At 63.8% G+C, this 111,020-nt stretch carries 115 protein-coding genes, 1 tRNA gene and 1 riboswitch (2 of these 117 cut by a window edge); of the genes, 59 read left to right on the top strand and 57 right to left on the bottom strand.

The window, feature by feature from the left end; translation table 11 throughout:
- From IEV38_RS08090 to IEV38_RS08045, 10 genes are all read right to left on the bottom strand, one after another.
- Positions 1 to 458, bottom strand: the start of a protein-coding gene (locus IEV38_RS08090; protein ID WP_188395682.1) for an ABC transporter permease. The gene continues 475 nt to the left of window position 1, outside the view; only the first 458 of its 933 coding nucleotides appear in the window; the start codon lies at positions 456 to 458; its stop codon lies off the left edge, out of view.
- Entirely contained in the window at positions 451 to 1,551 is a 1,101-nt protein-coding gene (locus IEV38_RS08085; RefSeq protein WP_188395681.1) for an ABC transporter ATP-binding protein, read from the bottom strand. The genes IEV38_RS08090 and IEV38_RS08085 overlap by 8 nt, the downstream gene beginning before the upstream one ends.
- A gap of 155 nt (positions 1,552 to 1,706) precedes the next feature.
- Positions 1,707 to 3,269, bottom strand: a complete 1,563-nt coding sequence (gene ubiB, locus IEV38_RS08080) for a ubiquinone biosynthesis regulatory protein kinase UbiB (protein WP_188395680.1) — start codon at positions 3,267 to 3,269, stop codon at positions 1,707 to 1,709.
- The gene (locus IEV38_RS08075) at positions 3,266 to 3,856 is read right to left on the bottom strand and encodes a ubiquinone biosynthesis accessory factor UbiJ (protein WP_188395679.1); all 591 of its coding nucleotides are present in this window, start codon (positions 3,854 to 3,856) and stop codon (positions 3,266 to 3,268) included. The genes ubiB and IEV38_RS08075 overlap by 4 nt, the downstream gene beginning before the upstream one ends.
- A gap of 112 nt (positions 3,857 to 3,968) precedes the next feature.
- The gene (locus IEV38_RS08070) at positions 3,969 to 4,913 is read right to left on the bottom strand and encodes a Tim44 domain-containing protein (RefSeq protein WP_188395678.1); all 945 of its coding nucleotides are present in this window, start codon (positions 4,911 to 4,913) and stop codon (positions 3,969 to 3,971) included.
- A gap of 8 nt (positions 4,914 to 4,921) precedes the next feature.
- Entirely contained in the window at positions 4,922 to 5,656 is a 735-nt protein-coding gene (gene ubiE / locus IEV38_RS08065) for a bifunctional demethylmenaquinone methyltransferase/2-methoxy-6-polyprenyl-1,4-benzoquinol methylase UbiE (protein WP_188395677.1), read from the bottom strand.
- Between the two features lie 94 nt (positions 5,657 to 5,750).
- On the bottom strand, positions 5,751 to 6,182 hold the full coding sequence (locus IEV38_RS08060; protein ID WP_188395676.1) for a gamma-butyrobetaine hydroxylase family protein: 432 nt from the start codon (positions 6,180 to 6,182) through the stop codon (positions 5,751 to 5,753).
- A gap of 67 nt (positions 6,183 to 6,249) precedes the next feature.
- The gene (locus IEV38_RS08055) at positions 6,250 to 6,693 is read right to left on the bottom strand and encodes an HIT family protein (RefSeq protein ID WP_188395675.1); all 444 of its coding nucleotides are present in this window, start codon (positions 6,691 to 6,693) and stop codon (positions 6,250 to 6,252) included.
- The gene (locus IEV38_RS08050) at positions 6,690 to 10,688 is read right to left on the bottom strand and encodes a DUF3683 domain-containing protein (RefSeq protein WP_188395674.1); all 3,999 of its coding nucleotides are present in this window, start codon (positions 10,686 to 10,688) and stop codon (positions 6,690 to 6,692) included. Before IEV38_RS08050 ends, IEV38_RS08055 begins: the two co-directional genes overlap by 4 nt.
- A gap of 205 nt (positions 10,689 to 10,893) precedes the next feature.
- Positions 10,894 to 11,382 (bottom strand): YqaA family protein, encoded by a 489-nt coding sequence (locus IEV38_RS08045; protein WP_188395673.1) that lies wholly within the window; start codon positions 11,380 to 11,382, stop codon positions 10,894 to 10,896.
- A gap of 261 nt (positions 11,383 to 11,643) precedes the next feature.
- Here IEV38_RS08045 and ilvA point away from each other — a divergent pair, with 261 nt between their 5' ends.
- The 10 genes from ilvA to fabG all read left to right on the top strand — a co-directional run bounded on the left by ilvA (position 11,644) and on the right by fabG (position 21,236).
- Complete coding sequence (ilvA, locus tag IEV38_RS08040; RefSeq protein ID WP_268234721.1) at positions 11,644 to 13,170, top strand: threonine ammonia-lyase, biosynthetic; 1,527 nt, start codon at positions 11,644 to 11,646, stop codon at positions 13,168 to 13,170.
- A 9-nt stretch (positions 13,171 to 13,179) separates the two neighbouring features.
- Positions 13,180 to 14,019: an NADPH-dependent 7-cyano-7-deazaguanine reductase QueF gene (gene queF, locus IEV38_RS08035; protein WP_188395671.1), complete on the top strand. Its 840-nt coding sequence runs from the start codon at positions 13,180 to 13,182 to the stop codon at positions 14,017 to 14,019.
- Positions 14,020 to 14,213: 194 nt separating this feature from the next.
- Positions 14,214 to 14,501 carry a phosphopantetheine-binding protein gene (locus tag IEV38_RS08030; protein ID WP_188395670.1) on the top strand — a complete coding sequence of 96 codons (288 nt, stop codon included), beginning with the start codon at positions 14,214 to 14,216 and terminating at the stop codon, positions 14,499 to 14,501.
- An 87-nt stretch (positions 14,502 to 14,588) separates the two neighbouring features.
- On the top strand, positions 14,589 to 15,932 hold the full coding sequence (locus IEV38_RS08025; RefSeq protein WP_229728940.1) for an AMP-binding protein: 1,344 nt from the start codon (positions 14,589 to 14,591) through the stop codon (positions 15,930 to 15,932).
- Entirely contained in the window at positions 15,932 to 16,222 is a 291-nt protein-coding gene (locus IEV38_RS08020; RefSeq protein ID WP_188395668.1) for an ApeI family dehydratase, read from the top strand. The genes IEV38_RS08025 and IEV38_RS08020 overlap by 1 nt, the downstream gene beginning before the upstream one ends.
- A complete protein-coding gene (locus IEV38_RS08015) occupies positions 16,215 to 16,799 on the top strand; it encodes a LolA-related protein (RefSeq protein ID WP_229728939.1) in 585 nt (194 codons plus the stop codon). The genes IEV38_RS08020 and IEV38_RS08015 overlap by 8 nt, the downstream gene beginning before the upstream one ends.
- Entirely contained in the window at positions 16,796 to 19,267 is a 2,472-nt protein-coding gene (locus IEV38_RS08010) for an MMPL family transporter (protein ID WP_229728938.1), read from the top strand. The genes IEV38_RS08015 and IEV38_RS08010 overlap by 4 nt, the downstream gene beginning before the upstream one ends.
- Positions 19,264 to 20,028 carry a class I SAM-dependent methyltransferase gene (locus tag IEV38_RS08005; RefSeq protein WP_188395667.1) on the top strand — a complete coding sequence of 255 codons (765 nt, stop codon included), beginning with the start codon at positions 19,264 to 19,266 and terminating at the stop codon, positions 20,026 to 20,028. Before IEV38_RS08010 ends, IEV38_RS08005 begins: the two co-directional genes overlap by 4 nt.
- A 10-nt stretch (positions 20,029 to 20,038) precedes the next feature.
- Entirely contained in the window at positions 20,039 to 20,506 is a 468-nt protein-coding gene (locus IEV38_RS08000) for a hotdog family protein (RefSeq protein WP_188395666.1), read from the top strand.
- A 10-nt stretch (positions 20,507 to 20,516) separates the two neighbouring features.
- Positions 20,517 to 21,236, top strand: a complete 720-nt coding sequence (gene fabG / locus IEV38_RS07995) for a 3-oxoacyl-ACP reductase FabG (RefSeq protein WP_188395665.1) — start codon at positions 20,517 to 20,519, stop codon at positions 21,234 to 21,236.
- Positions 21,237 to 21,288: 52 nt separating this feature from the next.
- On the opposite strand, the gene IEV38_RS07990 is transcribed toward fabG, so the two are convergent.
- Complete coding sequence (locus tag IEV38_RS07990; protein ID WP_229728937.1) at positions 21,289 to 22,641, bottom strand: NAD(P)/FAD-dependent oxidoreductase; 1,353 nt, start codon at positions 22,639 to 22,641, stop codon at positions 21,289 to 21,291.
- 34 nt (positions 22,642 to 22,675) lie between these two features.
- Positions 22,676 to 23,371, bottom strand: coding sequence for an alpha/beta fold hydrolase (locus IEV38_RS07985; RefSeq protein WP_229728936.1), 696 nt, complete (start codon positions 23,369 to 23,371; stop codon positions 22,676 to 22,678).
- Positions 23,372 to 23,569: 198 nt separating this feature from the next.
- Between IEV38_RS07985 and IEV38_RS07980 the strand changes: the two genes are divergently transcribed.
- Complete coding sequence (locus IEV38_RS07980) at positions 23,570 to 24,568, top strand: chorismate transformation FkbO/Hyg5 family protein (RefSeq protein ID WP_229728935.1); 999 nt, start codon at positions 23,570 to 23,572, stop codon at positions 24,566 to 24,568.
- Between the two features lie 160 nt (positions 24,569 to 24,728).
- Here the strand turns inward: IEV38_RS07980 and IEV38_RS07975 are convergent, their stop codons facing one another.
- The 8 genes from IEV38_RS07975 to IEV38_RS07940 all read right to left on the bottom strand — a co-directional run bounded on the left by IEV38_RS07975 (position 24,729) and on the right by IEV38_RS07940 (position 32,562).
- A complete protein-coding gene (locus IEV38_RS07975; RefSeq protein ID WP_188395664.1) occupies positions 24,729 to 25,523 on the bottom strand; it encodes a beta-ketoacyl synthase chain length factor in 795 nt (264 codons plus the stop codon).
- The gene (locus IEV38_RS07970; RefSeq protein ID WP_188395663.1) at positions 25,520 to 26,725 is read right to left on the bottom strand and encodes a beta-ketoacyl-[acyl-carrier-protein] synthase family protein; all 1,206 of its coding nucleotides are present in this window, start codon (positions 26,723 to 26,725) and stop codon (positions 25,520 to 25,522) included. Before IEV38_RS07970 ends, IEV38_RS07975 begins: the two co-directional genes overlap by 4 nt.
- A 19-nt stretch (positions 26,726 to 26,744) precedes the next feature.
- Positions 26,745 to 27,602, bottom strand: coding sequence for a polysaccharide deacetylase family protein (locus tag IEV38_RS07965; protein WP_188395662.1), 858 nt, complete (start codon positions 27,600 to 27,602; stop codon positions 26,745 to 26,747).
- A complete protein-coding gene (locus IEV38_RS07960) occupies positions 27,599 to 29,251 on the bottom strand; it encodes an NAD(P)/FAD-dependent oxidoreductase (RefSeq protein ID WP_188395661.1) in 1,653 nt (550 codons plus the stop codon). Before IEV38_RS07960 ends, IEV38_RS07965 begins: the two co-directional genes overlap by 4 nt.
- The gene (locus IEV38_RS07955; protein ID WP_229728934.1) at positions 29,248 to 30,249 is read right to left on the bottom strand and encodes a lysophospholipid acyltransferase family protein; all 1,002 of its coding nucleotides are present in this window, start codon (positions 30,247 to 30,249) and stop codon (positions 29,248 to 29,250) included. Before IEV38_RS07955 ends, IEV38_RS07960 begins: the two co-directional genes overlap by 4 nt.
- Positions 30,246 to 30,914: a COG4648 family protein gene (locus tag IEV38_RS07950; RefSeq protein ID WP_188395660.1), complete on the bottom strand. Its 669-nt coding sequence runs from the start codon at positions 30,912 to 30,914 to the stop codon at positions 30,246 to 30,248. Before IEV38_RS07950 ends, IEV38_RS07955 begins: the two co-directional genes overlap by 4 nt.
- Positions 30,915 to 31,000: 86 nt before the next feature.
- Entirely contained in the window at positions 31,001 to 31,759 is a 759-nt protein-coding gene (locus IEV38_RS07945; RefSeq protein WP_188395659.1) for a glycosyltransferase family 2 protein, read from the bottom strand.
- A gap of 17 nt (positions 31,760 to 31,776) precedes the next feature.
- Positions 31,777 to 32,562: a lysophospholipid acyltransferase family protein gene (locus IEV38_RS07940; RefSeq protein ID WP_188395658.1), complete on the bottom strand. Its 786-nt coding sequence runs from the start codon at positions 32,560 to 32,562 to the stop codon at positions 31,777 to 31,779.
- Between the two features lie 329 nt (positions 32,563 to 32,891).
- On the opposite strand from IEV38_RS07940, the gene IEV38_RS07935 reads away from it, so the two are divergent.
- The 4 genes from IEV38_RS07935 to IEV38_RS07920 all read left to right on the top strand — a co-directional run bounded on the left by IEV38_RS07935 (position 32,892) and on the right by IEV38_RS07920 (position 36,051).
- Entirely contained in the window at positions 32,892 to 33,365 is a 474-nt protein-coding gene (locus IEV38_RS07935; protein WP_188395657.1) for a PTS sugar transporter subunit IIA, read from the top strand.
- 58 nt (positions 33,366 to 33,423) lie between these two features.
- Entirely contained in the window at positions 33,424 to 34,365 is a 942-nt protein-coding gene (hprK, locus tag IEV38_RS07930) for an HPr(Ser) kinase/phosphatase (protein WP_188395656.1), read from the top strand.
- 99 nt (positions 34,366 to 34,464) lie between these two features.
- Positions 34,465 to 35,328 (top strand): RNase adapter RapZ, encoded by an 864-nt coding sequence (rapZ, locus tag IEV38_RS07925; RefSeq protein ID WP_188395655.1) that lies wholly within the window; start codon positions 34,465 to 34,467, stop codon positions 35,326 to 35,328.
- 96 nt (positions 35,329 to 35,424) lie between these two features.
- Complete coding sequence (locus tag IEV38_RS07920) at positions 35,425 to 36,051, top strand: LON peptidase substrate-binding domain-containing protein (protein WP_188395654.1); 627 nt, start codon at positions 35,425 to 35,427, stop codon at positions 36,049 to 36,051.
- A 6-nt stretch (positions 36,052 to 36,057) separates the two neighbouring features.
- Here the strand turns inward: IEV38_RS07920 and mutY are convergent, their stop codons facing one another.
- The 3 genes from mutY to mutM form a co-directional block, all read right to left on the bottom strand.
- Positions 36,058 to 37,215 (bottom strand): A/G-specific adenine glycosylase, encoded by a 1,158-nt coding sequence (gene mutY, locus IEV38_RS07915; protein ID WP_188395653.1) that lies wholly within the window; start codon positions 37,213 to 37,215, stop codon positions 36,058 to 36,060.
- On the bottom strand, positions 37,216 to 39,156 hold the full coding sequence (locus tag IEV38_RS07910) for a dynamin family protein (RefSeq protein ID WP_188395652.1): 1,941 nt from the start codon (positions 39,154 to 39,156) through the stop codon (positions 37,216 to 37,218).
- 194 nt (positions 39,157 to 39,350) lie between these two features.
- Positions 39,351 to 40,172, bottom strand: a complete 822-nt coding sequence (gene mutM, locus IEV38_RS07905) for a bifunctional DNA-formamidopyrimidine glycosylase/DNA-(apurinic or apyrimidinic site) lyase (RefSeq protein ID WP_188395651.1) — start codon at positions 40,170 to 40,172, stop codon at positions 39,351 to 39,353.
- Positions 40,173 to 40,311: 139 nt separating this feature from the next.
- Between mutM and IEV38_RS07900 the strand changes: the two genes are divergently transcribed.
- From IEV38_RS07900 to IEV38_RS07875, 6 genes are all read left to right on the top strand, one after another.
- On the top strand, positions 40,312 to 42,096 hold the full coding sequence (locus IEV38_RS07900; protein WP_188395650.1) for a tetratricopeptide repeat protein: 1,785 nt from the start codon (positions 40,312 to 40,314) through the stop codon (positions 42,094 to 42,096).
- A gap of 96 nt (positions 42,097 to 42,192) precedes the next feature.
- Entirely contained in the window at positions 42,193 to 42,834 is a 642-nt protein-coding gene (gene lolB, locus IEV38_RS07895; protein ID WP_188395649.1) for a lipoprotein insertase outer membrane protein LolB, read from the top strand.
- A 24-nt stretch (positions 42,835 to 42,858) separates the two neighbouring features.
- Complete coding sequence (gene ispE, locus IEV38_RS07890) at positions 42,859 to 43,725, top strand: 4-(cytidine 5'-diphospho)-2-C-methyl-D-erythritol kinase (protein WP_188395648.1); 867 nt, start codon at positions 42,859 to 42,861, stop codon at positions 43,723 to 43,725.
- Between the two features lie 48 nt (positions 43,726 to 43,773).
- Positions 43,774 to 43,850 (top strand) — tRNA-Gln (locus IEV38_RS07885).
- 129 nt (positions 43,851 to 43,979) lie between these two features.
- On the top strand, positions 43,980 to 44,930 hold the full coding sequence (locus IEV38_RS07880) for a ribose-phosphate pyrophosphokinase (protein WP_188395647.1): 951 nt from the start codon (positions 43,980 to 43,982) through the stop codon (positions 44,928 to 44,930).
- 179 nt (positions 44,931 to 45,109) lie between these two features.
- Positions 45,110 to 45,736: a 50S ribosomal protein L25/general stress protein Ctc gene (locus IEV38_RS07875; protein ID WP_188395646.1), complete on the top strand. Its 627-nt coding sequence runs from the start codon at positions 45,110 to 45,112 to the stop codon at positions 45,734 to 45,736.
- Between the two features lie 66 nt (positions 45,737 to 45,802).
- Here the strand turns inward: IEV38_RS07875 and IEV38_RS07870 are convergent, their stop codons facing one another.
- On the bottom strand, positions 45,803 to 46,846 hold the full coding sequence (locus IEV38_RS07870) for an NAD(P)-dependent alcohol dehydrogenase (RefSeq protein ID WP_188395645.1): 1,044 nt from the start codon (positions 46,844 to 46,846) through the stop codon (positions 45,803 to 45,805).
- Positions 46,847 to 46,951: 105 nt separating this feature from the next.
- On the opposite strand from IEV38_RS07870, the gene IEV38_RS07865 reads away from it, so the two are divergent.
- The 4 genes from IEV38_RS07865 (at position 46,952) to IEV38_RS07850 (ending at position 50,986) form a co-directional block, all read left to right on the top strand.
- Positions 46,952 to 47,893, top strand: a complete 942-nt coding sequence (locus IEV38_RS07865; RefSeq protein ID WP_188395644.1) for a LysR family transcriptional regulator — start codon at positions 46,952 to 46,954, stop codon at positions 47,891 to 47,893.
- 25 nt (positions 47,894 to 47,918) lie between these two features.
- A complete protein-coding gene (gene pth, locus IEV38_RS07860) occupies positions 47,919 to 48,509 on the top strand; it encodes an aminoacyl-tRNA hydrolase (RefSeq protein ID WP_188395643.1) in 591 nt (196 codons plus the stop codon).
- A gap of 96 nt (positions 48,510 to 48,605) precedes the next feature.
- Positions 48,606 to 49,697, top strand: coding sequence for a redox-regulated ATPase YchF (ychF, locus tag IEV38_RS07855; protein ID WP_188395642.1), 1,092 nt, complete (start codon positions 48,606 to 48,608; stop codon positions 49,695 to 49,697).
- A 185-nt stretch (positions 49,698 to 49,882) separates the two neighbouring features.
- Entirely contained in the window at positions 49,883 to 50,986 is a 1,104-nt protein-coding gene (locus tag IEV38_RS07850) for a GGDEF domain-containing protein (RefSeq protein WP_188395641.1), read from the top strand.
- 91 nt (positions 50,987 to 51,077) lie between these two features.
- Here IEV38_RS07850 and IEV38_RS07845 read toward each other — a convergent pair whose 3' ends face one another.
- From IEV38_RS07845 to IEV38_RS07820, 6 genes are all read right to left on the bottom strand, one after another.
- A complete protein-coding gene (locus IEV38_RS07845) occupies positions 51,078 to 51,344 on the bottom strand; it encodes a YfhL family 4Fe-4S dicluster ferredoxin (RefSeq protein ID WP_188395640.1) in 267 nt (88 codons plus the stop codon).
- Positions 51,345 to 51,450: 106 nt separating this feature from the next.
- Positions 51,451 to 51,693, bottom strand: coding sequence for a hypothetical protein (locus tag IEV38_RS07840; protein WP_188395639.1), 243 nt, complete (start codon positions 51,691 to 51,693; stop codon positions 51,451 to 51,453).
- Between the two features lie 30 nt (positions 51,694 to 51,723).
- Positions 51,724 to 52,224 carry a pantetheine-phosphate adenylyltransferase gene (coaD, locus tag IEV38_RS07835; protein ID WP_188395638.1) on the bottom strand — a complete coding sequence of 167 codons (501 nt, stop codon included), beginning with the start codon at positions 52,222 to 52,224 and terminating at the stop codon, positions 51,724 to 51,726.
- 171 nt (positions 52,225 to 52,395) lie between these two features.
- Positions 52,396 to 53,055: a 16S rRNA (guanine(966)-N(2))-methyltransferase RsmD gene (rsmD, locus tag IEV38_RS07830; RefSeq protein WP_188395637.1), complete on the bottom strand. Its 660-nt coding sequence runs from the start codon at positions 53,053 to 53,055 to the stop codon at positions 52,396 to 52,398.
- 75 nt (positions 53,056 to 53,130) lie between these two features.
- A complete protein-coding gene (locus IEV38_RS07825) occupies positions 53,131 to 54,435 on the bottom strand; it encodes a M16 family metallopeptidase (protein WP_188395636.1) in 1,305 nt (434 codons plus the stop codon).
- Between the two features lie 50 nt (positions 54,436 to 54,485).
- Positions 54,486 to 55,868, bottom strand: coding sequence for a M16 family metallopeptidase (locus IEV38_RS07820; RefSeq protein ID WP_188396097.1), 1,383 nt, complete (start codon positions 55,866 to 55,868; stop codon positions 54,486 to 54,488).
- Between the two features lie 89 nt (positions 55,869 to 55,957).
- On the opposite strand from IEV38_RS07820, the gene ftsY reads away from it, so the two are divergent.
- The 4 genes from ftsY (at position 55,958) to rpoH (ending at position 59,876) form a co-directional block, all read left to right on the top strand.
- Positions 55,958 to 57,070: a signal recognition particle-docking protein FtsY gene (gene ftsY / locus IEV38_RS07815; RefSeq protein WP_188395635.1), complete on the top strand. Its 1,113-nt coding sequence runs from the start codon at positions 55,958 to 55,960 to the stop codon at positions 57,068 to 57,070.
- A 9-nt stretch (positions 57,071 to 57,079) separates the two neighbouring features.
- A complete protein-coding gene (locus IEV38_RS07810; RefSeq protein WP_188395634.1) occupies positions 57,080 to 57,772 on the top strand; it encodes a cell division ATP-binding protein FtsE in 693 nt (230 codons plus the stop codon).
- Entirely contained in the window at positions 57,769 to 58,698 is a 930-nt protein-coding gene (gene ftsX, locus IEV38_RS07805; RefSeq protein ID WP_188395633.1) for a permease-like cell division protein FtsX, read from the top strand. The genes IEV38_RS07810 and ftsX overlap by 4 nt, the downstream gene beginning before the upstream one ends.
- Positions 58,699 to 58,976: 278 nt before the next feature.
- Positions 58,977 to 59,876: an RNA polymerase sigma factor RpoH gene (rpoH, locus tag IEV38_RS07800; protein ID WP_188395632.1), complete on the top strand. Its 900-nt coding sequence runs from the start codon at positions 58,977 to 58,979 to the stop codon at positions 59,874 to 59,876.
- A gap of 62 nt (positions 59,877 to 59,938) precedes the next feature.
- Here the strand turns inward: rpoH and IEV38_RS07795 are convergent, their stop codons facing one another.
- Genes IEV38_RS07795 through IEV38_RS07775 form a run of 5 tightly spaced genes read right to left on the bottom strand, consistent with a single transcriptional unit; the run spans position 59,939 to position 63,880 of the window.
- On the bottom strand, positions 59,939 to 60,559 hold the full coding sequence (locus IEV38_RS07795; protein WP_371869862.1) for an SCO family protein: 621 nt from the start codon (positions 60,557 to 60,559) through the stop codon (positions 59,939 to 59,941).
- Positions 60,560 to 60,564: 5 nt separating this feature from the next.
- The gene (gene cyoE / locus IEV38_RS07790; protein WP_188395630.1) at positions 60,565 to 61,449 is read right to left on the bottom strand and encodes a heme o synthase; all 885 of its coding nucleotides are present in this window, start codon (positions 61,447 to 61,449) and stop codon (positions 60,565 to 60,567) included.
- Positions 61,446 to 62,600 (bottom strand): COX15/CtaA family protein, encoded by a 1,155-nt coding sequence (locus IEV38_RS07785; RefSeq protein ID WP_188395629.1) that lies wholly within the window; start codon positions 62,598 to 62,600, stop codon positions 61,446 to 61,448. Before IEV38_RS07785 ends, cyoE begins: the two co-directional genes overlap by 4 nt.
- Complete coding sequence (locus IEV38_RS07780) at positions 62,593 to 63,180, bottom strand: SCO family protein (protein ID WP_188395628.1); 588 nt, start codon at positions 63,178 to 63,180, stop codon at positions 62,593 to 62,595. Before IEV38_RS07780 ends, IEV38_RS07785 begins: the two co-directional genes overlap by 8 nt.
- A complete protein-coding gene (locus IEV38_RS07775; protein ID WP_188395627.1) occupies positions 63,158 to 63,880 on the bottom strand; it encodes an SURF1 family protein in 723 nt (240 codons plus the stop codon). The genes IEV38_RS07780 and IEV38_RS07775 overlap by 23 nt, the downstream gene beginning before the upstream one ends.
- Positions 63,881 to 63,943: 63 nt before the next feature.
- On the opposite strand from IEV38_RS07775, the gene IEV38_RS07770 reads away from it, so the two are divergent.
- Entirely contained in the window at positions 63,944 to 64,144 is a 201-nt protein-coding gene (locus tag IEV38_RS07770; RefSeq protein ID WP_188395626.1) for a twin transmembrane helix small protein, read from the top strand.
- Positions 64,145 to 64,224: 80 nt separating this feature from the next.
- Here IEV38_RS07770 and IEV38_RS07765 read toward each other — a convergent pair whose 3' ends face one another.
- The 7 genes from IEV38_RS07765 to IEV38_RS07740 form a co-directional block, all read right to left on the bottom strand.
- Positions 64,225 to 65,085, bottom strand: coding sequence for a cytochrome c oxidase subunit 3 (locus tag IEV38_RS07765; RefSeq protein ID WP_188395625.1), 861 nt, complete (start codon positions 65,083 to 65,085; stop codon positions 64,225 to 64,227).
- A gap of 86 nt (positions 65,086 to 65,171) precedes the next feature.
- Positions 65,172 to 65,783, bottom strand: a complete 612-nt coding sequence (locus IEV38_RS07760; protein ID WP_188395624.1) for a cytochrome c oxidase assembly protein — start codon at positions 65,781 to 65,783, stop codon at positions 65,172 to 65,174.
- A gap of 7 nt (positions 65,784 to 65,790) precedes the next feature.
- Complete coding sequence (locus IEV38_RS15270; protein WP_229728933.1) at positions 65,791 to 65,916, bottom strand: cytochrome oxidase small assembly protein; 126 nt, start codon at positions 65,914 to 65,916, stop codon at positions 65,791 to 65,793.
- A gap of 12 nt (positions 65,917 to 65,928) precedes the next feature.
- Positions 65,929 to 67,542, bottom strand: a complete 1,614-nt coding sequence (ctaD, locus tag IEV38_RS07755) for a cytochrome c oxidase subunit I (RefSeq protein ID WP_188395623.1) — start codon at positions 67,540 to 67,542, stop codon at positions 65,929 to 65,931.
- Between the two features lie 19 nt (positions 67,543 to 67,561).
- Positions 67,562 to 68,713 carry a cytochrome c oxidase subunit II gene (gene coxB, locus IEV38_RS07750; RefSeq protein WP_188395622.1) on the bottom strand — a complete coding sequence of 384 codons (1,152 nt, stop codon included), beginning with the start codon at positions 68,711 to 68,713 and terminating at the stop codon, positions 67,562 to 67,564.
- A gap of 34 nt (positions 68,714 to 68,747) precedes the next feature.
- On the bottom strand, positions 68,748 to 69,218 hold the full coding sequence (locus IEV38_RS07745; protein WP_229728932.1) for a DUF2244 domain-containing protein: 471 nt from the start codon (positions 69,216 to 69,218) through the stop codon (positions 68,748 to 68,750).
- 205 nt (positions 69,219 to 69,423) lie between these two features.
- The gene (locus tag IEV38_RS07740) at positions 69,424 to 70,374 is read right to left on the bottom strand and encodes a methyltransferase domain-containing protein (protein WP_188395621.1); all 951 of its coding nucleotides are present in this window, start codon (positions 70,372 to 70,374) and stop codon (positions 69,424 to 69,426) included.
- Positions 70,375 to 70,429: 55 nt separating this feature from the next.
- On the opposite strand from IEV38_RS07740, the gene IEV38_RS07735 reads away from it, so the two are divergent.
- From IEV38_RS07735 to IEV38_RS07725, 3 genes are all read left to right on the top strand, one after another.
- A complete protein-coding gene (locus IEV38_RS07735) occupies positions 70,430 to 71,170 on the top strand; it encodes a ComF family protein (protein WP_188395620.1) in 741 nt (246 codons plus the stop codon).
- A gap of 88 nt (positions 71,171 to 71,258) precedes the next feature.
- Positions 71,259 to 71,741, top strand: coding sequence for a tRNA (uridine(34)/cytosine(34)/5-carboxymethylaminomethyluridine(34)-2'-O)-methyltransferase TrmL (trmL, locus tag IEV38_RS07730; protein ID WP_188395619.1), 483 nt, complete (start codon positions 71,259 to 71,261; stop codon positions 71,739 to 71,741).
- 82 nt (positions 71,742 to 71,823) lie between these two features.
- A complete protein-coding gene (locus tag IEV38_RS07725; RefSeq protein WP_188395618.1) occupies positions 71,824 to 72,315 on the top strand; it encodes a copper chaperone PCu(A)C in 492 nt (163 codons plus the stop codon).
- Between the two features lie 67 nt (positions 72,316 to 72,382).
- Here the strand turns inward: IEV38_RS07725 and IEV38_RS07720 are convergent, their stop codons facing one another.
- Both IEV38_RS07720 and IEV38_RS07715 read right to left on the bottom strand, forming a co-directional pair.
- Entirely contained in the window at positions 72,383 to 72,841 is a 459-nt protein-coding gene (locus IEV38_RS07720) for a DUF411 domain-containing protein (protein ID WP_188396095.1), read from the bottom strand.
- Positions 72,842 to 72,926: 85 nt separating this feature from the next.
- Positions 72,927 to 73,787: a ferritin family protein gene (locus tag IEV38_RS07715; protein ID WP_188395617.1), complete on the bottom strand. Its 861-nt coding sequence runs from the start codon at positions 73,785 to 73,787 to the stop codon at positions 72,927 to 72,929.
- 319 nt (positions 73,788 to 74,106) lie between these two features.
- Between IEV38_RS07715 and IEV38_RS07710 the strand changes: the two genes are divergently transcribed.
- From IEV38_RS07710 to IEV38_RS07695, 4 genes are all read left to right on the top strand, one after another.
- Positions 74,107 to 74,688 (top strand): glutathione peroxidase, encoded by a 582-nt coding sequence (locus IEV38_RS07710; RefSeq protein ID WP_188395616.1) that lies wholly within the window; start codon positions 74,107 to 74,109, stop codon positions 74,686 to 74,688.
- Positions 74,689 to 74,869: 181 nt separating this feature from the next.
- Positions 74,870 to 75,559 carry a response regulator transcription factor gene (locus IEV38_RS07705; protein ID WP_188396094.1) on the top strand — a complete coding sequence of 230 codons (690 nt, stop codon included), beginning with the start codon at positions 74,870 to 74,872 and terminating at the stop codon, positions 75,557 to 75,559.
- The gene (locus IEV38_RS07700; RefSeq protein ID WP_188395615.1) at positions 75,546 to 76,778 is read left to right on the top strand and encodes a sensor histidine kinase; all 1,233 of its coding nucleotides are present in this window, start codon (positions 75,546 to 75,548) and stop codon (positions 76,776 to 76,778) included. The genes IEV38_RS07705 and IEV38_RS07700 overlap by 14 nt, the downstream gene beginning before the upstream one ends.
- Before the next feature lie 242 nt (positions 76,779 to 77,020).
- Entirely contained in the window at positions 77,021 to 77,737 is a 717-nt protein-coding gene (locus IEV38_RS07695; RefSeq protein ID WP_188395614.1) for a TerC family protein, read from the top strand.
- An 84-nt stretch (positions 77,738 to 77,821) separates the two neighbouring features.
- On the opposite strand, the gene IEV38_RS07690 is transcribed toward IEV38_RS07695, so the two are convergent.
- Positions 77,822 to 78,238, bottom strand: coding sequence for a hypothetical protein (locus IEV38_RS07690; RefSeq protein WP_188395613.1), 417 nt, complete (start codon positions 78,236 to 78,238; stop codon positions 77,822 to 77,824).
- 88 nt (positions 78,239 to 78,326) lie between these two features.
- Here IEV38_RS07690 and IEV38_RS07685 point away from each other — a divergent pair, with 88 nt between their 5' ends.
- Positions 78,327 to 78,767, top strand: a complete 441-nt coding sequence (locus tag IEV38_RS07685) for a ProQ/FINO family protein (protein ID WP_188395612.1) — start codon at positions 78,327 to 78,329, stop codon at positions 78,765 to 78,767.
- A 7-nt stretch (positions 78,768 to 78,774) separates the two neighbouring features.
- Here the strand turns inward: IEV38_RS07685 and IEV38_RS07680 are convergent, their stop codons facing one another.
- Positions 78,775 to 79,569 carry a sulfite exporter TauE/SafE family protein gene (locus tag IEV38_RS07680; protein WP_188395611.1) on the bottom strand — a complete coding sequence of 265 codons (795 nt, stop codon included), beginning with the start codon at positions 79,567 to 79,569 and terminating at the stop codon, positions 78,775 to 78,777.
- A gap of 200 nt (positions 79,570 to 79,769) precedes the next feature.
- Here IEV38_RS07680 and IEV38_RS07675 point away from each other — a divergent pair, with 200 nt between their 5' ends.
- Both IEV38_RS07675 and IEV38_RS07670 read left to right on the top strand, forming a co-directional pair.
- A complete protein-coding gene (locus tag IEV38_RS07675) occupies positions 79,770 to 81,329 on the top strand; it encodes a sensor domain-containing diguanylate cyclase (protein WP_188395610.1) in 1,560 nt (519 codons plus the stop codon).
- A gap of 52 nt (positions 81,330 to 81,381) precedes the next feature.
- On the top strand, positions 81,382 to 82,629 hold the full coding sequence (locus IEV38_RS07670; RefSeq protein WP_229728931.1) for an MFS transporter: 1,248 nt from the start codon (positions 81,382 to 81,384) through the stop codon (positions 82,627 to 82,629).
- Here the strand turns inward: IEV38_RS07670 and IEV38_RS07665 are convergent.
- Positions 82,626 to 83,912, bottom strand: a complete 1,287-nt coding sequence (locus IEV38_RS07665) for a branched-chain amino acid ABC transporter substrate-binding protein (RefSeq protein ID WP_188395609.1) — start codon at positions 83,910 to 83,912, stop codon at positions 82,626 to 82,628. The genes IEV38_RS07670 and IEV38_RS07665 overlap by 4 nt on opposite strands.
- A 92-nt stretch (positions 83,913 to 84,004) precedes the next feature.
- Between IEV38_RS07665 and IEV38_RS07660 the strand changes: the two genes are divergently transcribed.
- The 3 genes from IEV38_RS07660 to queC all read left to right on the top strand — a co-directional run bounded on the left by IEV38_RS07660 (position 84,005) and on the right by queC (position 86,712).
- The gene (locus IEV38_RS07660) at positions 84,005 to 85,135 is read left to right on the top strand and encodes a DUF3108 domain-containing protein (RefSeq protein WP_188395608.1); all 1,131 of its coding nucleotides are present in this window, start codon (positions 84,005 to 84,007) and stop codon (positions 85,133 to 85,135) included.
- A gap of 23 nt (positions 85,136 to 85,158) precedes the next feature.
- Complete coding sequence (locus IEV38_RS07655; protein ID WP_188395607.1) at positions 85,159 to 85,908, top strand: DUF3108 domain-containing protein; 750 nt, start codon at positions 85,159 to 85,161, stop codon at positions 85,906 to 85,908.
- An 81-nt stretch (positions 85,909 to 85,989) separates the two neighbouring features.
- Positions 85,990 to 86,712, top strand: a complete 723-nt coding sequence (gene queC, locus IEV38_RS07650; protein ID WP_188395606.1) for a 7-cyano-7-deazaguanine synthase QueC — start codon at positions 85,990 to 85,992, stop codon at positions 86,710 to 86,712.
- A gap of 60 nt (positions 86,713 to 86,772) precedes the next feature.
- Here the strand turns inward: queC and IEV38_RS07645 are convergent, their stop codons facing one another.
- Positions 86,773 to 87,237 carry a hypothetical protein gene (locus IEV38_RS07645; RefSeq protein ID WP_188395605.1) on the bottom strand — a complete coding sequence of 155 codons (465 nt, stop codon included), beginning with the start codon at positions 87,235 to 87,237 and terminating at the stop codon, positions 86,773 to 86,775.
- Positions 87,238 to 87,441: 204 nt separating this feature from the next.
- On the opposite strand from IEV38_RS07645, the gene IEV38_RS07640 reads away from it, so the two are divergent.
- Positions 87,442 to 88,074, top strand: coding sequence for a CDP-alcohol phosphatidyltransferase family protein (locus IEV38_RS07640; protein ID WP_188395604.1), 633 nt, complete (start codon positions 87,442 to 87,444; stop codon positions 88,072 to 88,074).
- A gap of 205 nt (positions 88,075 to 88,279) precedes the next feature.
- The gene (locus tag IEV38_RS07635; protein ID WP_188395603.1) at positions 88,280 to 88,654 is read left to right on the top strand and encodes an EF-hand domain-containing protein; all 375 of its coding nucleotides are present in this window, start codon (positions 88,280 to 88,282) and stop codon (positions 88,652 to 88,654) included.
- 30 nt (positions 88,655 to 88,684) lie between these two features.
- Here IEV38_RS07635 and IEV38_RS07630 read toward each other — a convergent pair whose 3' ends face one another.
- From IEV38_RS07630 to IEV38_RS07620, 3 genes are read right to left on the bottom strand one after another with little or no spacing between them, the layout of a single operon-like run.
- A complete protein-coding gene (locus tag IEV38_RS07630) occupies positions 88,685 to 89,932 on the bottom strand; it encodes a multifunctional CCA addition/repair protein (RefSeq protein WP_188396092.1) in 1,248 nt (415 codons plus the stop codon).
- 19 nt (positions 89,933 to 89,951) lie between these two features.
- Positions 89,952 to 90,665 carry a glutathione S-transferase family protein gene (locus tag IEV38_RS07625; protein WP_188395602.1) on the bottom strand — a complete coding sequence of 238 codons (714 nt, stop codon included), beginning with the start codon at positions 90,663 to 90,665 and terminating at the stop codon, positions 89,952 to 89,954.
- 57 nt (positions 90,666 to 90,722) lie between these two features.
- Entirely contained in the window at positions 90,723 to 92,672 is a 1,950-nt protein-coding gene (locus tag IEV38_RS07620; protein ID WP_188395601.1) for a lytic transglycosylase domain-containing protein, read from the bottom strand.
- Positions 92,673 to 92,769: 97 nt separating this feature from the next.
- On the opposite strand from IEV38_RS07620, the gene IEV38_RS07615 reads away from it, so the two are divergent.
- Positions 92,770 to 93,318: a 5-formyltetrahydrofolate cyclo-ligase gene (locus tag IEV38_RS07615; protein ID WP_188395600.1), complete on the top strand. Its 549-nt coding sequence runs from the start codon at positions 92,770 to 92,772 to the stop codon at positions 93,316 to 93,318.
- 77 nt (positions 93,319 to 93,395) lie between these two features.
- Here IEV38_RS07615 and metF read toward each other — a convergent pair whose 3' ends face one another.
- The 5 genes from metF to metK form a co-directional block, all read right to left on the bottom strand.
- Complete coding sequence (metF, locus tag IEV38_RS07610) at positions 93,396 to 94,247, bottom strand: methylenetetrahydrofolate reductase [NAD(P)H] (RefSeq protein ID WP_188395599.1); 852 nt, start codon at positions 94,245 to 94,247, stop codon at positions 93,396 to 93,398.
- Positions 94,244 to 94,588, bottom strand: a complete 345-nt coding sequence (locus IEV38_RS07605; RefSeq protein WP_188395598.1) for a phage holin family protein — start codon at positions 94,586 to 94,588, stop codon at positions 94,244 to 94,246. Before IEV38_RS07605 ends, metF begins: the two co-directional genes overlap by 4 nt.
- A gap of 94 nt (positions 94,589 to 94,682) precedes the next feature.
- Positions 94,683 to 96,098 carry an adenosylhomocysteinase gene (gene ahcY, locus IEV38_RS07600; RefSeq protein WP_188395597.1) on the bottom strand — a complete coding sequence of 472 codons (1,416 nt, stop codon included), beginning with the start codon at positions 96,096 to 96,098 and terminating at the stop codon, positions 94,683 to 94,685.
- Between the two features lie 27 nt (positions 96,099 to 96,125).
- Positions 96,126 to 96,205: riboswitch (S-adenosyl-L-homocysteine riboswitch) on the bottom strand.
- A 55-nt stretch (positions 96,206 to 96,260) separates the two neighbouring features.
- On the bottom strand, positions 96,261 to 97,178 hold the full coding sequence (locus tag IEV38_RS07595; protein WP_188395596.1) for a M14 family zinc carboxypeptidase: 918 nt from the start codon (positions 97,176 to 97,178) through the stop codon (positions 96,261 to 96,263).
- 167 nt (positions 97,179 to 97,345) lie between these two features.
- Positions 97,346 to 98,509: a methionine adenosyltransferase gene (gene metK, locus IEV38_RS07590; protein ID WP_188395595.1), complete on the bottom strand. Its 1,164-nt coding sequence runs from the start codon at positions 98,507 to 98,509 to the stop codon at positions 97,346 to 97,348.
- A gap of 193 nt (positions 98,510 to 98,702) precedes the next feature.
- On the opposite strand from metK, the gene IEV38_RS07585 reads away from it, so the two are divergent.
- From IEV38_RS07585 to IEV38_RS07555, 7 genes are all read left to right on the top strand, one after another.
- Positions 98,703 to 99,563, top strand: a complete 861-nt coding sequence (locus IEV38_RS07585) for a lysophospholipid acyltransferase family protein (RefSeq protein WP_188395594.1) — start codon at positions 98,703 to 98,705, stop codon at positions 99,561 to 99,563.
- A 2-nt stretch (positions 99,564 to 99,565) separates the two neighbouring features.
- Positions 99,566 to 100,429 carry an LpxL/LpxP family acyltransferase gene (locus tag IEV38_RS07580; protein WP_188396091.1) on the top strand — a complete coding sequence of 288 codons (864 nt, stop codon included), beginning with the start codon at positions 99,566 to 99,568 and terminating at the stop codon, positions 100,427 to 100,429.
- 38 nt (positions 100,430 to 100,467) lie between these two features.
- Positions 100,468 to 101,319 (top strand): diaminopimelate epimerase, encoded by an 852-nt coding sequence (gene dapF / locus IEV38_RS07575; RefSeq protein WP_188395593.1) that lies wholly within the window; start codon positions 100,468 to 100,470, stop codon positions 101,317 to 101,319.
- A gap of 165 nt (positions 101,320 to 101,484) precedes the next feature.
- Positions 101,485 to 102,144, top strand: coding sequence for a DUF484 family protein (locus tag IEV38_RS07570; RefSeq protein WP_188395592.1), 660 nt, complete (start codon positions 101,485 to 101,487; stop codon positions 102,142 to 102,144).
- A gap of 5 nt (positions 102,145 to 102,149) precedes the next feature.
- Positions 102,150 to 103,109 carry a tyrosine recombinase XerC gene (xerC, locus tag IEV38_RS07565; protein WP_188395591.1) on the top strand — a complete coding sequence of 320 codons (960 nt, stop codon included), beginning with the start codon at positions 102,150 to 102,152 and terminating at the stop codon, positions 103,107 to 103,109.
- 110 nt (positions 103,110 to 103,219) lie between these two features.
- Complete coding sequence (locus tag IEV38_RS07560; RefSeq protein WP_188395590.1) at positions 103,220 to 103,750, top strand: Fur family transcriptional regulator; 531 nt, start codon at positions 103,220 to 103,222, stop codon at positions 103,748 to 103,750.
- A gap of 12 nt (positions 103,751 to 103,762) precedes the next feature.
- On the top strand, positions 103,763 to 104,833 hold the full coding sequence (locus tag IEV38_RS07555) for a CobW family GTP-binding protein (protein ID WP_188395589.1): 1,071 nt from the start codon (positions 103,763 to 103,765) through the stop codon (positions 104,831 to 104,833).
- 84 nt (positions 104,834 to 104,917) lie between these two features.
- Here the strand turns inward: IEV38_RS07555 and IEV38_RS15465 are convergent, their stop codons facing one another.
- Positions 104,918 to 105,355: a hypothetical protein gene (locus IEV38_RS15465; RefSeq protein WP_188395588.1), complete on the bottom strand. Its 438-nt coding sequence runs from the start codon at positions 105,353 to 105,355 to the stop codon at positions 104,918 to 104,920.
- Between the two features lie 61 nt (positions 105,356 to 105,416).
- On the opposite strand from IEV38_RS15465, the gene dksA reads away from it, so the two are divergent.
- The 6 genes from dksA to hslV all read left to right on the top strand — a co-directional run.
- On the top strand, positions 105,417 to 105,863 hold the full coding sequence (dksA, locus tag IEV38_RS15460; RefSeq protein ID WP_188395587.1) for an RNA polymerase-binding protein DksA: 447 nt from the start codon (positions 105,417 to 105,419) through the stop codon (positions 105,861 to 105,863).
- Between the two features lie 211 nt (positions 105,864 to 106,074).
- Positions 106,075 to 106,320: a hypothetical protein gene (locus tag IEV38_RS07540; RefSeq protein ID WP_188395586.1), complete on the top strand. Its 246-nt coding sequence runs from the start codon at positions 106,075 to 106,077 to the stop codon at positions 106,318 to 106,320.
- A 166-nt stretch (positions 106,321 to 106,486) separates the two neighbouring features.
- Entirely contained in the window at positions 106,487 to 106,861 is a 375-nt protein-coding gene (locus tag IEV38_RS07535; RefSeq protein WP_188395585.1) for a hypothetical protein, read from the top strand.
- Positions 106,862 to 106,934: 73 nt separating this feature from the next.
- Positions 106,935 to 109,010, top strand: a complete 2,076-nt coding sequence (locus tag IEV38_RS07530; RefSeq protein ID WP_188395584.1) for a TonB-dependent receptor — start codon at positions 106,935 to 106,937, stop codon at positions 109,008 to 109,010.
- 166 nt (positions 109,011 to 109,176) lie between these two features.
- Positions 109,177 to 110,574, top strand: a complete 1,398-nt coding sequence (locus IEV38_RS07525; protein ID WP_188395583.1) for an STAS domain-containing protein — start codon at positions 109,177 to 109,179, stop codon at positions 110,572 to 110,574.
- Between the two features lie 127 nt (positions 110,575 to 110,701).
- Positions 110,702 to 111,020, top strand: the 5' portion of a protein-coding gene (gene hslV, locus IEV38_RS07520; protein WP_188395582.1) for an ATP-dependent protease subunit HslV. It continues 218 nt past the right edge of the window; the window shows 319 of its 537 coding nt (coding positions 1-319); it begins with the start codon at positions 110,702 to 110,704; the stop codon falls past the right edge of the window.

The raw sequence follows: 111,020 nt of genomic DNA, 5'->3' as shown, positions 1-111,020 counted from the left end.
TGCGGGCCGAGAATGATCATCCACGCATAGATGCGGATCAGGAAGTTGCTCCAGAAAGGCAGGATCACCAGCAGCACCAGCAGGTTGCGCCACTTGCGCGGACTGCGCGCGATCAGCAGCGCGACCGGATAGGCCATGGCGATGCAGACCAGCGTGGTGATCAGCGCGTACAGCAGCGACTTGAGGAAGATCGCCAGGTAGATCGAGCTCGAGAACACGGCCTGGAAGCTTTCCAGCGTCAGGTCGAGCTGGCCGTCCTCGGTGAAGATCGGCGCCAGTCCGCCGTAGTCGCCCGGATAGCGGAAGGCGGCGAATGCCATGATCAGCGTCGGCACCGCGAAGAACACCAGCAGGTAGAGCAGCGGCGGTCCGCTGATCAGCCAGCGGGCCAGCGAGGAGGCGCGTGCCGAACCGCCGGCCGCTGCGCTCGCCTCGGGCTTGGCTACCGCGTCACTCATGATCGGGTTCGACGATGAAATGTCCGGCGTCGATACGCCAGGCGACGTCAACCGCGTCGCCGACCTCGAAGAAGCGCGGGCGGCCGATGGCGGAATTGGCCAGCATGGTCTCGAGCCGCGCGCCGCCGTCGGTCTCGACGATATAAACGGTCACGCCGCCCATGTAGAGCAGTTCCTTGACGTGGCCGTCGAAGTGGTTTTCATCCGGCACGCCGCGCACGATCTCGGCGCTGACCAGCGTTTTCTCTGGACGCAGCGCGATCGTGCCGCGCAGGCCGACGCGTGCACCGGCAACCGCGGATGCCTTGACCGCGCCCATGCCCGGCACGTCCAGCCACATGATGTTGCCGTCGATCTGCGTGACGGTGCCGTCGAACAGATTGCAGGTGCCGATGAAATCCGCCACGAAGCGGCTTGTCGGATAGCTGTAGATGCGCGTCGGTTCGTCGAGCTGCTCGACCTGCCCACGGTTCATGACCGCGATGCGGTGCGACAACGCCAGCGCCTCTGCCTGGTCGTGCGTGACGTAGATGAAGGTGATGCCGACTTCCTTCTGCAGGTTGATCAGTTCGATCTGCATCTGTTCGCGCAGCTGCGCATCGAGCGCCGACAGCGGTTCGTCGAGCAGCAGCAGCTTGGGATGCGTGACCAGCGCGCGCGCGATGGAAACGCGCTGGCGCTGGCCTCCCGACAGTTCGTGCGGGAAACGCTGCGCGAATCCCATCAGGCGCACGTCTTCCAGCGCCTCATCGACCTTGCCCTTGATCTCGGACTTCGGCGTATTCGCCATCTCGAGCGGGAACGCGATGTTCTGCGCCACCGTCATGTGCGGGAACAGCGCATAGTTCTGGAACACGGTACGCACCGGACGCCGCTCGGGCGGCACGCCGGTCAGATCGACGCAGTCGAGCAGGATCTGCCCGGCATCCGGCGCATCGAAACCGGCGATCATGCGCAGCAGCGTGGTCTTGCCGCAACCCGAAGGACCAAGCAGCGTGAAGAACTCGCCCGCCTCGATCGAAAGGCTGATGTTATCGACTGCCATGTAATCGCCGAAACGACGGCTGAGATTGCGAATTTCGAGAAGCGCCATTATTTCCTGGGCCGCGAGGAGATCGGAGGGTTAAAAAAACCGGGCAATTGTAGCAAACTCGCGGCCCGGAGGCCGCCAAACCGCCGCGCAAATAAAGTGCGTTTTCCAGGAAATCAAGCGAAAACAATGCCCGCTCGCGGCCAGCGCCGCTTTTTCTAGGCCGCCAGGGAAAACAGGATCAGGACCAGCACGCCGCCGGCGATCAGTCCGCCACCGAAATACACGGCGAGTCCCAGCAGGAGATTGGTGCGCCGCTGCTCTTCCAGCAGGCGCCTGAGCAATTCCGCATGGTCGGGATGCGGCTCGGCGGCCTGGGTCAGGGCCTGATGCGCGAGCCGCGGCAATTGCGGCAGCAGCTTGCTGTAGCGCGGCGCCTCGGTCTTCAGGTTTTCGAGAAAACCGCGCCAGCCGATCTGCTCCTTCATCCATTTTTCCAGCGAAGGCTTGGCGGTCTTCCAGAGGTCGAGCTCGGGATCGAGCTGGCGCCCGAGCCCTTCCACGTTCAGCAGCGTCTTCTGCAGCAGCACCAGTTGCGGCTGCACCTCGACATTGAAACGGCGCGAGGTCTGGAACAGGCGCAGCAGCACCTGGCCGAAGGAAATCTCGGACAGCGGACGGTCGAAGATCGGTTCGCAGCAGGCGCGCACCGCCGATTCGAGTTCATCGACGCGCGTTTCCTTGGGCGCCCAGCCCGATTCGATGTGCGCCTCGGCCACGCGCTTGTAGTCGCGGCGGAAGAAGGCGAGGAAGTTCTGCGCGAGGTAATCCTTGTCGAAATCGGTCAGCGTACCGACGATGCCGAAGTCGAGCGCGATGTAGCGGCCGAAGGTTGCCGGATCGGTCGAGACCAGGATGTTCCCCGGATGCATGTCGGCATGGAAGAAGCCGTCGCGGAACACCTGCGTGAAGAAAATCTCCACACCGTCGCGCGAGAGCTTCTTGAGATCGACGCCAGCCGCGATCAGGCGTTCGGTCTGCGAGATCGGGATGCCGTTCATGCGTTCCATCGTGATCACCGAGGTCGAGCAGAAATCCCAGAACATCTCGGGCACCACCAGCAGTTCGGAATCGACGAAGTTGCGGCGCAACTGGCTGCCGTTGGCCGCCTCGCGCATCAGGTCGAGCTCGTCGTGCAGGTACTTGTCGAATTCGGCCACCACCTCGCGCGGCTTCAGGCGCTTGCCGTCGGCCCACAGCCGCTCGATCATGTTGGCGACGATATGCATGAGCGCGACGTCGTCGTCGATCGAGCGCTTGATGCCGGGACGCAGCACCTTGACCGCCACCTCGCGGCCATTGTGCAGCTGCGCAAAGTGCACCTGCGCGATCGAGGCCGAAGCGACCGGTTCGCGCTCGAAGCGCGCGAACAGCTCGTCCGGATGCGCTCCCAGCGACTTGACGATCTGCGCGATGGCGACGTCCGACGAAAACGGCGGCACGCGGTCCTGCAGGCGCGCCAGTTCGTCGGCAATATCCATCGGCATCAGGTCGCGCCGCGTCGACAGCACCTGGCCGAACTTGACGAAGATCGGCCCCAGTTCCTCCAGCGCCAGCCGCAGGCGCTCGCCGCGCGGCGCCGACAGGTCGCGCCAGAACATCAGGCGATCCATCACGCGCACGGTGCGCGGAATGGCGAGACCGGAGATGACGATCTCGTCGAGACCGTAGCGCAATGCGACGCGCAGGATTTTCAGCACCCGCATGAATTTGAGCATCATGGACGGCCGCCCTTGAGCTTGTCGATGCGCTTGGCAAGGCGCGCCACGTCGTCGCGCAGGCGCGTGACGTCTTCCGTGAATTCCTGCACCGCGCGCGGCCGTACCAGCAAGGGATTCTCCTCGAGAAAATATTCGGCGATGTTTTCCGTGACCGAGCGATGCAATGCCTGCGCATTGCGCACGGCGGCGCGCGCACCGCCGGCGATGCGCTGCGCGGCGATGTCGCCGACCACGCGGCCGAGGTCGTCCTCGACCTCCCAGCGCAGCGACTGGCTCAATTGCGAAATGGTATTGGCGAAATCGGCGTCGCCCTCGATCTTCACGTAGGAAAACGCGCGCGCGCGATCCTGCAGTATGCGCGGCACGTCGGCCAACTGCACGCGGATCGTGACGGCCGGCGTCTCGTCGGCGCTTGCCGCTTCGAGCAGGCCGTCGGCCTTGACCTTGAGCCGCAGCGCCAGCACGCCGGCATCGAACACGGCGACCTTGCCGGCATGCGGCGCGAGCAGCGCGCGCGCCCACGATTCCTGCGCGAGCAGATGATTGATGGCAGCGGGTGGAACGGCAGCAGGCGAGAGTGATGTCATGGCAAAAAAGAAGCCGCCGGCGACCATTCGCGGGCGGCTTCAAGTTTAACAGTATGCAGCGCGAAGCTGCCAGCGATCCGTCGTCGAAAAACGCGAATCGCCGTTCAACTCATCAAGGCAGTTGCTGAATGCCGGCCAGCACCCAGCCGCCGTCGCCGTTGACCGGCTTGGACAGGTTCCAGGCTTCGGTGAACGGCTGGGTCGGCGTATCCTGCGATTCGCGAATCAGGCCGCTGAACTTGATGCTGGCGATGTACTCGTCGCCCACGGTTTCGACACCGTAGAACTCGGCATCGAGCTGCACCACGTCGGTGTGGTTTTCGGCCGCGCCGCGCTCGGTCAGCTGCATCTTGATCTCGGCGAACATTTCCGGCGTGGTGAACTCGCGGATATCCTGCACATCGGCGCGATCCCATGCCGCCTGCAGGCGGATGAAATAGGTCTTGGCGTTACGGATGAACGATTCCACGTCGAAATCTGCCGGCACGCGGTCATCTGCTTCAACAGCGGCTGCACCGCCGAACGGCGCAGACGATTGCAATGCGGATGGCTGGAAGGACGAACCGTTGTTACCCTGATTCAGGCCCGAGCCGATCTCCGGCGTATTCGATTTGGCCGAATAGCCGTTGGCGAAGGAAGGCTGACGATTGTTGCCGCCTGCGCTTTTGGCCTTGAACATGCGATAGATGAACATCGCGGCGAATGCCAGCAGCGCGATCATCAGCACGGTGCTGATCATGCTGGCCAGCGCACCGCCGATGCCGAGGTGCGACAGCAGCGCGCCCAGGCCGAGGCCGAGCAAGGCGCCGCCAAGGATGTTGCGCATCATGCTGGGCTTGGCGGCGGCGCCGGCAGCACCGGCTGCGCCTGCATTGGCCGGCGTGGCCGGACGTGCGGCGTTGGTCGCCTGCGACTGCTGCGCCGGCGCCGGACGCTGGAAGCTTTGCGATTGCTTGCCGAACGAACCGCCGCCGCCCATGCGGCGCGCTTCGACTTCGGTAGCGACGAAGGTCATCGAGCTGACCATGACCGCCACTGCCAATAGTAATTTTTTCATGCTGTCTCCTAGAGTTTAATGCCGGTGTGCAATGCCGCCACGCCGGCCGTCAAATTGAAGTACCGCACTCTTTCGAGACCGGCCTCCTGCATCATTGCCTTCAGCGTTTCCTGGTCGGGGTGCATGCGGATCGACTCGGCCAGATAGCGATAGCTGTCGGCATCGTCCGCCACACGCTTGCCGAGCCACGGCAACACGGAAAACGAGTAAAGGTCGTAGGGCTTCTTCAACGGCTCCCACACCTTGGAAAATTCCAGCACCAGCAGCTTGCCGCCGGGCTTGAGCACGCGCCGCATCTCGGCCAGCGCCACGTCCTTGTGCGTCATGTTGCGCAGGCCGAAGGCCACGCTGACGCGATCGAAGTAATTGTCGGGAAACGGCAATTTCTCCGCGTCACACAGGGATGTGGGGGTGATCAGCCCCTTGTTCAACAGCCGATCGCGCCCCACACGCAGCATCGACTCGTTGATGTCGGTCAGCCACACCTCGCCGCCGGGTCCCGCCTGCTTCGCGAACGCCTTGGCAAGGTCGCCGGTACCGCCCGCGATGTCGAGCACCTTGAAGCCGGGACGAATCCCCGCCTCGGCGATCGTGAACGCCTTCCACACGCGATGCAGGCCGGCCGACATGAAGTCGTTCATCACGTCGTACTTGGCCGCCACCGAATGGAACACTTCGGCAACCTTGTGGACCTTCTCTTCTTCGGCAACGGTCTGGTAACCGAAATGGGTGGAATTTGTCATGGCGTTCGGGTTCGAGATTGAATTATACAGATGTTAGAAAAACGTGAAAAAACGTTAGTTTACTTGCCGCTTTGCAAATGCGTTGCGTACCGGCTCAATGCACGCTGCAACCGCCGGCCGAGTTTTCCGGCATCGGCGCGTCGCGTCCGCTTTCGCGCGTGAAGCCGGCTGCCTCCAGCCGGCGCAGGTAATCTTCCCACATCAGCGGCTGGTTGCGGCCGAGACGATGCAGGTATTCCCACGAGTAGATGCCGCTGTCGTGGCCGTCCGAAAACACCGGCTTGATACCGTAGTTGCCGACCGGCTCCACCGCCGTGATGCCGACGTTGCGCTTGCCGGTCTGCAAGGTTTCCTGGCCTGGCGCATGGCCGCGCACTTCGGCCGACGGCGAGCACACGCGCAGGAATTCGAACGGCAGCGAGAAGCGCTTGCCATCGTCGAAGGCGATTTCGAGCACGCGCGATTGCGTGTGCACGACCAGATCGGTCGGCAGGGGCTGGGCAGTGGCCTGGCTGGAATCGGTCATCTTGTCCTCTCGTCGGAAAGTGTCTTGCGGGAATCCGCAAGGAATATGGGGTGCAATGCCGCGCCGGTCAAGCGACGCATCCCACCTGGCGCGCGATGGCCGCACGCAGCGCCGGCAGCAGATCGCGGCGTTGCGCCAGCGCGGCGTCTTCCGCGGTGCGCACCGAGCGCGCCCACACCGGTGCCGGAAAATGCGCATCGTCGGCGTAGCGCGGAATCACGTGCCAGTGCAGGTGCGGCACCATGTTGCCGAGACTGGCGAGGTTGATCTTCTGCGGCTGCATGACTTCGCGCAACGCGGCCTCGACCTGGCACACGGCACGCATCAGCAGCGAACGATCGGACGGCGGCAGGTCGGTCATCTCGGCCACGTGCGCATGCCAGATCACGCGGCAGAAACCCGGATAGTCGGCATCGTCGATCAGCACCACGCGCAGTTGCTCGTTGCGGAACAGCACTTCGCCGCCCTCGCCGGTACACAGTTCGCAAGCAGCCCCGATATCGGCGCTCATACCAGCACGCGCTCGATGCCACCGTTGTTGGCGCGTTCCACGTACTCGGGCAGCCAGTTCGGGCCGAGCAGGTGGCGCGCCATCTCGACCACGATGTAGTCGGCGGTGGTGCCGGCGTCATCGTTGTAGCGCGACAGGCCCTGCAGGCACGACGGGCACGAGGTCAGCACCTTGACCTGGCCGTCGAAGCCGTCGGCGCGTAGCTTGTCGGCACCCTTTTCCATTTCCTCTTCCTTGCGGAAGCGCACCTGGGTCGAAATGTCCGGACGCGTGACGGCAAAGGTGCCGGACTCGCCGCAGCAGCGGTCGTTCTTCTCGATCTTCTGCGCGTCGGCGGTGGTGATCAGCGCATTGACGGTCTTGATCGAATCCTGCAGCTTCATCGGCGTGTGGCAAGGATCGTGATACATGTAGCGCACGCCGGACACGCCTTCGAGCTTGACGCCCTTCTCCATCAGGAATTCGTGGATGTCGATGATGCGGCAGCCCGGGAAGATCTTCTCGAACTGGTAGCCCTGCAACTGGTCGTAGCAGGTGCCGCACGAGACCACCACGGTCTTGATGTCGAGGTAGTTGAGCGTGTTGGCCATGCGATGGAACAGCACGCGGTTGTCGGTGATGATCTTCTCGGCCTTGTCGTAGTCGCCCGAGCCGCGCTGCGGATAGCCGCAGCACAGGTAGCCCGGCGGCAGCACGGTCTGCACGCCGACGTTCCACAGCATGGCCTGCGTCGCCAGGCCAACCTGCGAGAACAGGCGCTCGGAACCGCAGCCCGGGAAGTAGAACACGGCTTCGCTGTCGGCCGTGGTCGCCTTCGGATCGCGGATGATGGGCACGACCTTGTCGTCCTCGATGTCGAGCAGCGCGCGCGCGGTCTTCTTCGGCAGGTTGCCCGGCATCTTCTTGTTGATGAAGTGGATCACCTGTTCCTTGACCGGCGGCTTGCCGACGGTCGGCTGCGGCGCGCGCGTCTGGCGCTTCGCTACCTTCTTCAGGAAATCGTGCCCCAGGCGCTGGGCCTTGTAGCCCCAGTCGATCATGACCTTGCGCGTGGCGTTGATGGTGGTCGGATCGGTCGCATTGAGGAAGAACATCGCCGCCGTGGTGCCCGGATTGAATGACTTCTTGTCCATCTTGCGCAGCAGGTTGCGCATGTTCATCGAGACGTCGCCGAAATCGATATCGACCGGGCACGGCGTCAGGCACTTGTGGCAGACCGTGCAATGGTCGGCCACGTCCTCGAATTCTTCCCAGTGCTTGATCGAGATGCCGCGCCGCGTCTGTTCCTCGTAGAGGAAGGCTTCGACCAGCAGCGAGGTCGCGAGAATCTTGTTGCGCGGCGAATAGAGCAGGTTGGCGCGCGGCACGTGAGTCGAGCAGACCGGCTTGCACTTGCCGCAGCGCAGGCAGTCCTTGACGCTGGACGCGATCGCGCCGATGTCGCTCTGCTGCATGATCAGCGACTCGTGGCCCATCAGGCCGAACGACGGCGTGTAGGCGTTGCGCAGATCGGCGCCGAGCTCGGCCATGTCCATCAGCTTGCCCTTGTTGAAGCGGCCCTCGGGATCGATGCGGCGCTTGTAGGAGCGGAAGTCGGCCAGTTCGGCGTCGGTCAGGAATTCGAGCTTGGTGATGCCGATGCCGTGCTCGCCGGAGATCACGCCGTTGAGCGAACGCGCGAGCTTCATGATGCGCGCCACCGCTTCGTGCGCGTCCTGCAGCATCTGGTAGTGGTCGGAGTTGACCGGAATGTTGGTGTGCACGTTGCCGTCGCCCGCATGCATGTGCAGCGCGACGAACACGCGGCCGCGCAGCACGCGCTTGTGGATCGCGGCGGTCTCGTCGAGGATCAGGCGGAATGCGGCGCCGCTGAATATCTGGCGCAGCGGCACGCGCACCTCGGTCTTCCACGATACGCGCACCGTGCGGTCCTGCACGATGTCGAACAGCGTGGCGTCGGGCTGGCTGGCGAGTCGTTCGTCGAAGATGCCTGCCATCTTCTCGAAACCGTGCGTCAGCAGTTCGGCCTTCGCCTCGCGCAGCGGCTGGTCCAGATTGCCGAGCACATACGACCAGCGCGCATGCGTGCGGTCGATCAGCTCCTCGGCCTGGTGCACGCGATCTTCCAGCAGTTCGGCCGCCGGGATGTCGTCGCCTTCGGCGTCGTCGCTCTTGCCCAGCGGAAGGTTGCCGCGCACGAAGAAGCTGCGCAGTTCGGCCAGCAGCTGCAGCTTGTTCTTGATCGACAGTTCGATGTTGATGCGCTCGATGCCGTCCGAATACTCGCCCATGCGGTCGAGCGGGATCACCACGTCCTCGTTGATCTTGAAGGCGTTGGTGTGCTTGGAGATGGCGGCGGTACGCGCGCGGTCGAGCCAGAATTTCTTGCGCGCCTCCGGACTCACGGCGACGAAGCCTTCGCCGACACGCGTATTGGCGAGGCGCACGACTTCGGATGCGGCCTGCGCCACCGCGTTCTCGTCGTCGCCGACGATGTCGCCGAACAGCGCCATCTTCGGCAGGATGCCGCGCTTGGACTTGGTCGCGTAACCGACCGCGCGCAGATAGCGTTCGTCGAGGTGTTCGAGGCCGGCCAGGATGGCGCCGCCCTTCTTCGTTTCGGCTTCGAGGAAATTCTTGATCTCGACGATGGATGGGATCGCATCACGCGAATGGCCGAAGAATTCGAGACAGACCGTGCGCGTGTGCTTGGGCATGCGATGCAGGATCCAGCGCGCCGACGTGATCAGGCCGTCGCAGCCTTCCTTCTGCACGCCGGGCAGGCCAGACAGGAACTTGTCGGTGACGTCCTTGCCGAGACCTTCCTTGCGGAAGGTGCGGCCTTCGATCTCCAGCATCTCGGTCCTGAACGGCTGGTTCTTCCTGCGGCTCCTCTCGCTCGGGTGCGTCCATTCGAGCTTGAATTTCGCCACCGGCGCGTCGTGAATCTTGCCGAGGTTGTGCTCGATGCGCGTGACTTCGAGCCAGTCGCCGTTCGGGTCCACCATGCGCCAGCTCGCGAGGTTGTCGAGCGCGGTGCCCCACAGCACGGCCTTCTTGCCGCCGGCGTTCATCGCGATGTTGCCGCCGATGCACGAGGCTTCGGCCGAGGTCGGGTCAACCGCGAACACGAAGCCGGCCTTCTCGGCCGCGTCCGCCACGCGCTTGGTGACCACGCCCGCACCCGAATAGATGGTCGCGTAGTCGCGCTCGACACCCGGCAGGCGCATCATCTCGACCTCGCCGAGCTGGATCAGTTTTTCGGTATTGATGACGGCCGACATCGGGGTCAGCGGGATCGCGCCGCCGGTGTAGCCGGTACCGCCGCCGCGCGGGATGATGGTCAGGCCGAGCTCGATGCAGCCCTTGACGAGGCCGGCCATCTCTTCCTCGCTGTCGGGAGTCAGCACCACGAACGGATATTCGACGCGCCAGTCGGTCGCGTCCGTCACGTGCGAGACGCGCGACAGGCCGTCGAACTTGATGTTGTCCTTGTCGGTATAGCGGCCCAGCACGCGCATGGCGCGCTTGCGCAAGTCCCAGGTATTGCGGAATTCCTCGGCGAAATCGGCGACCGCCTTGCAGGCCAGTTGCACCAGCGTCTCGACCGCCTGCGCGCGGCGCAGCGCGTTGGCGTCGCCCGAGGCTTCGAGATCGCGCTGGCGGCGCTTCTCGACCTCGCCGAGACGATGGTTGAGCGCATCGATCAGGGCGGCGCGACGCTTCGGGTTGTCGAGCATGTCGTCCTGCAGGTACGGATTGCGCCGCACCACCCAGATGTCGCCGAGCACCTCGTACAGCATGCGCGCCGACCGGCCGGTCTGGCGCTCGGTCCGCAATTCCGACAGCAACTGCCACGCTTCCTCGCCGAGCAGGCGGATCACGATCTCGCGGTCGGAAAAGGAGGTGTAGTTGTAGGGAATTTCACGCAAACGCGTGGTCGCCGCGCCCGGAAGGTCGGCGATCAGGGTCTGCACTTGTACGGGGGCGTTCATCGGGAGATGGCTTGCATTCGACGCTAAATACGCATTCTAGCCGATTGCCGGTTTTCCCGTCGGCGCGCCAGCGCACGCTGGGTGGCGGAAAAACCGCATCGCGACAGTCATGAAAGATAGGCAAAACATCACAAAAAACCTAACAGATCCGTGCAAAAGCGATGCAAATAGGCAAAAAAGCATGCAGGTTGGCGGCAACCTTGCCTTAGAACCAACTGCCTATCCAGTGCCAGAAGCCGTCCGGCACATACAGCAGCAGCCAGGTCATGGTCACGTAGCGCAGGAACTTGCCAATGGCCATGTAAAAAACACAAGGCCAGAACGGCAGCCGCAGCCAGCCGGCCAGCGCGCAGATCGGGTCGCCGATGCCCGGCAGCCACGACAGCAGCAGCATCTTTGCGCCGAAGCGTTCGAGCCAGCCGAACCAGCGCGTCTGGCGTTCGCGCGCGAAACCCTGGCGCGCGCCGAGCCCCATCCAGTAGTCGATGGCGCCACCCAGCGTGTTGCCGGCGGTCGCCACCAGGATCACCGGCCAGAACAGCGCGGCATTGGCCTTGACCACGGCGAACACGGCCGGCTCCGAACCCAGCGGCAGCAGCGTGGCCGACACCAGGCTGACGATGAAGACCGAGGTCAGGCCGACCTGCGGCGCGGCCAGCACTTCCAGCAGCCATTGCACGCCGGCTTCAATCATGGACACTCATGGGACAAGGACGGGGAGGCTTCAACGGCAGTTCCAATGCGGGCATTCGCGGAAAAATGAAGAGGGATGTTCGAACCTGCGCGCGGCGTTTTCGTTCCATTCGGCGGCCCCGGCGCTCCTGCGGTGCCGCTTTGGCATCCTTTCGCAACACGCCGGTTACGCCACACCGCCCCGCGGGCAAGCCGTCCATTATAATGAACGGCTGCGCCGCGATCCCCCTACTCCCTTGCACGCGCGCCACGCCACACGAACATCATGACGACCGACTACCTGAAGAAAATCCTGACCGCGCGCGTCTATGACGTCGCCGTCGAATCGCCGCTGGATCTTGCCCCCACCCTGTCCGAACGCCTGGGCAACCGGATTTACTTCAAGCGCGAGGATATCCAGAGCGTCTTCAGCTTCAAGCTGCGCGGCGCCTACAACAAGATGGCCAATCTGCCGCCCGAGAAACTCAAGCGCGGCGTGATCTGCGCCTCAGCCGGGAACCACGCGCAAGGTGTCGCGCTGTCGGCCACGCGGCTCGGCTGCAAGGCCATGATCGTGATGCCCACCACCACGCCGCCGGTCAAGATCAATGCCGTCAAGGCGCGCGGCGGCGAGGTCGTGCTGTTCGGCGACTCCTATTCGGACGCCTACCAGCACGCGCTCGATCTCGAGAAGAAGCACAAGTTGACCTTCGTCCACCCGTTCGATGATCCGGACGTGATCGCCGGCCAGGGCACGATCGCGATGGAAATCCTGCGCCAGCATCCGGGCCCGATCCACGCCGTGTTCGTCGCCATCGGCGGCGGCGGGCTGATCGGCGGCGTCGGCGCCTACATCAAGGCGGTGCGTCCCGAGATCAAGGTGATCGGCGTGCAGACCACGGACTCCGACGCCATGGCGCGCAGCCTTAAGGCCGGCCGCCGCGTCGCGCTCAACGATGTCGGCCTGTTCTCGGACGGCACCGCCGTCAAGCTGGTCGGCGAGGAAACCTTCCGGCTCGCCAAGGAAGTCATCGACGACATCATCCTGGTTGACACCGATGCCGTTTGCGCCGCCATCAAGGACGTGTTCCAGGACACGCGCAGCATCCTCGAGCCGGCCGGCGCGCTGGCCGTGGCCGGCGCCAAGGCCTACGTCGAACGCGCGCGCGCCGACAAGAAGCCGCTGAAGAACGAAACGCTGGTCACCATCGCCTGCGGCGCCAACATGAACTTCGACCGCCTCGGCTTCGTCGCCGAACGCGCCGACGTCGGCGAGGCGCGCGAGGCGCTGTTCGCGGTGACCTTCCCCGAGGAGCGCGGCAGCTTCCGCCGCTTCTGCGAACTGATCGGCCCGCGCAACGTGACCGAGTTCAACTACCGCATCAGCGATGCGCAAAAGGCGCACGTCTTCGTGGGCGTGCAAATTGCCGAGCGCGAGGAACCGTCCAAGATCGCCAGGGGTTTCGAGAAGCACGGTTTCCAGACGCTGGACCTCACGCACGACGAACTGGCCAAGGGCCATCTGCGCCACCTGATCGGCGGCAAGAGCGAACTGGCACAGAACGAACTGCTGTACCGCTTCGAATTCCCCGAGCGGCCGGGCGCGCTGATGCGCTTCCTCGCCAGCATGGCGCCGAACTGGAACATCAGCCTGTTCCACTACCGCAACCAGGGCGGCGACGTCGGCCGCATCCTGGTCGGCCTGCAGGTGCCGAAGAAGGAGATGAAGGACTTCCGCGCCTTCCTCGCCGGCCTCGGCTATCGCCATTGGGACGAGAGCGAGAATCCCGTCTATCGCCTGTTCCTCTAGGAGGCACGCATGAATTCGCCCCTCAAACCCGACGATTCGCCGCTGGGCAAGCCGTCGGTCTATCGCTCGCATTACGATCCGTCGCTGCTGTTCTCGATCCCGCGCCTGTACAAGCGCGAAGAGATCGGACTCGGCACCTCGCTGCCCTTCTTCGGCGTCGATATCTGGAACGCCTACGAAGTCTCGTGGCTCAACATGCGCGGCAAGCCGCAGGTCGCGCTGGCGCGCATCATGGTGCCGGCCGACTCGCCCAACATCGTCGAATCCAAGTCCTTCAAGCTCTACCTGAACTCGCTGAACCAGACCCGGCTCGGCGGCACCGACGCACTGCTCGAACTGCTGCGCGAAGACCTCTCGACCGCCTTCGGCTCGCAGGTGCAGGTATCGCTGACGCTGTCCGAACAGTTCGGCCAGCAGCCGGTCGGCGAACTCGAAGGCCTGCTGCTGGACCGGCTCGACATCGAGGTGCTGGACTATTCGCCCAACCCGTCGCTGCTGCGCGCCGCGCACGACGAGGCGCCGGTCGAGGAAACGCTGGTGTCGCACCTGCTCAAGTCCAACTGCCTGGTGACCGGCCAGCCCGACTGGGCCAGCGTGCAGATCAAGTACGTCGGTCCGCAGCTCGATCAGGAACGCCTGCTGCAATACCTGATCGGGTTCCGCGAGCACAACGAATTCCACGAGCAGTGCGTGGAGCGCATCTTCATGGATGTGCTGCGCCAGTGCAAACCGCAGAAGCTGGCGGTCTATGCGCGCTACACGCGGCGCGGCGGACTCGACATCAATCCGTGGCGCAGCAATTTCAGCACCGGCACGCCGCCGTCGAACGCACGCAACGCGCGGCAATGAGGTCGCGGGCGAATTGCGGACAGGAAAAATGCTTGCAAAATGTTATTTTGCGGCGCACGACGCGGTTTATTGGCTAACATGGCAGACAGCCACGTGCATTGACGATGTACATGGAATGACGCCGCCGCACGGGCAGCTTTCCGGCCCCACTCTTTCTATATAATCGCCGGCGCAGAATCATCACCAAGACTCTTATGACGAATCCAGACAACAACATTTCCGCCGATCCGGCCTTCATGCTGGAAGTAGCCAGCCTCATCGTGCACGCGCTCAACCTCGACACCGATCCGGCTTCCATCGCGCCCGACGAACCGCTGTACGGCGACGGTCTGGGACTGGACTCCATCGATATCCTCGAGGTCGCGCTGGTGGTGTCGAAAAACTACGGCGTCCAGCTGCGTGCGGATCACGAAGACAACCAGAAGATCTTCGCCTCGCTGCGTTCGCTGTCCGACCATATCGCCGCCCACAAGACCTCCTGAGCCTTGTCGCGCATGCCGTACACCGACAGACAGGAATGCGCGCCCCCGACCTTGTCGCACCGGCCCGTTCCACTCCTCCCGCATGCCGTGCCGACGCAGATCGTCGCCTGGCGCGAGGAAGGTGCGGTCACGGCGGCGGCTTTCCTGGCCGACGTGCGGCGGCTGGTGCCGCTGCTGCCGGCCTCGACCCATATCCTCAACGACTGCCACGACCGCTATCGTTTCCTGGTGACGCTGTGCGCGATCATGGTTGCCGGCAAGATCAACCTGCTGCCCTCGACACGCACGCCGGAGACGATCCGCCAGCTGCAGCTGTTCGCACCCGACGCCTGCTGCCTGACCGACCAGACGCAATGCACGATCGCGCTGCCGCGCATGCATTTTCCGGATGCCGTCCCTGGCGGCGATGACGCCGGTCGGTTTGAAGTCCCGCAGCTCGATCCCGCGCAGACGGTTGCCTACGTCTTCACCTCCGGCTCCACCGGCGTGCCGGTCGCGCACCGCAAGACCTGGGGCGCGCTGGTGCGCAACGTGCAGGCCGAAGCGCAGCAACTGGGACTGTCTGCGGGCAGCGCCTGCACCATCGTCGGCACCGTGCCGCCGCAGCACATGTACGGGTTCGAATCGACGGTACTGATGCCGCTGGTGAACGGCTTTGCGCTCGACAGCTCGCCGTGGTTCTATCCAGCCGACATCTGCGCCGCGCTGCAGCGCGTGCCGGCGCCGCGCGTGCTGGTCACCACGCCGGTCCACCTGCGCCAGCTGCTGGCGATGCCGGCACCGCTGCCTGAGGTGGCGCTGCTGGTGTCGGCCACCGCGCCGCTGTCGCCGCAACTGGCGTTGCAGTCCGAGCAGGCCTTCGACGCGCCGCTGCTCGAAATCTACGGCAGCACGGAAACCGGCCAGATCGCCTCGCGCCGGCCGACGCAGTCGCAGGAGTGGACGCTGTTTCCGGGCGTGTGCATGCAGCGCGACGCCAACAACCCGCAGGACGAACGCATGTGGATCAGCGGCGGCCACGTCGAAGCCGCGATGCCGATGAACGATGCGATCGAACTGACCGGCGACCAGCGCTTCCTGCTGCACGGCCGCATGGCCGACATGATCAACATCGCCGGCAAGCGCAGTTCGCTGGCCTATCTGAACCACCACCTGAACGCGATTCCGGGCGTCGAGGACGGCGTGTTCTACATGCCGCCCGAAAAGACCTCGGGCGAGGTCACGCGCCTGCAGGCCTTCGTCGTTGCGCCCACGCTGGAGCCGGCGGACATCCTGGCCGCGCTGCGCACGCGCATCGATGCCGCCTTCATGCCGCGGCCGCTGCACAAGGTCGCGGCGCTGCCGCGCAATGCCACCGGCAAGCTGCCGCAGGCGGCACTGGCCGAACTCGCACAGTCGCTCACTCATCGTTCCCTGCCGGAGGCCGGCTGATGCAGACCATTGCGCTGCACATCGCAGCCGATCATCCTGCCTTTGCCGGCCACTTTCCGGGCATGCCGATCACGCCGGGCGTGGTGCTGCTCGACCTCGCGCTGACGGCCATCACCAGCCATCTGCAACGCGAACCTGCCGGCTGCCGCCTCAACAACGTCAAGTTCCTGCGTCCGGTGATGCCGGATACCGAACTGACCCTGCAATACGAAACCAGCGACAGCGGCAACATCCGCTTCGACATCCTCGACGCCGGCCATGTCGCCGTTTCCGGAGCCTTTCATGCATAAATTTTCCCGCCTGCGACACGCGATCGGTGCGTCCATCCTGATCCTGACGAGCGGCTTCACGCATGCGGCCGAATGGGATCTCGGCCAGCTGACCGCCAGCCTTGCGCAGACCGGCCCGTCCAAGGCCCGCTTCGTCGAGAAGAAATACATCTCCACGCTCGACCGCCCGGTCGAATCCTCGGGTGAACTCTCGTATTCGCCGCCGGACCGGCTCGAGAAACGCACGCTCAAACCGAAGCCCGAAAGCATGCGCCTCGAGCGCAACATGCTGACGCTCGAACGCGGCAAGCACAAGTTCGCGATCGATCTCGACGATTCGCCGGAATTCGCGACGCTGATCGAAAGCATACGCGCCACGCTGGCCGGCGACCGCCGCTCGCTCGAACTCAACTACGTGGTCAAGCTCAGCGGCACGCGCGCCGGCTGGAAGCTGCAACTGACGCCCAGCAATTTCGAGGCGCGCCAGAAGGTCGAGCACATCACCCTTGGCGGCAGCGAAGGCGTGGTGCGTGAAGTCGAAGTGCTGCAGGCCGACGGCGACCGCTCGGTCATGACCATCGAGAAGCTGAACCCATGAACAAGCCGGCGATGCAGAACGGCGCCCCGCCGCGCGCCTGGACCGCCATCTGCGTCTGGCTGCTGGTGGCGCTGCTCGGCATCGGCGTGCTGTTCCGCACCACCTTCACGGCCGACCTGACGGCCTTCCTGCCCAAGGACCCGACCGAGGAACAGCAGTTGCTGGTCGAGCAGCTGCGCGACGGCATGGTGTCGCGCATGATCCTGATGGGCATCGAGGGCGCCGATCCGCAGGCGCGCGCCGCGCTGTCGCGCTCGCTGGCGAAGCAGATGCGCGAGAACGACGAGTTCATCTCCGTCAACAACGGCGAGCCCGTCAACCAGGAAGCCGACCACGCCTATCTGTTCAACAACCGCTATCTGCTGAGCCCGGCCGTCACGCCCGACCACTTCGGCACGGAAGGCCTGCACACGGCGATCGGCGAGACCATCGACCTGCTGGCCTCGCCGGCCGGCCTGCTGGTCAAGGACATCCTGCCGCAGGACCCGACCGGCGAGATGGCGACGCTGATCGCCCAGTTCAACAGCGGCCAGCAGCCGCGCAAGCAGCATGGCATCTGGGTCGCGCGCGACGGCAGCCGCGCCCTGCTGCTGGCGCAGACGCGCGCGCTCGGTTCCGACACCGATGCGCAGGAAGCGGCGATCAACCACATCCGCGAGAAGTTCGAGCGCGCCAGGGCGGAAGTCGGCAAGCAACATGCAGCCGCATCCAGCGCGTCGCTGATCCTGACCGGTCCCGGCGTGTTCGGCGTCAACGCGCGCAACACGATCTCCACCGAAGCCAGCCTGTTCGCCATCGCCAGCGCCACGCTGATCATGGGCCTGCTGTTCTTCACCTACCGCTCAGGCATGGCGGTACTGCTCGGCCTGGCTCCTGTCCTCAGCGGCATCCTGGCCGGCACGGTCGCGGTCAGTCTGGGCTTCGGCACGGTGCATGCGATCACGCTCGGTTTCGGCACCACCATGATCGGCGAAGCGATCGACTATGCGATCTACCTGTTCATCCAGTCCGGCAGCGCGCGCAACAGCGCCGAATGGGCGCGCAAGTCGTGGCCAACGATTCGGCTCGGCGTGCTGACCTCCATGGCCGGCTTCGGCGCACTGCTGTTCTCGGGCTTCCCCGGGCTCGCGCAACTCGGCCTGTATACGATCGCCGGGCTGATCTCGGCCGCCTTCGTCACGCGCTACGTGCTGCCGTCGCTGCTGCCGCGCGAGTTCGTGGTGCGCGATCTCAGCCATGTCGGCCGCACGGTACAGCGCGCCATCGATTTCCTGCAGAAGCTGCGCTGGATACTGCTGCTGATCTTCGCCCTCGCCTGTGCCACGCTGTGGTTGCAGCGCGATCAACTGTGGCAGGCGGAACTGGGTGCACTGAGCCCCGTCAGCCAGGCCGACAAAGACCTCGACGAGAAGCTGCGCAAGGATATCGGTGCGCCCGACGTGCGCTATCTGGTGGTGGTCAAGGGCAAGTCGCTGGAAGACGTGCTGCAGGCCGCCGAGAAAGTCGCGCCGCGCCTCGATACGCTGGTCGAGGAAGGACAGCTTGCCGCCTACGAAACGCCGACGCGATACCTGCCCAGCCGCGCCGCGCAACGCGTACGTCTGGCCAGCCTGCCCTCCGCCGAGCAATTGCAGGCACGCCTGGGCCAGGCGGTGCAGGACCTGCCAGTGCAGACTTCGGTGCTGGCACCCTTCGTTTCCTCGGTTGATGCACTGGCGCGCGTCAATGCCGACGAACAGACGCGCGAACAGCGCCTGCTGACGCGCAAGGATCTGGCCGGCACCTCGATGGCAATGGCGACCGATGCACTGCTGATCGAACAGAAGGACGTCGCCACCGCGCTGCTGCCGCTGACCGCCAACGCCGAACATGTGATCGATGCCGAGCGCATGCGCGCCGAGCTCGCGCGCTCGGGCGTCGAGCGCGTCTATTTCATCGACCTCAAGGCCGAGACCGACAAGCTCTACAACGGCTACATGCACGAAGCCGTGCTGCTGGCGCTGTACGGCATGCTGGCGATGACGATCATGCTCGGCTTCACGATCCGCTCGGCCGCCGGCCTGGCGCGCGTGATGATTCCGCTGGTGATCGCCGTGCTCAGCGTGGCGGCCTTCTTCGCCGCCACCGGCGAGCGCATGACCATCCTGCATCTGGTCGGCCTGCTGCTGATCGTCGCGGTCGGTTCCAACTACGCGCTGTTCTTTGCGCAGCCGCCCAAGGATGAACACGGCAACCCGACCGCCATCGCCCCGACCACGCTGGCTTCGCTGGTGTTCGCCAACGTCACCACGGTGATCGGCTTCGGCGTGCTTGGCTTTTCGAGCGTGCCGATCCTGTCGGCCATCGGCAAGACGGTCGGCATCGGCGTGATCCTGGCGCTGCTGTACGCCGCCGTGTTCTCCGGCAGCCTGCGTCCGCGCGCCGCGAATGCCTCCCATGACTCTTCCCGCTCCACAGGAACTCCATGAGTAACAACGCGATCCGCAATCTGTTGACCGCCGCCTGCCAGCCCTATCGCGCCGCCGGCAGGTTTGCCTGGCATTTCGCGCAGGGCAAGCTCGGCCGCGACCCGGTCTTCAAGGGCATGCTGGCGCGCGGCCTGCTGCAAGGCAGCCCGCACATCCAGCGCGATGCGGGAATCCGCGTGCTCGACATCGGTTGCGGCCAGGGTCTGCTGTCGTCGTGGCTGTTGTCGGCGCAGGCTCAACATGCGCGCGGCGACTGGCCGTCCGACTGGCCGGCGCCGCCTGCCATCGCGCACATCCACGGCATCGAACTCATGCCGCGTGACGTCGAACGCGCGCAGGCGGCGTTGAACAATCAGGCAACTGCTGCCGGCCGCGCCAGCTTCGAAGCCGCCAACATGTGCACCGCCGCCTTTCCCGCATCGGACGCCGTCGTCATCCTCGACGTGCTGCACTACGTGGATTTCCCGGCACAGGACGACGTGCTGCGCCGCGTGCATGCCTGTCTTTCCGACGATGGCGTGCTGTTGCTGCGCGTGGGCGACGCGGCCGGCGGCCTGCCGTTCCGCTTCAGCAACTGGGTCGATAACGTGGTCACCAGCATACGCGGCCACCGCACGCTGCCGACCTTCTGCCGCAGCATCGCCGACTGGCAAGGCGCGATTGCTGCCATCGGCTTCTCGGTGCAGGCAATGCCGATGAACGAAGGCACGCCGTTCGCCAACATCCTGCTGGTCTGTCGGAAGCTGAAAGAAACTACATGAAGGAAACCGCATGAGCGTCGATCGCGACTGGATGCTGGCCCATATCCCGCACCAGGGCAGCATGTGCCTGCTCGATCATGTCGCGGAATGGGATGCGCAGGGCATGAAGGCGGTGGCGACCAGCCACCTGTCGCCCGACAATCCGCTGCGCGCCGACGGCCGGCTCGGTGCCGCCAACGGCATCGAGTATGCGGCGCAGGCGATGGCGGTGCACACGGCGCTGCTCGGCACCACGCAAGCCGATGCCGCCGTTGCCGAGCGGCCGCGTGCCGGCTTCCTCGCCAGCGTGCGCAACACGACCCTGCACGTGGCGCGGCTCGACGACATCGGCGAAGCGCTGGCCATCGAGGTCACGCTCATGCACGGCGAGCCCAACTGCATCCTCTACCAGTTCGCCGTGCGCAGCGCGAGCGGCAGGGATTTGCTCGACGGCCGCGCCACCGTGATCATCGACGCCACGGCGCTCGACAACAGATAAGGAGACACGCATGAAACGCGCACTCGTGACCGGCGGCAGCGGCGGCATCGGCGCCGCCATCTGCAGGCGCCTGTCCGCCGACGGCCTGCACGTGATCGTGCACGCCAACCGCAACCGTGACAAGGCACAGCAGGTGTGCGACGACATCGTTGCCGCCGGCGGCAGCGCGGAAGTGGCGGTATTCGACATCACCGATGCCGAAGCGACGCAAACGGCACTCGAACAGCTGACGCAGGCCGGCACCATCCAGGTGCTCGTCAACAATGCCGGCATGCACGACGACGCCGTGTTCCCGGGCATGTCGGCAAGGCAATGGCACGACGTGATCGACGTCAACCTGCACGGCTTTTTCAACGTGACCCAGCCGCTGACGATGCCGATGATCCGCACGCGCTGGGGCCGCATCGTCAACATTTCCTCGGTCGCCGCACTGGCGGGCAACCGCGGCCAGGTCAACTACTCGGCCGCCAAGGGCGCGCTGCATTCGGCCACCAAGTCGCTGTCGCTCGAACTGGCGAGCCGCGGCATCACCGTCAACGCGGTGGCGCCCGGCATCATCGCCACCGACATGATCGAGCAGGCATTCGACGACAAGCTGGTGCAGAGCATGGTACCGATGAAGCGCGTCGGCAAACCCGAGGAAGTGGCCGACCTGGTGGCCTTCCTCGCATCCGAGCAGGCCGCCTATATTTCTGGACAGGTGATTTCGATCAACGGCGGCATGATCTGATCCGCGCCGATCCAATGCAAAACGCCCGCTGCTGCGGGCGCTTTTTTGCGGATCAGGTTGCCGAGCCGGCTTCCGGATCGCGGATATTGATCTTGCGTCGCCGCCACGCAGCCAGCGTGCGCATCGGGTTGAACAGCGACGACAGGTAATAGATCGCCTTGAATGCATACAGCGACGGCCAAATCGCCTTGTTGTGGAAGATGTCGCCGGCCAGCACCGACATGACCGCCGCCTTGGTCTGCAGGAAGTCGCGCGGGTTCAGGAACAGGAAGCGCATCGCCGGATTGGTGACGCGGTAGATGAACCACGAAAAGATGGTCGGGCCGCGCCGCATGTGGTGATCGAACTTCTCCAGCGCGCGCTGCGCCTCCTGCGGCGCGCGCAGGCAGGCGGCAACCGCCTCGACGCCGACGAAGGCGCTCTGCATCGCCAGCAGCACGCCCGACGAAAACACCGGGTCGATGAAGGCATAGGCATCGCCGAGCAGCATGCAACGGTCGCCGTGGGACTTGCTGCTGGTGTAGGAATAGTTGCCGGTTGCGTGCACCTCGCCGACGCGCACCGCATTCTTCATGCGGTCGGCCAGCTTGGGCGCCATCGCGATGGTATCCATCAGGAACTGTTCGAGTCCGACCTTGCGCGAGGCCAGGTAATGCGGCCAGCAGACCGCGCCGACGCTGGTGGTGCCGTCCGACAGCGGGATCAGCCAGAACCAGCCGTGCTCGAACCAGAACAGGCTGATGTCGCCTTCGCGCTTGCCTTCGTAGCGTTCCACGCCGGTGAAGTGGCTGAAGATGGCCGAGCTGTTGTGCTTGCGGTTCTTCTGCTTGCTCTTGAACTGGTTGGCGAGAAAGGTATCGCGGCCCGAGGCGTCGATCACGTAATCAGCGATGTATTCCTGCATGCGGCCGTCGCCGTGTTTGGCCTGCACCAGCACGTGCTCGGGCTGGAAATCGACCTTGCGCACGCGGCAGTCCTCGATCACGCTGGCGCCGCGCGTGCGCGCATTCCTGAGCAGGATATGGTCGAACTCCGAGCGCCGCACCTGAAAAGCATAGGGCATGGACTTGTCGAAGGCTTCGCAGAATTCGATGTGGGTCTTCATGTCCTGCTCGACGGCATTGAACTCCACGCCCCATTTCGGCATGCCGATCGCTTCCACCTGTTCCTTGACGCCGAGTTTTTCGAGCAGCGGAATGTTGGCCGGCAGCAGCGATTCGCCGATGTGGAAGCGCGGATGCACGTCCTTCTCTAGCAGCGTCACCGTGAAACCGTCCTGCGCCAACAACGCTGCGGCAGTGGAGCCGGCCGGGCCGCCGCCGATGATCAGCACCTGGGTACGCATGGGCGCCGTGGCCGCTTCCTGCTGCGTGGGTCGGGTGATTGTTTCTGCGGCTTGCGTCATGCCCAGGCTCCGTCTGAAATGGGTGTGCTCGACATCATACGTCGTCGCAGCGCGGCAGTACATCGCGATCGAGGAATTCCTCCCACAGCGCGCGCCACGGCCGCCATTCGTGTCCGCCGGGCACGGTGCCGACGTGCCCCGGCGGCAACACATCGCCGATCAGGCGATTGCTGCCGGCGAAGCGGTCTTCCAATCCGTAACCGAGATACAGCGGCGGCCGTTGCCTCGGCGCATCGCTGTAGCCCCTGATCCACGCCCACAGTTCGCGGTCGTAATCGGTGGCCGCAATCTCGCCGGGTTGCCATGCAGCGAGTCCGGTCTTGCGGATTTCCGCAACCAGGCTGCGGTTGCCGAGAAACGGCGCCATCAGGAACATGCCGGCGATCTGCCCGCCGTACTGCTTGCTGTAGAGCAGCGAACCGTAGCCGCCCAGTGAAATGCCGACCAGCCATACGTGACGGTAGCCGCGCGCCCTGGCCGGCGCCACGATATCCTGCTGCAGGCGCTCCACCACCAGCGCCGACGTGTAGTAGCCGACGTGCGTGTCGGCCATCACGATGTCGGCCGCGATGCGCCGCGCGCGCGCAGCGGCGACGAAACCATGCGCCACGAAATCGCCCGGCGTATCATAGGCACCGGGCAGCAGCACGATCAGGGTATCGGGCGCGGCTTTACAAGGACAGCGATCCTCAATAACATCCAGCTTGCTTTTGACGGTGGCGGTGGGCATACAGGCAGTCAGAAACCAGCCTGACACGAGGATCAGGCCGGCAAGGTTCAATCGTCCGATGTTTAATCGTCCGATGTTCATCATTTTTCCTGCATTCCATTATAAGAGCAGCATCATGCCGCTCCGGCACGATCATCGATCAGAATCGCCATCACGATCACCGCGCTTCATCACGTTACCCATCACGCCGATCATTTCATGCTGAACCTCACCTACGGCACACTCCCCTCGTCCGAGCAGACCGGCTCGGTGTTCGGCTGCCTGCTGTTCGGCAGCGATGATGCGGTGTCGACCGGCGCCGTGGCCGATCTTCCGTGCGCGCGCGTCGCCATGCCGCGCCTGGACGGCGTGCCGCTGCTGTGCGAGACCCTGGGCGGACGCGCCGCCATCCGCGGCGGCAGCTTCAAGGACATTGCCTACCGTTTCAACGACGATGTGCTGTTCGGCGTCATCCAGCTCGATGAAAGCACGATGACGGCGACCTCAGGTTCGGCCCTGGAAACCGCAGCCGAGCAAGCCTATCTGCGCATCTTCGAGTTGCTGCGCGCACAGGGGTTCCCCTACGTGCTGCGCTTCTGGAACTACATGGCCGACATCAACGGCGAAGCCAACGGCCTCGAGCGCTACCGCCAGTTCAACCTCGGCCGCCAGCAAGCCTTCGCCGAAAGCGGCCAGGCGGTTTCCGGCAACGTGCCCGCAGCCTGCGCGCTCGGCACCTCGCACGGTCCGCTGGTGGTCGCGTTTCTTGCCGGACGCCAGCCGTCGCTACCGATCGAGAATCCGCGCCAGGTGAGCGCCTACGACTATCCGGAACAGTACGGCCCGCGCAGCCCGCTGTTCTCGCGCGCCAGCGTGGCCAATGTAGGCAGCGGCCGGCACCTGTTCCTGTCGGGTACGGCCAGCATCGTCGGACACCAAACCCTGCACGACGGCGACATCGCCGCGCAGACGCGCGAGACGCTCGTCAACATCCGCGCGGTGATCGGGGAAGCAGCGCGCAAGATGCAGACGCACTGCGCGCTGACCGATCTCGACTACATCGTCTATGTACGCCGTGAAGCCGATCTGCCCACGGTTCGCGCCATCGTCAAAGCCGAACTCGGCAGCACGGTGCGTGCGTCCTACCTGCTGGCCGACATCTGTCGCGCCGACCTGCTGGTGGAGATCGAAGGCTCGGCGCAGTTGCCGGCCGCCTGACCATTCCGCTTCGCACATAAAAAAGACCTCTCGGTCGAGCCCTACGGTCTTGCCTGGTCCCCCAAGGGGACGCTTTTTATCTTGGGACGGCCCGGCGATAAAAAAGCCGTCGCATCACGACGGCTTTTTTAAAATTCACGAAACCCGCTGCACGTCGCCCCTATGCCGGCGCATATGCCACCCGCAGCGTGCGGCCGTTGACGTATTCGAGCTGCACATCCTCCTGCCGCCTTGTCGCCAGCGCGCGCAACAGCGGCAGGCTGCGCGCCGCCGGAATGCCGCGCCGCACGGTTTCGAGGTCCGCATGCTGCATCGCAGTCTGCGCCGCGTCGTCCAGCGCCAGTGCAATGCTGCCCAGACCGTTCGCCGCTGCTTGCGGCGTCAGCAGCATGGCGACCGCGAACTGATCGGCCAGCGGTCGCGTCGCATGCAAGGGTTCGGGATACGGCGTGTCATAGACGACCAGCAGTACCGGCCGCTGCTCGACCGCGACCTGCACCGCCGCCTCGAGCAGGCCGACGGCAAAACCGCCGTCGTAGGCGCACAGGCTGGTGGACGGCAGCATGGCGCCGCTGGCGATACCCCAGTAGCCGGACGGCGCGTTATGCACCGAGTTGTGAAAGCGCGTCGGCGAGATCAGGCGGTCGCTGCCAGCCAGTGCCTGGCAGATCATGTGGCAGTTCTCGCCATCGCCGCCGGACGAACAGAACACGGTGGTCACCTCGGCCGGCGCCACGCCGGCGTTCTGCAATGCTTCCATACCGCAGGCCAGCGCGAGCTTGACACCGGCGCCGGTGCGGCGGCGTTCAGCGGCCGGCAGCGCGTTCAACGCCGGCACCACGGTCGCGTTGCGCACGTAACTTGCCTCGGCCTGCAGCAGCGCCGCCCATTCCTGCCAGTTGCCGGCGCCGGGGCCGATCACGCCGACCGCCTGTATATGCACGCGCGCGTTCATCGCACCACTCCCAGTACCAGGCTGCAGTTGGAACCGCCGAAGCCGAATGAATTGTTGAGCGCGTAGTCGATCTGCGCAGGGCGATTCTCGAGCAGGTAATCGACCTGCAGTTCGGCATCGACCTTCGTGGTGTTGATGCCGGCCGGCAGTTCGTCGTGCGTCATCGCCATCGCGCAGATCGCCGCTTCCACCGCACCGGCCGCACCCAGCGTGTGACCGGTTGCGCCCTTGGTCGAACTGCAGGGCGTCCTGCTGCCGAACACCGCGTGCACGGCCTTGCCTTCGGCGGCGTCATTGCTCGGCGTGGCGGTGCCATGCAGATTGATGTAGCCGATGCTTTCCGGAGTCAAACCGGCCGAAGCCAGCGCATCCTTCATCGCCATCTGCGCGCCCAGTCCTTCCGGATGCGGTGACGACATGTGATGCGCATCGCTGGATTCGCCGACGCCGCACAACAGCACGCTGCCCCTGGTGGCTTGCGCCGGCGCCCGGACCAGCAGCGCAAAGGCCGCGCCCTCGCCGATCGAAATGCCCTGACGGCCTTCGCCATAGGGACGCGCCGGTTCCGGCGACAGCAGCTGCAGCGAATTGAAACCGTAGAGCGTGGTCAGGCACAGTGTATCGACGCCGCCGACCACCGCCGCGTCGATGAAACCGGCTTCAATCATGCGCGCCGCATTGCCGAACACCTTGGCGCTCGACGAACAGGCGGAGGACACGGTCAGCGCCGGTCCGGTCAGGCCGAAATAGGCGGCGACGAAGGCCGCGACCGAATAGGTGTTGTGCGTTTCGGCGTAGCGGAAATCGGCCGGTAAGACACCCGGATTGCCATCGGCGTCAGGCTCGCGACGGCGATACGCCAGTTCGGTCTGCAGGATGCCCGAGGTGCTGGTGCCCAGATAACAGCCGATGCGGTCGGCGCCGAATTCGGCGATCGCCGCGCGCACCGCTTCCTCAAACCCGTCCTGCTGCAACGCGAGCTGCGCCAGGCGATTGTTGCGGCAGTCGAAGTCGGCCAGCGCCGCGCGCAGGGCCACGTCATCGACGCCGCGCACCTCGCCGATCCAGGTCGGCAGGTTCACGGTTTCGAAATCGCAGGGCTTCAGATTGCCTTCGCGCGCGGCCAGCCTGGCCCAGTTTTCATCCCGCCCGAGTCCGAGGCAGGTCGAGAGCGTGTAATGACGGAGTTCGAGTGTTTGCATACGGTCGGACCGTGTCCCCTTATGTATCTTGTATATCGTGCGTATCGTGTTCTGATGCGCGCCGATCGCGCAGGCCCTGCTCCACCGTCACGCATTGCAATCCCTGCGCGCTCGCCGCTGCTAGCACACGCGGCAGCGCTTCGAGAATCACCGGCCGGCCCTGCGCCGTGCGCGCCGCATTGCCGTCGTGCAGCAGCAGGATGTCGCCGCCGCGCAGGCCGTTCAGCAGCCGCTGCGTGACGCGCTGCGCATCGCCGACGCGCGTATCGAAACCACGCCGCGTCCAGCTCACGAGCTTCAGGTCCAGCGCATGCAGCACCGGATCGAGGAAGGGATTGCGCAGACCGGCCGGCGCGCGGAAGTACCGCGGCACGCGCCCGGTCACCTCGGTGAGGACCTGCTGCGCCTGTTCGAGTTCCCGCCGCATGCCGCGCATGCCGAGCACCGAGAAATAATGGCGATGCAGCATGCTGTGGTTCTCGATCGTGTGGCCGGCCTCGACGATGCGGCGCGCCAGCGCCGGCTGCGCGCGCACCTTGTCGGCGATGCAGAAGAAGGTGGCCGTGGCGCCGTGCTCGGCGAGCAGATCGAGCACGCGCGGCGTGACCTCGGGATCGGGGCCGTCGTCGATGGTGACGGCAATCTCGGCACGCCCATCCGGCAGGCGCAGCACGTTCGGTCCCAGCAGCACGCTGCGCGGCCACAGGCCGATCGCCGTGATGGCGGCATGGTTGGCGATCACGCTGGCAACGCTCCAACCCAGGGTGCCCGGCCAGGCAATCGCGGACGCGGCAGCGCCGACGTGCAGCACGGCGGATGCCATGAGGAAGGGGCTAGGCTGCCAGCGGCGCGCGGCAATGGTGGAGGCGTTCTTCATGTGGCGCACGCCATCGGGCTGGAAAACAGCATGGGGGCCGGCTCCTGCCGTGCCGACAAGGCGGCATGATCGAGCAACGCATGCAGCGCTGCGTATTCGACTTCATCGCGCAGCTGCGAATGATCGCCGCAGGCCAGTTCCATGATCGCCAGCGCCAGCCGCTGCAGCAGCATCAGGTTGTCGTCCATGCGCTGCATGAACTGCGCGGCGTCGAGCTCGTCCTTGAGACCGCGGTTGAGTTCGGCAAACCAGTCGAGCTGCGTCTGGTCCAGCATCCGCGACGGATTGCGGCGCGCGCTGTGCCTGCTCCACGCGCGGAAGAAGGCCTGGATCGCGCCGTTCACCTTCTGCATGTGCATCAGCCTCGGCTGCAGACGGCCCATGACGACCAGGTCGGTCAGCCGGTCCTGGTAGAACAGCAGGCACATCACGCCCCAGTAATAGGCGTAATCCCACGACACCTTGTGCGGCAATACTTCCGGATCGCCGAACAGCGGATACTGGTCGAGATAGACCGGCAGCATGGATTCGTAGAGCGAGAAATAGATCTGCTCGAAGTAGTCGGCCATCATGACGACCGGGCCGCGCGCGCGATCCTGCGCAATCAGTTCGACGATATTGGTGTTGCCGATGGCGATGAAATCGCTGCCGGGCGAATAGAAGGGATCGAGGAACACGCCGGCCTCGCCGGTCAGCGCCCAGCGCCGCTCGCCGTCGTACATGCGCTTGCAGCCGTAGGAAAAACGCTTGAAGAAGGCGAAGTCCTGCAACTGCGCGCGTTCGGCGTCGAGGTGTTCGTGCAGACGCGGCTGATGGATCTTCAGCCAGTCCATCGCCTTGTCGAAGGTGTTCATGTTCTCGACCGGATGCAGATCGGCATCGGCCACGATGCCGACCGAGTGCGAGCCCGACGACAACGGAATCAGCCACACCCAGTAGCCCTCGCCGACCAGGTGATTGGTCGAGCGCCAGCGATCCGGCGGCTGACAGGCGCTTAGCCACTCGGTATCCTGCGACCAGTCGTGCACGTCGATGCGCCTGCCGATGCGGAACCATACTGCACCCGCGCGATGCGCATTGTCCTGCGCCAGGTCGAGCTTGCGCTTGACGAGGCCGGCGCGTCCCGAGGCATCGACCAGCCAGCGCGCGTCGGCCTCGACGGCATGGCCATCGGCTTCGTAGGCGATGCGATGCGATGCGTCCTTGTCACCGATCTCGAACCTGCGGATCACCGCACCATCAACGAAATGCACGCCGCGCTCGGCCGCCATCTCCGCCAGGCGATTTTCGAAGATGCCGCGATCGATCTGGTACGAGGAAGTCGGCAGCACGTGACTGCCGCCGAGTTCGGTCACGCGATCAAGGTCGCGGCGGCCGTCGGAAAAGAAGAAGCGGAAGCCGAACTTCTTCAACTGCTCGGTTTCCAGGTGGTCCTTCAGCCCGAGCACGGTATCGAAATAATGCGCGGCGATCTCGACCGAGGATTCGCCGACCTTGTGCGCGGCGGCCGGCACCGGATGCGCGCGGCGCTCGATGACGAGAATCGCCAGGTCTGCAAAGCGCTGGCGCAACTGCAACGCCAGGGTCAGGCCGGCCAGCCCTCCGCCCATGATGACGACGTCATACCGTGCGGACGGCTGCGCGCTCATCGGTCGTTCCCCTGCCAGAAGTCGTAGAAGTTGAACCAGTTGAACGGCGCCAGGCGCGCGAAATGCTCGAGGCGCGAGACGTAATGCGCCATCGCCGCGTTGACCTGCTCCTCGCGGTTGCGGCGCGTGCCGTCCGGCGCATCGGTAAAGTCGGCGATGCGTTCGATGTGGATGTCGTAGCGGTTGCCGCCCAGGTACAGGCCCATCATCAGATAGACCGGGCGCCGCATCATGGCGGCCATGCGGAACGGTCCCTGCGCGAACGGCGCCGGCACGCCGAGGAAGGGCAGCATGCTGATCTTTTCCTGGCCGAGCGAACGGTCGGCCAGCACGCCGACCAGCGCACCCTGCGCCAGCCGGTCCTTGACCGTCAACATGGCAGACAGGTTGCCGAGCGGGACGATCTCCTGCTGCGCATCGGGATTGATGGCCGACAGCAGCGCGCCGATCTTGCGCGCGTTTTCCTCGTACATCAGCAGCACGAGTTTGAGCGAATCGTGCTTGCGCGAGATCATGCGCACCACTTCGAAGCTGCCCATGTGCGCGCCCATCAGGAACACGCCCTCCTCGCGCTCGGCGACATCGGATTCCATGTAGGCATCGCTGACGACGCGGATGTCGAACTTCTCGCCATGGCCGAGCAGGAAATAGACACGGTCCAGCACCACGCTGGCAAACGCGTGCACGTGGCCGAACACCTCGCGCCAGCGCGCCGGGCGGCCATGCACGCGCGACAGATAGGCGCGCGACGCGCGGCAAGCGTCGGTCGCGGTCAACACGTAATAGAGCGTGACCGGATACAGCACCAGGCGCGACGCCGTGCGGCCGAAGGTGCGGGCGATCCATGCCATCACGCGCAGCGCAGCCAGGCAACCGCGCTCCTTTCTGGCGGTCCAGTCCTGGGCGGCGGCGTCCTGCGGCCCGGCGTCCGCCTGGCTGACAGGCTTGGCCGGCGCGACCCGCTTGGAGTCGGAAGAATCGAGCTGCATGTTGGTCATATCTTGTTTCTGCTGTTCAGATAGGCCGAGACGCTCTCGCGTATCGTCGCATGCCTGAAATCCGGGTTGCAGCGCTTGCGGCAGGCGTACTCGCCGGCAAACATCAGGATGATCATCGGCCAGTTCAGCACGTTGGCGAACATCGACCAGGTTTCGATCGAGGCAAAGTAGAAGATCGCCAGCGACACCAGCACCTGCAGCGCAAAGAAGACGGACCACGCAACCGTGACCTTGCGTGTGTAGCGCGCCACGCTGTCCGGCATGTCGGGGTGGATGGTACGCGCGATGGTGGTGATGGCCGGCGTGCGTCCGCCGTACAGCGTCTGCAGAAAGAACCAGCACAGCATGGAATTGGCGGCCACGTGCTGGATCAGGTAGATCCAGTCGAGCCGCGTCAGCAGCGTGACCCAGAAGTCGGCAGTCAGCCAAACGGAAAAGGCCGCCACCGCGCCGCCGCCGGCCAGTTGCAGCGCGCGGCCGAAACCGGCCGAACGGATCGCCATGACGACGCCCCAGCACGCAAACCCGACGATCGGCACGATCAGCATCAGGACCGCCAGCTGGCGCCAGATGCTGAAGGCATCCTCGATCACCAGCGCCGCGTGGCTGAGAGCCACATAGGCCGCGATGGCGAGAACGGTCAGGACGATCTTGACGACGGACATGGACGGATTGATCCCAGGAAAATCAATGGCTTACGCGAAAAAGAGAGGCAGTATAAGGCAAAGCCAAATGGCAAACCGTTCTTTTTTCAACGCCCGGCCAGCCTGCGCCAGATCAGCAACGGCAGCCGCAGCACGAAGCCCAGGAACAGCCGCGTGTGCATCCAGGTGAGCAGCTTGTTGTCGCGCCAGTAATTGAAATGCGAGACGCCGCCTTCTTCCGCGCTGAGGTAGCGCACCCTGGTCGGCACGTTGACCGGGCGCACGCCGCGCCAGGCCAGCCGCACCACGGCTTCGGGATCGAAATCGAAGCGCCGCATCCAGACGCTGCCCTGCATGACATCGCGCAGCACGCGCGCCGGATAGACACGGAAACCGAACAGCGAGTCGCCGATACCGCCGCCCAGCGTTTCGAAGTTGGCCCACCAGTTCGAAATCTTGCGGCCCTTGACGCGGATGCTCGGTGCGCTGTCGTCGAACACGGGCACGCCGAGCACCATCCCGTCCGGATTGGCGGCGGACGTCTGCATGAAGTGCGCGATCATCGCCGCATCGTGCTGGCCGTCCGAATCCATCGTCAGCACGTGGGTAAAGCCGCGCGCCAGCGCGCGCTCCACGCCGTGCAACACGGCCGCGCCCTTGCCGCCGTTGTGCGGCAGCACGATGATTTCCAGGCCGTCGTCCTCGGCCGCCATGCGCTGCAACTGCTCGGCGGTGCCGTCGGTGCTGCCGTCGACCACCACCCATACCGGCGCCCACTGCGCGCGCGCGGAAGCCACCGTCTCATAGACGACAGCGCCAGGGTTGTAGCTGGGGATCAGGACCAGATGAGTGGTGGATGCTTGCATCGATTGTTCCGTGTTCCCTATGGACGCGATGCGGACGTGCGCGCATCGTCTGCCCGATGCGTGGAACAAGCAGGCGGTGCCAGCTCCTGCTCGTAATAGTGCTGCAGTTCGGCAATGAATTGTTTGCTGTCGTCGCCCGGAGAGAACCGCTGCCCCAGCCGCACGCGGATGCGCACCGGGAAGTCCGGCGCCTTCCAGAACGGCCAGCCCTTGCCGAGGAAACCCGAATCCGATTCGATGAAGATGGTCTGCACCGGGCAGCCGGTGCGGCGCGCGATCAGTCCGACCGTTCCCTGGAACGGATTGATGCGGCCGCGCCGGCTGCGCGTGCCTTCGGGAAACAGCAGCAGCTGGCTGCCTTCCTCGAGTTCGCGCGCGGCCTCGTTGACGATGTTGCGGATCGAATCGTTGGGAATGTAGCCGGCCATCTTGGCGCCATGGCCGAACATGACGTTGCGCAACACCTGCGCCTTCATGATGCAGACCACGTTGGGCAGGCGCGAAATGATCAGCAGCGCGTCGAACAGTGACGGATGATTGGCCGTCAGGATCAATCCGTCGTCGCCGCGCAGGCGGTCGAGTTCGGTCAGGTCGAGATGAAAGACATTGAAGAAATGCAGTGTCGTGAAATAACGGCGGTAGCCGGTGGTGATGGCACGACGCACGTAGGCCTGGCGTTCCGAGCGCGGCATGAATGCCGAGCGCAGCGCCAGCCATGGCGAGCCGAACAGCATCATGAGCGTCAGGCCCAACAGGCTCAGGAAAAGAATCAGAACATTCCGGGCGTGCTTGAATGGAGTCATGAAGCGCATCATAAGAAAACTGACAGTAAGCCGGCGGTATGTGTCTGAAAAGGGTGATGATTGTCCGCCGGCCGTGTCGATGATGCAAGCAGCGGCCCCCAAGGCCGAGAAAAATTATAACGAAAGGTCCTGGTGCTGGACAGCGCCGCATCGCGCACAAACGCGGCAGCGCGTCTTTTGCGCGCTCCCTCCCTGTCTGCATGGATCGCACGCGAGAGCAAGTCGGTTTGCACATTAACCACACCTTTCCGGCAGCGGCAGCGGAAAAGTCTGGCGAACTGCAAATAGGCCTATAATCTGCGCAGAATCCTTTTTTGTGCTTCGCAACAATGAACCATCTCAGTCAGATTCTCCCCCCCGCCAATGTTGTGCTTGACCTTGATGTCTCCAGCAAGAAACGGTCGTTCGAGCAAGTCGGCCTGATTTTCGAAAACAATTGCGGCATTGCACGTTCCGATGTGTCGGACAATCTCTTCGCGCGCGAGCGCCTGGGGTCGACCGGGCTCGGCCATGGCGTGGCGGTACCGCACGGACGCATCAAGGGATTGAAGTCGCCGCTGGCAGCCTTCGTGCGGCTGGCGCAGCCGATTCCGTTCGAGTCGCCAGACGGCCAGCCGGTGCGGCTGATGATCTTCCTGCTGATTCCGGATCACGTCACGCAGCAGCATCTGGAAATCCTGTCGGAAGTCGCCGAGATGTTCTCCGACGAATCCTTCCGCAATCTGCTGATGACGCTCGACGATCCGGCCGCCGTGCATGCGCGCCTGATCACCTGGCAACCCAGCCTGCAGGACATGGACTGAACGCGGCCCGCGCCTACGGTCTTTTCTTCTTCCTCTCCGCCCACGCCCTTCCGATCAGATGCCACTGACCACGCCGCTCTCGATCCAGCAGCTTTACGATGACAATCGCGAATCGCTGCAGCTCGGGTGGTTTGCCGGTTTTCCGGGCGGAGAACGGCAGATCCTCGGCGACGCCACCTCGGCCGCCGACCAGATCGGCCACCTGAACCTGATCCATCCGGGCCGCATCCAGGTCTTCGGCCACCAGGAAACCGAATACTACGAACGCCTGTCGCCGGGCGCGCGCGCCTATCACACGGCCGAGCTGATCGCCGGCCAGCCGCCGGCCATGATCATCGCGCAGGGACTGGAAACGCCGCCCGACATCATGACGATCTGCGACGACAAGAACATCCCGCTGTTCTCGACGCCGCTGTCGGCAGCGCAGGTGATCGACTACCTGCGCGTGTATCTGTCGAAGAAGCTCGCACAGCGCATCACCATGCACGGCGTGTTCATGGACGTACTCGGCGTGGGCGTGCTGATCACCGGCGAATCGGGCCTCGGCAAGAGCGAACTCGGTCTCGAACTGATCTCGCGCAGCCACGGCCTGGTGGCCGATGACGCGGTCGAATTCGCGCGCATCGCGCCCAATGTCATCGAGGGCCGCTGCCCGACGCTGCTGCAGAACCTGCTCGAGGTGCGCGGCCTCGGCCTGCTCGACATCAAGACCATCTTCGGCGAGACCGCTGTACGCCGCAAGATGCGCCTGACGCTGATCGTGCACCTGGTACGTCGCAGCACGCTCGAGGAAAACTACGAACGCCTGCCGGCGCCGTCGCAGACCGAGGAAATCCTCGGCTTGCAGATCCGCAAGGTCGTCATCCCGGTCGAGGCCGGCCGCAACATCGCCGTGTTGCTGGAAGCCGCCGTGCGCAACACCATCCTGCAGATGCGCGGCATCGACACTCTCAAGGATTTCATGATCCGCCAGCAGAAGGCGATGGAAAGCGACGAGTAGGCCGGAATACGCGGACTCTTCTTCGCGTCTTTTCGCAGTAACGTCACAGGCAGCATGGTCTGCATGCCGCCGCACTTGCAGTGCGGTATCATGGCCGTCATGCGCATCATCCTCATCACCGGCATTTCCGGCTCCGGCAAATCGGTCGGCCTCAAGGCCCTGGAAGACGCCGGCTATTTCTGTGTCGACAACCTGCCGCCCACGCTGCTGCGCGCGCTGGTCGCCGCGCGCCTTGAAGAAGGCGGCGACAACCTGGCCGTCTCGATGGACGTGCGCAGCGCCCGCTCGCTGGGTGGCCTGCCGGCCGACCTGGCTTGGCTGCGCGCACAGGGGCACGACGTCAAATCGCTGTTCCTGACCGCCAAGACCGATTCCCTGATCGCGCGCTTTTCCGAAACGCGCCGCAGCCACCCGCTGTCGCATCGCAGCGCCGTCACCGACTCTGCCGACGAGCGCCGCACTCTGACCGAATGCATCCTGGCCGAACGCGAGATGCTGGCCGGCATCGAGGAAATCAGCCACGTCATCGATACCTCGGGCATGCGCGCCAACAAGCTGCGCGCGTGGATCAAGAGCCTGGTCGAAAGCGACCAGTCGCCGCTGACCATCCTGTTCGAATCGTTCGCCTTCAAGTTCGGCGTGCCGCTCGACGCCGACCTCGTGTTCGACGTGCGCACCCTGCCCAATCCGCATTACGACGAAAAACTGCGGCCGCTGACCGGACGCGACCTGCCGGTGCAGGAATTCCTGCTGGCGCAACCCGATGCGGTGGCGCTGCTGGCCGACATCCGCGGCTTCATCGAACGCTGGCTGCCCTCCTTCAAGAACGACAATCGCGGCTACCTGACGATCGCCATCGGCTGCACCGGCGGCCAGCATCGCTCGGTCTATTTCGCCGAACGGCTGGCCGCGCATTTCCGCACCACCGAACACGTGCTGCTGCGGCATCGCGAACTCGACTGACGCGAGCCGCCGCACCAGGAACCACGCATCAAGATCCATTTTCCTGCCGACACCCATACGGCGCATCGGTAACAACCCTTCCCTCTACCGCGCGCCATGAACGATCGATCAGACTGGATTCCTCTCTTCACCCTCAATACCGTCCTGTTTCCGGACGGCATCCTGCCGCTCAAGGTTTTCGAACCGCGCTATCTGGACATGGTGCGCGACTGCATGAAGGAACGCGTTCCGTTCGGTGTCGTGCTGATCCGCGCCGGCCAGGAGATCGGCATCGCCGCCGATCCCGAGACGGTCGGCTGCCTGGCCCACATCATCGACTGGGATGCGCAACAGCTCGGCGTCCTGTTGCTGCGCACCCAGGGCGGCAGGCGTTTTCGCATCATCGAGACGCGCACCCGTCCCAACAAGCTGCTGGAAGCCAGAATCGATCTCATGCCTGCCGACGAACCGCTGCGCATCATGGATCGGCACACCGCCTGCGCTCGCACGCTCGGCCTCATCATCGAGGACATCAACATGCGCGGACGCGACGAACTGGGTGAGGATTTCGAAAGCCCGTTCCCGGACCGTCTGAAACTGGAAGATGCGGGCTGGGTTGCCAATCGCTGGAGCGAAATCCTGCCGATTCCGCTCAAGGCGCGACAACGACTGCTGGAACTGCAGGACGTGCCGGCCAGACTCGCCATCGTCCACGAGTATCTGCTGCAGCATCACATTCTTTAGAAGCGCTCAGGAAAGCAGATCGGGAGCGGCGAACAACGCCAGCAGCATCTTCTTGACCGGCGCCGGCAACGGTGCGCCTGCCAGTTCCGTCACCGGATACCAGACCTGCGCCGACTGCGCCACGCCATGCCGGCGCGTGCGCAGATCGATGCGGTACGGCGTGACGTGCAGACGGAAATGCGTGAAGACATGCGTGAAGCCGGTCAGCCGCGTGACAGCCGCCGCCTCGCCATGCAGCGCGACCACGGCATCGATATCCGGCGGCAGTTCGTCCGCAGCGCTCTCTTTTGCCCGTTCCGGCAACGATAGCAACCCGCCCCAGATACCGGATGGCGGGCGCTGCTCGAGCAGGATGGCGCCGTCATGCGCGATGACGAACATGTGCGCATGCCGTTCAGGCACCTTTTTCTTCGGCTTGCGTACCGGCAGCTCCGCCGTGCGTCCGGTCAGGTGCGCCACGCAGCGCGAGGCCAGCGGACAACGCGGACAGGCCGGACGATTGCGCGTGCACAGCGTCGCGCCCAGATCCATCAAACCCTGCGTATAGGATTCGACGCCGCTCTCCGGCAACAGCGCCACCGCGCGTTGCCACATGTCGTTCTCGACCGCCTTCTCGCCCGGGAAACCGTCGATGCCGAACACGCGCGCGAACACGCGCTTGACGTTGCCGTCGAGGATGGCGGCGCGCGTGCCGTAGGAAAAGGCCGAGATCGCCGCCGCCGTCGAGCGGCCTATGCCGGGCAATTCTTCCAGCAGGCCTGGATCGGCCGGGAAACGCCCGCCGTGCTCGGCCACCACCATCTGCGCGCAGCGATGCAGATTGCGCGCGCGCGAGTAGTAGCCGAGCCCGCTCCAGTGCGCCATCACCTGTTCCGACGGCGCAGCCGCCAGCGCCTCGACGGTCGGAAAGGTTTCGAGAAAACGCTGGTAATAGGGAATGACTGCCGCGACCTGGGTCTGCTGCAGCATGATCTCGGACAGCCAGACACGATAGGCATCGCGCGTGTTCTGCCACGGCAGCGCGTGGCGGCCATGCTGCTTCTGCCATGCGATCACGGCCTGTGAAAAAGACGGATCGCCAACTGCCGCTTCCTGCGCGCCGCTCTTCCTGCTCTTGCGGCGTGCGACTGCTTTCACATCATCTGCTTCTACAACACGTTTCATCTATGCGGCGGCCCTGTATCCGGCAAGCGGCGCCATGACGGCGGCGCGCAGTTCGTTCTCCAGTCGCGTCAGCGCCATGCGCTGGGTATCCAGTTCGAGCTGCATCTGTTCGAACGACAATACCTTTTCCTCGAGGCTGTCGGTCGCCTCGTGGATCTTCTCGATCGACTTGCGGCGACGACGCAATTGCAGCTTATGTTCGCCGATCTGCGCCTCCAGCGGCGCCATCACGACCTTGAGCCAGGCTTCGACGTCGCGGTTGGCCTGCAGCATGCACTGCCGCACGCGCGAGGCAATCGAGTCGAAGAACTTCTGCATCAGCGTCACCTGCGGCATGGTCATGATGGTCGCCGCGCCAAACTGTTTCTGATAGATCTGCTCGATCAAGTCGATTTCCTTGACGTACTTGTCGAGCGAGAACGGCATCGGCGTGGACAGCGCCAGTGCATGTTCGGTCGAGAACTTGCGGTACATGACCGACATCATCTCGCCGATCTCGTCGGTCTTCTGCGCGGACAAGGCCATGTTGTGCCGGGTCTTGCCGAAGAATTCGCGCACCGCCTGCCGCATGCCGGCCGAAAAACGGCTCTTCTCCATCGTCTCGCGCGTGGCGGCGACATTCTGCTTGAGCACCGCCATGCCGAGATGACTGAACACCTCGGACGACAAGCGCGCGAACACGGCGCGCGTGGCCTGCAGCTTGAACAGGCTGCCGTCGAACTCGCGCTTCTCGAGATCGATGCGGCTCATCATGTGTTCGAGAATATTGCGATTCTTGCCCCGCAGGCTCTTCAATTCCAGCAGTTGCTCGACCACGTTGCGCGAGCGCGCCGACAGCAGCGCCAGCCGTGAGCTGGCCAGTTCGCTGATTTCGCTCTGCAGCTGATGGCGGATGATGTCCTGCCGCGCCGGAATCAGTTGCGACGACAAGGCCTGCTCGAGCAAGGGCAGGCGGCTGCGCGCCAGCAGTTCGGCGTCGCCGTTGATCTTGGCAACCAGCCCCTTCTGCGCCGAGATCGGGAATATCTGCCCCTCCGACAACAACAGCGTCTGCGCCACCGACGCGACCTGGGCATCGATCTGCCGCTCGACCTCGGCCGGCGCGCTGAGTTCGTCCCACATGCTGTCGATCTTGTTGAGCACCACCAATCGGCCGGAACCCGAATTGCCGATGTGATTGCGCCAGATATCGATGTCGCTCTTGGTCACGCCGGTATCGGCGGCGAGGATGAACAGCACCGCATGCGCGTTCGGGATCAGGTTCAGCGTCAGTTCGGGTTCGGTACCGATCGCGTTCAGGCCCGGCGTATCGACGATCACCAGGCCTTGCTTCAACAACGGATGCGGGAAGTTGATGATCGCGTGCCGCCACTGCGAGATTTCGATGGTGCCGTCGGCATCGACGTTGAGACTCAGATCGGGATCGCTCTCGTCGTACAGGCCGTAGCGAATCGCCTCTTCCACCGGCACGCGCTTGACCAGGCTGACCTGGCGGAACGCCTCCAACATGCCGTCACCCGAAGAGATATCGAGCGGCAGCACGGTCCACACCTGGTGCTGACCCTTGAGGTCGGAAGTCGATTGCGTCTCGGCGCGCGTCTCGATCGGCAGCAGGCGGATCGACGGCGGAAAGGTTTCGTCGTACAGCAGTTCGGTCGGGCACATCGTGGTGCGGCCGGCCGACGTCGGCAGGATGCGCTGGCCGTAGCCGGCGAAGAAAATGGAATTGATGAGTTCCGATTTGCCGCGCGAGAATTCGGCGACGAAGGCGATCGACAACTTGTCTTCGTTCAGGCGAGTCAACGCCTGCTGCACGCGCTGCTCGCTGGCGGCGTCCGACAAGCCGAACTCCTGCGCGCAATCGCGATAGCGCTCGAGCGCGACGCGCACGTTGTCGCGCCAGTTGCCGTACGCATTGAATTTCTCGACCAGATTGTTCATATCGCCTCCCTGGCTGTCCTCGCCGGTTCACATTCTGATGTTGCGTTCCCGGACATGGTGTCCCGAATCGGGGTTCGTCGATGAAGCAGAGGTGTGGAAATCGTCATCGGAAAACACGGCATGACGTTGCACCCCGCCATCTGCCGGACATCTTCATGAAACGGACTTCCAACATCGGACACTAGCACCGCCCGTCATTTTTGACAATTTGCGCAATAGAAGGTCGAACGCTGTCCCTGCACGATCTGACGCACCGGCGCGTTGCAAATACGGCATGGTTCGCCGGTGCGCGCATAGACGAAATAGCTCTGCTGAAAATAGCCGGACTGGCCGTTGACCGCGATGAAATCCTTGAGCGTGCTGCCGCCCTGCTCGATGGCCGCAGCCAGCACTTCGCGGATCGCCTGCGCCAGCCGCTCGTAGCGCTCGGGGCCGATGCGGTGCGCCGGCGTGCGCGGATTGATGCGTGCGCGGAACAGACTTTCCGATGCATAGATATTGCCGACGCCGACCACGATGTCGCCCGCCAGCAACACCTGCTTGATGGCGGCACTGCGTCCGCGCGTGTGGCGATACAACCACTGTCCGTCGAAACGGCCTTCCAGCGGCTCCACGCCCAGCGTGCGCAGCAGCAGGTGATTCTCGACCGAACCATCGGCGGCGTCATGCCAGAGCACGGCGCCGAATCGGCGCGGATCGCTCATGCGCAGCACCTGGCCGCCTATCGCCATGTCGAAGTGATCATGCTTCTTCGGTTCGATGCCCGGCGGCAGGATGCGCAGGTGACCGGACATGCCGAGATGGATGATTAGCGTGCCATGGTCGAAATGGATCAGCAGATACTTGCCGCGCCGCCCGGTGGCGCGCACCGTGTGGCCGACCAGCGTCTGCGCCAGCGCGAGCGGAAACGGCCAGCGCAATCCGGTATGGCGGAATTCGACGGCGGACACGGTCTGTCCTTCGAGGTGCGGCGCCACGCCGCGGCGCGTCACCTCGACTTCTGGCAATTCAGGCATGGAACGATACTTGGCAAAGGAACGAAAGCCGGTGCAAACCGATCGCAATCATGGAGCCGAACCCGGCTTGCACGACGGCAAACGGTTGGATGTGGGTTCGGCGTAAAATAGGATTCCGCTCGATTAGCCTGGACTTCAATTGAAGAAAAATGCTCTTGCCATTGTAACGCTGTCCGCCCTTCTCTCGACTTTTGGCGGCAGCGTGCATGCCCATCCGCCGGCATCCGGCACCGCCGATCCCGGCATGCCGCTGACGGCACCGACAATGCCGGCCGGCGCGGAAGCAACCGAGTCGGCCGACGGCGCGCTGCCCAACGTCGAAATGACCGAGGACATGCTCTACAAGCTGCTGCGCGCCGAAATGGCCTACCAGCGCGGCGACTGGCAACTGGCCTATGTGACCATGCTGGCCGGCGCGCAGGAAACGCGCGATCCGCGCCTGGCGCGCCGTGCGGCCGAGATCGCCTTGAGCGTCAAGCAGGCCGGCGAAGCCTTGTCGGCCGTGCGCCTGTGGCGCCAGATCGCGCCGGAATCCGACGAAGCCAACCAGTTCTACCTGGGCTTGGTCGTACTCGGCGAAAACCTGGCCGAAGCCAAACCCATCTTCGTCGAACGCCTGCAGGAAGTACGGCCGCAGGCACGCGGCCTGCTGATCCTGCAAATCCAGCGCCTGCTGAGCGGCGTGCAGGACAAGCAGGGCGCCTTCACGTTGATGGAAGAACTGGTGGCACCGTATTCCGATCTGGTGGAAAGCCACATTGCGCTGGCACAAGCCGCCTATGCCAACCGCGACATCGCGCGTTCGCACCAGGAAGCGCTGAAGGCACTCGAAATCAAACCCGAACTCGAGATCGCCGCACTGATGGTGGCGCAATCGATGCAGAGCCGTCAGGAAGCACTGGCCTTCTTTGCGGGCTATCTGCAGCAGCACCCGAAGGCGCGTGACGTGCGCATCGCCTATGCCAAGGTGCTGATCGACGGCCGTGAGCATGAAAAGGCACGCGAACAGTTCGAAATCCTGCTCAAGGATCAGCCGAACGACCTGACCATCCTCTACGCGATGGGCATCCTCGGCGCGCAGATGAACGACCGGCCGATGGCGGAGAAATACCTGACCGCCTACCTGAAGGAACTCGAGGAAAACCCGGACCTCACGCGCGACCCGGTGCAGGCGCAACTGATCCTGGCGCAGATCGCCGCCGACCGCAAGGATTACAAGGGTGCGCTGAACTGGCTGGCCCAGGTCGAACCTGGCCCGGCCTACATCGAAGCCCAGGTCAAGAGCGCGCAGATCATGGCGCAGGCCGGCGACGTGGAAGGTGCACACAACCTGCTCAGCCATCTCAAGCCCGAAAGCCAGGGCGAACAGATTCAGGTGATGGTGGCCGATGCGCAACTGCTGCGCGACGCCAACCGCCTGCCGGAAGCGCTGGCCGTGCTCGGCAAGGGACTCGAGCAGTTCCCGGAAGACACCGGCCTGCTGTACGACCATGCGATGCTGGCCGAAAAGGCCGGCCGTTTCGACCTGATGGAAAAGTCGCTGCGCCGCATCATCGAACTCGCGCCGGATAACCAGCATGCCTACAATGCGCTCGGCTATTCGCTGGCCGACCGCAACCTGCGCCTGCCGGAAGCGTTTGCCCTGCTGCAGAAGGCCTCCGAGCTCGCGCCCGAAGACCCGTTCATCATGGATAGCGTCGGCTGGGTCCATTTCCGCATGGGCCGACTCGATCAGGCCGAGGATTATCTGCGCCGCGCCTATGCGATTCGTCCCGATGCAGAGATCGGTGCGCACCTTGGTGAAGTGCTGTGGGTCAAGGGCGACAAGGAAGATGCCCGTGACTTCTGGCGCGCCGCACTGCAAAAGGACCCCGGCAACGAAACGCTGAAAAGCACGCTGGCACGCCTGCGCGCCGATCTGTAATCAAAGACTGCCGGCTGCCCGTGCAGCCGGCTCTGCGCCCAAGTCTCTCGCGAGATGCGGGCCGCCTCGCTTCCGATCCGTTCATCTCGTCCTGCCATGACTTCAATCCTGCCCGCACTGACCCCATTTCGATTTTCGTCCGCCGTGCTGCTCGCCGCGTCGCTGCTGCTGGGCGGCTGCTCAAGCATGGCTCCGCCGGCCGACACGCCGGGCGCCGACAGTAGTGCCGCACGCAACTATCGCCAGACGATCGAGATCGCCGGTCGTCTTTCCGTGCAATACCGGCAGAACGGCAACGATGAATCCCTGCACGGCAGCTTCACCTGGCAGCAAAACGGCGAGCGCAGCAATGTCACCCTGCTGTCGCCGCTCGGCCAGATCATCGCCACCATCGCCGTCGAGCCTGGTGGCGCCACCCTGACCGAATCCGGCAAGGCGCCGCGCAGCGCCGGCGACGTCGATGCACTGGTCGCGCAAACCCTGGGCTGGCCGCTGCCGATCGCCGGCCTGCGGCAATGGCTGCAGGGCTTCGCCACCGATGCCAACGGCAATGCCTTTGTCGCCAACGGCGATGGCAGCACGGTCACCACGCAGGACGGCTGGCAGATCCGCTACGCCAACTGGCAACGCAGCGAAGGCGGCGACACCTATGCACGACGCATCGATCTGGCGCGCCATACCGTGCAGGCCGGCAAGGTCGAAATACGCATCGTGATCGACAACTGGCAGCCACGCTGACGACGCACGCTCGCTGCTCGCATCATGATCCGTACCCTCGACAACTGCGCCGCGCCGGCCAAGCTCAATCTGTTCCTGCATGTCGTCGGCCGCCGCGCCGACGGCTATCACCTGCTGCAAAGCCTGTTCCAGTTGATCTCGCGCGGCGACGTGCTGCACTTCGCGCTGCGCGACGACGATGCGATCTGCCGCACCAGCGACCTGCCGGGCGTGCCGGCCGACAGCGATCTGACGGTGCGCGCCGCCCGCCTGCTGCGTACCGCCATCATGGAAAGAACCGGCAGGACACTCCCCGGTGCAGACATCACGATCGAGAAGAACCTGCCGATGGGCGGCGGTCTTGGCGGCGGCTCGTCGGATGCGGCCACCACGCTGATGGCGCTCAACCATCTGTGGCAGGGCGGCCTGTCGCGCACCGAACTCATGCAGCTCGGCGTGCGGCTCGGCGCCGACGTGCCCTTCTTCATCTTCGGCAGCAACGCCTTCGTCGAAGGCATCGGCGAGCAGATGCAGGAGGTCGCCACCCCGCACCGCTGGTTCGTCGTGCTCGAACCCGGCGTGGCGGTACCGACGCAACAGATTTTTTCAGAAACAGGTTTGACAAGGGATACGAAACCCGTCAGAATATCGGACTTTTCCGGGGCTCCTGAAAGCTTCGGCAAAAACGACCTGCAAGTCGTGGCTGAAAAGCTGTTTCCCCCTGTTGCAAGCGCCATCGCATGGCTGCGGCAATTCGGAGAAGCGAGAATGACAGGATCCGGCGCTTGTGTGTTCTGCTCCTTCGAGAGCGAGCAACAAGCCGATGCGGTACTCAAACAAGTACCCGCCCCCTGGAAGGCCTGGAAGGCCGAAGCACTCGAGCATCACCCGCTCGCCCGCTTGCAGACGTAAAGAGAATTCGTTTGACGAACACCATGTTCGGCAGACAACAGGTTGTGTAGGGGAATCGCCAAGCTGGTCAAGGCACCGGATTTTGATTCCGGCATTCCAAGGTTCGAATCCTTGTTCCCCTGCCATTAAACAAGAAAGCAGCGCAATAAGCGCCGAGAGCACGCAGAAAAGCCGCCAACACAAGACTTCGCAAAAGTCGGGTTTTGGCGGCTTTCCATCTTTTCAACGACTGTAATCGATACGCGGGAATTTCCATGGCACTCGAAAACCTGATGGTTTTTACCGGCAACGCTATTCCGGATCTGGCCTTGGGAGTGGCCCAGGAACTCGGCATCCCCCTCGGCAAGGCGGTCGTCTCCAAGTTCTCCGACGGCGAGATCGTGGTCGAGATCAACGAGAACGTGCGCGGCAAGGACGTCTTCGTCCTGCAGTCGACCTGCGCGCCGACCAACGACAATCTGATGGAAATCATGCTGATGGTCGACGCACTCAAGCGCGCCTCGGCCGGCCGTATCACGGCAGCGATTCCCTACTACGGTTATGCGCGTCAGGATCGCCGTCCGCGTTCGGCGCGCGTCGCGATCTCGGCCAAGGTGGTCGCCAACATGCTGCAGGAAGCCGGCGTCGAGCGCGTGCTGATCATGGATCTGCACGCCGACCAGATCCAGGGCTTCTTCGACATCCCGGTCGACAACATCTACGCCTCGCCGATCCTGCTGAGCGACCTCGTCGCCAAGAATCACCAGGACCTGCTGGTTGTGTCGCCCGACGTCGGCGGCGTGGTGCGTGCGCGTGCGCTCGCCAAGCGCCTGAACTGCGACCTGGCGATCATCGACAAGCGCCGTCCGAAGGCCAACGTGTCGGAAGTCATGAACATCATCGGCGAAGTCGAAGGCCGCAACTGCGTGATCATGGACGACATGGTCGATACCGCCGGCACGCTGACCAAGGCTGCCGAAGTATTGAAGGAACGCGGCGCCAAGAAGGTCATCGCCTACTGCACGCACCCGGTGCTGTCGGGCCCGGCGATCGAGCGCATCACGACCTCGCCGCTGGACGAACTGGTCGTCACCGACACGATTCCGCTCAACGAAGCGGCACGTGCCTGCCCGAAGATTCGCGTGCTGTCGTGCGCGCCGCTGCTGGCAGAGACCTTCAAGCGCATCACCAAGGGCGACTCGGTCATGTCGCTGTTCGCCGACTGACGGCGTCGGGCACCGCCCGCCACAAGAACGTCAAGTCCTGCGTCCTCGGGCGCAGGCAGGCAAGCCAGCCGTACGGCCTGCCGCAAGGGATGGGGATTTTCCCATCCATTTAGAAGTCCCCTGGTCGCGGGGGATTTAACCGCAGGATGATTTTCATCCTGCATTATTGGAGCTCTATCATGAAAGTAGTTGCATTCGCACGCAAAGAGCTGGGGACCGGAGCGAGCCGCCGCCAGCGCAATGCAGGCCTCACCCCAGGTATCGTCTATGGTGGCACCGCCGCGCCGGTCAGCATCTCGCTCGACGCCAACGCCCTGTACTACGCACTGAAGAAGGAAGCCTTCCACTCGTCCATCCTCGACCTCGAAGTCGATGGTAAGGTCGAGAAGGTTCTCCTGCGCGATTTCCAGATGCATGCATTCAAGCAACAAGTGCTGCACGCCGATTTCCAGCGCGTTGACGCGAACCAGAAGATCCACACCAAGGTGCCTGTCCACTTCGTCAACGCGGAAATCTCGCCGGCAGTCAAACTGTCGGGCGGCGTGATCGGCCACGTGACCTCCGAGCTGGACATCAGCTGCCTGCCGGCTGACCTGCCCGAGTTCATCGAAGTCGATCTGGCCAACCTCGAAGTCGGCCAATCGATCCACCTCGCCGACATCAAGCTGCCGAAAGGCGTGTCCGCAGTGCAGCATGGCGGTGAAGAAAACCCGACCATCGCGACCGCATCCGTGCCGGCCGGTACCGTCTCGGCAGAAGCCGCAGAAGGCGATGCAGCTGCAGAAGGCGACGCAGACAAGAAGTAATCTGTCTCCCGCTCATAAAAAACCCGTCCTTGCGACGGGTTTTTTTATTGTCTGCGCGTTTCTTTCCTACAGTGTCGCCATGTCGATCACGAAACGGTAGCGCACGTCGTTCTTTTCCATGCGCTCGTAGGCTTGGTTGACGTTGCGCATGTCGATCACCTCGACATCGCTGACGATGTTGTGCTTGCCGCAGAAATCGAGCATCTCCTGCGTCTCCACCATGCCGCCGATACCCGAGCCGAACAGCGACTTGCGGCCAAAGATCAGGTTGCCGCCGACGATAGGTTCGAGCGGTGTCAGCGCGCCGACCAATCCCATCTTGCCGTCGAGCTTCAGCAGGCCGAGATACGGGTTGACGTCGTGCCCGACCGGAATCGTATCGAGCAGGAAATCGAAGCTGCCCGCATGCTGCGCCATCGCCACCGGATCGCGCGAGACCAGGATCTCGTCGGCGCCCAAACGCTTGGCGTCCTTGCCCTTCTCGGGCGAGGTCGTGATCATGACCACATGCGCGCCCATTGCCTTGGCGAACTTGACGCCCATGTGGCCGAGACCGCCAAGGCCGATCACGCCGACCTTCTGCCCCGACTGCACGTTCACATGGCGCAGCGGCGAATAGGTCGTGATGCCGGCGCACAGCAGCGGCGCGACGGCCTTCAGGTCGAGGTTCTCCGGCACGCTGACGACGAAGCGCTCCTCGACCACGATGTGGTCCGAATAACCGCCGAAGGTCAGTTGCGCGCTGTCGCGCTCTGTACTGTTGTAGGTCCAGGTTGCGCCTTCCGCACAATACTGCTCGAGATCCGCGTCGCAGGCCGCGCAATGGCGGCAGGAGTCAACCATGCAGCCGACCCCGGCCAGATCGCCGACCTTGAATTTCTTGACGTGCGCACCGACCGCCGCCACGCGGCCGACGATCTCGTGCCCCGGCACCATCGGATAGAGCGAGTTCGACCAGTGGTTGCGCGCCTGGTGCAGGTCGGAATGGCAGATGCCGCAATAAAGAATGTCGATGCGCACATCGTGCGGCCCCGGTTCGCGGCGCTCGAACTGGAACGGCACCAGCGCCGATTGCGCATCATGCGCGGCATATCCACGTGCTTGAGTCATGACGAATCCTTTTGAGAGAAATTGGTGACGAATGCAAAGATAGCAGCACCGCTTTGATTTGATTAGACTGTCAATTCCGATAGCTCTTATGAAAATCATGCATCAATGAAGCGCGACGAACTCAATGACCTCGCCGCCTTTGCCGCGGTGGCCGACGAAGGCAGCTTCACGCGCGCGGCGGCGCGGCTCGGCATGTCGCAGTCGGCGCTGAGCCACGCGATCAAGGCGCTGGAACGACGCATCGGCCTGCCGCTGCTGACGCGCACCACGCGCAGCGTCTCGACCACCGAAGCCGGCGAACGCCTGCTGCACACGCTGCGCCCGGCCTTGAACGATATCGCTGCCGAACTGGCGAACCTCAGCGACCTGCGCGAGAAACCGCGCGGACTGGTGCGCATCACCTCGGACCAGATCGCCGCGCGCTGGCTGCTGCAGCCGGCGCTGGCGCCCTTCCTGCAGCGCTATCCGGACGTTGCGGTCGAGATCGACGTCAACGACGGCTTCACCGACATCGTCGCCAGCCGCTTCGACGCCGGCGTGCGGCTCGGCGAGCTGGTCGAGCGCGACATGATCTCGGTGCGCATCAGCCCGGACGTCAAGGTCGCCATCGTCGCCTCGCCCGCCTATCTGGCTGCGCATCCGGCGCCGCGCACCGTGCAGGACCTCAAGCAGCATCGCTGCCTGAACTATCGCCTCGCCAGCGCCGGCGGGCTGTACGCTTGGGAATTCACCAAGGGCGGCCGCATGGTCGATGTGCGTGTCGAAGGCCCGGTCATCATCAACGACTGGACGCTGGCGCTGGCGGCCGTGCTGGACGGGCTCGGCATCGGCTACTGTTTCGAGCACCAGGTTGGCGAACATATCGCTGCCGGCCGCCTGGTGCGCCTGCTGGAAGACTGGTCGCCGGTGTTCCATGGCTACCACCTGTACTTCCCCGATCGGCGCCGCACACCGGCGCTCGGCGCGCTGATCGAGGCGCTGCGCTACGACACTTCGGACGCCAATGGCAGCCCTCCCCATCGCCAGCCGCGCCGCGATCCGCGATAATCACTCCTTTTTGCAATAGACCGCCATGTCCATCCGCCTGATCGTCGGCCTCGGCAACCCCGGCCCCGAATACGAACAAACCCGCCACAACGCCGGCTTCTGGCTGGTGGACAACCTCGCCAACAGCCTGCCGCGCTGCAGCCTTGCGCGCGAATCCAAGTACAACGCGCTGGCTGCCAAAACCACCATTGCCGGCAATGAAGTCTGGCTGCTCGAACCGCAGACCTTCATGAACCGCTCCGGCCAGTCGGTCGGCGCGCTCGCGCGTTTCTTCAAGATCGCACCGGAAGAAGTGCTGGTGGTCCACGACGAGCTCGACCTGCCGCCGGGTACCGCCAAGCTGAAAAAAGGCGGCTCGTCCGGCGGCCACAACGGCCTGAAGGACATCACCGCCGCGCTCGGCACGCAGGATTACTGGCGCCTGCGCATCGGCATCGGCCACCCGCGCACGCTCAATCTCAACCAGCCGGTCGTCGATTTCGTGCTGCACCGCCCGCGCAAGGAAGAACAGCCGCTGATCGACGAAGCGATCGAAAAAAGCCTGGGCATCGTCCCGCTGCTGTGCAAGGGCGAGTTCGAGAAGGCGGCGATGCAGTTGCATACGGTGGCGAAGTAAGGCCGCCGCGAGCGGCCATCCCGCCTCCAAACCGCGAAACCCCTGCCCTGCTACGGTAGAATAGCGGGTTAATCCATCTCTCAGAGAAGCACAGTCATGAGTCTCAAATGCGGCATCGTCGGCCTGCCTAACGTCGGCAAATCCACCCTCTTCAACGCGCTCACCAAGGCCGGCATCGCCGCCGAGAATTACCCGTTCTGCACGATCGAGCCCAATGTCGGCATGGTGGAAGTGCCCGATCCGCGCCTGCAGGCACTGGCCGAGATCGTCAAGCCCGAGCGCATCCTGCCGTCCACCGTGGAATTCGTCGATATCGCCGGCCTCGTCGCCGGTGCTTCCAAGGGCGAAGGCCTGGGCAACCAGTTCCTCGCGCACATCCGCGAAACCGACGCCATCGTCAACGTGGTGCGCTGCTTCGAGGACGACAATGTCATTCACGTTGCCGGCCGCGTCGATCCGATCGCCGACATCGAAGTCATCCAGACCGAACTCGCACTGGCCGACATGGGCACGGTGGAAAAAGCCATTCACCGCGAAAACAAGAAAGCCCGCTCCGGCGACAAGGATGCCGGCAAGCTGGTCGCCCTGCTGGAACGCATCATGCCGCAGCTCGACGAGGCCAAACCCGTACGTGCCATGGGCCTCGACAAGGAAGAGCAGGAACTGATCAAGCCGCTGTGCCTGATCACCGCCAAGCCCGCCATGTACGTCGGCAACGTGTCGGACTCGGGCTTCACCAACAACCCGCTGCTCGACAAGCTGACCGAATACGCCAAGGCGCAGAACGCGCCAGTGGTTGCCATCTGCGCCGCCATCGAAGCCGAAATCGCCGACCTCGACGATGCCGACAAGGCCGATTTCCTGGCCGACATGGGCATGGAAGAACCGGGCCTCGACCGCCTGATCCGCGCCGCCTTCAAGCTGCTCGGCCTGCAAAGCTACTTCACCGCCGGCGTCAAGGAAGTGCGCGCCTGGACCATCCACGTGGGCGATACCGCACCGCAAGCGGCCGGCGTGATCCACACCGACTTCGAACGCGGCTTCATCCGCGCGCAGACGATTGCCTACGAGGATTTCATTACCTACAAGGGAGAAACCGGCGCCAAGGAAGCAGGCAAGATGCGCGCCGAGGGCAAGGAGTACGTGGTGAAGGATGGGGACGTGCTGAACTTCCTGTTCAACGTCTGATCCGTACGCCACGCCCGCACGACATCAAGCCCTCTTTCCGAGGGCTTTTTATTTCAAAACTTTGGTTAAATCCGGCGCCGATCCCGTTGTCAGGGACTACACTGCGGTAAAAATTCCCGCAGGTTACTATGCGCTTTCCCCGATGCGCCGATTGCGCATGAATGCGGTGCCAAACAGGCCTTTCGATGTCCAACAAGCTGGTTGAAGAAAACGCGCGATTGCACCAACAGTTGAACGAACTGCTGGCACAGGCGCGTCGCAACCAGGACATCATGCAGCGCTACCAGGCATTCGACCTGAAGCTGATCGGCGCCAGCACCTTCCAGGAACTGCTCGACAGCATTTTCGAGACGCTGATCGAAGCGTCCGAGCTCGACGTGGTGACGCTGACGCTGATCGATCCGGAACAGGAAGTGCGGCGCATCCTGGCGGAATTGCGCATCGAAGTTAACGAATATCCGAACCTGATTTTCGTCGATGATGACGATACCGCGGGCGAGACGATGCGTACGCTGCGCAAACCCTTGCTGGGTGCATACAGCGCTCGTTCCCACGCACCGCTTTTCCCGAAGACCGTGCTCAAACCCGCCAGCGTGGCAGTGCTGCCGCTGGTGCGGCGCGACAGGCTGATCGGCTGGCTGAGCCTCGGCAGCCTGGATGCGGCGCGCTTCGCATCGAACATGGCGAGCGACTTCCAGCAGCACCGCGCCTCGGTCGTCGCCATCTGCGTGGAAAACGTGATCAACAACGAGCGGCTGCAGCACATCGGCCTGACCGATCCGCTGACCGGCGTACACAACCGTCGTTACGTGGAGCGGCGCCTGCTCGAGGAAATCGTGCGCACGCAGCGGCATGGCTATCCGCTCTCGTGCCTGTACATCGACCTCGATCATTTCAAGGCGGTCAATGACACGCACGGACATCGTGGCGGCGACGAGGTGCTGCGCGAGGTGTCGGCGCGCATCAAGCACGAGTTGCGGCTCAGCGATGCGCTGGGGCGCTTCGGCGGCGAGGAATTCGTGGTGCTGCTGATCGATACGCCGCATGCGGCGGCGCTGGCGGTGGCGGAGCGCATAGTCAGCGGCATTCGCGGGCGCACGGTGGTGCTGGAATCCGGCGACCGCTTGCAGGCGACGGTGTCGGTCGGCGTGGCAACGCTGGAGACGGCACCGCGCGCGGATGATCCTGCCGTGTTGGGGCAGATGCTGCTGGAACGTGCGGATGCGGCGCTGTATCGCGCGAAGAAGGCGGGACGGGATTGCGTGGTAAGTGCGTTCGAGCGGGGCTGACAAACTTTGATTTGCCGGTGAAGCCGGGATGGACTTCAGCGTCAGAGGCGGCTTTCCGGGTTCCCGTCTTGACCGGAACGACGGCGAATAGTCAGGAAGCCGCGCCTGCCTTTTCTTCCTGCAATTTCTCGCACTTGATCAGCAGCTCCTCCCTGGATTCCCGCCACTCGGGGTTGAAGGGAATGCAACTGACCGGGCACACTTCCTGGCATTGAGGCTGGTCGAAATGGCCGACGCATTCGGTGCATTTGCGCGGGTCGATCTGGTAGAACTCGGCGCCCATGGAGATGGCGTCGTTGGGGCATTCGGGTTCGCAGACGTCGCAATTGATGCATTCGTCCGTAATCATCAGAGCCATTACATGGCTCCCAACGGACGAATACAGCAATCGCTTGCAAGCGATTGCTGCGCAGTCTGACACAAAGCAATGCTTTGCGAATTCCCAGACTTCGTGTCAGTGATCATCAGTGCCATGACTTGCTCACCTTTCCATACGCACCGACGAATACACCGATGGCTTGCAAGCCATCTGTGCGCGCCTCGGCGCAAAGCAGTGCTTTGCGAATTCCCGAGGACGCGTGTCCGTAATCATGAAAGCCATTACATGGCTCGAAACGGACGAATACAGCAAACGCTTGCTGCGCAGTCTGGCACAAAGCGATGCTTTGCGAATTCCCAGACCTCGTGTCGGTGATCATCAGTGCCATGACTTCAGACCTTCAAAAAAACATTGCTGCCTATTCCCCCTGCTGCCCCTTCTGCGCCGCGATCTTCTCCTTGAGCCAGCGATCCACGGACGGGAAGACGAACTTGGAGACGTCGCCGCCCAGATTGGCGATCTCACGCACGATCGTACCGGAAATGAACTGGTACTGGTCGGAAGGCGTCAGGAACAGGGTTTCGACGTCCGGCAGCAGGTAGCGGTTCATGCCGGCCATCTGGAATTCGTACTCGAAGTCGGAGACGGCGCGCAGGCCGCGCACGATCACGCGCGCGTCGTGGCGGCGCACGAAGTCCTTGAGCAGGCCGGAGAAGCTCTCGACGTGCACGTTCGGATAGTGGCCGAGCACCTCGTTGGAGATCGTCAGGCGTTCTTCGAGCGTGAAGAACGGCTTCTTGTTGCGGCTGTCGGCCACGCCGACGATGAGTTTGTCGAACAGGCCCGACGCGCGACGGACCAGGTCTTCGTGTCCGCGCGTGAGCGGATCGAACGTTCCCGGATAGATGGCTGTGACCATGGTGGCTCCCGTATGGTGGCTAAGTGTCGGCTTGCGGAGAAGTCAGCGGCGCAGGCGCCTATGGGCTGCTGCTGGATGAGCGCTCGTCGCTCAATACTGGGCTGGAGTCTTCGGCTTTACGGCGCGACACATTGGGCACCGCAAATAACAGAATGCGCATTATGCCCGAAATTACGGCAGTGTTTTTGACCGCAGCAGATGGTAGAACACCATGCCGGCCTTGTCGGCGCGCAGGATTTCCCAGCCCTGCAGCCACGCCGGGGCGGATTCCGGGGCCAACGCGGTCTCGGATTCCACGTACAGCAGGCCGTCGCGCCGCAACAACGGTCGGCACAGCGGCACCGCGCGTTCCAGCCACTCGTGGTGGTACGGCGGGTCGAGGAAGATGAGGTCGAACTGTACCTCGCGCCGCTGCATGTCCTGCAGCACGGCAAGCGCATCGCCGCGCACGATCTCGATCTGTTCGGCACGCAATTTGTCGCGCGTGACGGCCAGTTGCCGCAGCGCCGGCGCATGGTTATCCACCATGACGACGTGCCGCGCGCCGCGGCTGGCGGCCTCGAAACCCAGCACGCCGGTGCCGGCAAAGGCGTCCAGACAGTCGATACGCGTCCAGCCGCCGTCGATCAGGTGGTTGATCCAGTTGAAAACGGTTTCGCGCACGCGGTCCGGCGTGGGGCGCAGGCCTTCGCCGTCGGGCACCGGCAGCGGCGTGCGCTTCCACTGGCCGCCGATGATGCGCACCTGCTGCGGTGCGCCGCGCGGCTTGCCTTGCGGCCGGGCCGGCGCAGCGCCGGCTGTCTTGCTGTTGCGGGAGGATCTGATCGCCATCTGGCTGTTTGCGAGGAAGAAGGAGCGTGGATTGTAATCAGCCAGGCAGGCCGGCGCCAGTCCGCCGGCGCGGCATCAGCGCGCGCCGACCACCACCGTCGAGAATTGTTCGGGATGCAACTTGCGCTGGAAGGCGGCGCGGATCTGCGCGGCCGTCACGCGCTCGACGTTGGCGGTCCAGGTATCCAGGTAATCGAGCGGCAGGCCATAGAAGCCGATCATGGCGATGTTTTCCAGCAGCTTCTTGTTGCTGTCGATGCGCAGCGCAAAGCCGCCGACCAGATTGTCCTTGGCGGCCTTGAGCTCGGCCGCGGTCGGGCCTTCGCGCAGGAAACCGTCAACCGTTTCGCGCACGATCTTCAGTGCCGCGTCGGCCTGCTCGGCCTTGGTTTGCAGGCCGATCTGGAACGGCCCCGGCTGCGCCATGGGCTCGAAGTAACTGCTCACACCATAGGTCAGGCCGCGCTTTTCGCGCACCTCGTTCATCAGGCGCGAGACGAAGCCGCCGCTGCCCAGCACGTAGTTGCCGACCATGAGCGCAAAGTAGTCGTCGTCCGGCCGCTGCAATGCCGGCATGCCGATCAGGATGTGCGCCTGCGAGGAATGATGCGCGATGCGTTGCTCGCCGCCCTTGGCGGGCTGCACCGACGGCAGCGCCGGCAGCGGCGCGCCCTGCGGCAGGCGTGCCGTGAGCTGGCGCGCGATCGTATCGGCCTCGCTGCGCGAAACGTCGCCAATCAGCGTGATCACGGCACGGTTGGCGACGTAATGCTGCGCATGGAAGGCGACCAGGTCGTCGCGCGCGATGGCATTGACCGACTGCTCGGTCAGCTGCGCGCCGTAGGGGTGACTGCCGTACAGCATGGTGTTGAAGGCGCGCTCGGCGATCACCTCGGGCTTGGTCAGGTTCTCGCGCAGGTTGGCAATCGTGCGAATCTTGTCGCGCGCCAGCAGATCGGCCGGGAACGCCGGCTGCGCCAGCAGGCGCGACAACATGGCGATGGCCGGCTGGCGCTCCGTGCTCAGCGTGCGCAGCGTCAGGCCGCCACGGTCGTTGTCGATGCGATTGCCGCGCTGCGCGGCAAGGTCGGCGAAGGCGTCGGAAATCTGCGCCTCGTTCAGCGCCGGATCGTCGGCGCCGCCGGCCTGCACGCCGCGCGCCAGCATGGCATTGGTCATGGCGGCGGTCCCGACCTTGCCGGTGGGATCGCGCCGCGCGCCGGCATCGAAATCGATGCTGACGTCGAGGATGGGAATGGTGTCGTTCTGCACGAACAGCACGCGCGCACCGTTGTCGAGCGACCACGACTGGATCTGCAGGGCGGCATGGGAAACGGTGCTGGCAACGGCCAGCACGACGCCGGCGATCAGGTTACGCATTGGGTACTCCGGAATGAATCTCGCAGGGATGAACATCGGCACGGCCACACTCAATGCCGCAGCCCGGCCGGCGGCGCGACCGGCGGTTTTTCGCTTATGGGCAGCGGCACCAGCGTCGCCACCGTCAGCGCATCGTCGCCAAAGTATTTCTGCGCCACTGCCTGCACCTGCTGCGGCGTCACGTCGCGCAGGCGTTCGATGATGCGGTCGATGTCGCGGTAGGACAGGCCCGACATTTCCATGACGCCGATCTCCATCGCCTGCCCGAACACCGAATCGCGCTTATAGACCTGGCTGGCGATCAACTGCGTCTTGACGCGCTTGAGTTCCTCCTCCGACACGCCTTCCTGCGCGATGCGCGTCACCTCGGCGCGCAGCCGGCCTTCAAGCTGTTCGGTGGTGGTGCCGGCGGCCGGCGTGCCGTCGAGGATGAACTGCGCCGGACCGCGCCCGACACCGGAATAGGACGCGCCGGCCTCGTTGGCGACACGCTCGGTGCGCACCAGCCGCGCACCGAGACGCGCATTGTCGTAACCGTCGAGCACGGCGGCCAGCACGTCGAGCGCCAGCGCCTCGTCATCCTTTTCGACGTCGCGCAGGGCCGGCACCTTGAAGGCCAGCATCAGATAGGGATTCTCGGCCGGGGCCTTGACGGTCACGCGCTTGATGCCCTTCTGCTCGGGCTCGTTCTGCGGCCGCGTGCGCACCAGCGTCTTGGGCTTGAGCTTGCCGAAGTATTTCTCGGCCAGGCGCCGCACCTGCTGCGGCTGCACGTCGCCGGACACCACCATGGTCGCGTTGTTGGGCGCATACCATTGGTCGTGCCATGCCTTCACGTCCTCGACCGTCATGTGCTCGAGATCGTCCATCCAGCCGATGATGGGATTGCGGTAGGGATGGACGGCGAAGGCGGTCGCGTTAAGCGCCTCGAACAGCAGCGCCTGCGGCTGGTCGTCGGTGCGCAGGCGGCGTTCTTCCATGATGACGCGGATTTCGTTGGCGAATTCGTTCTTGTCGAACACCAGGTTCGCCATGCGGTCGGCTTCGAGCGCCATCACGGCTTCCAGCCGCGACTGCTCGATCTGCTGGAAATAAGCGGTGTAGTCGCGGCTGGTGAAGGCGTTCTCGCGGCCGCCCAGCGCGGCCACGCGGCGGCTGAACTCGCCCGGCTTCAGGTGCGTGGTGCCCTTGAACATCATGTGCTCGAGCGCATGCGCGAGGCCGGTGGTGCCGTTGCGTTCGTCCACCGCGCCGACGCGGTACCAGATCATGTGCGCCACGGTCGGCGCGCGATGGTCTTCGTTGACGATGATCTTCATGCCGTTGCCGAGCGTGAATTCGGTGATGTTCGCAGCGGTCTGCGCGGCAGCGGCAAACAGCGGCGCCAGCAGCAGGGAAGTCGCCGCCAGCAGGGTCTTGATGCGCAATTTCATCATCTCTCGCTCTGTTAGAATACGTCGATTGTAGCGCCGTGCCCAGCAGGGTCCGGGCCACGCCGACCGCTGATCTGACTTCATTCCCGATGTTTAGTTTCTTCAAGAAAAAACCGCCGCAACCCGAGCCGGCTCCGGTGCCGCAGGAACCCGCCCCCGCGGAATCGCCCCAAGGCGCGCCGGTTCCGACGCCAACTGCGGCGCCCGTCGTCACGGAAACACCGCCGGCCGCTCCCGAACCGTCCGTACCGGCTGCCGATACCGGCGACGCGGAAATCGTCGCCGTCGAGACCCCGGCCGCGCAAAAACAGTCATGGATGACGCGCCTCAAGGCCGGCCTGTCCAAGACGTCTTCCAACCTGACCACGCTGTTCGTCGGCGCGCGCATCGACGACGCATTGTACGAGGAGCTGGAATCGGCGCTGCTGATGGCCGACGCCGGCGTCGATGCCACGCAGTTCCTGCTCGACGGCCTCAAGCGCAAGGTCAAGAACGAGAAGCTGACCGATGCCGCCCAGGTCAAGACCGCGCTGCGCACGCTGCTGATCGAGATGCTGACGCCGCTGCAGAAGCCGCTGGTGCTCGGCCGCCACAAGCCGCTGATCATGATGATCGCCGGCGTCAACGGCGCCGGCAAGACCACCACCATCGGCAAGCTCGCCAAGCACCTGCAGGCGCACCATCAGTCGGTACTGCTGGCGGCCGGCGACACCTTCCGCGCCGCCGCGCGCGAGCAGCTGACAGTCTGGGGCCAGCGCAACAACGTGACCGTGATCGCCCAGGAATCGGGCGATCCGGCCGCCGTTGCCTTCGACGCCGTGCACTCGGCGCAGGCGCGCGGCACCGACGTCGTGATGGTCGATACCGCCGGCCGCCTGCCGACGCAATTGCACCTGATGGAGGAACTCAAGAAGATCAAGCGTGTCATTGGCAAGGCCAGTGACGGCGCGCCGCACGAAGTGCTGCTGGTCATCGACGGCAATACGGGACAGAACGCGCTGGCGCAGGTCAAGGCCTTCGACGAGGCGCTCGGCCTGACCGGCCTGGTGGTGACCAAGCTCGACGGCACCGCCAAGGGCGGCGTGCTGGCGGCGATCGCGCGCACGCGTCCGGTGCCCGTCTATTTCATCGGCGTGGGCGAACAGATCGAGGATCTGCAGCCGTTCGATGCATCGGCCTTCGTCGATGCAATTTTGGGTTGATCGATATTGATGATTGAATTCCAGCAGGTATCCAAGCAGTATCCGCCGAACATCACGGCGCTGTCCGACATCACGCTCAAGGTCGATAAGGGCGAACTGGTCTTCCTGGCCGGTCCGTCCGGCGCCGGCAAATCGACGCTGCTGAAGCTGATCGCCGGTATGGAGCGGCCGAGCCAGGGCGCGGTCAACGTCAGCGGCTACGACATCGGCCGTCTCGGCCATTCCGGCCTGCCCTATCTGCGCCGCAAGCTGGGCCTGATCTTCCAGCAGCAGCGCCTGCTGTCGGACCGCGATGTGCTGGCCAACGTGATGCTGCCGCTGATCGTCTGCGGCGCCACGCGCGGCGATGCCGAACGGCGCGCACGCGCCGCGCTCGACAAGGTCGGCCTGCTCGACAAGGCGCCGATGGCACCGGCCAGCCTGTCCGGCGGCGAACAGCAGCGCGTCTCGATCGCGCGCGCCATCGTCAACCGGCCGCAGATTATCCTGGCCGACGAGCCGACCGCCAACCTCGACCGCGAAGCCGCCAACAAGGTGCTCGACGCGCTCAAGGCCTTCCACGCGGTCGGCGTGACCTGCCTGATCTCGACCCATGACGAGCAATTCCTCGATACCGCCACGCGCGTGATCTATCTCGACCATGGCCGCATCATCGAAAGCTGGCGCCGCACCACCCCGCATCCGTCGCAGGTGATGGCATGAACGGCTGGTTCCGACATCACGGCTTCGCCATCGCCGACGCCTTCCGCCACCTGTTCAAGACGCCCGGCAACTTCCTGCTCAACGTACTGGTGGTCGCCATCGCACTGACGCTGCCGTTTGCCGGCCTGACGCTGATCGAGAACGTGCGGCCGGTTTCCGAACAGCTCGCGGTGGAGCCGGAAATCAGCGTCTTCATGCAGATCGACACGCCGCGCGAGCGCGCCGAAGCCATCGGCCCCGAAATCCGCCGCATCGCGCAGGATGCCAAGCATGCGGTCAAGCTCGACTTCGTACCGCGCGAAAAGGCATTGAGCACCCTGAAGGACAAGACCGGGCTCGACGAGGCGATCGCGGTGCTCGGCGACAATCCGCTGCCCGACGCCTACGTGGTGCGCATGACGGGCTTCCAGGATGACGGCAACGCGCAGGCCATTACGAGAATTGCCGACAACCTCAAGAAGATCGAAGGCGTCGAGTACGTGCAGATCGATTCGGCCTGGGTCGAGCGGCTGGCGGCGCTGCTGCAGGTGATGCGGCTGGTGCTGCTGTTCCTGGCCGTCACGCTGGGCGTGGTGGTGGTGTCGGTGGTGTTCAACACGATCCGCCTGCAGGTCATGACGCAGCGTGAGGAAATCGAGGTGTCAAGGCTGGTCGGCGCGACCGACGCCTTCATCTGCCGCCCGTTCTACTACACCGGCGCGCTGCTCGGCCTGATCGCCGGTGCGGTGGCGCTGGCGGCAGTCGCCATCGGCCTGCATCCGCTGAACGCGGCGATTGCCGATTTTGCAAGACTGTATGCATCGGAATTCCGCCTCGTCAACCTCGACCCGCTGGCGCTGCTGGGCCTGCTCGCGGTCAGCGCGGCGCTCGGCTACATCGGCGCCCTTCTGTCGGTATCGCGCCAATTGCGCCGTCTGCAGGACTAGGAATGCAAAGGGCCGCCATCGCGGCGGCCCCTTACGTTTGCTCACAAACATTCTGCATTTATTGCCGTTTTCTTTCCCTTGAGCACGCAACTTCATCCCCGCCACGCCCTCTAATTCTTCACCTGCGGCGTAAATCGTTGCGCTCATTGCAATAGTGTTTTGGCTATCGCCACGCTTGCAAAGAGCAATTAGCACTCATGTCCATAGAGTGCTAATATTAGGTTCAAAGACGGGACCACAAGTCCCATTTTTCCTGAAGTCGCAAGCAAGGAGAAAACATGAAAGCAGCAACTGCATCCACCGCAATGATTCCCTCGAGCAACAACATCATGTCGCTCGGGTTTTCTGGCGCGCTGGGCAATATTGACGCTTACATCTCGGCGGTCAATCGGCTGCCCATGCTGACGCAGGAAGAGGAAGTTTCGCTGGCACGCCGCCTGCGCGACGAGAACGACCTGGGTGCCGCCCAGAAGCTCATCATGTCGCACCTGCGTCTGGTGGTGTCGATCGCGCGCGGTTATCTGGGCTACGGCCTGCCGCATGCCGACCTGATCCAGGAAGGCAACATCGGCCTGATGAAGGCGGTCAAGCGCTTCGATCCCGATCAGGGCGTGCGTCTGGTCTCGTACTCGATCCACTGGATCAAGGCCGAAATGCACGAGTACATCCTGAAGAACTGGCGTCTTGTCAAGGTCGCCACCACCAAGGCGCAGCGCAAGCTGTTCTTCAACCTGCGCAGCCACAAGACCGGCCTCGACTCGATGACGCCGGATCAGGTCAACGAACTGGCGAAGACGCTCAACGTCAAGCGCGAGGAAGTGATCGAGATGGAAACGCGTCTGTCGGGCCGCGACATCGCGCTCGAAGCGCCGACCGACGACGAAGACGACAAGTTCGCGCCGATCGCCTATCTGTCGTCCGAAGCGCAGGAACCGACGCGCGTGCTGGAGTCGCAGGACTACGATCGCCTGCAGACCGAAGGCCTGAGCATGGCGCTCGAAAAGCTCGATCCGCGTTCGCGCCGCATCGTCGAGGCACGCTGGCTGGCCAACGACGACGGCTCGGGTGCCACGCTGCACGAGTTGGCCGACGAGTTCGGCGTCTCTGCAGAGCGCATCCGTCAGATCGAGGCGGTCGCCCTGAAGAAGATGAAAGGTTCGCTGGCGGCTTTCGCCTGAGTCATCCCGCTCCATGAAAAAAGCGCTCCTCGGAGCGCTTTTTGTTTGGATGCACGGTATGGTCAGCGGCCGGCCAGCAGCATCTTCAGATCGTGGGCAATCGGTTCCTCGCCCTGTCCGTGCCGCACGAACAGGCGCAGCCGCCCTTCCGGGTCGAACACGTAGCTGCCGGCCGTATGATCGATGGTGTAGCTGCCAGGCTCCTTGCCCGGCACTTTTTCGTGGAAGACCTTGAATTCGTTCGCCGTGCGGTCGATTTCCTCCTGCGTGCCGCGCAGGCCGATGAAGCGCGGATCGAAGGCGGTCACGTACTGCCGCAGCAGGTCCTGCGAATCGCGCGCGGGATCGAGGGTGACGAAGAGTACCTGCACGCGGTCGGCATCCGGGCCGAGCAGCTTCATGACATTGGACATTTCCATCATGGTGGTCGGGCAGACGTCCGGACAATGCATGAAGCCGAAGAACATCACCACCGCCTTGCCCCGATAATCGACCAGCGTGCGGCGCTGCCCCTGATGATCGGTCAACTCGAAGCCCTTGCCATAGGCGAGGCCGGTGACGTCGGTATTGGTGAAGGTCGGCGCCGGCGGCGACTTCTCGCCGCATGCGGCCAGCGCGAACACGGCCGCGCCCGACAGCAGGGCGGCGGCAAGACGGGAACGGAAACCGGGGCGCAGTCGCATCATGTTCAGAACATCAGGTAGTGGTCAACCAGCAGCACGGCGAACAGCACCGACAGATAGACGATCGAATAGGCAAACATCTTGCGCGCGATCGCATCGGTGTAGTGGCGATAGACCTGCCATGCATACCAGAGGAAGACCGCATCCAGCACCAATGCCACCACCAGATAGATGAGACCGCTCATGCCGACCGCGAACGGCAGCAGCGTAGTAGCGACCAGCGCGATCGAATACAGCAGAATCTGCAGTTGCGTGAATGCCATGCCATGCGTGATCGGCAGCATCGGCAGGCCGGACTTGGCGTAATCCTCGCGGCGATAGAGTGCCAGCGCCCAGAAATGCGGCGGCGTCCAGATGAAGATGATCAGGACCAGGATCCAGGCTTCCATCGGCACCTGGTTGGCGATCGCGGCCCAGCCCAGTGCCGGCGGCATCGCACCCGACAGGCCACCGATGACGATGTTCTGCGGTGTGGCCGGCTTGAGGATCATGGTGTAGATGACGGCGTAGCCAATGAAGGTGGCGAACGTCAGCCACATGGTCAGGGCATTGACGAAGTTGTACAGCACCCACATGCCGGCACCGCCGATCACGCCAGCGAAGATCAAGGTTTCGGTCACGCTCAGTTCGCCGCGCGCCATCGGACGCCGCGCGGTGCGCGCCATGCGCGAGTCGATCTCGCGTTCGACCAGACAGTTGATGGCGAAGGCGCCGCCGGCCAGCAGCCAGATACCGATGGTTGCCGCGACGACAACACGCCAGTTCGGCAGGTCGGGAGTAGCGAGAAACATGCCGATCACGGCACAGAATACGGCAAGCTGCGTCACGCGCGGCTTGGTCAGCGCCCAGTACTGGGCGAGGCGATTGGGAGAAGCGGTCAAGGTTGTCATGCGTTGGTCGTTCGATGCGGCCGGATGGGCGAATCGTTCTGACGCGCCTGCAAAGGATCGCCTGATCGTCCGGCGATTCCAGCCTTGTAGTTTAACATGACCGTCAGCAGGACCAGCAGCGCGGCGCAGCCATTGTGCGCCACCGCCAGTGCCAGCGGCCATTTGAGAGAGATGGTCGAAATACCGATGGCGATCTGCAGCGCCAGCGCGCCCAGCAGTGCCAGCCCGGTCTTCTGCAGGCCTTCGGTGCGCCACGCCTTCCATGCGACCCAGCCGACGTGTCCGGCCACCACGATGGCAAACACGCGGTGCGTCCAGTGGATCGCCGTCAGCGCCGGATACGGCAGATATTCGCCATCGGCCGTCATGCCGAGGCTGCGCCACAGCGTGAAGCCGTTGTCGAAGTCCATCTCCGGCACCAGCGCGCCGTGGCACAGCGGGAAGTCCATGCAGGCCAGTGCCGCGTAATTGGTGCTGACCCAGCCGCCGAGCAAGATCTGTATCGTCAGCAGCAGCAGCGCAATCGCCGCCGGCCAGCGCAGGCGGCGCGCTGATGCCGCAACGGGCAGATGCTCGTTCTGCCGCGCGCCGACCCAGGTCAGCATCGCCAGCAACACCATGCCGAGCAGCAGGTGAATGGTGACGATCACCGGCTGCAGCTTCATGGTCACGGTCCAGGCACCGAACGCACCCTGCAGGCAGACGAAGAAAAACAACGCCAGCGGAAACCATGGCGAGAATTGCGGCGCGGTCTTGCCGCTGCGCAGCCAGAACCGCCACGACAGCACGAGGATGGCGATGATGAGCACGCCGATGCCCATCGCCAGGTAGCGGTGGATCATTTCGATCCATGCCTTCATCACGGTCACCGGACCGTCCGGCATCAAGGCCTCGGCGGCGCGGATGTGTTCCATCGCCGCCAGCGGATTCGAATGGCCGTAGCAGCCCGGCCAGTCAGGACAGCCGAGACCGGAGTCGGTCAGGCGCGTGAAGGCGCCGAACATGATGACGTCGAAGGTCAGGAACACCGTGACCCACACCAGCTTGCGGAACTTGTTGCGGTCCTTGGACGACCAGACGATCACGCCGGCCAGCAGACCGACCAGCAGGCCCTTGCTCGCCAGCTGAAACAGGAGACCCGAATTATCCAATGGAAGACGCCTTGAGCAATTTGTTCAGATCCTTCTTGATCCGGTTGGGATCGGCATCCTTGGGAAAGCGCATCATCAGGTTGCCCAGCGGATCAATCATGAAAATGTGGTCGGCCGGCGTGGTGTCTTGCTCCACCGGCAGCCAGGCGGCGATGCGCTCGGCATCGGCGCGCAGCATGTGGGTGCCGTCGAATTCACGGATCAGGATGGTATCGATCGGCTGCGCATCGGTGATGAGCCACACGCGTTCGATGCGCTCCATGTCCTTGCCTTGCGACAGGCGCAGCTGGCGGATGTCGTGCAGCTTCTTTTCGCACGACGACAGGCAGTCGCCGCCGGCTACCAGCAGCATGATCCACTTGCCCTTGTAGGCATCCAGCGTTTCCGGCCGGCCGTCCAGCGTGCGCGTGTCGAGCACCGGCAGCGGATAGGCGCGCGGATCGATCAGCGCGCCATAATTGGTGCGGCCTTCCGGCTTGAAGACGTAATAGGCCAGATACGAAAAAATGATGGGCGATGCGCATACGAGCAGGATGGCCAGCAGCTTCCAACGCCCTTTACGCTTCCTGTTTTCTTCCACGTCCAAATCCTGTCACAACAAAAAAAACACACGCCAGCGCAGCCAGCCCATACCACTGAAAGGCGTAGCCGCGATGCTTGTCGATGCCGCTCGACGGCCGCGGCCAGTCGCGCACCAGGCCATCCTGCGCCGCGCCCGTCTGCTCGATCACCAATGCCGGCAGCGCAAGATCACTGGCGGCAGACAGCTCGGCCGGGTCGAGATTCTGCACGATCGCGCCGGGCCGCAAGGCTTCGGGCTGGCCCAGCTGCATCACGCGGCCGATACCGGTGCGCACCACGCCTTCGATCTCGGTCTCGCCCGCAGGCGTGTCCACCGCCGGCAACCGCGTACGGTCCGCGACGTCGCGCGGCAACCAGCCGCGCAGCACCAGCACGTGCTGGCCGGAGGCCGCCATTCTAAACGGCATCGCGAGGTAGAACCCAGCACGTCCGTCGTAAGGGCGGTTGTCGAGATAGACCGGCCATTCGCGCTCGAAGCTGCCGTGCAATCTCACGCGCCGGAAGGCAATCTCGGCAGCATCGGTCGGCACTTGCTCAAGTTGGAGAACTGGCGCAGACTGCCTTGCCAGCAGCAGGTTTTCGATGGCCTGCTTTTCATCGCCGCGCCGCGTTTGCCACTGCCCCAGCGAGATGCCGATGGCCGCCACTATCGCGGCGGCAATGAACGGCACGACCCTGAAGCGAAAGGAGAGATGCATGAGATCCGTGTTCAATCCAGCCCGTTGTGTCGCCCCTGCCCGCTCCGACCGTCGGGCGCGTCCATGAAAATTCTCGTCGCCATCGCCTTCATTCTGATCCTCGGCAGCCTGGCTTCCGCGCTGTTCTTCCTGATGCGCGACAAGGGCAAGAGCAACCGTACCGTCAAGGCGCTGGCGACGCGTGTCGGACTGTCGATCACACTGTTCGCGCTGGTCCTGCTTGCGTGGCGCCTCGGCTATATCCAGCCTACCGGAATTCGCTGAATTTGGCGTCGGACAAGTTGTCCTACCCCGCAACAAAAAGCCGCACTGCAGAGTGCGGCCTTTTTCATGCATGAGTGGTATTACAGCCAGTAAACCACCACGTACAAACCCAGCCACACCACATCGACGAAGTGCCAGTACCAGGCCGCGCCTTCGAAGGCAAAATGATTGTCGGCGGTGAAATGCCCCTTGATGACGCGATACAGCACGACCGCCAGCATGATTGCGCCCATCGTCACGTGAAAGCCGTGGAAGCCCGTCAGCAGGAAAAAGGTGGAACCGTAGATGCCGGACGTCAGCTTGAGGTTCAGGTCCTGGTAGGCATGGATGTATTCATAGGCCTGAAAGCCCATGAAGATCGCACCGAGCAGGATGGTGGCGGCCAGCCAGATCGCGGTCTTCTGGCGCTTGCCCTCGCGGATCGCATGGTGCGCGATCGTCAGCGTGACACCCGAGGTCAGCAGCAGCGCGGTGTTGATGGTCGGAATCCAGAACGGTCCCATGGTGGCGAACGACTCGACCGTGTTGGCCGGACCGACATTGCCCCATTGCGCACCGAAGTCGGGCCACAGCAGCTTGTGGTCCAGATCGGCCAGCCACGGCATGCTGATGCTGCGCGCATAGAACAGCGCACCGAAGAAGGCGGCAAAGAACATCACTTCCGAAAAGATGAACCAGCTCATGCTCCAGCGGAAGGATGCATCGATGCGCTTGCTGTACAGACCGCCTTCCGACTCGCTGATGGCCTCGCCGAACCAGAAGTAGAGCACGACCAGAAAGCCGATCAATCCCAGCGCATTCAGATATGGCCCCCACGCCACGCCGTTGACCCAGGCCGAAGCGCCGATCATCAGCAACAGCAGTGAAATGCCGGCCGTCACCGGCCAGCGCGAGGGACCCGGCACGAAATAATAGGGAGCTTCCTTTTCGCGAGCACTCATTTCCGTCTCCAGTCAGACTTCTTCAGGCTTCACTTCCGCCGCGCACACGCAGCGGACTCACATCATCACCGGCACTTTCCACATTCTCAACCGGCAACCTGCGCCGGCTTTTTCCCGCCTTCGGCCTTGCTTTCGGCTTTCTTCTCGAAACCGCCGATATCGAAGAAGGTATAGGACAGCGTGATCGTCTTCACATCCTTCGGCAGGGCCGGATCGAGGTAGAACACCACCGGCATCTGCCTTGCCTGGCCTGCCTCCATGGTCTGCTGCTGGAAGCAGAAGCATTCGACCTTCTTGAAATGCGCCGCCGCCTGCTGCGGCGCATAACTCGGGATCGCCTGTGCTTCCACGCTGCGCTGCTGCGTGTTGACCACTTCGTACAGGACCTGCGCCATCTCGCCCGGATGCACAGTCATGCTGTTGACGGTCGGACGGAAGCGGAACGGTCCCTGCGCATTGGCGTCGAACTCGACCGTGATGGTGCGGCTGCGGTCGATCTGCGAATTGTCGATCGGCTTGACCTTCATGCCCTCGCCTTCCTGGAAGGCAAGGATGTTGATGCCGGTGATCTCGCAGATCTGCTTGTACAACGGCACCAGCAGATAGCCGAAGCCGAACATCATCACCGCGATGACGATCAGCTTGCCGAACATCTGCGCGTTCAGCCTGCGTACACCGGAATCGTTCTGCTCCTGCATCCCGTCCTCACACAAACCATATGCGTTTGACCACCAGCCCCAGCATGAACATCAGTGCGATCGAGGCCAGGATCAGCCCCGTGCGCAAATTGCGCCTTCTGAGTTCTGCCTGCAACTCTTCCTTCTCGCTCATGCGCTGTTTGCCTTATTTGACCGTCGGCGGCGTCTCGAAGGTATGGAAAGGCGCCGGACTCGGCACCGTCCATTCCAGTCCTTCCGCGCCTTCCCACGGCTTGTCGGCTGCTGGCTGGCCGCCACGAATCGCCGGCAGCACCACCGCAAACAGGAAATACACCTGCATCAGGCCGAAACCCAGCCCGCCGATGGAGGCAATCACGTTGAAATCCGTGAACTGTGCCGGATAGTCGGCATAGCGGCGCGGCATGCCGGCCAGGCCGAGAAAATGCATCGGGAAGAAGGTGATGTTGAACAGGATCAACGAGCCCCAGAAGTGAATCTTGCCGCGCGTCTCGCTGTACATGAAGCCGGTCCACTTCGGCCCCCAGTAATAGAAACCGGCAAACAGCGCGAACAGCGAACCGGCCACCAGCACGTAGTGGAAGTGCGCCACCACGTAATAGGTATCCTGCAACTGGATGTCGATCGGCGTGACTGCCAGGATCAGTCCGGTGAAGCCGCCCATGGTGAATACGAAGATGAAGCCGATCGCGAACAGCATCGGTGTCTCGAAGGTCATCGAGCCGCGCCACATGGTGGCAACCCAGTTGAAGATCTTCACGCCGGTCGGCACCGCGATCAGCATGGTCGCGTACATGAAGAACAGCTGCGCGGTGACCGGCATGCCGGTGGTGAACATGTGGTGCGCCCACACCATGAACGACAGGATCGCGATCGAGGCCGTCGCATAGACCATGGACGCATAGCCGAACAGCTGCTTGCGCGCGAAGGCCGGCACGATATGCGAGATGATGCCGAACGCCGGCAGGATCATGATATAGACCTCGGGGTGCCCGAAGAACCAGAAGATATGCTGGTACATCACCGGATCGCCGCCGCCGGCCGCATTGAAGAACGAGGTGCCGAAGTGGCGGTCGGTCAGCGTCATCGTGATCGCACCTGCCAGCACCGGCATCACGGCGATCAGCAGGTAGGCCGTGATCAGCCAGGTCCAGCAGAACATCGGCATCTTCATCAGCGTCATGCCGGGCGCACGCATGTTGAGCACGGTGACGATGATGTTGATCGAACCCATGATCGACGAGGCGCCCATGATGTGGATCGCAAAAATCGCCATGTCCATGCCTGGTCCCATTTGCGTCGACAGCGGCGCATACAGCGTCCAGCCGGCGGCGGTGGCGCCGCCCGGCACCAGGAAGGACGTCATCAGCAGGATCGCGGCCGGCGGCAGCAGCCAGAACGAAAAGTTGTTCATGCGCGCGAATGCCATGTCGGAGGCGCCGATCTGCAGCGGAATCATCCAGTTGGCGAAGCCGACGAAGGCCGGCATGATCGCGCCGAACACCATGATCAGGCCATGCATGGTGGTCAGCTGATTGAAGAATTCGGGCTGCATCAGTTGCAGGCCGGGCTGGAACAGCTCGGCGCGGATCAGCATCGCCAGCAGACCGCCCGACAGCAGCATGATGAAGGAGAACCACAGATACAAGGTGCCGATGTCCTTGTGGTTGGTGGCATAGATCCAGCGCCGCCAGCCGTGCGGATGATCGTGGGCATGGTCATGCCCGTGATCGTGCGCGTGGGAATGCTCGTGCCCGTGGTCGACGGCGGTTGTGCTCATCTCGATCTCCTGATTCGTTTTACTTCGCGGCCAGGACTTCGGCCGGTTGGACGATGTTTTCAGCAGCCTTGTTGGACCAGTGATTGCGCGTATAGGTGATCACCGCGGCGATCTCAGTTTCGGACAGCACGGGCTGCCAGGCCGGCATGGCACCCTTGCCATGCAGGACGATATTGATGTTGGCCGCCTTGGGACCCAGCACGATCTGCGAACCATCGAGCGCGGCGAAGCTGCCGGGTATGCCCTTGCCATTGGCCTGATGGCAGGCGATGCAATTGGACGAATAAACCTTCTCGCCACGTTGCACGAGTTCGTCGAGCGTCCAGACCTTGTTGGGATCATCGACGTTGGCGGCCATTTCCTTCTTGCGTTCGTCTACCCAGGCACGATAGTCCTCCTCGCTGACCACGTTGACCACGATCGGCATGAAGGCATGATCCTTGCCGCACAGTTCCACGCACTGGCCGCGATAGGTGCCGATCTTCTCGGCCTTGAACCAGGTGTCGCGCACGAAGCCCGGAATCGCGTCCTGCTTGACGCCGAACGAGGGGATCATCCACGAGTGGATCACGTCGTTGGCGGTCAGCACCACGCGTATCTTCTTGTTGACCGGCACCACCACCGGATTGTCGACCTCGAGCAGGTAGTTTTCGCCCTTGGCCTCGGCGTTGACGATCTGCTGGCGCGGCGTCGCCAGATTGGACAGGAAGTTGATGCCCTCGCCTTCGCCGGCGAGATAGTTGTAGCCCCACTTCCATTGCATGCCGGTGGCCTTGATGGTGATGTCGGCATTCGAGGTGTCCTTCATCGCCACCACGGTCTTGGTGGCCGGCAGCGCCATGCCGATGACGATCAGGAAGGGAACCACGGTCCACGCGATCTCGACCGAAGTGCTTTCATGAAACTTGGCGGCCTGATGGCCGACCGATTTGCGATGCTTGAAGATCGAATAGAACATCACTGCGAACACGGCAATGAAGATCACCAGACAGATGATCAGCATCATGTTGTGCAGCGAATAGATTTCTTCGGCGATCCGCGTGACCGGCGGATGCAGGTTGAGCTGGCGCACCGTCGGGCCGCCGGCGTCGCTCGCGGCTGCCCACGGCGCGGCCGCCATCAAGAGGAATGCACCAGGCAACAGGAATGGAAGGCGCTTCGCATCTTTCATGGATTTCCCCAAAAGCCCACATTAAGAATCTGTTTTAATTGACGGGCGTACTTGTCATCCTCACTTCCCGACGCAGCTCGCGCATGAATTCGCGACGCTTTGCCTCCGTCAGGAATCGCCCTACCTCAACACACAGACCTGCAGATTCCAGGCCAATCAATCGAGTACGTGCCACGAGCCGAATCGCCGTCTGGCGGCGCATCAGCCTGAACTGCCTGACCTTCTCCGCCTGGACGATCTCGACGAAAAGCCGGTCGTCTTCAAGCGCAATGTATTCGCGATCCCTCGCGTGACGGGCGTAATAAATGAAAGCGTATGCGACTGCCGCGAGTTCCACGATGGAAAAACCGAGGATATACCAGGCGCCGCGGATGGTGAAAAAGACGGAAATTGCCAGAGATACCGCGCACAATAACCCATAAACCTGCATCAGTTGCTGCGGAGATATCGAGCAATTACGTTTAAATAACCATTCGCGGCCGGGCCCTACCGCACGCTCGACCACCGCGCACCGGCCCAACCATCTTCACGCAAAACCGTCGCAGTATAAGTCTGAAACTGAAACGTTATCAAGCATAAACACATGGCGCACACCCTCCGGAAAAAACGGACTGACTACGCAATGAAACTCTCAACGGCTCGGCAGATTCTGAACGACTTTTGAACAACAGGCGACACATATATACAACATTCCGCCCTGAAGCGGAACCTTATTTTCTCGGCCGGTCGAAGCGGATGATGGACTCGCCGCTGGCCGTGGCGCGCGGCGCCGGCCGAAAAGCGTGGCCGTATGCGACTTCCACGGTCAGGGGGATCTTGCCGTCGACGTCACGGCGCTGCCTCTCGAGCCGCTCCACCACACGTTGCCAGGCATCGCGGCCAAACAGGCCGCGCGGCCGCGTATCGAGCGGATTGCCGCCGATCGCACGTACGTCCGCGATCAGTTTCTCGACACTGCCGTAGGTAATCGTCAGGGTTTCCATGTCCATCACCGGCGTCGAAAATCCGGCATTGACCAGCATGTCACCAAAGTCATGCATATCGACGAAAGGCAGCACATGCTGTGCTCCGCTTTCGGCAAAGGCGGTACGCAATTCCCTGAAGGTGTCGGGACCGAAACACGAAAACATCAGCAGGCCATCCTGACTCAACACACGGCGCCATTCGCCGAATACCGCATCGGGCTGCGGATGCCAGTGCACCGCCAGATTGGACCAGACCATATCGACGCTGTTGCCGGCCAGCGGCAACCGCGCGAAATCACCGCACATCAGGCCGGCCATCGAGTCGCGCCCGATTCCCATACCTGCCGGCAGCCATTGCTGCAGCATGCGATGAACGCTCGACAGGCCATCCTTCTGCACCGCCTGCGCCTCCGACAACATGCCGAACGAGGCATCGAGACCCAGCACCGTAGCCTGCGCGAAGCGCTTTTGCAGCGTGACCAGATCGGCTCCTTCGCCGCAACCGGCGTCGAGCACCACGGTCGGCTCCAGCTTGATCACCTGCAGTCTTTCATGCATGCGTGCCGCCACCTCGCGGCGCAGGAAGCCTGATTCTGCAACGCGTGCAGGATCACGAAACAGGGTGCGTACGCGCCCCAGATCAATGGGAGCGCTCAGTCTGCTGTCAGCGGAAGAAAATTCGGAAGGCACGGGCATGCGGCGACAATGGGATAATGTGCGCAGTCTACACGCACGAGGACGGAGTTGCGCAATGTCATACCGATTTCTCTCCCGTATCGGCACCCTGCTGCACCGACTGCCGTCGGCAATTCCCTCATCCTGTGCGTTATGCGGTATCGATGGCGAGTGCGTACTATGCGCCGATTGCCGCCACAGTCATTTCACCGCATCGCCGGCACGCTGCCGGCAATGCGGTCTGCCGCTGAGCGGCATCGGCGACCTTGCGCAATGCGGCGACTGCCTGCGCTCGCCGCCCGCCTTCGATGCCACCGTGGTGGCCAGCGACTATGTCGCGCCGGTCGATCACCTGGTGCTGGCCCTCAAGTTCGGCAATCGCCTCGCCATTGCGTCGCTGTTTGCCGACCTGCTGCGCGATGCATTGTTGCGGCAACCCACCCTGCCAATGCCGGAGCTCATGACGGTAGTGCCGCTCAGCCGACAACGCCTGGCTGAACGCGGGTTCAATCAGTCACTGGAGATCGCCCGTCCACTGTCGAGATCGACCGGCATCGCGCTGTTGCCGCAACTGCTTGAACGCACGCGCGAAACACGCATGCAGGCCAGCCTGCCGCCGCCGGAACGCCAGCGCAATGTGCGCCATGCCTTCTCCGTCACGGCCGACATGCAGGAAAGCATCGCGGGAAAGCATCTGGCGGTTCTGGACGACGTGATGACCACCGGCGCCACACTCGCCGAGATCGCAGCCATGCTCAAACGCCATGGTGCGGCGCGCGTCACCAACCTCGCTTTTGCGCGAACGCCGCCGGCATGATGCGCAACGGCTTGCGTCGTGCCATTTTCATTTATGATGTGCGCCTTTCATGCACGGTGCAACGCGTGCGCACCGCAAGGAGAATCGCTTGTTTCATGTCGTTCTGGTCGAACCGGAAATTCCGCCCAACACCGGCAACATCATCCGCCTGTGCGCCAATACCGGTGCGCAATTGCATCTGATCGAGCCGCTCGGCTTTCCGCTCGACGATGCCAAGATGCGGCGCGCCGGCCTCGACTATCACGATTACGCGACGATGAAGGTGCATCGCGACTGGGAGGCCTTTCTCGCGTCCTCGACCGCCGACATGCCGCTCGATCCGCAACGCATGTTCGCGCTGACCACGCATGGCTCGACGCCCTTTGCCAGCATGCGTTTCGCGCCCGGCGACATCTTCGTGTTCGGCTCGGAAACACGCGGCCTGTCGCCTGAACGGCGCGACAGTTTTCCGCCCTCGCAGCGCATTCGCCTGCCGATGCGCCCCGACAATCGCAGCCTCAACCTGTCCAATACGGTCGCGGTGGTCGTCTATGAGGCCTGGCGCCAGAACGGCTACCTTGGCGGCAGCTAGCCGGATGGTAGGATAGGCGCACTCACATCCGATTTTTTCGCTGCCATACGATGGCAGTACCCCTTGTTGATGGAAGGACATCATGACACTTCGCCTTGCCTCCCTTGCTTTCGCATTTGCCGTTTCGCTGACGGCCGCGCCCATCCATGCGCAAACGTCGCACGCCGGCGACATTCATGTCGGCCAGGCCTATGCACGCGCCAGCATGCCGGGCCAGACCAGCGGCGGCGCCTATGTCTCGCTCGAGAACACGGGCGCGCATGCCGATGCCCTGATCGCCGCGCAATCGCCGGCAGCAACGTCGATGGAGATCCATACCATGTCGATGGAAGGCAACGTGATGCGCATGCGCGAAGTCGATGGCATCGAACTTGCCGGCGGTCAGAAGGTCATCATGGAGCCCGGCAAGGGCTATCATCTGATGCTGATGGGACTGAAAGCCCCCTTGAAGGCTGGCGACCGCATTCCGGTCACCCTGACCTTTCGCAAGGCCGGCAAGATCGATACTACCTTCGAAGTCCGGGATGCCAGACATCCGGGAGGCGGCATGGAAAGCGGCCATCACCATCACTGAGAACAATACGCTTCATGCAAAAAAGGACGCCGAGGCGTCCTTTTTTATCGAATCGGGCAAGCATGCATCATTGCGCTGCCACATGGCGATAGACGATGTGGCTGCCATCCTTGCGCAGCAGCAGGACGTCATAAGCGTCCGCCTTCCGATCCGGCACTTCCATTCCGGGTGAACCCAGTGGCATGCCCGGCACGGCCAGGCCGACTGCATCGGGACGCTCCTTCAGCAAACGCTTGATGTCGGTCGCAGGCACATGCCCTTCCAGCGCATAACCGCCGATGGTGGCGGTATGACAACTGCCGAGCGCCGACGGAATACCGTAACGTTCACGATATGCGGCAGTGTTCGGCACATTGCGCGCCTCCACACGAAACCCGCCGGCCTCCAGATGCCGTACCCATTCGCCGCAGCAGCCGCAGGTGGCACTCTTGTATACCTCGATCAGCGGCGCCTGCTGTTTTGCCGGCACCAGCCCTGGAGCCAGACCCGCCAGCGCCAGTGCGCGCAGAACGATCCGTCGTTGCATCATCATGTTCGCTTCTTCCGATTCGGCAAATCGCCGGCAAAGAAAAAGCCGCAGAATCTGCGGCTTGGGTACAGGGTTTACCTCATCATGCCGGCTGCTGTTCCTGCGCCGGTACCGCCATGCGGTTGACGATGTCCTTGCGATAGCGGTTGAGCTCCTGCACCGTGGTGAAGGTGCGCTCGAACAGCAGCGACAGGTTGTGCAGGATACGGTCGACGACCTTCTTCTCCCACTCGGCGTCAAAGTGGATCTGGTTGTCGAGCCAACGTTCCAGCCATTCCGGATCGGGCAGGCGCGACTGCACGGTGTCGTTCGGGAACAGTGCCTGGTTGACGTGCAGATTGGTCGGATGCAGTGGCTTCTCGGTGCGACGCGCCGATGCCATCAGCACGCCGATCTTGGCGAAGGCGGCACGCGCGCTGTCGCCCATTTCAACCAATGCCTTCTTCATGTAACGCAGGTAGGCGCCGCCGTGACGTGCCTCGTCCTGGCTGATGGTGCGGTAGATCTGCCTGATGACGGGTTCGGTGTGCCAGTCGGCTGCGCAGCGATACCAGTGGTTCAGACGGATCTCGCCGCAGAAGTGCAGCATCAGCGTTTCCAGCGGCGGCGCAGGATCGAACTCGAAGCGCACGTTGTGCAGTTCGGCTTCGGTCGGCACCAGTTCCGGGCGGAAGCGGCGCAGGTATTCCATCAGGACCAGCGAATGTTTTTGCTCCTCGAAGAACCAGACCGACATGAAGGCGCAGAAATCGCTGTCGCCGCGATTGTCGCGCAGAAACATCTCCGTAGCCGGCAGAGCCGACCATTCGGTGATCGCATTCATGCGAATGGTCTGTGCCTGCTCGTCGGTCAAGCGGGAAGCGTCGAACTGATCCCATGGAATATCCTTTTCCAAGTTCCAGCGGACCTGCTCGAGCGATTTGAACAATTCTGGGTACAGCATACACGCCTTCAAAATGAGTTAAGTGCTTGATTCTACCAAGAAATTCCCTCTCCAGACAGTCCAACCTCTCTTCCGAAAAGGTTTTCCGGACGACGCAACAACGCGCCGCTGGGACACACCATCGCGGCCAAACCCGCATGGCTGCTGGCGTTAAGAACAGGTTAAGGCTGCGCACGCACGAAAACTTGCAAGAATGCTTATTGCAAAAAAGACGCATTTATTTTCTGACGCAAGACGCCTGCGGCCGTCAAATGACACGATGACAAGCCGCCCGTCTTGATGCAAGATGAGGCGCTTCATCATCTTCCCGGGATATCTCATGTCCGTTTTTCATTCCGCGTTGCGACTGCTGCCGTGGGCGGCAGTACTGGTCTTCCTGCATGCCGCGCCGGTCCATGCGCAACAGGCCGGCCAGTGCCCGGCCGTGCTGGACCACACGCTGCCGCGTTTGCAGGACGAACAGCCGCAGCATCTGTGCCAGTACGCGGGCAAGGTGATCCTGGCGGTCAATACCGCCAGCTATTGCGGCTTCACCAGCCAGTACGAGGGACTCGAAAAACTGTATGCGCACTATCGGTCTAAAGGTCTGGTCGTGCTCGGATTCGCATCCAACGATTTCGGCCAGCAGGAACCGGGCAGCAATCAGGAAATCGCGGCGTTCTGCCACAACACCTTCGGCGTGAAATTCCCGATGTTCGCCAAGAGCAGCGTCACCGGCGAGAATGCCAACTCCTTCTATCGCGCATTGACGGCAGCCGGCGCCACGCCGCCCAAGTGGAACTTCCACAAGATCCTGCTCGATCGTCAGGGCCGCGTCGTGCAAAGCTACCCGTCGCGCGTCAAGCCCGACGACAAGTCGCTGATCGCCGACATCGAACGCGCGCTGGCAGCCAAGCCTTGAGCCGCGCTGCCTTCTTCTCCTGCCCCGCGCCGACACACCGTCCCGCGAAGTGCTAGGATATGCACCCACTGGCCGCGCTGCCTGCGCGGCTTTCGCCGATCCCCGGACTGCCGCCGGCAGCCCGACCCGCGCGAATTTCGAGAAACAGAATTACATGTCCGTGCCCAACCGCTCCCAAACCATGCGCATCCTGATCATTGAAGACAATGCAGACATCGTCGCCAACCTCTACGCCTTCCTGGAGCCGCGCGGCTACGTTCTCGACTCCGCGGCCAACGGGTATGCGGGCTTTGCGCTGGCGGCCCAGCACGAGTACGACGCCATCATCCTCGACATCAAGGTACCGGGCATCGACGGCCTCGCGGTCTGCCGCAAGCTGCGCGACGAACTGAAGAAGGACACGCCGGTCCTGATGCTGACCGCGCGCGACACGCTCGACGACAAGGTCGCCGGCTTCGACAGCGGTGCCGACGACTACCTGGTCAAGCCGTTCTCGCTGCTCGAGGTCGAGGTGCGCCTCAAGGCTCTGATCCGCCGCGCGCGCGGCAAGAACCAGGGCACCAATTTCCTGAGCGTCGGCGATCTGGTGTTCGATACCTCGACCTATGAAGTCAACCGCGCCGGCACGCCGATCACGCTGACCAAGACCGGCTTCAAGATCCTGACCTGCCTGATGAAGGAAGCGCCCAAGGTCGTCTCGCGCGAAACGCTGGAACTCGAGGTCTGGGGCGACCATCCGCCGGACAGCGATGCATTGCGCACCCACATCCACGCGCTGCGCCAGGCGCTCGACAAGAACTATTCCTTCCCCATGCTGCGCACCGTCCAGGGCATCGGTTACCGGCTGGTAGAGTCGGATGACCCAAACTAGGACGCTGCGCCGCCGGATCGTCACCGCCTATCTCTACTTTGCGCTGGCGATCTGCACCTTCTTCGGCCTGGTCGCATCCTTCGCCGTGCACGGCGTCGAAGACCTGCTGGTTGACGAACACCTGCAAAGCATCGCCGAATGGGCCTCGCCCCGCTATTCGTCCGGCCAGCCGGTCGATATGCCGTCCGGCCTCGCCTTCTATCATGGCGCCACCATTCCGGCCGAACTGCGCCACCTGCCGCTCGGCGTGGGCCGCGCCAGCTTCGAGGGCGACATCGCGCACGTGCTGGTCGGCGAAGACCATGTCGGCCGCTACGTGGTGATCGACAAGGCCAGCGAATTCAAGAGCATCGAACGCGTCATCTACGTCGCCATCACGATCGGCCTGCTCGGCTTCGTCGCATTCTCCTTCTTCCTCGGCACCTTCATCGCGCGCGGCTTCGTTGACCCGATCGGACGCCTCGCGGAATCGGTCAAGAGCCGCAAGTCGAGCGTGCTGCCGCTGCTCGACAACGAAGACGAACTCGGCGTGCTGGCGCGCGCCTTCGACGCCCACACCGCCGAACTCAAGCAGTTCCTCGCGCGCGAGCGCTTCTTCACCGGCGACGTCAGCCACGAACTGCGCACGCCGTTGACCATCATCATCGGTGCGGCCGAGCTGCTGATCGACCAGACTGCCGACCGGCCGACACTGCAGGCTGCCGCCAAACGGATTCTTCACGCGGCGCAGGACGCCACCGAATGCGTGAGCACGCTGCTGCTGCTTGCGCGCAAACCCGACAGCCTCGAACGCCCGGAAACCTCGGTAGCCGACGTGATCCATGCCGAAGTCGAACGCAGCCGCCAACTGCTGCGCGGCAAGCCGGTCACGCTGCACTACGAGGAAGAAGAAGACTTCACGGTCTGCGCGCGACAGGAACTGCTGACCTCGGCCATCGGCAACCTGGTACGCAACGCCTGTCAGTACACCGACGAGGGTACTGTAGTAGTGCACACCTACGCGCGCACCGTTTCGGTCGAGGATACCGGCCCCGGCATACCCGACGTGATCCGTGCGCGGCTGACCGACCGCGCCGACGGCACGCCGCTGGTCGGCTCCGCCGGCTCCGGCCTGGGCCTTGCGCTGGTGATGCGCATCTGTGAGCATCTGGGCGCCACACTCGAAATCGCCGATCAACCGGCACGCGGCAGTATTTTCCGCATCCACTTTCCCGCATGATTTAACGACAAATTAACGCGCCCATGACGTTAATTTGAGTTCTCCCTCGCTAACCTGAACCTGCCTGACATCACTTGCGGCGCATGCCGTCCGGTGCTGTCGGAAAGGTTTCATCATTGTTCGTCGCGTGGCACAGAAGGTACCCGGTCGCAGGTCCGGCCGACACCCACGATCGCAAAGACGATCACCGCGTTCATTCAATATCGACTCCGGATTACGGAGCAGCAAGACAAGAGGAAGACATGGAATTACTGACTACCGCAGGCTTCTGGGCCGCCCTGGGCAACATCATCCTGATCAACATCGTGCTCTCCGGCGACAACGCCGTGGTGATCGCGCTGGCCGCCAAATCCCTGCCACCCAAACAGAAACGGCTGGCCGTGCTGTACGGCAGCGCCGCCGCCATCATTCTGCGTATCGTGCTCACCATCTTCGCGCTGCAGTTGCTGACGCTGCCGTATCTCAAGCTGATCGGCGCCGTCGCATTGTTCTACATCGGCGTGCAGTTGCTGGCCGAGGATGACGGCGAGGAAGAAGTCGAAGGCCATTCGAACCTGTGGGGCGCCATCAAGACCATCCTGATCGCCGATCTGGTCATGAGCCTGGACAACGTTCTTGGCGTGGCAGCAGCCGCCAACGGCAATCTGGCCCTGCTCGTCATCGGTCTGGCCATCAGCGTACCGCTGATCGTGTTCGGCAGCACGCTGGTGCTGAAGCTGATGGAAAAATTCCCGATCATCATCACCCTCGGCGCCGGTCTGCTCGGCTACCTGGCCGGTGAAATGCTGTTCTCCGACACCGCCGTGCAGCCATGGATCGAGAGCCACATCCCGCACCATGAGATCGCCCTGTTCGGCAGCAGCCATCTAAGCCTGCCGGGCCTGGTACTGGCCGCAGGCGTGATCCTGGTCGGCACCTATCTCGCCAAGCGCCACAACAAGCCCGCCGCTGCGGCATAAGCGACGCGCCGCAACATGCGGCGCGAGCGATGAAAAAAGCCGGTCTCGTTTGCACGAGCCGGCTTTTTCACTTGTTCAGTCGGACTAGTAACGGCGAATGCCGAAATCGTGATCCGTCACGATCGCGGTCGCCGCGATCAGCGGACTCAGGCCCAGCACCAGTTGCGTCAGACGGTCGCCGGGAATCGTCCACCACTGCTTCGCCGGCTGCGCGATCTGCGTGGCGGCCACGATCAGCGGCGCCACCCATTCGGCCTCCTGCGGCACGTCCAGCACCACATCGCCCTCCTGCGTGGTGTGCAGGTACAGGCTGCCGCCCTGCTCGAGCCGGAAGCACAGGCCGCAGCGCTCCAACCGGCTGCCGACCGCATGCCGCTGCAGATGACGGTTCTGGTGATCGATCCAGGTTTCGACATCATAGGTGGTACGCAACACGATCCACGGCCTTTCGAGCAGCGGCCGGTTCTCTTCGTTCTCGTATTCGTGCGGGTCCTGCGCCATCTTTTCTCATTCCATTTAAATGCAATTGAGACAAGCGCAAACGCCGTGCTATCCTGCCGGCTGGAATCACCTTGCTCGATTGCTGTTCATGACTACCAACGAAGCCACAACCGCCCCGTTCGACTCTCCACGCGCCCTTCTGAAGGACCTGCAGGAAAAATTTCCCGTCTTCGGCGAGTGCCAGCCGCTCGCCATCGGCATCGACAAGCAATTGTTCGCCCAACGCTCCGACGTCAGCCGCAAGATGCTGCGCACCGCGCTCGGCATCCACACCAATTCGCTGCGCTACCTGAAGGCGATGGAAAAGGCGACCGTGCGTTTCAATCTCGACGGCTCGCAGGCCGACGAAGTCAGCGACGAACATCGCGCGCATGCTGCGGCAACACTGAAGGAGCGCTTCCGCAAGAATGCCGAACAGCGCAAGGTGCAGCGCCAGGAAGAAGCGGCACAACGCAAGGCCGAGGAAACCGAGCGCCTGCGTGCCGACAAGCTCAATCAGCTGGCCGCCAAGTTCTCGCGCAAGAACTGAGTCTTCCCTACCAGTAGGTCCACAGCATCTTGGCCGCCAGCACGTACAGCAGGCAGGCAAAGATGCGCTTGAGCGTCGGTACCGGCAGCCGGTGCGCAAGCCGCGCGCCGATCGGTGCCGTGAAGACGCTGCCGCAGACGATGCCTACCAGTGCCGTGATCGAGACGAAGCCGATGGTGCCTGGCGGCAGCCCGGTCACATTCCAGCCGGAAATCGCGTAACCGATCGTCCCCATGATCGCCAGCGGAATGCCCATCATGGCGCCGGTGCCGATGGTCTTCTTCATCGGTACGCCGCACCACAGCATGAACGGCACGCTGAGGAAGGCGCCGCCGGCCGACACCAGCCCGGCGATGATGCCGATCACCACGCCGACCGCGAACAGCGGTCCCGCCGACGGCAGGCTGCGCGCGGCTTCCGGCTTCTTGTTCAACAGGATCTGGGTGGCGCCGCAGAAGACGATGACGGCAAAACTGAGCGCCAGCATGCGCTGCGGAATCCAGGCAGAGAAAGAGGTTGCCAGCAGGCTGCCGATCACCATGCCGGGCGTCATGCGCTTGACGATGTCGAAATCAACGCCCTTGAACTTCAGGTGTTCGCGCACGCTGGAACTGGACGTGAACACCACCGACGCCATGCAGGTCGCCAGCGCCATGTGCACCACATGGTCGGGCGCAAACTGCTGAGCCGCGAACAGGGCCGCCATCACCGGCACCAGCGTCATGCCGCCACCGATGCCAAGCAGGCCGGCCAGCACGCCGACGAACGCACCGGCCGCCACGTAGGCCGCAAACCACATCATTGACGAATCTCCTCGAATAGACACCGGCTTGCCGAAACGCGGGTATGCCGCTGCATGCTCATCGCCTTTGGACGCTGACTGCGCCCGGGGGTCGCGGTGTTGCGATTATACGGCGTGCCCTGTTTTCCTGACAGACATGTTCCTGCCCTGCGCGACTGAAGTACACTAGCGCCCAGCACAGCCATTCTCGCCAGCCGACATTGCCAGACGACATCCACTCCTTCATCGACAAGAAGCGCACCCTGCTGGGCGCCACCGCGACCTTCGTGTATCTGGTCGCCGTTTCTCTCATCATCCTCGTCGTCTGGAGCGTCTGGCAAACGCGCGTGCAGACCATCGCAGAAAGCAAAAGCACCACAACCAACATGGCCCGCGCGCTGGCACAGCATGCGCAGGACGCAATCCGCTCGGCCGACAATCTGCTGGTCGGGATGGCGGAACTGGTGGAAGAACAGCGGCATCTGCACGATGCCGGCGCGCAGAACCTGCACGCCTACCTGCGCGCGCGGATAGAAAACCAGGCCATGCTGGCCGGCCTGAGCGTCTACGATGCGCAGGGAACGCTGGTCGCCACCTCGCGGCCCGCACCGGTACGACATGTGACGATCACCGATCGCCCCTACTTTCAGTACCATCGCGAAGTCGCCGAACGCGGGCCGCACGTCGGTGCGCCGATCCAGAGCCGTGTCACCAACGAATGGGTGGTACCGGTCACGCGCCGTCTGACCGATGCGCAGGGACGATTCGCCGGACTGGTGCTGGCCAGCGTGCACGTCGCCTACTTCGGCGACTACTATGCCGAGTTTGACATCGGCCAGGCCGGCACCATCTTCCTTACCACCGACGACGGCACGCTGCTGGTGCGCCGCGCGCAGGAGGAAGTAGGAGTCGGCACCGACATTTCGCACGGCCCCGTCTTCAACGAATACCGCCATCGCGGGCCGGTCGGCACTGCCATGCTGACCTCACGGCTCGACAATACCGAACGCCTGTACAGCTATCGCCATCTCGACACCTATCCGCTGCTGGTGGCGGTCGCCCTTTCCAAGGAAGACATTCTCTCTACCTGGACGGCGCAGACCTACCATCTGACCTCGATCACCGCCTTTCTCCTGCTGCTGCTCGGGATCATCGGCTTTCGCCTGATCTTCCAGATCAATGCGCGCGACGCGGCAGAGTACGAGCTGCTGCTGGCCAAGGAGCAACTCGAAAAACTGAATGCGGACCTGGAAAACCTGGCTTCCATCGACGGCCTGACCGGCCTGCCGAACCGCCGCAAGTTCGACGCCGCGCTGGCACTCGAATTCAGCCGTGCCGCCCGCAATGCGAGTTCGATTGCACTGATCATGATCGACGTCGACCGCTTCAAGCAGTTCAACGATCTCTACGGCCATCCGGAAGGCGATGCCTGCCTGCGCCAGATCGGCAGGGTCTTGCTTGAACAGGGTGCCGGCCGCGCCGCCGATTTGCCGGCCCGCTATGGCGGCGAGGAAATGGTGGTACTGCTGCCGGATACCGATCTGGCCGGCGCCCTTGCCGTCGCGGAGAAAATTCGGCTGGCCATTCGCGGCCTTGGCATTCCGCACAGTGCCGTGCCGAGCGGTGTGGTCACCGTCAGCGCCGGCGTCGCGGCCTGCATTCCCACCGGCACGCACACTGCAGCGCAGTTGCTGAAAGCCGCCGACGAAGCGCTGTACGCCGCCAAGGCGGCAGGACGCGATCGCGTCTGCTGCAGCGCGGCCGAAACTCTGTCAAGCTGAGGCTTGCCGCCGACAGGCAATTGACCGGCATTTCATCGCGCCGCCCATACTCTTGAATCCATCCTCTTCCAGCATCCGCGAACGCACCTTCCTGCTGACCGTCGCCGGCATCCAGTTCACGCACATCCTGGACTTCATGATCATGATGCCGCTGGGTCCGCAGCTGATCCGCGCGCTGCAGATCGATGCGCACCAGTTCGGCCTGCTGCTGTCTTCCTACACCTTCACCGCGGCTGCTTCCAGCCTGCTGGCGGCAACCTACATCGACCGCTTCGACCGGCGCCGTCTGCTGCTGTCGCTGTACGCCGCCTTCATCATTGCCACGCTGGCCTGCGGGCTGGCGCCCGGCTATGCCTTCCTGCTGGTGGCGCGCGCGCTGGCCGGGGCCTTTGGCGGCATCCTCGGCGCCATGGTGCAAACCATGGTGGCAGACGTGATTCCGTTCGAGCGGCGCGGCAAGGCAATGGGCGTGGTGATGGCGGCGTTTTCGATATCGACGGTGGCCGGTGTGCCGCTGGGCCTGCTGTTCGCCAACAGCTTTCCGTCCCTGGGCTGGCGTGCCCCCTTCTTTTTCATCGTTGCGATCTCGAGCCTGATCTGGCTGATCGGCTACCGCAAACTGCCGAGCCTGACGGCACATCTGCAGCAGCCACGCAGCGGCAGCATCGCGCAGCAACTGTTCGCGGTGATCCGTGAACCAGCCCATCTGCAGGCCTTTGCCTTCATCTCGCTGATCATGTTCGCAGGCTTCACGGTGATCCCCTACTTCGCGCTATACACGACCACCAATGTCGGCCTGCCCGACCACCTGCTGACGCTGGTCTATCTGTGCGGCGGTGCCGCCACCTTCTTCACCTCGCAACTGATCGGAAGACTGGCCGACCGCCACGGCAAGCTGCGCATGTACCGCATCGTGGCATGGCTGTCCTTCATTCCGATCCTGATCGTGACCCACTTGGGGCCGGCGCCGCTATGGCTGATCCTGTTCCATTCCACCGTCTTCTTCATCCTGGTGCCGGGCCGCATGGTGTCCGGCATGGCAATGGTGACGGGCGTGCCGGCACAGTCCGTGCGCGGCACCTTCATGACCTTGCTGGCGTCGGTACAGATGCTTTCATCGGGCGCGGCCACGCTGCTGGCGGGCTTGATCATCACGCAGACCGCGGATGGGAACATCGCGCATTACGATACGGTCGGCTACCTGGCGGTAGCCTGCGGCATCATCACCACCTGGCTCGCCGGCCGGCTGCGTACGCCGACTGCCACTCCCGGCATTGCCGACGATGCGCAAAGCCGCTAGCGTGACGGCCTCTGCATGCGGCAGGTAGTCGGCAAGGCGGTCTGCATCGCCGGCAGATAGGCCTCGGTACGGAAACCGTAGCCGCTGCCCTCGTTGTCGAAACGGATGCGGCCGTCGCGGAGGCGCTGCATTACCGACACGTACAGCGGCTGGATCAACTGATGGTCTTCGGCGCGCATGACGGCATCGTGCAAGTCGCTGCGATAGCGCGCGCCTTCGAGCGCGCGCGCCACGGCGACCGCATCGGTGGAACCGGCCTGCTCGATCGCGCGCACCAGCATCTCGATCATCACGTGCATGCGCAGCATCGGATAGTCGTCCTGCGGCTGCGGATAGCGGGCACGGAAGGCTTCGGTGAAGCGCGCGCTCGCGGTGCCCGGCTGCGCGCCGCCGGCGTTCGGATGCCATTCCGCCACCGCGCGCACGCGATCGACGCCGGCCTCGCCGATCGCCGCCGGTGCACCCAGACTGTTGCCGTAGAAGGTGTAGAACTTGGCGTCGAGGCCGAACTGGCGCGCCGCCTTCACCAGCAGCGTGAGGTCATTGCCCCAGTTGCCCGTGACCACGGTGTCGGCGCCGGACGCCTTGATCTTGGCGATGTAGGGCGCGAAGTCCTTGATCTTGCCGACCGGATGCAGCTCGTGGCCGACAATGCGGATGTCGGGCCGCTTGGCCGCAAGCTGGCTACGCGCCGCCTCCGCCACCATGCGGCCGAAGCTGTAATCCTGGCCGATCAGATAGACGCGCCTGGCTTGCGCGTCGCCGCGTATCACTTCGGTCAGCGCATGCATGCGCATGTCGGCGTTCGCATCGAAACGGAAATGCCAGAAGCTGCACTGCGCATTGGTCAGCGCCGGATCGACCGCCGAATAGTTGAGGAACAGCACGCGCTCCCTGCCACCGGCGCGCCGGTTGTGCCGCTCGACCGCGTCGACCAGTGCGGCGGCCACCGCCGAACTGTTGCCCTGCAAAACGAATGGAATACCGCGGTCGGTGAGCCGCCGCAGTTCGATCAGCGACTCCTCGACGCCCTGCTTGTTGTCGAAGATGTCCAGCTGCAGCGGATGCATGCCATCCGCCAGCCGCACGCCGCCGCGCGCGTTGACGTTCTCGACCGCCAGTTGCAGGTTGCGCGCGACCGCCTCGCCGGCATTGGCAAAGGGCCCGGACATGCCGTCTATCATGCCCAGACGAATGGGCGCCCGTTCCGGCTCTGCGGCGAGCGCAAACGAACACGCGCCCAACAGCGCGGCAAACAGCAGGGGCAAGGATCGCATTTTCATGATGATCGGCACTTCGCAAAAAACGCCATTTTACGTGCTGCCAAAATGCGCAACGCCACGCAGCCGCGCGCGCTTGCGGCTACACTAGCGCAATGACTCCGGCAGCGGCCCTTCGACCTTCCCCTCCCGCGCGCGCATCGCGCCTGCGCTGGCTGCCGATCCTGGTCGTTTCCGCGCTGCTGCACCTGCTGCTGATCGCCGAAGTCGGCGACATGCTGCCGCTGCCGACACAGGAAAAGCCGATGCCTCCGGAACAGGTGGTCGCCGCCAGCCTGCTGGTGCCGCCCCCGCCTCCTCCTCCGCCGGCCAAGCCGGCGCCCAAGCCGAAACCCAAGCCATCGGTCAAGCCCAGGCCCGCAGCGCCGCCTGCCGCGCCCGTGGTGGACGAGCCGCTGCCTGAAACGGATGTGACAGAACAGCCGATCATGGAAGACGACCCGGCCATGCTGACGGAGACGGACGACACCGACGTCGCGCAAACGGCCGACGTGGCGGAAGCCGCCTCACCATCGAATCCGCAGCCGGATCCGCAACCCGACCTGCCGAGCTACAGCGTCAGCCTGCCACCCTCGGCGCGCATCAAGTACGCCATCGAAAAGAAGCCGCACGATGGCGAACCGATGCACGGTAGCGGCACCATCGACTGGCAGACCGACGGCACGCGCTATGCGATCGATGGCGAGTTCGGCGTGCTGTTCATCACCGCGCTGCGCTTCCGCAGCAGCGGCACCATCGAGCAGAGCGGGATTGCGCCCGAGTTGTACGCGGAGAAGCGCCTGCGTCGTTCGGAAACCAATACCCACTTCCATCGCGAGCGCAATACCATCAGCTTTTCGGCCTCCACCAACAGCTACCCGCGCCTTGGCACCGAACAGGATCGCGCCAGCATCGTCTGGCAACTGGCCGGCATCGGCCGCGGCGACGCCGAGCATTTCCAGGCCGGCACCACGATCCGCATCGTGGTCGCCGGCACGCGCGACGCCGAACCATGGGAAATCAACGTGGTCGGCCTCGAACAGATCGACGTCGACGGCGAAGCCACCGAAGCCTGGCACCTGCTGCGCGTGCCGCGTCCCGGCTCCTACGACCAGAAACTCGAGTTCTGGCTGGCGCCGGCACTGGGCTGGTACCCTGTACGGCTGCGCTATACCGAGCCCAACGGCGACGTGCTCGACATGAACATGACGCGCCTGAACGTTTCCAACCCTTCCGGGTCTCAATAATGAACATCACATTCGGTAAAACCATGAATCAAAAGGCTTTTTCCCTTCCTGCGCTGCTGTTGAGCAGCATCCTAGCCGTGGCGGCACAGCCCGTTCTGGCCCAGAAAACCGCGAAGACCGCCGTCAATCCGCCACCCTCGGCCGATCTCGGCTACACGATCCAGGCCGTGCAGCACGGCCTGACGCTGAATGGCACCGCCAACGTGCAATGGCGCGCCGGCGACGGCCGTTATTCGATCGCCAGCGAAACGCGCGCTTCCCTGCTCGGCAAGATCCTGGAGGCGAAGAGCGAAGGCGCGATCGACGCCAACGGCCTGGCACCGCAGACTGCCGTCGAGAAACGCTTCCGCAAGGGCGCCACGACCACCACCTTCGATCGTGCTGCCAACACCATCCGCTTCGACGCCTCCGACGAGACCTTCCCGATCAAGGGCGGCGAACAGGATCGCAACAGCGTGGTCTGGCAGCTTGCGACGATCGCGCGCAGCACGCCTGCACGCTTCAAGACCGGCTCGACGATTTCGACCGTGGTCGCCAGTCAGAAGAACGCCAGCGTCTGGCGCTTCAAGGTCGGCAAATCCGAAACCCTGCAGACCGGCCTCGGCAGCCTGAAGGCGACCAAGGTCAGCAAGGTGATCGGCGATGACGACAAGGACCAGAAGATCGAGATCTGGTTTGCGCCCGGCAAGAACTGGTACCCGGTGCGCGTGCGCTTCACCGAGCCAGAAGGCGACACCATCGAGCAGACCATCAGCAGCATCGCGCCGCGCTGACGCCGTAGGCGCGCAGCACATATAATCGCTGCCTGGGCGGCAACCATGCCGGTTGCCGCCCTTTCTTCTTCAAGAGGTTGCATGATGTCTGCAAAAGGCGCACTGGTACTGTTCAGCGGCGGCCAGGATTCCACCACCTGCCTCGCCTGGGCGCTGTCGCGTTATGCGCGCGTGGAAACGGCGGGCTTCGACTACGGCCAGCGGCACGCCATCGAACTCGCGGTGCGGCCCGCCATCCTGCAGCAGCTGCGCGGCTTTTCCGCCGAATGGGATGCGCGGCTCGGCGACGACCACATGCTCGACCTGTCGCTGATCGCGCAGATTTCCGACACCGCGCTGACCAGCCAGACCGCGATCGCGATGCAGGAAAACGGCCTGCCCAACACCTTCGTGCCCGGCCGCAACCTGCTGTTCCTGACGGTCGCCGCCACGCTGGCCTATCGGCGCGGGCTCGACGTGCTGGTCGGCGGCATGTGCGAAACCGACTTCTCCGGCTATCCCGATTGCCGCGACGACACCATCAAGGCATTGCAGGTCGCGCTCAACCTCGGCATGGCGACACGGCTCACGCTGGAAACGCCGCTGATGTGGCTCGACAAGGCCGATACCTGGCGCCTCGCGCGCGAGGTCGGCGGCACCGCGCTGGTTGACCTGATCCGCCGCGACACGCATACCTGCTACCTCGGCGAGCGCGGCGCGCTGCACGACTGGGGCTATGGCTGCGGCGAATGCCCGGCCTGCGCACTGCGCGCTCGCGGCTACCGCCAGTTCGCGGCGGCGGAAAAACGGCTGATTCAGGCGTAGCACGAACAAAAACGGCAACCCGCGAAGGTTGCCGTTTTTGCTGGAGCGCGCGTCAATCCATCAACGCGGCGCGGCAGGCGGTACCACCGGTACCGGCTCGTAGGCCGGCGGCGGCGCGCTTGGCGGCGGCGGTTCCGCGATCACGGTCGTGCGCGTTTCGCGATAGATGCCACCCTGTTCCACGCTGCCGGAGACCGTGCCTCCGCCACGCACGCGCTGGATGCAATCCTCGCGGTCAGCGGGCGGCAGCGCGTTGCAGCGCTGGCTCGCATTGCCGTCGTAGCTCTGGCTCTCGGTCAGGTTGCCGCGCCGGGCTTCGCCGCGGGCAGCGCCCACTTCGCGCAGGCAGGTGGCGCGATCCTGGTGCGATGCGCCGCTGAGACAGGCTTCGCGTTCTTTCTGGTAGGCATCGTTGCGCGCATCGGCGGCCACGGCGGAAAACGACATCAGCGCACCGGTACCCAACAGCGCCAAACCGGCGAGTTGCTTGCGGGCACGTGCGGAAAAATTGCAGGAAAATGACATGGATTCCTCCTGTGCTTGTTCGAAGTTCGGCACCCAGTGTAACGCCGTGCCATTCGGCACGTATGTGCGGTAACCGGCTTACGCCCGGCCGGCAGCATGCGAAGTTCTTCTCATCCCGGCCGGTTCGATGCGATACTCTGACATGCGCTTTCAGCGCCGTCCATCGCGACGCGTCACCACACAATAACAGGCACGACACGCCATATGCAGACACCCAAACCCGTACGCAAGCATTTCTCGATGCTGCGCGAATTCCATCTGGCCGACTTCTTTACGCTCGGCAATGCCGCCTGCGGCGTGGCGGCCGTGTTCCTTGCCATGCTGTACATGAGCAGCCAGTCGCTCACGCATTTCTATGCGGCAGCAGCGATGGCGCCCGCCGCCTTCATCTTCGACGTGCTCGACGGCCGCATCGCGCGCTGGCGGCGCCAGCATTCGGCACTCGGCCGCGAGCTCGATTCGCTGGCGGACGTGATTTCCTTCGGCATCGCGCCGGCGGCGCTGGCCTTTGCCGCCGGCCTGCGCGGCGGCTGGGATTGCGCCATCCTCATCTATTTCGTCTGCTGCGGCGTCAGCCGTCTGGCGCGCTTCAACGTGACGGCAGAAAGCCTCTCGGAAGGCGGCGACAAGGTCGCGTATTTCGAAGGCACGCCGATCCCGACCAGCGTGATCCTGACCGGCATCCTCGCGTGGCTGGCCTCGCGCGCCCTGATCGGCGAACAGTTGTGGGGCGGTGCATGGGACATCGGCCCATGGCTGCTGCATCCGGTGGCGCTGCTGTTCGCGCTGTCCGGCACCTTGATGATCAGCAAGACCCTGCACATCCCCAAGTTCTGACGGGACGCATACCTGCGCAAACCGCCGGGAAAGTGGGATTCCGCACAGAAACCCGGGTCCGGCTTGCGCATGATGGGATCATGCCGCTGCGTTACAAATTGCGCAGGGAGTGTAACAAGGCGTAAATGATCTGGAGACGAGAAGCGTTTCCGCTTTCAATGAGGCAACCACGCATCCGCGATTCGTCTTGATAGGGGAGTATCAAATGAACGCCAAATACCTGCTGACCGCAGCCGCACTACTGTTCACCAATCTGGCACTGGCCCAGTCTATTGCGACCCAGTCCATTGCGGCCCAGTCCTTCGCGACTCGAGCCGTCATCACCGCCGACCTGCAAAAACACACGGCCACGCATGCATCGAAACAGGATGCCCGGCTTCAGGCCAAACACCAGCCCGCGCGCGTCATGCATGTTTCCAATCCGGTCCAGAGCATCACCAAGGCCGAAGCGCGCGCCGCCCGCATCGCGGTCATCGTCGATAACTTCGAACGCATCGATGCCAATGGCGACGGCGTCGTTACCCGAGAGGAAATGCGCGCCTACCTGCTGACCAACCGCCGCCACGTGCCAATGACCTGAGGCAGGCGCCTCGAAAACCGAGCTTCCGTCTTACTCCTCCGGGCTGGCATTGCGTTCCAGCCATTCCCTGACGTTTTCCACGCGCCGCGCGCGTATCGCTTCCGGTATGCGTTCCGGCTGATCGGGATAACGCTCGCGCGCCCACGCCGCCACCGCGCCGCCATCCACCCTGCTCGCCTGTTCCAGCGCACCCGCCAGCCAGGCACGCTGCGGGAACGGCCGGTCCTCGAAGCCGGTACGGCCGCGATGATCGCATTCCGCAGCCACCAGCATGTCGAGAAAGCGCTGCGGCTTGCGGAACGCGTCGCAGCGTTCGAACAGCGTCACCATGGTGGCCGGACGCAGTTCCAGCGCGCGGCCCACGTTGCCGTGTTCGCGCGCCGTCATCAGCGCCAGGTCGCGGCAGTCGTTGGGAATTTTCAGGCGCCTGCAGACCGCCTCGACCAATCGCGCGCTGTGCGCCTCGTGGCCGTGGTGGCGCGGCCACTGGTCGGGCGGCGTGACGCCCTTGCCAAGGTCGTGCAGCAGCGCGGCGCAGCGTATCGGCAGGCTGTAACCTTGTACGGCGGCATGATCGACCACCATCATCACATGCACACCGGTATCGATCTCGGGGTGGTATTTCTCTGGTTGCGGCACGCCCCACAGCGCGTCGAGCTCGGGCAGGATGCGCTGCAGCGCGCCGCACTCGCGCAGCACCGCGAACATGCGTGAAGGGCGGATTTCCATCAGGCCGCGCGCCAGTTCCTGCCAGACGCGTTCCGGCACCAGCGCATCTGCTTCGCCGTTGTCAACCATGGTGCGCATCAGGGCATTGGTTTCGTCGGCCACCGAGAATTCCGGGAAGCGCGCCGCGAAGCGTGCCACGCGCAGGATGCGCACCGGGTCTTCGGCAAAGGCGGCCGAGACATGGCGAAATAGGCGCCGCTCCAGATCCTGCTGCCCGCCGAACGGATCGACGATGACGCCCTGCTCGTCCTGCGCCATCGCATTGATGGTCAGGTCGCGTCGCACCAGGTCTTCCTCGAGCGTCACACCAGGATCGGTATGGAACACGAAGCCGCGATAGCCGGGCGCGGTCTTGCGCTCGGTGCGCGCCAGCGCGTATTCGGCATGCGTGACCGGATGCAGGAAGACCGGAAAATCCTTGCCGACCGGCACATACCCCTGCGCCAGCATCTGTTCCGGCGTGGCGCCGACGACCACGTAGTCGCGGTCCTTGACCGGCACGCCGAGCAGGGCATCGCGCACGGCGCCGCCGACAACATAGGTTTTCAGCTCGGCCATGGCGTGATGATCAGTCCGGATAGACATCGTACTTCTCGATGCGCGCGCTTTCGAGCAGCGCGGCATCGATCCATTGCGCCACCGGCGGATACGCGAGCAGCCGGTCAACGTAGGCGTCGAGCAGCGGCCCCAGCGTGACCTCGTAAGTGCGGAAGCGCGTCGCCACCGGCGCGAAGTAGGCATCGGCGATCGTGAAGTCGCCGAACAGGAAATCGTGCGGTCCGGCCGCCGCCAGGCAGTCTTCCCAGATCTCGCTGATGCGGCCGATGTCGGCCTGTGCCTCGGCGGTGCGTCCCTTGCCGGGAAAGCGCGCGCGGATGTTCATCCACATCGCCGTGCGCAGGCCGCGAAAGCCCGAGTGCATCTCGGCGCAGATCGAACGCGCCGTGGCGCGCGCCGCCACGTCTTCAGGCCACATGCGCTGGTCGGGAAACTGCTCGGCCAGGTATTCGCAGATCGCCAGCGAATCCCAGACTCCAGTCTCGCCGGCCAGCAGGATGGGCACGCGGCCCGAAGCTGAATATTGCGCAATCTGCACCGCCGTATCGTCGCGCTCGAGCAGCACGCCGATCTCCTGGAACGGGATGTTGAAAGCCGTCATCAGCACCCACGGCCGCATCGACCACGAAGAATAGTTCTTGTTGGCGATGACCAGCTTCAGCCCGCTCTTCTCCGCATCGCTGAGGGTCTGGGACAGGGTCGGATCGAGTTCGGTGATATGCATAATCCGGATGGGAAGAGAGGGCATTGAAGGGACGAGTGCAACCGCCTCTTCATCGTATCAGGGCAAGGCGCTGGGCACGAAGGCCGCCGGGCCGACCGTGCCGAGCCGCGCCTTCAGCGACTGCGGGCGGTTCTCGAACATGGCGGCGTAGTAGGTCGCGTTCGACAGCACCTTCTTCACGTAGTCGCGCGTTTCGGTGAAGGGAATCGATTCGGCGAAGATCGCGCCTTCGACCGGTGCCGCCAGCGTCGAGCGCCAGGCACGCGGACGACCGGGGCCGGCATTGTAGGCGGCGGTCGCCATGGTCTGCGAACCCTCGAGATCACCCAGCACCATGCTCAGGTAGCTGGTGCCGAGCAACACGTTGGTCTGCACCTCGTTGACCTGCGCCGGACGGAAATCGGCATAACCGATCTTCTTCGCCACATAGCGCGCCGTGGCCGGCATCAATTGCATGAGGCCGGAGGCGCCGACGTGCGAGCGCGCATCGCGCACAAAGCGCGACTCCTGGCGGATCAGGCCATAGACCCACGCCATTTCGAGCTGCAGGCGCTGCGTCGCTGCCTGCATGACGTCACGGTGCGGGGTCGGGAAGCGCTGGTCGTAATCGACCTCGACGATGGTGCGGTCGGAAGTATTGACCATGCGGTCCAGCACGTCGTTGCGGCGCGCGAACTCGGCGGCCGCCAGCAATTGCCGCTCGTTCATGCCGCGCAGTTCCCAGTTCCATTCGCGATAACCCTCGAAGCGCAGGCCGAGTTCGAAGAAGCGGAAGGCGCGGCGGAAACCGGCATTGGCTTCCATCGGCGCCAGTTCGGCCGCCGTCACCGGCGCGGGGCGCGGCGGGATCGTGGTGCGCTGGCCCAGTTCTTCGAGTGCCAGCTGGCCGTAGAAGCCGGGCTGCGAGGCAATCGACTGGAACAGCGTCTCGGCGCGTGCGCGCCGTCCTTCCTCGCGCAGCGCGCGGCCCAGCCAGTAGGTCCAGGTCGCATCGTTGCGCAGGTGGTGCGGCATCATCTCGATGCCGTCGCGCACCAGCTTCCAGTCGCCGGCGCGCAGTGCCGAACGCACCTTCCATTCATGTGCCTCGATCGACAGCGGCGCCTTGCCGGCGCGGCGCCAGTATTCGGCCGCTTCGGGCTGCAGCTTGCGCGCCGACTGCAACGCGATCGCGGCCCAGCCCAGTTGCTGCTGCTTGTTGTTCAGTCGCTGACCGTCGCTCGACGCCAGCACAGATGCGGCCTGCTGCGGATCGTTGCGCGCGGCGCGGCCCAGTGCGACGATGAAGACCTCGTGCTTGACGCGGCGGAAGCCCGGTCCCTTGGCGAGGATCAGGCCCGGCTTGTCCATCGCCGTCATCAGCGAACCGTCGTCGATGCCGGTCAGCGGCACCAGGCGGCGCACGAAATCGCTGGAACCGGTACCGGCCGCCAGCCGCACCTGAGTCCACAGGTCGTCCTCGTCGAACTGCCTGGTTTCCAGCAGCACCGCGATCAGCGACACGCAGGCATCGCCGTAGTCCTTGGGCACCGCCAGCAGCGCGCGCGCCTCGTCAGCCACATCGCCGCCCTTGAGCGCCTTGGAAATCAATGCATAGCACTTGAGCTGGGTGTCGTCGTTGAGCACGAACATCGGGTACTGCGCATCGAAGGTCGCCCAGTCGCCGCGCTTGCCGAGTTCGAGCAGCCAGTCATTGCGCAGGCGGTCGGCGATCGCGCTGCCGCGATACTGGTCGATGAAGCCAAGCACCTCGGAAGCCGACGCATCCTTGATGCGTGCGCGGATGCGGTAGTAATCGACGTAGGAAGGAATCGGATAATTGCCCAGGCTGGCCGCGATCTCGGCCGCCTTCGCGGCATCGTTGCGGCGCGCCGCATCGCGTAATGCCAGGAAGGCATCGTCGGCGGTCGCGAAGCCGGCCACGCGTTGCGCATGGGCGGCGGACGGCAGAAATGCGGTCGACACGGCCGCAAAAAGAAAACCGGTCAGTACTTTTTTTGCAAACATGAATCCTCGATTCCTTTAGCTGATCCAGACTGTTTTTACAGGCCGGCACTGCCCGGCTAGAATAGCACGCGCACCGACTCTCCCGACGACGAAAACCATGCAGAAACCAGAGCTGCGCCCGGCCCTGCTGGCAAGACGCCAGACCCTTGCGGCCGATGCGAAAAAAACGATGGACGAACGCATCGGCGAACGGCTGCTGGCATGGCTGCGGGCTGCGGATGCCACGCTGGTCGGCGTCTATTGGCCGATGCGCGGCGAGCCCGATCTGCACGCCACGTTTTCCGCCCTGCACGACAGCGGCATGCAACTCGCCTTGCCAGTGGTTGTGAGTAAGGATGCCCCGTTAAAGTTCGTCGCGTGGACGCCGGGCGAGCCGATGAAGGACGATCGCTACGGCGCCATGACGCCGGCCGCGCCGCACCGCGAGGTGTTTCCGCAGTTGCTGGTGATTCCGTGCGTGGGATTCAATCGCCATCGCTTCCGCCTCGGCTACGGCGGCGGCTTCTACGACCGCACCGTGGCGCTGACACCGCGCCCACGCACGGTCGGCGTTGCCTATGCATTCAGCGAAGTCGCGTTCGCGCCCGATACCTACGACATCGCGCTCGACGCCCTGCTTACCGAAGAAGGCCAACTGCCTGAATAAACCGCTCGCGTTGCACCACCATGAAAAAAAAGCGGCGCGCCCTGCCGGGCTGCGCCGCTTTTCGTTGCTTCCGACGTCTATTTCTGCGACAGATTGAGCCGGCTCCAGATCGCATGCGTCGCGGCCGCCTGGTTCAAGGTATAAAAATGCAGGCCGGGCGCGCCGCCCGCCAGCAGGCGCTCGCAGAGATCCGTCACGACGTCGAGTCCGAAGGCACGGATCGAATCGCCATCGTCGCCGTAGGACGCCAGTTGCAGGCGTATCCAGCGCGGAATTTCGGCGCCGCACATGTCGGAGAAGCGCATCAGCTGCGTGTAGTTGGTGATCGGCATGATGCCGGCCGTGATCGGCACCTCGGCGCCGGCCTTGCGCGCTTCATCGACGAAGCGGAAGTAGGCATCCGGATTGTAGAAATACTGCGTGATCGCCGAATCCGCGCCGGCCTTGACCTTGCGTACGAAGTTGGCAATATCGTCCTGCGGCGATTTGGCCTGCGGATGCATTTCCGGATAGGCGGCGACCTCGATGTGAAACCAGTCGCCGGTCTCGGCGCGAATGAATTCCACCAGTTCGTTGGCGTGGCGGAATTCGCCGGACGACATGTCCATCGCGCCATAGCCGCTCGGCAGGTCGCCGCGCAGCGCGACGATCCGCTTGATGCCATGCGACTGGTATTCCTTCAGGATCGCGCGCAGGCTGTCGCGCGAACTGCCGAGGCAGGACAGATGCGGTGCCGCGTCGTGGCCGGCGCGGCGGATGTCGAGCACGGTATCGAGCGTGCCGTGCTGGGTCGAGCCGCCGGCGCCGAAGGTCACCGAAAAATAGCGGGGATTGAGTTCACCCAGCCGCGCGCAGGTCGCGCGCAGCTTCTCAACGCCGGTCGGCGTCTTGGGCGGGAAGAACTCGATGCTGAAATTTTGTTGTGTCATTTTTCTTGCAGCAGAAGCGAGGACAGCACCCACGAAATGATGCTGTAGAGAATCGCGCCGAGGAAGGCGGACCAGAAGCCGGCGACGTGGAAGCCGCTGACCAGTTCGGCCGCTGCCCAGAACATCAGGGCGTTGATGACGAAGATGAACAGGCCCATCGTCAGCAGCGTGGCCGGCAGCGTCAGCAGGACCAGCACCGGCCGGATCAATGCATTGATCAAACCCAGCACCAGCGCCGCCACGATCGCAGTGACGAAACTGTCGATACGGATGGACGACATCAGGAAAGGCAGCGCGAACAGCGCCGCCGCATTGATTGCCCAGATGATCAGGATACGCATGCGACTCTCCCTCGATGATGGAAACATGGCCGACAGCCGGCCCTGAAAAGGCGCCGCTCCTCGAGCGAAGCAGCGCCCGCCTGCCGACAAGCGATCAGTAGCGATAGTGCTCCGGCTTGTACGGACCTTCCTGCTGCACGCCGATGTAGGCTGCCTGTTCGGCGGTCAGCGTCGTCAGTTGCGCGTTGAGTTTCTTCAGCTGCAGGCGCGCGACCTTCTCGTCCAGGTGCTTGGGCAACGTATAGACGCCGACCGGGTAGGCACTCGTGTTGACGAACAGTTCGATCTGCGCAATCGTCTGGTTGGCGAACGACGAGCTCATCACGTAGGACGGATGGCCGGTGCCGCAGCCGAGGTTCACCAGGCGGCCTTCGGCCAGCAGGATGATGCGCTTGCCGTCGGGGAAGATGATGTGGTCAACCTGCGGCTTGATGTTGTCCCAGGTGTACTGCTTGAGCGCGGCGACCTCGATCTCGTTGTCGAAGTGGCCGATGTTGCAGACGATCGCCTGGTCCTTCATTTTCTTCATGTGCTCGTGCGTGATCACATGGTAGTTGCCGGTGCAGGTGACGAAGATGTCGCCGTGCTCGGCCGCGTAATCCATGGTCACGACGCGGTAACCTTCCATCGCGGCCTGCAGTGCGCAGATCGGATCGATCTCGGTGACCCACACCTGCGCCGACAATGCGCGCAAGGCCTGCGCCGAACCCTTGCCGACGTCGCCGTAGCCGGCCACGATGGCGATCTTGCCCGCCACCATCACGTCGGTCGCGCGCTTGATGCCGTCCACCAGCGATTCGCGGCAGCCGTAGAGGTTGTCGAACTTGGACTTGGTGACGGAATCGTTGACGTTGATCGCCGGGAATGCCAGCTTGCCTTCCTTGTGCATCTGGTACAGGCGATGCACGCCGGTCGTGGTTTCTTCGGTCACGCCCTTGATTTCCTTCAGGCGCTTGGAATACCAGGCCGGATCGATCGCCAGGTAGCGCTTGATCGCGTTGTACAGGCAGACCGCTTCTTCCGAATCCGGGTTGTTGAGCACGCTTGCATCCTTCTCGGCGCGCGAACCCAGGTGCAGCAGCAGCGTGGCGTCGCCGCCGTCGTCGAGGATCATGTTGGCCTGCTCGCCATCCCAGTCGAAGATGCGGTGCGTGTATTCCCAGTATTCGTCGAGGTTCTCGCCCTTGACGGCGAACACCGGCGTGCCGTTGGCGGCAATCGCGGCAGCGGCGTGATCCTGCGTCGAATAGATGTTGCACGATGCCCAGCGCACGGTGGCGCCCAGCGCTTCGAGCGTCTGGATCAGCACGGCGGTCTGGATCGTCATGTGCAGCGAGCCGGCGATGCGCGCGCCCTTGAGCGGCTGCGAGGCGGCGAATTCTTCGCGGATCGCCATCAGGCCCGGCATTTCGGTCTCGGCGATCTTGATTTCCTTGTTGCCCCAGTCGGCCAGCGACAGGTCGGCAATCACGTAGTCTTTGGAATCGGAATTCAGTACAGCGGCGTTCATCACGCCCTCCTTTCGTCAGAAAAAAAGAAAACGTGAGCGCGGTTGCAGAGTGGTGACGGCATCAAGCCTGGCAGGTCGAAGATCCTGTCGCAACGCTCCTTGATGCGGACCGTCATTTTAATCGAAAAACCGGCCCCGAAACCGGCGCCGACCGAAATTGCGCTAGCGCCGGACGGCTGGCGCGCTGTCGTCTGCGGCCTGCACGTCCTTCTCGGAGCGCGCCCGCACGTTGTCGGCGATCCAGCGCACCATGTCCACCCAGATGCGCCGCACCTCGGCCTGCGACGGCATCTGCTGCGCGTTTGGCAGTTCGATGGTGATGACCGGCACCTTGCGGTGCACGCCGCCGTAATTGCCGAGCGAGCCCGGATAGATGCCGACGCGGTTGAGCATCAGGCGACCGAAGCGATGCGGCGGCTGCGCCGGTCCGTCGAAATCGAGCACGCCGAACGGCGCATGGACGGAGATGATCACGTCGGGCCGGAAACCGTGCATCTCGTCCTCGACCCATCGGCTTTCCGGCTCGGACAAGGGCGCCATGCCCGGGAAACGGCGCGGATCGGCACGCGTGCGCACCTGCCAGTAGCGCGGCGCCTCGGTTTCCCAGCCCGGCGTCGGGAAGTTGCGGTTGAGATCGACGCCGTTGGCATTCATGCGGCTCGCCTTCTTCGCCAGCAGGCCGTCCGGATTGACGACCGGCATGATGCGCCAGTCCATGCTCTGCGCCAGCGGCCCGTTCATGTCTGCGACCCAGCGATAGATGATGGCGGCCGAAGTCAACTCGTCGCCATGGATGCCGCCCATCAACAGCACGCGCAGCGGCCGCTTCCGGCGATTGACGGCCGGCACGTCCTTGGCGATCAGCGGAAAGCCCTGCAGTGAATGCCGCCCGGTGGCCGCGAAGCCGCCCTGCAGGCACAGCGCCTGGGTGACCGTCGGCAGGCGCGGGATCAGGCGCTCGCACCATTGCTCGGGCGCCAGCTCCTGCGGCGGCGCGGCCGCTGCGGACGACGGCAATGCCAGTCCGCATGCCAGGACAAGCGGGACAAGACAGTTGCCGAACGCGGTGGAAATTCGCATGGAAGGGGAATCCTGGAAACGAAAAGGCCGGTCGATCACGATGGATCGAACCGGCCAATGATAACTGCTGGAACTACAGACACCGAGCTTTGTGGTCTGCACTCACATCCGCTGCGCGGACACGAGTTTCGCCCAAAGCCCGGGGTTCGCTGACGCGAACGCCAGCCTTACAGGCCGGCCGCTGCGCGCAGCGCCTGGGCCCTGTCCGTGCGTTCCCAGCTGAACTCGGGTTCCTCGCGGCCGAAGTGGCCGTAGGCGGCGGTCTTGCTGTAGATCGGGCGCAGCAGGTCTAGCATCTGCACGATGCCCTTCGGACGCAGGTCGAAATGCTCGCGCACCAGTTGTTCGATCTTTTCGTCGCTGATCTTGCCGGTGCCGAAGGTGGTGACCATGATCGACGTCGGCTGCGCCACGCCGATCGCGTACGAGATCTGGATCTGCGCGCGTTCGGCGAGGCCCGCCGCCACGATGTTCTTGGCGACGTAGCGGCCGGCGTAGGCGGCCGAGCGATCAACCTTGGACGGGTCCTTGCCCGAGAATGCGCCGCCGCCATGCGGCGCCGCGCCGCCGTAGGTATCGACGATGATCTTGCGGCCGGTCAGGCCGCAGTCGCCCTGCGGCCCGCCGATGACGAAGCGGCCGGTCGGGTTGATGTGGTATTTCGGGTCCTTCAGCCACTCGGCCGGCACTACCGGCTTGATGATTTCCTCGATCACGGCTTCACGGATGGCGGCATGTTCCATCTCGGGCGCGTGCTGGGTCGAGAGCACCACGGTATCGATCGCCACCGGACGGCCATCAACGTAGCGCAGCGTGACCTGCGACTTGGCGTCCGGGCGCAGCCACGGCAGGCGGCCGTCCTTGCGCAGCTCGGACTGGCGCTCGACGATGCGGTGCGCATAGTAGATCGCGGCCGGCATCAGTTCCGGCGTTTCGTCGCAGGCGTAGCCGAACATCAGGCCCTGGTCGCCGGCGCCCTGATCGAGATCGATGCCGGCGCCTTCATCGACGCCCTGCGCGATGTCCGGCGACTGCTTGTCGTAGGCGACCAGCACGGCGCAGCTCTTGTGGTCGATGCCGTAGTCGGCATTGTCGTAGCCGATGCGCTTGATGGTGTCGCGCGCGACCTTGATGTAATCGACGTTGGCGGTGGTGGTGATCTCGCCGGCCAGCACCACGAGGCCGGTGTTGCACAGCGTTTCGGCAGCGACGCGCGCCTTCGGATCCTGTTCGAGGATGGCGTCGAGGATGGAATCGGAGATCTGGTCGGCGACCTTGTCCGGATGACCTTCGGACACGGATTCTGAGGTAAACAGGTATTCGTTTGCCATGGTGGCAGGACTCCCCTTCGATAGTTGGTCATGTGTCGCGGCCAACCTGGCGAGCCTGCGACGCTTTAGCGAGATTTGTATACCGCCTCGCAAGTTGTCATTAACTCGGCGGTTATTACTTTGTGCTATTTTACGCGTCTTGAATCAAAAGGCAAAACCCCGTTCCACGCGCGGCGGGGCTTGCGCTGACCGCATGCTCGTCTCCCTCTTCCGCCTGCTCTCCCACCTGCCATTGCCGCTCCTGCATGCGCTCGGCACGGCCGCCGGCTGGATCGTCTATCTGTGTTCGCCGCGCTACCGCAAGCATCTGCAGGCCAACATCAGACAGGCCTGCTTCGAACGCCATCTGCACGCGGCCATCGCCGAGGCCGGCAAGAACGTCTTCGAACTGCCTTTCGTGTGGTGCGCAGAACCTTCGCGCGTGCTGGGCAAGGTGCAAGTCGAGAACTGGCAGGTCGTCGAACAAGCCCGCGCCGCCGGCAAGGGCATCGTATTCCTCACGCCGCACCTGGGCTGCTTCGAAGTGTCGGCGCAGCTTGCTGCCTCGCGCCTGCCGCTGACGGTGCTCTACCGCCCGCCCAAGCAGGCCGCGCTCAAGCCGCTGATCGAGGATGCACGCGCGCGCTACAACCTGGCGCTGGCGCCGGCCAATCTGGCCGGCGTGCGCAGTCTGTTCAAGGTCCTGAAGCGCAATGGCGTGATCGGCCTGCTGCCGGACCAGGTGCCGCAGAACGGCGAAGGCGTGTGGGCCGATTTCTTCGGCAAGCCGGCCTACACCATGACGCTGCCGGGCAAGCTGGCGCAGATGACCGAAGCGGCCATCATCCTCGCCTTCGCCGAGCGCCTGCCGCGCGGCCGTGGTTATCTGCTGCACCTGTCGCCGTTCGTTCTGTCGCCCGAGCTGTTGCCGGAACAGCAGGCGCGCGCCATCAACAGCGCGATGGAAGGCTTGATCGCCGGCTGCCCGGCCCAGTATTTCTGGAGCTACAACCATTACAAGGTCCCGTCCGGCGTGACGCCGCCGGATGCCGTTCATGCAGGAACCGCGTCATGACGATGCGCATCATGCTCGGTTTCCTGTGGCTGCTGCACTGGCTGCCGCTGTCCTTCATCGCCCGGCTCGGCGAGGCGGTCGGCAGCTTTCTCTATGCCTATAAAAAGAAGCGCCGCCACATCACGCTGACCAATCTGCGGCTGTGCTTTCCCGAATGGAGCGAAGAGAAGCGCGAGGCGGTGGCGAAGCAGCACTTCCAGGCCTATGCGCGCAGCGTGCTCGAACGCGGCATCCTGTGGTGGGCATCGGAAGCGCGCCTGCGCCGCCTGATCCGCATCGAACCCGGCGTGCCGCTCGAACAGATCGCCGCCAGTCCGACCATCCTGCTGTGCCCGCATTTCGTCGGTCTCGACGTCGCCGGCGTGGCCGTCATGCTGGAGTCGCCGCTGTGCTCGATCTACACGCGCCAGCTCAACGATGCCTTCGACAAGGTGCTGCGTCGGGGACGCTCGCGCTTCCGACCGGTCAAGCTGTTTTCGCGCGAGGAAGGCGTCAAGCCCATCCTGCGCGCGATGCGCGAGGGCCTGCCCTACTTCATGCTGCCGGACATGGATTTCGGCGCCAGGGATGCGGCCTTCGTACCCTTCTTCAACACCACCGCCGCCACGCTGACAGCGCCGGCGCGCATTGCCGCCGCCACCGGCGCCAAGGTGATCCCGGTGATCGCGACCTATCTGCCCAACTACGCGGGCTGGGTGGTGCGCTTCTATCCGGCGTGGGAAGACTATCCGGGCGACGACCTGATCGAGGCCACGCGCCGCATGAACCGCTTCATCGAGGAACGCGCGCGCGAAACGCCAGCCGAATACTTCTGGACCCACAAGCGCTTCAAGACGCGCCCGCCCGGCGAGGACAGCGTCTATTGACGTCCGCAGCGAGCATGGCGCGGCGCTATAATCGCGCAATGAAACTTACCTTCACCAAGATGCACGGCGCCGGCAACGATTTCGTCGTGCTCGACGGCATCCATCAGCAGATCGCACTCTCCGCCGAGCAGTGGCGCCACATCGCCGACCGCCGCTTCGGCATCGGCGCCGACCAGATTCTCGTGGTCGAGAAGGCGCAGCAGCCCGGCATCGACTTTCGCTACCGCATCTACAACGCCGACGGCGGCGAAGTAGAACAATGCGGCAACGGCGCGCGCGCCTTCGTGCGCTTCGTGACCGAAAAGAAACTGACCGACAAGCGCAAGATCCGCGTCGAAACCATGAGCGGCGTGATCGAGCCGCGCCTCGAGGACGACGACGGCATCACGGTCGATATGGGTGCGCCCATCCTCACGCCGGCCGAGGTGCCGTTCGACAGCAGCGGGCTCGCAGGCCGCCGCGAAGGCGAGGAAACGCTGTGGCCGCTGGACGTCGGCGGCGGCACCTGCTGGATAGGCGCGGTTTCCATGGGCAATCCGCACGCGGTACAGGTGGTTGACGACGTGGACAATGCGCCGGTGCAGCAGCACGGCGCGCTGATCGAACGCCACGCGCGCTTCCCGCGCCGCGTCAACGCCGGTTTCATGCAGATCGTCGGTCCGCACGAGATCAGGCTGCGCGTATTCGAGCGCGGCGCCGGCGAAACCCTGGCTTGCGGTACCGGTGCCTGCGCCGCCGTGGTCTCCGGCATCCGACGCGGCCTGCTGACGTCGCCGGTCACCGTGCACACGCGCGGCGGCGACCTGTCGATCGCCTGGGCCGGCGGCCAGTCGCCGGTCGAGATGACCGGTCCCGCCGTCACGGTATTCGAAGGCGAGATCGAACTGTAATCACGCAGCCCGGCTGCGCGAATGCATCGCGCAGCCAGCCGCGCCTGCCGCCGCGCTGTTGCCATGTCGTTTGCAGCAGGCGCAGGGTTGTCGGTAGAATGCCCGCAACTCCCGGCCGGCGCCGACAGGCGCGGCCCGCTTCTCACCCGCAAGGAAAAACGCTCCATGGACTCCAACGCCGTCGCCGACTATCTGCTCTCCCATCCGCAATTCTTCGAGGAACACGCCGAACTGCTGTCGCAGGTGCGCCTGTCCAGCGTGCTCGGCGGTCGCACGCTGTCGCTGCAGGAACGCCAGGTCGATGTAATGCGCGAAAAGCTCAAGGCGATGGAACTGCGGCTGGTCGAACTCATGCGCATCGGCCAGGAAAACGACGACATCACGCACAAGTTCCAGCTCTGGACGCGCGACCTGCTGCGCGCGCGCAACGACGTCGATCTGCCGCACACGCTGACGGCCGGCCTGCAAAGCACCTTCAACGTGCCGCACGTGACGCTGCGCCTGTGGGGCGTGGCCGAGGAATTCGCGCACGCGTGGTTCGCCGCGCCGGTTTCGGACGACTCGCGCCTGTTCGCCGGCGGCATGACGGTTCCCTTCTGCGGTCCCAACAACGATTTCGAAGCCACCACCTGGTTCGAAGACGCGCCGGCAATCGCCTCGGTCGCGCTGATCCCGCTGCGCGCCGACGGCAGCGAAGGCAAGGCCTTCGGCCTGCTGGTGCTCGGGTCGTCCGACGCCAACCGCTTCAGCGCCGACATGGCAACCGACTTCCTCGACAGCATCGGCAAGACCGCCAGCGCCGCGCTGGCCAGCCTGCTCGACTGACTTCCATGGATGCCGCCAATCTCGCCTGGATAGACGGCTATCTCGATCATCTGGCCGGGCAGCGGCAACTGGCGGCACTCACGCGCAGCGCCTACCGGCGCGACCTGCTGGAGCTGCTCGCGCTCGCCACCGCCGGCGAGTCACAGGCATCGCTGGCCGCCATCGACCATTTCCGCATCCGCAAATTCGCCGCCACCCTGCACGGGCGCGGCCTCAATGCACACTCCATCGCACGCAAGCTGTCGGCCTGGCGCGGCTTCTTCGACTGGCTGGCGCAAACCAAGGTCATCAACGCCAATCCGGTCGAAGGCATCAAGCCGCCCAAGCGCAGCAAGACGCTGCCCAAGGCGCTGGCGGCCGACGACGCGGTACGCGTGGTGTCGGAACCGAACGCGCAGGCAAGCGCCAATCCGGCGCTGCAAGCCTGCAACCGCGCGATGTTCGAGCTGCTCTATTCGAGCGGGCTGCGCGTGTCCGAACTGGTCGGGCTCGACGTACGCTATGCGAAGGAAGGCCACTACGTGTCGGCCGGCTGGATCGATTTCGACGCGCACGAAGTCACGGTGACCGGCAAGGGCAGCAAGGCGCGCACGGTGCCGGTCGGACAGGCGGCGATGGATGCGCTGCAGGAATGGCTGCCGCTGCGCGCCGCGCTGGTCAAGCTGGACCCGCATCCGTTGTTCCTCAACGAGCGCGGCGCGCGCGTCTCGGCGCGCGTGTTGCAGTTGCGGCTAAAGGCGCATGCCCAGGCGATCGGCCTGCCGACCGACGTGCATCCGCACGTACTGCGGCATTCGTTCGCCTCGCACGTGCTGCAATCGTCGGGCGATCTGCGCGCGGTGCAGGAAATGCTCGGCCATGCCTCGATCTCAGCCACCCAGATTTATACCTCGCTCGATTTCCAGCGGCTGGCGCAGGTCTATGACGCCGCGCATCCGCGCGCAAAGAAGAAAGCCGGTGCCTGAACGATTCCCGGCCTTCCCTGTTTCCTTCCAGACCAAGCTGCCGCAGCCGATCATGCAACTCGATTGCACGATTGAGGCATAATCCGTCTGTATCTCCAAAGAGTCCCGTCATGAAAAAGAATGCCCACGACTATCCGGCGCTGGCCGAAGGCCAGTTGCGCAATTCCGCGCTGCGCACCACCGACGCGCGCATCAAGGTACTGGCCGCACTGCTGGGCGCGCGCCATGCGCTGTCGCACCAGGATGTACAAGACATGTTGCCCGGCATGGATCGCGTCACCTTGTATCGCGCGCTCGACGGCCTGACCGATGCCGGCCTCGCGCACAAGATTTCGGGCGACGACCGCGTGTTCCGCTACAGCGCCGGCCTCGAGGAAGCCGAAGCCGGCGACGGTCATGCGCATCAGCACCAGCACGGCCATTTCAAGTGCACGCGCTGCGCGCGCGTGTTCTGCATCGAGAACGTCGATGAAAAACTGTTCACCACCGACATGGATGCACGCAAGGCAGGCTCCGCCGCCACGCTGCGCCAGCAGTTGCAGAAGATTCTGCACAGCACGCTGGGCAAGGGCTTCCAGAGCCACGACATCGAACTCACCATCAAGGGCCTGTGCGCCGATTGCGCAGCCCAGAGCAGATAACAAGGAACAAGCATGGCACTGATTCCCGCCACCATCCTCACCGGCTTCCTCGGCGCCGGCAAGACCACGCTGCTCAACCGCATCCTGCACGAACCGCATGGTTTCAAGATCGCCGTCATCGAAAACGAGTTCGGCCAGGAAAACATCGACAACGAAATCCTGGTGCAGGAAAGCCGCGAGCAGATCATCGAGATGAACAACGGCTGCATCTGCTGCACCGTGCGCGGCGACCTCATCATGGGACTGACCGACCTCGCGCGCCGCCGTGCCGCCGGAGAAATCTCCTTCGACCACGTGGTGATCGAAACCACGGGCCTCGCCAATCCGGGACCGGTCGCGCAGACCTTCTTCATCGACGAGGAAGTCGCCAGCGAATATCTGGTCGACGCGGTAGTGACGGTGGTCGATGCGCGCCATGCAATGCACCAGCTCGACACCTACAAGGAAGCGCAGCGCCAGGTCGGCTTTGCCGACAAGCTGCTGCTGTCCAAGACCGATCTGGTTGACGAGGCGGCCGTGCAGCAGCTGATGGCGCGCCTGCGCCGCATCAATCCGCGCGCACCCATCGTCACCAGCGATTTCGGCAAGGTGGCAATCTCGGAAGTCCTGGATCTGCGCGGCTTCAACCTCAACGACAAGCTGGAACTGGACCCGGACTTTATTTCCGCGCAGGAACACGCGCATGAGCATAAGCATGTGCATGATCACGATCACGACGGCCACGCCTGCGGCGAACATTGCGACCACGAGCACCACCATCACGACCATCACCACGCGCAGCACAGCGACAACATCGCCGCCTTCGTGTTCCAGTCCGACCGCCCGTTCCAGGCCGAGAAGCTCGACGAATACCTGGGCACCATCGTCCAGGTCTATGGTCCGCGCATGCTGCGCTACAAGGGCGTGCTGTGGATGGACGGCGCCGACCGCAAGGTCATCTTCCAGGGCGTGCACCAGATCATGGGCACCGACATCGGTGCCAAATGGGGCGAAAACGAGGCCCGATCGAACAAGATGGTCTTCATCGGCCAAAATCTTCCACAGGACACTTTTATTCTCGGATTGAAACAATGTTTGGTATAAACTAGCCCCGATTATCTGGGGCAGCCTGCAAGGCGAGGGAGGCAAATCGCAGGGGCTGCGGCCGTTAGAGCGTGGTAAGGTTCATCAAGGACGAAAGACTATGAACGCAACCGTCACAAAGGCAGTGAAAAGCGCAGGAAAATCCGCTCCCAAGACAATTGCCGCCGGCAAGGCCAAACCTGCCGCCGGCAAGACCGCAGCGAAACCGGCCGTGAAGGCATCGGCGGCCACGCCAAAGAAAACCGTCCGCACTGCCGCCAAAACCGCTGCGACGCCGGCAAAAAAGACAACGGCCAAGAGTGCGGTAAAATCCCCCGCGCCAACGAAAGCCAAGGCACCCGCCGCCGCACGTTCCAGCGCGGCCAAGACGGCAAAACCTGCACCCGCCAAGGTTGCGGCGCCCGTCAGAAAAACGGGCAAGCCGGCCGCTGGCGCGGCATTGAAAACCACGGCAGCGGCGCGCAAGACGGCGCCATCCGCAGCCACAAAGAACGCGTCTCGATCCGGGGCCGGTGCTGCCACCAGGAGCACTTCCCGAATTGCAGATAATATTGATCCATCCGTAGTTTCAAAGGCAAGCGAAGTGGCAACCAAGACATCAAAGACGACACCCGAGAATGGCGCGCTGTTGACAGAGGAACAGATTCTGAAGATGGGCGAGAAGGACTACATGAATGACGCGCAGCTGGCGTTCTTCAAGGATCGCCTGCAACAGCTCGAAAGGGAAATCCTGCGCAACGCCGACGAGACCACCGAGCACCTGCGCGAAACCGTGCTGGTGCCGGATCCGGCCGACCGCGCCACCATCGAGGAAGAACACGCACTCGAACTGCGCACGCGCGATCGCGAACGCAAGCTGCTGAAGAAGGTCCAGCAATCGATCGCCGCCATCGACGCCGGCGAATACGGCTGGTGCGAAGAAACCGGCGAACCGATCGGCGTGGCACGCCTGCTGGCGCGTCCTACCGCAACCTTGTCGCTCGAAGCGCAGCAGCGCCGCGAACTCAAGCAGAAGCTGTACGGCGACTGATTCTCCGGCGCCGATCATTCGGCGTCTGGCGACACCCCGGGCAACCGGACTGGCGCGCGGCTCTATCCGCGCGCTTTGTTTTTTTGTAGAATGCAACATTGTTGCAAACTTGTGGCGTGACGGCGACCGTTGCCGGCATCGCCTTCCGGCATGATGCGGCACCTTGCGCCGCCGCAATGCCGCACTCCTTCAGCCTGCCCGGAGCAAACCCATGAAACACACGCTGCTTGCCCTGTTCGCCGTCGTCGCCCTGTCCGCGCACGCGCATGACCACGAACACGACAAGGATCATGAAAAGCAGACCATCGCGCGCCACCAGGCCATGGCCGATGCGCATACGGCCGCCGCGCAATGCCTGCGCGACGGCAAGGGCGAAAAAGCCTGCCATGCCGAGCTCGCCGCGGCCTGCAAGGGACTGGCGCTGGGTTCGCGCTGCGGCATGCGGCACAGCCATTGAGAATCGCAGTCCGTTCACACGCCTGACATTCGTTTCTTCCGCCAACCGTTTCCAGAACCGGCCATGACCTCGTCCCTCCTCGTTGCACCACACGCCGCCGCAGACGGCATGCGGATGCCGACGCGGCGCGCGCCCGCTTCTTCGCCGCATTCCCGCTGACCCTGCCATGAATCTCCGCCGCCATCCCTTGCTCGCATCGCTCACCCGCCCCTGGCTCGTCGCCTGGCTGGTGGCTGCCATGCTGTGCGCGCAATGGAGCGGACTGCACCACCGCATCGAGCACAGCGGTCTGCCGCATGCAGCCGTTGCGGCCACATGGCAGGCGGTGGCCGACCTCGATCACCAACCGGCGGACCACGAGGATGCCCATCATTCCTGCGTGCTGGTCGATGGCCTGACCCTGGCCGACGGCGGCGCACTGCTGCCGCCGCAACTGCCGCTGCTGCCGGGCGCGCGCGTGCTCGCGCTGTGGACCGCCCATGCGTCCTGGGTTGCACCGCCGATCTGCCATTTCTCGCCGCGCGCCCCACCCTCGAACTGACGGAAACCCGCTTCACCCGCATGCAGCTCCACGGCCGTGCATGCGCCGTCATCCGTTTTTCGAGGAACTATCCATGATTGCCCAACGTACCCTGTTGGCGAGCGCCGTCCTGTCCGCGCTGGCCACCATGTCCGCTTCCGCGCTCGCGCAAAGCGCATCGCAAACACAGCAGCCGCAGCAAACCCTGCCCTCCGTCACCGTCACGGCGACGCCCTTCAACGATACGCCGGACAACCAGATCCTGGCGCCGGCCAAGGTGCTGTCCGGCGACGAACTGCGCAACAAGCTCGGCGGTTCGCTGGGCGACACGCTTTCGCTCGAACCCGGCGTATCGGCCTCCGCCTTCGGCGCCGGCGCCTCGCGTCCCATCATCCGCGGCATGGAAGGTCCGCGCGTGAAGATCCTGCAGAACGGCATGTCGGTGCTCGACGCCTCCACCTTCTCCAACGACCATGCGGTCGCCGGTGAAGCGGCGACCGCGCGCCAGGTCGAAATCCTGCGCGGCCCGGCCTCGCTGCTCTACGGTTCGGGCGCCATCGGCGGCGTGGTCAACATCGTCAACGACCGCATCCCGACCGTACTGGTCGACAAACCCAGCGGCGAAGCCGAAGTGCGATACGGCACGGCCGATCGCGGCAAGCAGGTCTCAACCTCGGTTGATGCGGCCAGCGGCAACATCGGTCTGCATCTCGACGGCAACTTCCGCGATGCCGACGACTACAAGATCCCGGGCCGTGCCGATCTCGGCGATCCGGACTCGGCTTCCGGCAGGCTGCCCAACTCGTTCGCGCGCGCTTCCAGCCTCGGCTTCGGCGCCGCCTACATCCAGGACTGGGGCCACATCGGCGCGTCGGTCGGCGGCAACGACGACAAGTACGGCATCCCGACCGAGGAACGCTCGTTCATCACGCTCAAGCAGACGCGCTTCGACCTCGACGGCCTGCTGCGCAATCCGTTCGCCAACTTCGAATCGCTGCGCTTCAAGGTCGGCCATACCGACTACGAGCACACCGAACATCACGAGGACGGCGAACCGGCCGTGACCTTCAAGAACCGCGCGCTCGAGTCGCGCCTCGAGCTGACGCACAGGGAGCTGGCCGGCTGGCGCGGCACCTTCGGCCTACAGACGGAGAATTCGCGCTTCTCTGCACTGCCTGCCGAGCACGACGATGACCATGACGACGATGATGATGACGACCACGATCACGACCACGGCCATGCCACGGTGCCGCTGACCAAGACCGAATCGATCGCCGCCTTCATCCTCGAGGAACGCGATTTCGGCCCGCTGCGCCTGAGCGCCGGCGGCCGCGTCGAATCGGTCAAGCACAAGCCGGAGGCGGAATCCGCCCTGCCGTCGCGCGACTTCACGCTGGGTTCATACTCGCTGGGCGGACTCTGGAGCTTCACGCCCGGCTACGCGCTGGGCCTGACCGGCTCGGTGGCGCAACGCGCACCATCGGTCGAGGAACTGTATTCGGACGGACCGCACGAAGCGACCGCGACCTACGACATCGGCGACGCCAACCTGCGCAAGGAAACCTCGCGCAATCTCGAAATCAGTCTGCAGAAGACCGAAGGACTCGTGCGCTGGAAGGCCAACCTGTTCCACAACCAGGTCAAGAACTACGTTTATGGTCGCATGGGCGACACGGTCGACGATCACGGCCACGTCGAACCCGATGGCGAATTCACCGAACGCTTCTGGTCGCAGGGCGATGCGCGCATCCGCGGCGCCGAAGCCGAGGTCAGCTACAACCTCTACGGCGACGGCCTGTCGTTGCGCGGCTTTGCCGATACCTCGCGCGGCAAGCTGACCAACGGTGGCGGCAACCTGCCCCTGCAACCGACAACCCGTGTTGGCGGCGAAGTCGGTTACAAACAGGGCGACTGGCGTTCGGGCTTCAGCGTGCTGCATGCGAAGAAGCAGACACGCCTGGCCGGCTTCGAGGATTTCGCGGTTCCATCCTATACGCGCGTGGATGCCAATCTGTCCTATACGCAACGCATCGGCGCCTATCCGGTGACATGGTTCGCGATCATCAAGAATCTGCTCGACGACGATATCCGCCTATCGACCTCCGTTCTCCGCGAAGTCGCGCCGCTTACCGAGCGCAACCTGATCGTCGGCGTACGCACGCGTTTTTAAGACAAGTCCATCAAAAAATTGTGACAAATCCCGGCAACCGCACAAGTTTGCGGTTGCTTTGTGTTACCTTTTAGCAGTTCCGGAGCCGGCCTGCCAATCGTTGCAGGCGGCCTGCAACCCGGCATGCGCCACGCATCACGGCACGCCGCCGCATAACAGGAAACACGTGGGAATTTTCTCTTTATTCGGAAAGAAGGAGAAGGCGCCGGCCGGCCGCAAACCGGGCGGCGCCTCTTCGCGCAGCAAGGGACGCCAGGCGACGCCCCGCGACGACAGCGAGCGCATTCCGCCGCGCAAACCCTCGCGCGTCACTGCCGACAAGATCGATGCCATCGAATCGGAAATGTCGTCAGAGTTCGTGCAACCGCTTCCATTCAGCGGCAACACGCTGCCATTTCCGGCCGATGATCCGTTTCCGCTGACGACACCGCCAAGCAGCCTGCAGCCGCTTACCGTACCCGCACCGAACGCATCGCTCACGCAACAGACGCTGCCGCATGCGGGCTCGACCACCTCCCTGCTCCTGCATGCGGAAACCAGACCCGGCCCGGTCGCGCTGTCGGAGGCCGCGCCCGTCATCGAGGAAGCAGCCATCCTGTTCGCCAACGGCCAGACCAATACCATCGAACCGATTCTGCGCCACGCCATCGACAACGATGCGGCAGGCAGCATGCCGCTTTCCGTCTGGGGCATGCTGTTCGACCTGTACCAGATCACGGATCAACGCGAACAGTTCGAAAACCTGGCAGTCGATTACGCCAGCCGCTTCGAACGCTCGCCGCCAGCCTGGCGCGATCCCGGACATGACGATCGCACCCGGCCGGCAGCATCCAGGGGCGGCGCCACGCCAGGAGTCGCCTTCGGCGGCACGCTCGACAGCGGCATCGTCAAGCAGCTCGAACGCCTGCGCAATCTGTCCGACATGAGCGAGACGCTGCGCCTCGACTTCACGCGCGTCTCCGCGGTTGACCCGGTCGGCTGCGGACTGCTGCTCAACATCCTCAAGCGCCTGCAACGATCCGGCCATCATCTGATGCTGGCCGGCGCCGTTGAACTGACTGCAAAGATCCGCGCCATTCTCGCCGTCGGGCGGCGCGACGAAACCGAAGCGCCGTGGCTGCTGCTGCTCGAACTGCTGCGCCTGCTCAATCGCGAGACGGAATTCGAGGAAGCCAGCATCGACTACTGCATCACATTCGAAGTATCGCCGCCGGCCTTTGTCGCACCGCACGACACGGTGGTGGCGGGAACGGAAGAAGCTGCCGACACTCCGGACGACGAAGCGGCCGTCCGCTTTGCCATGCCGGCCGTGGTCAGTGCCGGCAACGACACCCTGCTGACGCAGGTCGTCGCCTTCGTCGAAGCGCATCAGCCGGCGGTACTCGACTGCACCCATCTGGTGCGCATGGATTTCTCCGCTGCCAGCCAGCTCTTCAGCGGCCTGATGCCGCTCATCAACAGTGGCCGCACCATCGAGCTGTACAATGCCAATCACTTCATCGCGGCGCTCTGCCACGTGATGGGTTTCCAGGACCTGGTGCGCATTCTGCCGCGCAATACCTGAACCTGATCTGCGGGCCTGCCGCCCTCTTTTTGTCTTGCAATCGGCGGGGCCGCCCCCACTTCTCCCGGAAACCCGCGCGGCCGCGACTGTGGCAAGCCGCATCCAATCATTGATCAAAGAGACACGCATGGAACAATTTCACGGCACCACCATCCTCTCTGTCCGGCGTGGCAACATCGTCGCGCTGGGCGGCGACGGTCAGGTCACGCTCGGCAACATCGTCATGAAGGGCACCGCGCGCAAGGTGCGCAAGGTCTATCACAACAAGGTGCTGGTCGGCTTTGCCGGCGGCACGGCCGACGCCTTCACGCTGCTCGAACGCTTCGAGGCCAAGCTCGAGAAGCACCAGGGACATCTGATGCGCGCCTCGGTCGAACTGGCCAAGGACTGGCGCACCGACCGCATGCTGCGCCGCCTGGAAGCCATGCTGCTGGTGGCCGACCGCG

Source organism: Oxalicibacterium flavum (assembly GCF_014635065.1).
GTDB classification, from domain to species: domain Bacteria; phylum Pseudomonadota; class Gammaproteobacteria; order Burkholderiales; family Burkholderiaceae_D; genus Oxalicibacterium; species Oxalicibacterium flavum.
This window is presented reverse-complemented; position numbering and strand designations above follow the sequence as displayed.

Bases quoted from the DNA above. Each gene is read 5' to 3' on its own strand.
- IEV38_RS08085 (WP_188395681.1), bottom strand. From the start codon at position 1,551: ATGGCGCTTCTCGAAATTCGCAATCTCAGCCGTCGTTTCGGCGATTAC.
- ubiB (WP_188395680.1), bottom strand. From the start codon at position 3,269: ATGATGCTCAAATTCATGCGGGTGCTGAAAATCCTGCGCGTCGCATTG.
- IEV38_RS08075 (WP_188395679.1), bottom strand. From the start codon at position 3,856: ATGACATCACTCTCGCCTGCTGCCGTTCCACCCGCTGCCATCAATCAT.
- IEV38_RS08070 (WP_188395678.1), bottom strand. From the start codon at position 4,913: ATGAAAAAATTACTATTGGCAGTGGCGGTCATGGTCAGCTCGATGACC.
- ubiE (WP_188395677.1), bottom strand. From the start codon at position 5,656: ATGACAAATTCCACCCATTTCGGTTACCAGACCGTTGCCGAAGAAGAG.
- IEV38_RS08060 (WP_188395676.1), bottom strand. From the start codon at position 6,182: ATGACCGATTCCAGCCAGGCCACTGCCCAGCCCCTGCCGACCGATCTG.
- IEV38_RS08055 (WP_188395675.1), bottom strand. From the start codon at position 6,693: ATGAGCGCCGATATCGGGGCTGCTTGCGAACTGTGTACCGGCGAGGGC.
- IEV38_RS08050 (WP_188395674.1), bottom strand. From the start codon at position 10,688: ATGAACGCCCCCGTACAAGTGCAGACCCTGATCGCCGACCTTCCGGGC.
- IEV38_RS08045 (WP_188395673.1), bottom strand. From the start codon at position 11,382: ATGATTGAAGCCGGCGTGCAATGGCTGCTGGAAGTGCTGGCCGCGCCG.
- queF (WP_188395671.1), top strand. From the start codon at position 13,180: ATGAATTCGCCCCTCAAACCCGACGATTCGCCGCTGGGCAAGCCGTCG.
- IEV38_RS08030 (WP_188395670.1), top strand. From the start codon at position 14,214: ATGACGAATCCAGACAACAACATTTCCGCCGATCCGGCCTTCATGCTG.
- IEV38_RS08020 (WP_188395668.1), top strand. From the start codon at position 15,932: ATGCAGACCATTGCGCTGCACATCGCAGCCGATCATCCTGCCTTTGCC.
- IEV38_RS08015 (WP_229728939.1), top strand. From the start codon at position 16,215: ATGCATAAATTTTCCCGCCTGCGACACGCGATCGGTGCGTCCATCCTG.
- IEV38_RS08010 (WP_229728938.1), top strand. From the start codon at position 16,796: ATGAACAAGCCGGCGATGCAGAACGGCGCCCCGCCGCGCGCCTGGACC.
- IEV38_RS08005 (WP_188395667.1), top strand. From the start codon at position 19,264: ATGAGTAACAACGCGATCCGCAATCTGTTGACCGCCGCCTGCCAGCCC.
- IEV38_RS08000 (WP_188395666.1), top strand. From the start codon at position 20,039: ATGAGCGTCGATCGCGACTGGATGCTGGCCCATATCCCGCACCAGGGC.
- fabG (WP_188395665.1), top strand. From the start codon at position 20,517: ATGAAACGCGCACTCGTGACCGGCGGCAGCGGCGGCATCGGCGCCGCC.
- IEV38_RS07990 (WP_229728937.1), bottom strand. From the start codon at position 22,641: ATGACGCAAGCCGCAGAAACAATCACCCGACCCACGCAGCAGGAAGCG.
- IEV38_RS07985 (WP_229728936.1), bottom strand. From the start codon at position 23,371: ATGCCCACCGCCACCGTCAAAAGCAAGCTGGATGTTATTGAGGATCGC.
- IEV38_RS07980 (WP_229728935.1), top strand. From the start codon at position 23,570: ATGCTGAACCTCACCTACGGCACACTCCCCTCGTCCGAGCAGACCGGC.
- IEV38_RS07975 (WP_188395664.1), bottom strand. From the start codon at position 25,523: ATGAACGCGCGCGTGCATATACAGGCGGTCGGCGTGATCGGCCCCGGC.
- IEV38_RS07970 (WP_188395663.1), bottom strand. From the start codon at position 26,725: ATGCAAACACTCGAACTCCGTCATTACACGCTCTCGACCTGCCTCGGA.
- IEV38_RS07965 (WP_188395662.1), bottom strand. From the start codon at position 27,602: ATGAAGAACGCCTCCACCATTGCCGCGCGCCGCTGGCAGCCTAGCCCC.
- IEV38_RS07960 (WP_188395661.1), bottom strand. From the start codon at position 29,251: ATGAGCGCGCAGCCGTCCGCACGGTATGACGTCGTCATCATGGGCGGA.
- IEV38_RS07955 (WP_229728934.1), bottom strand. From the start codon at position 30,249: ATGACCAACATGCAGCTCGATTCTTCCGACTCCAAGCGGGTCGCGCCG.
- IEV38_RS07950 (WP_188395660.1), bottom strand. From the start codon at position 30,914: ATGTCCGTCGTCAAGATCGTCCTGACCGTTCTCGCCATCGCGGCCTAT.
- IEV38_RS07945 (WP_188395659.1), bottom strand. From the start codon at position 31,759: ATGCAAGCATCCACCACTCATCTGGTCCTGATCCCCAGCTACAACCCT.
- IEV38_RS07940 (WP_188395658.1), bottom strand. From the start codon at position 32,562: ATGACTCCATTCAAGCACGCCCGGAATGTTCTGATTCTTTTCCTGAGC.
- IEV38_RS07935 (WP_188395657.1), top strand. From the start codon at position 32,892: ATGAACCATCTCAGTCAGATTCTCCCCCCCGCCAATGTTGTGCTTGAC.
- hprK (WP_188395656.1), top strand. From the start codon at position 33,424: ATGCCACTGACCACGCCGCTCTCGATCCAGCAGCTTTACGATGACAAT.
- rapZ (WP_188395655.1), top strand. From the start codon at position 34,465: ATGCGCATCATCCTCATCACCGGCATTTCCGGCTCCGGCAAATCGGTC.
- IEV38_RS07920 (WP_188395654.1), top strand. From the start codon at position 35,425: ATGAACGATCGATCAGACTGGATTCCTCTCTTCACCCTCAATACCGTC.
- mutY (WP_188395653.1), bottom strand. From the start codon at position 37,215: ATGAAACGTGTTGTAGAAGCAGATGATGTGAAAGCAGTCGCACGCCGC.
- IEV38_RS07910 (WP_188395652.1), bottom strand. From the start codon at position 39,156: ATGAACAATCTGGTCGAGAAATTCAATGCGTACGGCAACTGGCGCGAC.
- mutM (WP_188395651.1), bottom strand. From the start codon at position 40,172: ATGCCTGAATTGCCAGAAGTCGAGGTGACGCGCCGCGGCGTGGCGCCG.
- lolB (WP_188395649.1), top strand. From the start codon at position 42,193: ATGACTTCAATCCTGCCCGCACTGACCCCATTTCGATTTTCGTCCGCC.
- ispE (WP_188395648.1), top strand. From the start codon at position 42,859: ATGATCCGTACCCTCGACAACTGCGCCGCGCCGGCCAAGCTCAATCTG.
- IEV38_RS07880 (WP_188395647.1), top strand. From the start codon at position 43,980: ATGGCACTCGAAAACCTGATGGTTTTTACCGGCAACGCTATTCCGGAT.
- IEV38_RS07875 (WP_188395646.1), top strand. From the start codon at position 45,110: ATGAAAGTAGTTGCATTCGCACGCAAAGAGCTGGGGACCGGAGCGAGC.
- IEV38_RS07870 (WP_188395645.1), bottom strand. From the start codon at position 46,846: ATGACTCAAGCACGTGGATATGCCGCGCATGATGCGCAATCGGCGCTG.
- IEV38_RS07865 (WP_188395644.1), top strand. From the start codon at position 46,952: ATGAAGCGCGACGAACTCAATGACCTCGCCGCCTTTGCCGCGGTGGCC.
- pth (WP_188395643.1), top strand. From the start codon at position 47,919: ATGTCCATCCGCCTGATCGTCGGCCTCGGCAACCCCGGCCCCGAATAC.
- ychF (WP_188395642.1), top strand. From the start codon at position 48,606: ATGAGTCTCAAATGCGGCATCGTCGGCCTGCCTAACGTCGGCAAATCC.
- IEV38_RS07850 (WP_188395641.1), top strand. From the start codon at position 49,883: ATGTCCAACAAGCTGGTTGAAGAAAACGCGCGATTGCACCAACAGTTG.
- IEV38_RS07845 (WP_188395640.1), bottom strand. From the start codon at position 51,344: ATGGCTCTGATGATTACGGACGAATGCATCAATTGCGACGTCTGCGAA.
- IEV38_RS07840 (WP_188395639.1), bottom strand. From the start codon at position 51,693: ATGGCACTGATGATCACCGACACGAGGTCTGGGAATTCGCAAAGCATC.
- coaD (WP_188395638.1), bottom strand. From the start codon at position 52,224: ATGGTCACAGCCATCTATCCGGGAACGTTCGATCCGCTCACGCGCGGA.
- rsmD (WP_188395637.1), bottom strand. From the start codon at position 53,055: ATGGCGATCAGATCCTCCCGCAACAGCAAGACAGCCGGCGCTGCGCCG.
- IEV38_RS07825 (WP_188395636.1), bottom strand. From the start codon at position 54,435: ATGCGTAACCTGATCGCCGGCGTCGTGCTGGCCGTTGCCAGCACCGTT.
- IEV38_RS07820 (WP_188396097.1), bottom strand. From the start codon at position 55,868: ATGAAATTGCGCATCAAGACCCTGCTGGCGGCGACTTCCCTGCTGCTG.
- ftsY (WP_188395635.1), top strand. From the start codon at position 55,958: ATGTTTAGTTTCTTCAAGAAAAAACCGCCGCAACCCGAGCCGGCTCCG.
- IEV38_RS07810 (WP_188395634.1), top strand. From the start codon at position 57,080: ATGATTGAATTCCAGCAGGTATCCAAGCAGTATCCGCCGAACATCACG.
- ftsX (WP_188395633.1), top strand. From the start codon at position 57,769: ATGAACGGCTGGTTCCGACATCACGGCTTCGCCATCGCCGACGCCTTC.
- rpoH (WP_188395632.1), top strand. From the start codon at position 58,977: ATGAAAGCAGCAACTGCATCCACCGCAATGATTCCCTCGAGCAACAAC.
- IEV38_RS07795 (WP_371869862.1), bottom strand. From the start codon at position 60,559: ATGCGACTGCGCCCCGGTTTCCGTTCCCGTCTTGCCGCCGCCCTGCTG.
- cyoE (WP_188395630.1), bottom strand. From the start codon at position 61,449: ATGACAACCTTGACCGCTTCTCCCAATCGCCTCGCCCAGTACTGGGCG.
- IEV38_RS07775 (WP_188395627.1), bottom strand. From the start codon at position 63,880: ATGCATCTCTCCTTTCGCTTCAGGGTCGTGCCGTTCATTGCCGCCGCG.
- IEV38_RS07770 (WP_188395626.1), top strand. From the start codon at position 63,944: ATGAAAATTCTCGTCGCCATCGCCTTCATTCTGATCCTCGGCAGCCTG.
- IEV38_RS07765 (WP_188395625.1), bottom strand. From the start codon at position 65,085: ATGAGTGCTCGCGAAAAGGAAGCTCCCTATTATTTCGTGCCGGGTCCC.
- IEV38_RS07760 (WP_188395624.1), bottom strand. From the start codon at position 65,783: ATGCAGGAGCAGAACGATTCCGGTGTACGCAGGCTGAACGCGCAGATG.
- IEV38_RS15270 (WP_229728933.1), bottom strand. From the start codon at position 65,916: ATGAGCGAGAAGGAAGAGTTGCAGGCAGAACTCAGAAGGCGCAATTTG.
- ctaD (WP_188395623.1), bottom strand. From the start codon at position 67,542: ATGAGCACAACCGCCGTCGACCACGGGCACGAGCATTCCCACGCGCAC.
- coxB (WP_188395622.1), bottom strand. From the start codon at position 68,713: ATGAAAGATGCGAAGCGCCTTCCATTCCTGTTGCCTGGTGCATTCCTC.
- IEV38_RS07740 (WP_188395621.1), bottom strand. From the start codon at position 70,374: ATGCCCGTGCCTTCCGAATTTTCTTCCGCTGACAGCAGACTGAGCGCT.
- IEV38_RS07735 (WP_188395620.1), top strand. From the start codon at position 70,430: ATGTCATACCGATTTCTCTCCCGTATCGGCACCCTGCTGCACCGACTG.
- IEV38_RS07725 (WP_188395618.1), top strand. From the start codon at position 71,824: ATGACACTTCGCCTTGCCTCCCTTGCTTTCGCATTTGCCGTTTCGCTG.
- IEV38_RS07720 (WP_188396095.1), bottom strand. From the start codon at position 72,841: ATGCAACGACGGATCGTTCTGCGCGCACTGGCGCTGGCGGGTCTGGCT.
- IEV38_RS07715 (WP_188395617.1), bottom strand. From the start codon at position 73,787: ATGCTGTACCCAGAATTGTTCAAATCGCTCGAGCAGGTCCGCTGGAAC.
- IEV38_RS07710 (WP_188395616.1), top strand. From the start codon at position 74,107: ATGTCCGTTTTTCATTCCGCGTTGCGACTGCTGCCGTGGGCGGCAGTA.
- IEV38_RS07705 (WP_188396094.1), top strand. From the start codon at position 74,870: ATGCGCATCCTGATCATTGAAGACAATGCAGACATCGTCGCCAACCTC.
- IEV38_RS07700 (WP_188395615.1), top strand. From the start codon at position 75,546: ATGACCCAAACTAGGACGCTGCGCCGCCGGATCGTCACCGCCTATCTC.
- IEV38_RS07695 (WP_188395614.1), top strand. From the start codon at position 77,021: ATGGAATTACTGACTACCGCAGGCTTCTGGGCCGCCCTGGGCAACATC.
- IEV38_RS07690 (WP_188395613.1), bottom strand. From the start codon at position 78,238: ATGGCGCAGGACCCGCACGAATACGAGAACGAAGAGAACCGGCCGCTG.
- IEV38_RS07685 (WP_188395612.1), top strand. From the start codon at position 78,327: ATGACTACCAACGAAGCCACAACCGCCCCGTTCGACTCTCCACGCGCC.
- IEV38_RS07680 (WP_188395611.1), bottom strand. From the start codon at position 79,569: ATGATGTGGTTTGCGGCCTACGTGGCGGCCGGTGCGTTCGTCGGCGTG.
- IEV38_RS07665 (WP_188395609.1), bottom strand. From the start codon at position 83,912: ATGAAAATGCGATCCTTGCCCCTGCTGTTTGCCGCGCTGTTGGGCGCG.
- IEV38_RS07660 (WP_188395608.1), top strand. From the start codon at position 84,005: ATGACTCCGGCAGCGGCCCTTCGACCTTCCCCTCCCGCGCGCGCATCG.
- IEV38_RS07655 (WP_188395607.1), top strand. From the start codon at position 85,159: ATGAATCAAAAGGCTTTTTCCCTTCCTGCGCTGCTGTTGAGCAGCATC.
- queC (WP_188395606.1), top strand. From the start codon at position 85,990: ATGATGTCTGCAAAAGGCGCACTGGTACTGTTCAGCGGCGGCCAGGAT.
- IEV38_RS07645 (WP_188395605.1), bottom strand. From the start codon at position 87,237: ATGTCATTTTCCTGCAATTTTTCCGCACGTGCCCGCAAGCAACTCGCC.
- IEV38_RS07640 (WP_188395604.1), top strand. From the start codon at position 87,442: ATGCAGACACCCAAACCCGTACGCAAGCATTTCTCGATGCTGCGCGAA.
- IEV38_RS07635 (WP_188395603.1), top strand. From the start codon at position 88,280: ATGAACGCCAAATACCTGCTGACCGCAGCCGCACTACTGTTCACCAAT.
- IEV38_RS07625 (WP_188395602.1), bottom strand. From the start codon at position 90,665: ATGCATATCACCGAACTCGATCCGACCCTGTCCCAGACCCTCAGCGAT.
- IEV38_RS07620 (WP_188395601.1), bottom strand. From the start codon at position 92,672: ATGTTTGCAAAAAAAGTACTGACCGGTTTTCTTTTTGCGGCCGTGTCG.
- IEV38_RS07615 (WP_188395600.1), top strand. From the start codon at position 92,770: ATGCAGAAACCAGAGCTGCGCCCGGCCCTGCTGGCAAGACGCCAGACC.
- metF (WP_188395599.1), bottom strand. From the start codon at position 94,247: ATGACACAACAAAATTTCAGCATCGAGTTCTTCCCGCCCAAGACGCCG.
- IEV38_RS07605 (WP_188395598.1), bottom strand. From the start codon at position 94,588: ATGCGTATCCTGATCATCTGGGCAATCAATGCGGCGGCGCTGTTCGCG.
- ahcY (WP_188395597.1), bottom strand. From the start codon at position 96,098: ATGAACGCCGCTGTACTGAATTCCGATTCCAAAGACTACGTGATTGCC.
- IEV38_RS07595 (WP_188395596.1), bottom strand. From the start codon at position 97,178: ATGCGAATTTCCACCGCGTTCGGCAACTGTCTTGTCCCGCTTGTCCTG.
- metK (WP_188395595.1), bottom strand. From the start codon at position 98,509: ATGGCAAACGAATACCTGTTTACCTCAGAATCCGTGTCCGAAGGTCAT.
- IEV38_RS07585 (WP_188395594.1), top strand. From the start codon at position 98,703: ATGCTCGTCTCCCTCTTCCGCCTGCTCTCCCACCTGCCATTGCCGCTC.
- IEV38_RS07580 (WP_188396091.1), top strand. From the start codon at position 99,566: ATGCGCATCATGCTCGGTTTCCTGTGGCTGCTGCACTGGCTGCCGCTG.
- dapF (WP_188395593.1), top strand. From the start codon at position 100,468: ATGAAACTTACCTTCACCAAGATGCACGGCGCCGGCAACGATTTCGTC.
- IEV38_RS07570 (WP_188395592.1), top strand. From the start codon at position 101,485: ATGGACTCCAACGCCGTCGCCGACTATCTGCTCTCCCATCCGCAATTC.
- xerC (WP_188395591.1), top strand. From the start codon at position 102,150: ATGGATGCCGCCAATCTCGCCTGGATAGACGGCTATCTCGATCATCTG.
- IEV38_RS07560 (WP_188395590.1), top strand. From the start codon at position 103,220: ATGAAAAAGAATGCCCACGACTATCCGGCGCTGGCCGAAGGCCAGTTG.
- IEV38_RS07555 (WP_188395589.1), top strand. From the start codon at position 103,763: ATGGCACTGATTCCCGCCACCATCCTCACCGGCTTCCTCGGCGCCGGC.
- IEV38_RS07540 (WP_188395586.1), top strand. From the start codon at position 106,075: ATGAAACACACGCTGCTTGCCCTGTTCGCCGTCGTCGCCCTGTCCGCG.
- IEV38_RS07535 (WP_188395585.1), top strand. From the start codon at position 106,487: ATGAATCTCCGCCGCCATCCCTTGCTCGCATCGCTCACCCGCCCCTGG.
- IEV38_RS07530 (WP_188395584.1), top strand. From the start codon at position 106,935: ATGATTGCCCAACGTACCCTGTTGGCGAGCGCCGTCCTGTCCGCGCTG.